Source organism: Brachybacterium paraconglomeratum (genome assembly GCF_003994255.1).
In the GTDB taxonomy this organism is placed as follows: domain Bacteria; phylum Actinomycetota; class Actinomycetes; order Actinomycetales; family Dermabacteraceae; genus Brachybacterium; species Brachybacterium conglomeratum.
On record NZ_ML133854.1, the window covers coordinates 201,400 to 313,372 of the forward strand.

The 111,973-nt window shown below is 72.2% G+C and carries 103 protein-coding genes (2 of these 103 running past the window's edge); 44 read left to right on the top strand and 59 right to left on the bottom strand.

The annotated features are described in order from the left end of the window. The 4 genes in view from DS079_RS08440 to DS079_RS08455 are tightly spaced (each overlapping or abutting the next) and all read right to left on the bottom strand, a layout consistent with a single transcriptional unit that may run on beyond the window. Positions 1-140 carry the beginning of a hypothetical protein gene (locus DS079_RS08440; protein ID WP_126986508.1) on the bottom strand. 187 nt of this gene lie to the left of the window's left edge, so the window shows 140 of its 327 coding nt (coding positions 1-140); its start codon is at positions 138-140; its stop codon lies off the left edge, out of view. Then, positions 133-1,017, bottom strand: coding sequence for a slipin family protein (locus DS079_RS08445; RefSeq protein ID WP_082358889.1), 885 nt, complete (start codon positions 1,015-1,017; stop codon positions 133-135). Before DS079_RS08445 ends, DS079_RS08440 begins: the two co-directional genes overlap by 8 nt. After that, positions 1,010-1,723 (bottom strand): hypothetical protein, encoded by a 714-nt coding sequence (locus tag DS079_RS08450; RefSeq protein ID WP_126986510.1) that lies wholly within the window; start codon positions 1,721-1,723, stop codon positions 1,010-1,012. Before DS079_RS08450 ends, DS079_RS08445 begins: the two co-directional genes overlap by 8 nt. Further along, positions 1,720-4,158: a nitric-oxide reductase large subunit gene (locus tag DS079_RS08455; RefSeq protein ID WP_126986512.1), complete on the bottom strand. Its 2,439-nt coding sequence runs from the start codon at positions 4,156-4,158 to the stop codon at positions 1,720-1,722. Before DS079_RS08455 ends, DS079_RS08450 begins: the two co-directional genes overlap by 4 nt. 480 nt (positions 4,159-4,638) lie before the next feature. Between DS079_RS08455 and DS079_RS08460 the strand changes: the two genes are divergently transcribed. Beyond that, a complete protein-coding gene (locus DS079_RS08460; RefSeq protein WP_241237597.1) occupies positions 4,639-5,475 on the top strand; it encodes a Crp/Fnr family transcriptional regulator in 837 nt (278 codons plus the stop codon). 22 nt (positions 5,476-5,497) lie between these two features. Here the strand turns inward: DS079_RS08460 and DS079_RS08465 are convergent, their stop codons facing one another. After that, on the bottom strand, positions 5,498-7,150 hold the full coding sequence (locus DS079_RS08465; protein ID WP_126986514.1) for an alkaline phosphatase D family protein: 1,653 nt from the start codon (positions 7,148-7,150) through the stop codon (positions 5,498-5,500). A 119-nt stretch (positions 7,151-7,269) separates the two neighbouring features. Here DS079_RS08465 and DS079_RS08470 point away from each other — a divergent pair, with 119 nt between their 5' ends. The 3 genes from DS079_RS08470 (at position 7,270) to DS079_RS08485 (ending at position 11,546) form a co-directional block, all read left to right on the top strand. Beyond that, entirely contained in the window at positions 7,270-9,765 is a 2,496-nt protein-coding gene (locus DS079_RS08470; protein WP_126986516.1) for an excinuclease ABC subunit UvrA, read from the top strand. 281 nt (positions 9,766-10,046) lie between these two features. Continuing rightward, on the top strand, positions 10,047-10,991 hold the full coding sequence (locus tag DS079_RS08480; protein ID WP_126986520.1) for an alpha/beta fold hydrolase: 945 nt from the start codon (positions 10,047-10,049) through the stop codon (positions 10,989-10,991). A 186-nt stretch (positions 10,992-11,177) separates the two neighbouring features. Continuing rightward, positions 11,178-11,546, top strand: coding sequence for a nuclear transport factor 2 family protein (locus tag DS079_RS08485; RefSeq protein ID WP_126986522.1), 369 nt, complete (start codon positions 11,178-11,180; stop codon positions 11,544-11,546). Between the two features lie 108 nt (positions 11,547-11,654). On the opposite strand, the gene DS079_RS08490 is transcribed toward DS079_RS08485, so the two are convergent. The 6 genes from DS079_RS08490 to DS079_RS08515 form a co-directional block, all read right to left on the bottom strand. Continuing rightward, positions 11,655-13,670 (bottom strand): BCCT family transporter, encoded by a 2,016-nt coding sequence (locus DS079_RS08490; RefSeq protein WP_126986524.1) that lies wholly within the window; start codon positions 13,668-13,670, stop codon positions 11,655-11,657. Between the two features lie 135 nt (positions 13,671-13,805). Next, positions 13,806-15,395, bottom strand: a complete 1,590-nt coding sequence (locus tag DS079_RS08495) for a GMC family oxidoreductase (protein WP_126986526.1) — start codon at positions 15,393-15,395, stop codon at positions 13,806-13,808. A 100-nt stretch (positions 15,396-15,495) separates the two neighbouring features. Then, the gene (locus DS079_RS08500) at positions 15,496-16,980 is read right to left on the bottom strand and encodes an aldehyde dehydrogenase family protein (RefSeq protein ID WP_126986528.1); all 1,485 of its coding nucleotides are present in this window, start codon (positions 16,978-16,980) and stop codon (positions 15,496-15,498) included. Then, positions 16,973-19,204: a choline BCCT transporter BetT gene (gene betT, locus DS079_RS08505; protein ID WP_126986530.1), complete on the bottom strand. Its 2,232-nt coding sequence runs from the start codon at positions 19,202-19,204 to the stop codon at positions 16,973-16,975. The genes DS079_RS08500 and betT overlap by 8 nt, the downstream gene beginning before the upstream one ends. A 333-nt stretch (positions 19,205-19,537) precedes the next feature. Then, entirely contained in the window at positions 19,538-20,455 is a 918-nt protein-coding gene (locus DS079_RS08510) for a DMT family transporter (RefSeq protein WP_126986532.1), read from the bottom strand. A 141-nt stretch (positions 20,456-20,596) separates the two neighbouring features. Next, complete coding sequence (locus DS079_RS08515; protein ID WP_126986534.1) at positions 20,597-21,073, bottom strand: VOC family protein; 477 nt, start codon at positions 21,071-21,073, stop codon at positions 20,597-20,599. Between the two features lie 155 nt (positions 21,074-21,228). On the opposite strand from DS079_RS08515, the gene DS079_RS08520 reads away from it, so the two are divergent. Further along, on the top strand, positions 21,229-21,672 hold the full coding sequence (locus tag DS079_RS08520) for a VOC family protein (protein WP_126986536.1): 444 nt from the start codon (positions 21,229-21,231) through the stop codon (positions 21,670-21,672). Between the two features lie 83 nt (positions 21,673-21,755). Here the strand turns inward: DS079_RS08520 and DS079_RS08525 are convergent, their stop codons facing one another. From DS079_RS08525 to DS079_RS08535, 3 genes are all read right to left on the bottom strand, one after another. Next, positions 21,756-22,775, bottom strand: coding sequence for an LLM class flavin-dependent oxidoreductase (locus DS079_RS08525; protein WP_126986538.1), 1,020 nt, complete (start codon positions 22,773-22,775; stop codon positions 21,756-21,758). Positions 22,776-22,846: 71 nt separating this feature from the next. After that, on the bottom strand, positions 22,847-23,089 hold the full coding sequence (locus DS079_RS08530; RefSeq protein WP_126986540.1) for a PspC domain-containing protein: 243 nt from the start codon (positions 23,087-23,089) through the stop codon (positions 22,847-22,849). Between the two features lie 147 nt (positions 23,090-23,236). Then, entirely contained in the window at positions 23,237-24,136 is a 900-nt protein-coding gene (locus DS079_RS08535) for a DUF3152 domain-containing protein (RefSeq protein WP_126986542.1), read from the bottom strand. A gap of 37 nt (positions 24,137-24,173) precedes the next feature. On the opposite strand from DS079_RS08535, the gene DS079_RS08540 reads away from it, so the two are divergent. Next, positions 24,174-24,908 (top strand): DUF429 domain-containing protein, encoded by a 735-nt coding sequence (locus DS079_RS08540; RefSeq protein ID WP_126986544.1) that lies wholly within the window; start codon positions 24,174-24,176, stop codon positions 24,906-24,908. Between the two features lie 13 nt (positions 24,909-24,921). Here the strand turns inward: DS079_RS08540 and DS079_RS08545 are convergent, their stop codons facing one another. Together DS079_RS08545 and arfB are read right to left on the bottom strand one after the other, a co-directional pair. Continuing rightward, positions 24,922-25,503, bottom strand: coding sequence for a 1-acyl-sn-glycerol-3-phosphate acyltransferase (locus tag DS079_RS08545; RefSeq protein WP_126986546.1), 582 nt, complete (start codon positions 25,501-25,503; stop codon positions 24,922-24,924). Between the two features lie 121 nt (positions 25,504-25,624). Continuing rightward, positions 25,625-26,065: an alternative ribosome rescue aminoacyl-tRNA hydrolase ArfB gene (arfB, locus tag DS079_RS08550; RefSeq protein ID WP_126986548.1), complete on the bottom strand. Its 441-nt coding sequence runs from the start codon at positions 26,063-26,065 to the stop codon at positions 25,625-25,627. 61 nt (positions 26,066-26,126) lie between these two features. On the opposite strand from arfB, the gene DS079_RS08555 reads away from it, so the two are divergent. The 3 genes from DS079_RS08555 (at position 26,127) to DS079_RS08565 (ending at position 29,252) form a co-directional block, all read left to right on the top strand. Continuing rightward, positions 26,127-26,441, top strand: a complete 315-nt coding sequence (locus tag DS079_RS08555; RefSeq protein ID WP_126986550.1) for a 4a-hydroxytetrahydrobiopterin dehydratase — start codon at positions 26,127-26,129, stop codon at positions 26,439-26,441. Between the two features lie 118 nt (positions 26,442-26,559). Then, the gene (locus DS079_RS08560) at positions 26,560-27,510 is read left to right on the top strand and encodes an L-lactate dehydrogenase (protein ID WP_126986552.1); all 951 of its coding nucleotides are present in this window, start codon (positions 26,560-26,562) and stop codon (positions 27,508-27,510) included. Between the two features lie 140 nt (positions 27,511-27,650). Further along, positions 27,651-29,252, top strand: a complete 1,602-nt coding sequence (locus tag DS079_RS08565; RefSeq protein ID WP_126986554.1) for an L-lactate permease — start codon at positions 27,651-27,653, stop codon at positions 29,250-29,252. 86 nt (positions 29,253-29,338) lie between these two features. Here the strand turns inward: DS079_RS08565 and DS079_RS08570 are convergent, their stop codons facing one another. Together DS079_RS08570 and DS079_RS17065 are read right to left on the bottom strand one after the other, a co-directional pair. Then, a complete protein-coding gene (locus DS079_RS08570; RefSeq protein WP_126986556.1) occupies positions 29,339-29,635 on the bottom strand; it encodes a hypothetical protein in 297 nt (98 codons plus the stop codon). A gap of 99 nt (positions 29,636-29,734) precedes the next feature. Next, entirely contained in the window at positions 29,735-29,893 is a 159-nt protein-coding gene (locus DS079_RS17065) for a hypothetical protein (protein WP_164736161.1), read from the bottom strand. Here DS079_RS17065 and DS079_RS08575 point away from each other — a divergent pair. The 4 genes from DS079_RS08575 to DS079_RS08590 all read left to right on the top strand — a co-directional run bounded on the left by DS079_RS08575 (position 29,880) and on the right by DS079_RS08590 (position 35,337). Continuing rightward, positions 29,880-30,983 carry a DUF3387 domain-containing protein gene (locus DS079_RS08575; RefSeq protein ID WP_271190692.1) on the top strand — a complete coding sequence of 368 codons (1,104 nt, stop codon included), beginning with the start codon at positions 29,880-29,882 and terminating at the stop codon, positions 30,981-30,983. The two genes, DS079_RS17065 and DS079_RS08575, sit on opposite strands and share 14 nt — an antisense overlap. A 130-nt stretch (positions 30,984-31,113) precedes the next feature. After that, positions 31,114-32,274: an ImmA/IrrE family metallo-endopeptidase gene (locus DS079_RS08580; protein WP_126986560.1), complete on the top strand. Its 1,161-nt coding sequence runs from the start codon at positions 31,114-31,116 to the stop codon at positions 32,272-32,274. After that, a complete protein-coding gene (locus tag DS079_RS08585; protein ID WP_126986562.1) occupies positions 32,274-32,819 on the top strand; it encodes a DUF4411 family protein in 546 nt (181 codons plus the stop codon). Before DS079_RS08580 ends, DS079_RS08585 begins: the two co-directional genes overlap by 1 nt. A 223-nt stretch (positions 32,820-33,042) precedes the next feature. Continuing rightward, positions 33,043-35,337 carry a sodium-translocating pyrophosphatase gene (locus DS079_RS08590; protein ID WP_126986564.1) on the top strand — a complete coding sequence of 765 codons (2,295 nt, stop codon included), beginning with the start codon at positions 33,043-33,045 and terminating at the stop codon, positions 35,335-35,337. Between the two features lies 1 nt (position 35,338). Here DS079_RS08590 and DS079_RS08595 read toward each other — a convergent pair whose 3' ends face one another. After that, a complete protein-coding gene (locus DS079_RS08595; protein ID WP_126986566.1) occupies positions 35,339-36,559 on the bottom strand; it encodes an acyl-CoA dehydrogenase family protein in 1,221 nt (406 codons plus the stop codon). Positions 36,560-36,695: 136 nt separating this feature from the next. On the opposite strand from DS079_RS08595, the gene DS079_RS08600 reads away from it, so the two are divergent. Next, entirely contained in the window at positions 36,696-38,357 is a 1,662-nt protein-coding gene (locus tag DS079_RS08600; RefSeq protein ID WP_126986568.1) for an ABC-F family ATP-binding cassette domain-containing protein, read from the top strand. A gap of 16 nt (positions 38,358-38,373) precedes the next feature. On the opposite strand, the gene DS079_RS08605 is transcribed toward DS079_RS08600, so the two are convergent. From DS079_RS08605 to DS079_RS08625, 5 genes are all read right to left on the bottom strand, one after another. Continuing rightward, complete coding sequence (locus DS079_RS08605) at positions 38,374-38,685, bottom strand: hypothetical protein (RefSeq protein WP_126986570.1); 312 nt, start codon at positions 38,683-38,685, stop codon at positions 38,374-38,376. Between the two features lie 196 nt (positions 38,686-38,881). Continuing rightward, positions 38,882-39,376 (bottom strand): flavin reductase family protein, encoded by a 495-nt coding sequence (locus DS079_RS08610; protein WP_053918553.1) that lies wholly within the window; start codon positions 39,374-39,376, stop codon positions 38,882-38,884. 101 nt (positions 39,377-39,477) lie between these two features. Continuing rightward, the gene (locus DS079_RS08615) at positions 39,478-40,281 is read right to left on the bottom strand and encodes a VOC family protein (RefSeq protein ID WP_126986572.1); all 804 of its coding nucleotides are present in this window, start codon (positions 40,279-40,281) and stop codon (positions 39,478-39,480) included. 128 nt (positions 40,282-40,409) lie between these two features. Next, a complete protein-coding gene (locus DS079_RS08620) occupies positions 40,410-41,165 on the bottom strand; it encodes a helix-turn-helix transcriptional regulator (protein WP_126986574.1) in 756 nt (251 codons plus the stop codon). A gap of 193 nt (positions 41,166-41,358) precedes the next feature. Then, positions 41,359-42,804 (bottom strand): MDR family MFS transporter, encoded by a 1,446-nt coding sequence (locus DS079_RS08625; RefSeq protein WP_241237598.1) that lies wholly within the window; start codon positions 42,802-42,804, stop codon positions 41,359-41,361. 174 nt (positions 42,805-42,978) lie between these two features. On the opposite strand from DS079_RS08625, the gene DS079_RS08630 reads away from it, so the two are divergent. Both DS079_RS08630 and DS079_RS08635 read left to right on the top strand, forming a co-directional pair. Further along, positions 42,979-44,031, top strand: a complete 1,053-nt coding sequence (locus DS079_RS08630) for a tellurite resistance/C4-dicarboxylate transporter family protein (RefSeq protein ID WP_164736163.1) — start codon at positions 42,979-42,981, stop codon at positions 44,029-44,031. 40 nt (positions 44,032-44,071) lie between these two features. Next, a complete protein-coding gene (locus tag DS079_RS08635) occupies positions 44,072-44,530 on the top strand; it encodes a dihydrofolate reductase family protein (RefSeq protein WP_126986578.1) in 459 nt (152 codons plus the stop codon). Positions 44,531-44,630: 100 nt separating this feature from the next. Here DS079_RS08635 and DS079_RS08640 read toward each other — a convergent pair whose 3' ends face one another. Both DS079_RS08640 and DS079_RS08645 read right to left on the bottom strand, forming a co-directional pair. Next, positions 44,631-45,527 (bottom strand): SDR family NAD(P)-dependent oxidoreductase, encoded by an 897-nt coding sequence (locus tag DS079_RS08640; RefSeq protein WP_241237599.1) that lies wholly within the window; start codon positions 45,525-45,527, stop codon positions 44,631-44,633. 229 nt (positions 45,528-45,756) lie between these two features. Continuing rightward, positions 45,757-46,077: a putative quinol monooxygenase gene (locus DS079_RS08645; RefSeq protein ID WP_010550199.1), complete on the bottom strand. Its 321-nt coding sequence runs from the start codon at positions 46,075-46,077 to the stop codon at positions 45,757-45,759. Between the two features lie 123 nt (positions 46,078-46,200). Here DS079_RS08645 and DS079_RS08650 point away from each other — a divergent pair, with 123 nt between their 5' ends. The 3 genes from DS079_RS08650 to DS079_RS08660 all read left to right on the top strand — a co-directional run bounded on the left by DS079_RS08650 (position 46,201) and on the right by DS079_RS08660 (position 49,262). Next, positions 46,201-46,992, top strand: a complete 792-nt coding sequence (locus tag DS079_RS08650; protein ID WP_126986580.1) for an IclR family transcriptional regulator — start codon at positions 46,201-46,203, stop codon at positions 46,990-46,992. A gap of 114 nt (positions 46,993-47,106) precedes the next feature. Then, positions 47,107-47,700: a hypothetical protein gene (locus DS079_RS08655; RefSeq protein WP_126986582.1), complete on the top strand. Its 594-nt coding sequence runs from the start codon at positions 47,107-47,109 to the stop codon at positions 47,698-47,700. Next, positions 47,697-49,262, top strand: coding sequence for a GMC family oxidoreductase (locus DS079_RS08660; protein ID WP_126986584.1), 1,566 nt, complete (start codon positions 47,697-47,699; stop codon positions 49,260-49,262). The genes DS079_RS08655 and DS079_RS08660 overlap by 4 nt, the downstream gene beginning before the upstream one ends. 158 nt (positions 49,263-49,420) lie before the next feature. Here the strand turns inward: DS079_RS08660 and rdfA are convergent, their stop codons facing one another. From rdfA to mphO, 7 genes are all read right to left on the bottom strand, one after another. Continuing rightward, positions 49,421-50,251, bottom strand: coding sequence for a rod-determining factor RdfA (gene rdfA / locus DS079_RS08665; RefSeq protein ID WP_126986586.1), 831 nt, complete (start codon positions 50,249-50,251; stop codon positions 49,421-49,423). Between the two features lie 304 nt (positions 50,252-50,555). Beyond that, entirely contained in the window at positions 50,556-51,332 is a 777-nt protein-coding gene (locus DS079_RS08670; protein ID WP_126986588.1) for a MerR family transcriptional regulator, read from the bottom strand. A gap of 431 nt (positions 51,333-51,763) precedes the next feature. After that, on the bottom strand, positions 51,764-52,612 hold the full coding sequence (locus tag DS079_RS08675) for a sugar phosphate isomerase/epimerase family protein (protein ID WP_126986590.1): 849 nt from the start codon (positions 52,610-52,612) through the stop codon (positions 51,764-51,766). Between the two features lie 91 nt (positions 52,613-52,703). After that, positions 52,704-53,876 (bottom strand): Gfo/Idh/MocA family protein, encoded by a 1,173-nt coding sequence (locus DS079_RS08680; RefSeq protein WP_126986592.1) that lies wholly within the window; start codon positions 53,874-53,876, stop codon positions 52,704-52,706. A gap of 164 nt (positions 53,877-54,040) precedes the next feature. Further along, a complete protein-coding gene (locus tag DS079_RS08685) occupies positions 54,041-55,480 on the bottom strand; it encodes an MFS transporter (RefSeq protein WP_126986594.1) in 1,440 nt (479 codons plus the stop codon). Between the two features lie 502 nt (positions 55,481-55,982). Next, positions 55,983-56,978, bottom strand: a complete 996-nt coding sequence (locus tag DS079_RS17610) for a transglycosylase family protein (RefSeq protein WP_126986596.1) — start codon at positions 56,976-56,978, stop codon at positions 55,983-55,985. A 373-nt stretch (positions 56,979-57,351) separates the two neighbouring features. Then, positions 57,352-58,305: a macrolide 2'-phosphotransferase MphO gene (mphO, locus tag DS079_RS08695; RefSeq protein ID WP_206516150.1), complete on the bottom strand. Its 954-nt coding sequence runs from the start codon at positions 58,303-58,305 to the stop codon at positions 57,352-57,354. Between the two features lie 107 nt (positions 58,306-58,412). Here mphO and DS079_RS08700 point away from each other — a divergent pair, with 107 nt between their 5' ends. Beyond that, entirely contained in the window at positions 58,413-59,258 is an 846-nt protein-coding gene (locus DS079_RS08700) for a lysoplasmalogenase (RefSeq protein ID WP_206516151.1), read from the top strand. 201 nt (positions 59,259-59,459) lie between these two features. Here DS079_RS08700 and DS079_RS08705 read toward each other — a convergent pair whose 3' ends face one another. The 6 genes from DS079_RS08705 to DS079_RS08725 all read right to left on the bottom strand — a co-directional run bounded on the left by DS079_RS08705 (position 59,460) and on the right by DS079_RS08725 (position 65,036). Beyond that, entirely contained in the window at positions 59,460-60,848 is a 1,389-nt protein-coding gene (locus tag DS079_RS08705) for a TerC family protein (protein WP_126986600.1), read from the bottom strand. A 241-nt stretch (positions 60,849-61,089) separates the two neighbouring features. Continuing rightward, positions 61,090-61,416 (bottom strand): plasmid stabilization protein, encoded by a 327-nt coding sequence (locus DS079_RS08710; RefSeq protein ID WP_126986602.1) that lies wholly within the window; start codon positions 61,414-61,416, stop codon positions 61,090-61,092. Positions 61,417-61,654: 238 nt separating this feature from the next. After that, positions 61,655-62,761, bottom strand: a complete 1,107-nt coding sequence (locus DS079_RS08715) for a baeRF2 domain-containing protein (protein WP_126986604.1) — start codon at positions 62,759-62,761, stop codon at positions 61,655-61,657. A gap of 174 nt (positions 62,762-62,935) precedes the next feature. Further along, on the bottom strand, positions 62,936-64,117 hold the full coding sequence (locus DS079_RS08720) for a YeiH family protein (RefSeq protein ID WP_126986606.1): 1,182 nt from the start codon (positions 64,115-64,117) through the stop codon (positions 62,936-62,938). Next, positions 64,114-64,254 carry a hypothetical protein gene (locus tag DS079_RS17070; RefSeq protein ID WP_164736164.1) on the bottom strand — a complete coding sequence of 47 codons (141 nt, stop codon included), beginning with the start codon at positions 64,252-64,254 and terminating at the stop codon, positions 64,114-64,116. The genes DS079_RS08720 and DS079_RS17070 overlap by 4 nt, the downstream gene beginning before the upstream one ends. 131 nt (positions 64,255-64,385) lie before the next feature. Continuing rightward, a complete protein-coding gene (locus DS079_RS08725; protein WP_164736165.1) occupies positions 64,386-65,036 on the bottom strand; it encodes a mismatch-specific DNA-glycosylase in 651 nt (216 codons plus the stop codon). A gap of 40 nt (positions 65,037-65,076) precedes the next feature. Between DS079_RS08725 and DS079_RS08730 the strand changes: the two genes are divergently transcribed. After that, entirely contained in the window at positions 65,077-65,688 is a 612-nt protein-coding gene (locus DS079_RS08730) for a thymidine kinase (protein ID WP_126986608.1), read from the top strand. On the opposite strand, the gene DS079_RS08735 is transcribed toward DS079_RS08730, so the two are convergent. Next, on the bottom strand, positions 65,681-66,181 hold the full coding sequence (locus DS079_RS08735; protein ID WP_126986610.1) for a hypothetical protein: 501 nt from the start codon (positions 66,179-66,181) through the stop codon (positions 65,681-65,683). The genes DS079_RS08730 and DS079_RS08735 overlap by 8 nt on opposite strands. Before the next feature lie 241 nt (positions 66,182-66,422). On the opposite strand from DS079_RS08735, the gene DS079_RS08740 reads away from it, so the two are divergent. Continuing rightward, positions 66,423-69,662 carry a GH92 family glycosyl hydrolase gene (locus DS079_RS08740; RefSeq protein ID WP_126986612.1) on the top strand — a complete coding sequence of 1,080 codons (3,240 nt, stop codon included), beginning with the start codon at positions 66,423-66,425 and terminating at the stop codon, positions 69,660-69,662. Here the strand turns inward: DS079_RS08740 and DS079_RS08745 are convergent. The 4 genes from DS079_RS08745 to DS079_RS08760 form a co-directional block, all read right to left on the bottom strand. Next, positions 69,596-70,453, bottom strand: a complete 858-nt coding sequence (locus DS079_RS08745) for a YwaF family protein (RefSeq protein WP_126986614.1) — start codon at positions 70,451-70,453, stop codon at positions 69,596-69,598. The two genes, DS079_RS08740 and DS079_RS08745, sit on opposite strands and share 67 nt — an antisense overlap. 188 nt (positions 70,454-70,641) lie before the next feature. After that, positions 70,642-72,762, bottom strand: a complete 2,121-nt coding sequence (locus DS079_RS08750) for a PTS fructose transporter subunit IIABC (RefSeq protein ID WP_126986616.1) — start codon at positions 72,760-72,762, stop codon at positions 70,642-70,644. 49 nt (positions 72,763-72,811) lie between these two features. Next, positions 72,812-73,768: a 1-phosphofructokinase family hexose kinase gene (locus DS079_RS08755; RefSeq protein ID WP_126986618.1), complete on the bottom strand. Its 957-nt coding sequence runs from the start codon at positions 73,766-73,768 to the stop codon at positions 72,812-72,814. Then, entirely contained in the window at positions 73,765-74,526 is a 762-nt protein-coding gene (locus DS079_RS08760) for a DeoR/GlpR family DNA-binding transcription regulator (RefSeq protein WP_126986620.1), read from the bottom strand. The genes DS079_RS08755 and DS079_RS08760 overlap by 4 nt, the downstream gene beginning before the upstream one ends. A 271-nt stretch (positions 74,527-74,797) precedes the next feature. Here DS079_RS08760 and DS079_RS08765 point away from each other — a divergent pair, with 271 nt between their 5' ends. After that, positions 74,798-75,337, top strand: a complete 540-nt coding sequence (locus tag DS079_RS08765; protein ID WP_241237600.1) for a BCCT family transporter — start codon at positions 74,798-74,800, stop codon at positions 75,335-75,337. 457 nt (positions 75,338-75,794) lie between these two features. After that, the gene (locus DS079_RS08770; RefSeq protein ID WP_053918501.1) at positions 75,795-76,307 is read left to right on the top strand and encodes a phosphoribosyltransferase; all 513 of its coding nucleotides are present in this window, start codon (positions 75,795-75,797) and stop codon (positions 76,305-76,307) included. Positions 76,308-76,433: 126 nt separating this feature from the next. On the opposite strand, the gene DS079_RS08775 is transcribed toward DS079_RS08770, so the two are convergent. Both DS079_RS08775 and DS079_RS08780 read right to left on the bottom strand, forming a co-directional pair. Beyond that, positions 76,434-78,005, bottom strand: coding sequence for a glycoside hydrolase family 10-like protein (locus tag DS079_RS08775; protein WP_206516152.1), 1,572 nt, complete (start codon positions 78,003-78,005; stop codon positions 76,434-76,436). 153 nt (positions 78,006-78,158) lie between these two features. Continuing rightward, positions 78,159-79,223 (bottom strand): DUF808 domain-containing protein, encoded by a 1,065-nt coding sequence (locus DS079_RS08780; RefSeq protein ID WP_126986624.1) that lies wholly within the window; start codon positions 79,221-79,223, stop codon positions 78,159-78,161. A gap of 227 nt (positions 79,224-79,450) precedes the next feature. Here DS079_RS08780 and DS079_RS08785 point away from each other — a divergent pair, with 227 nt between their 5' ends. Then, positions 79,451-80,101, top strand: a complete 651-nt coding sequence (locus DS079_RS08785; protein WP_126986626.1) for an SDR family oxidoreductase — start codon at positions 79,451-79,453, stop codon at positions 80,099-80,101. Here the strand turns inward: DS079_RS08785 and DS079_RS08790 are convergent. Together DS079_RS08790 and DS079_RS08795 are read right to left on the bottom strand one after the other, a co-directional pair. Then, positions 80,091-80,384 (bottom strand): acylphosphatase, encoded by a 294-nt coding sequence (locus tag DS079_RS08790; protein WP_126986628.1) that lies wholly within the window; start codon positions 80,382-80,384, stop codon positions 80,091-80,093. The two genes, DS079_RS08785 and DS079_RS08790, sit on opposite strands and share 11 nt — an antisense overlap. Continuing rightward, on the bottom strand, positions 80,381-82,852 hold the full coding sequence (locus DS079_RS08795; RefSeq protein WP_126986630.1) for a phosphoketolase family protein: 2,472 nt from the start codon (positions 82,850-82,852) through the stop codon (positions 80,381-80,383). Before DS079_RS08795 ends, DS079_RS08790 begins: the two co-directional genes overlap by 4 nt. A 327-nt stretch (positions 82,853-83,179) precedes the next feature. Between DS079_RS08795 and DS079_RS08800 the strand changes: the two genes are divergently transcribed. From DS079_RS08800 to DS079_RS08825, 6 genes are all read left to right on the top strand, one after another. Then, the gene (locus tag DS079_RS08800; RefSeq protein ID WP_126986632.1) at positions 83,180-83,896 is read left to right on the top strand and encodes a PepSY domain-containing protein; all 717 of its coding nucleotides are present in this window, start codon (positions 83,180-83,182) and stop codon (positions 83,894-83,896) included. Positions 83,897-83,951: 55 nt separating this feature from the next. Beyond that, positions 83,952-84,860, top strand: a complete 909-nt coding sequence (locus DS079_RS08805; protein WP_126986634.1) for a PPK2 family polyphosphate kinase — start codon at positions 83,952-83,954, stop codon at positions 84,858-84,860. A 60-nt stretch (positions 84,861-84,920) separates the two neighbouring features. Then, positions 84,921-85,418: a thiol peroxidase gene (tpx, locus tag DS079_RS08810; RefSeq protein WP_010550164.1), complete on the top strand. Its 498-nt coding sequence runs from the start codon at positions 84,921-84,923 to the stop codon at positions 85,416-85,418. 137 nt (positions 85,419-85,555) lie between these two features. Beyond that, positions 85,556-85,936 (top strand): DUF488 domain-containing protein, encoded by a 381-nt coding sequence (locus DS079_RS08815; RefSeq protein ID WP_126986636.1) that lies wholly within the window; start codon positions 85,556-85,558, stop codon positions 85,934-85,936. A gap of 152 nt (positions 85,937-86,088) precedes the next feature. Continuing rightward, the gene (locus DS079_RS08820; RefSeq protein ID WP_126986638.1) at positions 86,089-87,378 is read left to right on the top strand and encodes a globin domain-containing protein; all 1,290 of its coding nucleotides are present in this window, start codon (positions 86,089-86,091) and stop codon (positions 87,376-87,378) included. Between the two features lie 52 nt (positions 87,379-87,430). Continuing rightward, positions 87,431-88,279: a sulfite exporter TauE/SafE family protein gene (locus tag DS079_RS08825; protein ID WP_126986640.1), complete on the top strand. Its 849-nt coding sequence runs from the start codon at positions 87,431-87,433 to the stop codon at positions 88,277-88,279. A 76-nt stretch (positions 88,280-88,355) separates the two neighbouring features. Here DS079_RS08825 and DS079_RS08830 read toward each other — a convergent pair whose 3' ends face one another. From DS079_RS08830 to zupT, 4 genes are all read right to left on the bottom strand, one after another. Then, positions 88,356-89,144, bottom strand: a complete 789-nt coding sequence (locus tag DS079_RS08830; RefSeq protein ID WP_126986642.1) for an alpha/beta fold hydrolase — start codon at positions 89,142-89,144, stop codon at positions 88,356-88,358. 145 nt (positions 89,145-89,289) lie between these two features. After that, positions 89,290-91,518 (bottom strand): NADP-dependent isocitrate dehydrogenase, encoded by a 2,229-nt coding sequence (locus DS079_RS08835; RefSeq protein WP_126986644.1) that lies wholly within the window; start codon positions 91,516-91,518, stop codon positions 89,290-89,292. A gap of 254 nt (positions 91,519-91,772) precedes the next feature. Beyond that, positions 91,773-92,960, bottom strand: a complete 1,188-nt coding sequence (locus DS079_RS08840) for a hypothetical protein (RefSeq protein WP_126986646.1) — start codon at positions 92,958-92,960, stop codon at positions 91,773-91,775. Between the two features lie 44 nt (positions 92,961-93,004). Then, positions 93,005-93,835, bottom strand: coding sequence for a zinc transporter ZupT (zupT, locus tag DS079_RS08845; RefSeq protein ID WP_126986648.1), 831 nt, complete (start codon positions 93,833-93,835; stop codon positions 93,005-93,007). A 102-nt stretch (positions 93,836-93,937) separates the two neighbouring features. Here zupT and hisD point away from each other — a divergent pair, with 102 nt between their 5' ends. Next, a complete protein-coding gene (gene hisD / locus DS079_RS08850) occupies positions 93,938-95,275 on the top strand; it encodes a histidinol dehydrogenase (protein ID WP_126986650.1) in 1,338 nt (445 codons plus the stop codon). A 2-nt stretch (positions 95,276-95,277) separates the two neighbouring features. On the opposite strand, the gene DS079_RS08855 is transcribed toward hisD, so the two are convergent. After that, positions 95,278-95,724, bottom strand: coding sequence for a DUF3054 domain-containing protein (locus DS079_RS08855; RefSeq protein ID WP_126986652.1), 447 nt, complete (start codon positions 95,722-95,724; stop codon positions 95,278-95,280). Between the two features lie 172 nt (positions 95,725-95,896). Between DS079_RS08855 and DS079_RS08860 the strand changes: the two genes are divergently transcribed. The 6 genes from DS079_RS08860 to DS079_RS08890 all read left to right on the top strand — a co-directional run bounded on the left by DS079_RS08860 (position 95,897) and on the right by DS079_RS08890 (position 100,791). Next, a complete protein-coding gene (locus tag DS079_RS08860) occupies positions 95,897-97,030 on the top strand; it encodes a histidinol-phosphate transaminase (RefSeq protein WP_164736166.1) in 1,134 nt (377 codons plus the stop codon). Further along, the gene (gene hisB, locus DS079_RS08865) at positions 97,027-97,644 is read left to right on the top strand and encodes an imidazoleglycerol-phosphate dehydratase HisB (protein WP_062947818.1); all 618 of its coding nucleotides are present in this window, start codon (positions 97,027-97,029) and stop codon (positions 97,642-97,644) included. The genes DS079_RS08860 and hisB overlap by 4 nt, the downstream gene beginning before the upstream one ends. Positions 97,645-98,329: 685 nt before the next feature. Beyond that, complete coding sequence (gene hisH, locus DS079_RS08875; protein WP_126986725.1) at positions 98,330-98,977, top strand: imidazole glycerol phosphate synthase subunit HisH; 648 nt, start codon at positions 98,330-98,332, stop codon at positions 98,975-98,977. Further along, on the top strand, positions 98,974-99,132 hold the full coding sequence (locus DS079_RS08880) for a hypothetical protein (RefSeq protein WP_010550150.1): 159 nt from the start codon (positions 98,974-98,976) through the stop codon (positions 99,130-99,132). The genes hisH and DS079_RS08880 overlap by 4 nt, the downstream gene beginning before the upstream one ends. Positions 99,133-99,202: 70 nt before the next feature. Beyond that, entirely contained in the window at positions 99,203-99,937 is a 735-nt protein-coding gene (gene priA, locus DS079_RS08885; protein ID WP_126986656.1) for a bifunctional 1-(5-phosphoribosyl)-5-((5-phosphoribosylamino)methylideneamino)imidazole-4-carboxamide isomerase/phosphoribosylanthranilate isomerase PriA, read from the top strand. After that, positions 99,934-100,791: an SseB family protein gene (locus tag DS079_RS08890; RefSeq protein WP_164736167.1), complete on the top strand. Its 858-nt coding sequence runs from the start codon at positions 99,934-99,936 to the stop codon at positions 100,789-100,791. The genes priA and DS079_RS08890 overlap by 4 nt, the downstream gene beginning before the upstream one ends. A gap of 61 nt (positions 100,792-100,852) precedes the next feature. On the opposite strand, the gene DS079_RS08895 is transcribed toward DS079_RS08890, so the two are convergent. Next, positions 100,853-101,185 carry a DUF1844 domain-containing protein gene (locus DS079_RS08895; RefSeq protein ID WP_050815731.1) on the bottom strand — a complete coding sequence of 111 codons (333 nt, stop codon included), beginning with the start codon at positions 101,183-101,185 and terminating at the stop codon, positions 100,853-100,855. 164 nt (positions 101,186-101,349) lie between these two features. Then, the gene (locus DS079_RS08900) at positions 101,350-102,279 is read right to left on the bottom strand and encodes a DUF4352 domain-containing protein (protein WP_126986658.1); all 930 of its coding nucleotides are present in this window, start codon (positions 102,277-102,279) and stop codon (positions 101,350-101,352) included. A 344-nt stretch (positions 102,280-102,623) separates the two neighbouring features. Here DS079_RS08900 and infC point away from each other — a divergent pair, with 344 nt between their 5' ends. Genes infC through DS079_RS08925 form a run of 5 tightly spaced genes read left to right on the top strand, consistent with a single transcriptional unit; the run spans position 102,624 to position 106,867 of the window. Beyond that, on the top strand, positions 102,624-103,196 hold the full coding sequence (gene infC / locus DS079_RS08905) for a translation initiation factor IF-3 (protein WP_062947826.1): 573 nt from the start codon (positions 102,624-102,626) through the stop codon (positions 103,194-103,196). A gap of 25 nt (positions 103,197-103,221) precedes the next feature. Then, positions 103,222-103,416 (top strand): 50S ribosomal protein L35, encoded by a 195-nt coding sequence (gene rpmI / locus DS079_RS08910; protein ID WP_010550143.1) that lies wholly within the window; start codon positions 103,222-103,224, stop codon positions 103,414-103,416. Positions 103,417-103,474: 58 nt separating this feature from the next. Beyond that, positions 103,475-103,855 carry a 50S ribosomal protein L20 gene (gene rplT / locus DS079_RS08915; RefSeq protein WP_115413366.1) on the top strand — a complete coding sequence of 127 codons (381 nt, stop codon included), beginning with the start codon at positions 103,475-103,477 and terminating at the stop codon, positions 103,853-103,855. Positions 103,856-103,874: 19 nt separating this feature from the next. Continuing rightward, complete coding sequence (locus DS079_RS08920) at positions 103,875-104,795, top strand: TrmH family RNA methyltransferase (protein WP_126986660.1); 921 nt, start codon at positions 103,875-103,877, stop codon at positions 104,793-104,795. After that, positions 104,792-106,867, top strand: coding sequence for a bifunctional copper resistance protein CopD/cytochrome c oxidase assembly protein (locus tag DS079_RS08925; RefSeq protein WP_126986662.1), 2,076 nt, complete (start codon positions 104,792-104,794; stop codon positions 106,865-106,867). The genes DS079_RS08920 and DS079_RS08925 overlap by 4 nt, the downstream gene beginning before the upstream one ends. An 11-nt stretch (positions 106,868-106,878) precedes the next feature. On the opposite strand, the gene DS079_RS17075 is transcribed toward DS079_RS08925, so the two are convergent. Further along, the gene (locus tag DS079_RS17075; protein ID WP_164736168.1) at positions 106,879-107,040 is read right to left on the bottom strand and encodes a hypothetical protein; all 162 of its coding nucleotides are present in this window, start codon (positions 107,038-107,040) and stop codon (positions 106,879-106,881) included. A 152-nt stretch (positions 107,041-107,192) separates the two neighbouring features. Here DS079_RS17075 and DS079_RS08930 point away from each other — a divergent pair, with 152 nt between their 5' ends. Beyond that, positions 107,193-107,894 (top strand): MerR family transcriptional regulator, encoded by a 702-nt coding sequence (locus DS079_RS08930; RefSeq protein WP_126986664.1) that lies wholly within the window; start codon positions 107,193-107,195, stop codon positions 107,892-107,894. 7 nt (positions 107,895-107,901) lie between these two features. Here the strand turns inward: DS079_RS08930 and DS079_RS08935 are convergent, their stop codons facing one another. The 3 genes from DS079_RS08935 to DS079_RS08945 all read right to left on the bottom strand — a co-directional run. After that, positions 107,902-109,794 (bottom strand): S9 family peptidase, encoded by a 1,893-nt coding sequence (locus DS079_RS08935; RefSeq protein WP_241237601.1) that lies wholly within the window; start codon positions 109,792-109,794, stop codon positions 107,902-107,904. Further along, positions 109,794-110,489 carry a DUF3159 domain-containing protein gene (locus DS079_RS08940; protein ID WP_126986666.1) on the bottom strand — a complete coding sequence of 232 codons (696 nt, stop codon included), beginning with the start codon at positions 110,487-110,489 and terminating at the stop codon, positions 109,794-109,796. The genes DS079_RS08935 and DS079_RS08940 overlap by 1 nt, the downstream gene beginning before the upstream one ends. 148 nt (positions 110,490-110,637) lie before the next feature. Next, positions 110,638-111,973: the 3' portion of an HNH endonuclease signature motif containing protein gene (locus tag DS079_RS08945; RefSeq protein ID WP_126986668.1), read on the bottom strand. Its footprint extends 260 nt past the window's final position; the window shows 1,336 of its 1,596 coding nt (coding positions 261-1,596); the start codon falls outside the window, past its right edge; its stop codon occupies positions 110,638-110,640.

A 111,973-nucleotide genomic window follows, 5' to 3' on the forward strand; every position in this document is an offset into this window, starting at 1 on the left:
ATCAGGATGCCGAAGAACGGCGCGAGCAGGGCGACCACGAGCCCGACCATGATCCGTCGGAAGCCCGGCGGGGTGGGGGCGAGGACTACCCGGCGGCCCGGCGTGGGGATGCTCTGCGGGGAGGGGGCTCGCTCACTCATGATCATCGTCCTCCTGAGGGGTCGCCGCCGTCTGCGGCGGGCGGGGGTGGGCGGTGCTCGACGGGGTGGTGCTCGGGCTCGGGACACTGATGGGGGCGACCGCCTCGTCCTCGGGGGCGAAGTTCTTCAGCGCCCCCATCACCGGGCCGATGATGTCCATCGGCAGCGGGAACACGACGGTCGAGTTCTGGTCCGCGCCCAGCTCCAGCAGGGTCTGGAGATAGCGCAGCTGGAGCGAACCGGGGGCCTCGCTCAGCACGAGCGCCGCATCGCGCAGCTCGGTGGAGGCCTCGAGCTCACCGTGCGCGCTGATCACCTTCGCGCGCCGTTCGCGCTCGGCCTCGGCCTGACGGGCCATTGCCCGCTGCATCAGCTCGGGGATCTCCACGTCCTTGATCTCGACGACGGACACCTCCACACCCCACGGCACCGCCTGCTGGGCGATCGAGCGGTAGAGGTCCTCGTTGAGGTCCGCGCGGTGGGCCAGGAGCGTGTCGAGGTCCGCGCGGCCCACCACGGAGCGCAGCGTGGTCTGGGCGTACTGGGAGGTGGCGACCGCGTGGTTCTCCACCTCCATGACGGAGCGCACGGGGTCTGCGACCTTGAACATCACCACGGCGTTGACGCGGGCGGTGACGTTGTCACGGGTGATGACCTCCTGGGGCGGGATCGTCAGGGTGACCACGCGCATGTCGACCCGCACGGAGCGGTCCAGATACGGCAGCAGGAGCACCAGCCCGGGGCCGATCGCGCCGCGCAGCCGGCCCAGCCGGAAGATGACCAGGCGCTCGTACTCGCGCACCACGCGCAGCGAGGCGATGAGCACGATGAGCACGAGGGCGGCCACGATGATGCCGAGGAGCATGCTGCTAGGCATGGGTGTCGGAGTCCCTTCCGTCGGAGGCGTAGCGGGTCCGGCCGAGGACCAGCGGGGTGATGCCGTCCGTCGGCGCCCGACGGTCGGAGGAGTAGGAGGTGCGGCGGCGCTGGAGCGCCTCCAGCGCTTCGGCCCGGTCCTCGAGGTTCTCGTCCAGCGAGCGGAACAGCACGCCCTCGGGATCCACGGGGGTGCGCCGTAGGTGGGACCACAGCGGCAGGGACAGGAGGGCAACGGGAGCGGCGGTGACGAGCAGCAGCAGCTGGCTCAGCCCGCTCTCGACGGTGAACGCCGCACCGAGCGGCCAGAGGATGGCCAGGACGCTCACCGCGCAGGCGATGCCGCGGTGGAACCGTGCGGATTCCGAGGACGGCCACGGGTCGACCTCGTGGCGCATCTCCCGGCCGTCGTCCGAGGTGGTGCAGGTGTCCTTGATGGGGCACGCATTGCACACCGAGGGCTTGCCCCGGTAGCGCATGACGCGGTTGTCCGGGTCGAAGGACTGCGGCCACAGCCACTGGTCCTCCGGGCACAGCCACGCGTCGTGGTCCTCGTGGTAGACGAAGCCGGTGGTCTGGTTCGCGTCGTGCAGGGTGTGCACCCGCTTCGCGAGCCGGTCGATGCCGTGGGCGGCGAGGACCAGCGCGATGCCGTAGGCGGCGGAGAGCCACGCGGCGATCTCGATGCTCTGGAGCCAGCCCGTCATGGCAGCGGGTCCTCACCGGCCGCCTCGTCACGCCGACGATCGGAGGCGTAGCGGGTAGAGGCCGCGTTCTCGGAGCGTCCCGCAGCGGTGCTCCCGCTGACGGGCGTCCGCAGGCCGGTGCGGTCCTCGCGCGCCTCGGGGGTCTCGTACACGAAGAGGGTCTCCGGCTCCATCTGGGTGACGGTCGCGCGGATCGCGTGCCGCACACCGAGCCACGTGATGTACACGAAGGGCAGGATCCCGCCGACGATGAACAGGACGTCACCGGGCAGGCGCATCCACTCCAGGACCAGGTTCTCCGTCTGGGTCAGGTAGGCCAGCGACCGTGCCTCGACATAGCCCTCGCTGACCGACGCCCACAGCTGGAGCACGCCGAGCGGCAGCAGCGTCGCGAAGACCATCCAGGCCAGGCCGATGTTCAGCGACCAGAAGGACAGCTTGGCCAGGCGATCGGGCCACTTCTCGGGCGTGATGATGTAGCGCAGCGCGAACAGGGCCAGGCCCACGGCGAGCATGCCGTACACGCCCATCATCGAGCCGTGCGCATGGTTCGCGGTCAGCGCTGTGCCGATCTGGTAGTAGGACACGATCGGCAGGTTCACCAGGAATCCGAACACGCCGGCGCCCAGGAAGTTCCAGAAGCCGACGGCCACGAGGAACATGACCGCCCAGCGGTGGGGGAAGGGTGCGGTGGTGCGCGATTCCTGTCGGGCGCCGAGCTGCAGGAAGGTCCATGCCTCGACGGTGAGGAAGGTCAGCGGGATGACCTCCAGCGCCGAGAACACGGCGCCCAGCGCCATGTGCTCGACGGGCGTGCCGGAGAAGTACAGGTGGTGCATCGTGCCGATGACGCCGCCGGCGGAGTAGAGGATGACGTCCAGCAGGATGATCTGGATGGCGATGCGCCTGCGCACCACGCCGAGCATCACGAAGATGTACGCGACCATCACGGTGGTGAACAGCTCGAGGAAGTCCTCGACCCACAGGTGGACCACCCAGAACCGCCAGAACTCGGCGACGGTCAGGTGCGACTCGTTGGTCGCCAGCAGGCCCACGGCGTAGAACGCGGGGATCGCGAGCGCCGCGTACATGAACAGCCACGGCATGTTGAACTTCGACTCGGTGCGCAGGCGCGAGCGGATCGCGCGCACGATGATCAGGAACCACAGCGCGAGCCCGATGGTCAGCAGGATCTGGAACATGCGGGGCAGGTCCAGGTACTCCCACTGCTGGGTGAAGAAGAGCGAGCCCTCCGCCCACTGGGGTCCGTAGATGCTGATGGCGGTGCCGCCGAACATGCCGACCACCACGAGCGCGAGCGCGCCGAGCAGGCCGTAGGAGAGGTAGTGCTGCCCCTTCGGCTCCCGGCCCGAGATGATCGGGGCGAGGAAGATCGCGGCCGCCAGGAACGAGGCCGCGGTCCACAGCAGGGACAGCTGCACATGCCAGGTGCGGGCGAGGTTGAAGGGGAAGATCTGGGCAAGGTCGACGCCGAAGAAGCCCTGGATCTCGACCCGGTAGTGCTCGACGGACGCGCCGACCACGGACTGGATGAGGAACAGCAGCGCGACGACGAGGAAGAACCAGGCGGTGGACTTCTGCGCCTTCGTGATCCCGACCGTGCCGGGCTGCAGGAAGCGCAGCGACGTGGTGTCGTTGCCCTTCCAGCCGAGCTTGCTGCTCCAGCGCCCGTAGACCGCGAACAGCAGGCCGAGGCCCACCAGCAGGGCGACCAGGGAGATCGCGGACCACACCAGGATGTCGGCCGTCGGATGGTTGTCGACCCGCGGCTCGGCCGGCCAGTTGTTCGTGTAGGAGTAGCCGAGGCCCGGGCGCTCGGCAGCGCTCGCCCACGCGGTCCAGGCGTAGAAGGCGGTGAGATCGTGGATGTCCTCGGGGGCGGTGATCGCCTCGGGGATGAGCCCGTTCGCGGTGGTCGGATCGCCGAAGAACTCCGCGTAGTGCTCCTGGATCGCCTCGAAGGCGCTGATCTGCTCGTCGGTGAACACGAGCGTGCCGGTCGCCTCGTCGTACCGGTTGGTGCGCTGCATCTGCGAGGTCGCGACCGAAGGGTCCTGGACGCCCTGGCTGGTGAGCTGTTCGGCGATGTGCTCGCTGCTCAGACGGAGGTACTCCGCGGTGTAGTCCGGGCCCAGGTAGGCGCCGTGGCCCATCACCGAGCCGTACTGCTGCAGGCCCCGCGCGAGGAAGATGTTCTGGCCGCGGGTGATGTCCTCCTGCGTGAGGATCTCCTCGCCGCTCTCGCTGACCACCCGCTCCGGCAGGGGCATCGAGTCGGTGTAGGTCCGGTAGGCGAGCACCCCCATCACCATGAAGCCGAAGATCAGGACGAGGGCGACGCCCTGGACCCATCCCTTCGAGAGGGAGATCTCGGATCTAGACCGGGCGGGGGAGTCCTTGTCGGTGACACTCACGAGGCTGAATCCATCCTGTGCGGAGGCGTCGCGACGCGGGGCCGCTCCACCTGGGCGACGGGAGGCACGGCACCCTCGCGGCACGGCCTGGTCGTGCGGCGGGGGAAGGGCGCCGTGACCTCCCTCGAAGCTGGGCACAGCATCACCTGGGAGTCCCGGATCGAGAATGACGTGCGTCAATCGAGTCCATTTCGGGGCGCTGAGCCTGATCTGCGTCAGTCAAGTGCACGGCGACAGAGGCGTCCTCTGCGGTGGACGGGGCCGGTGGGTCGATGGGGCCGACGGGGCGCAGCGTCCACAGGCACAGGGCCGACGGGGCCTGGCGGCCGGGCCCTAAGGTCCGTCCCGGGGCGGTGCGCGGCGGCTATGGTGGTAGCGCGGCTGAGAGCTGTGGCGATGGAGCGCTGCAGCACTCGTGCTCGCAGGTCGTGGCATCCGCTACGACCTCCCGCGGCCCGCGCTCGCCGAGGAGGACTGACGGTGGCCCTGCAGGTCTCTCCCCACATGCCGGTGCGCAGCCCCGGCCGGCGCCGCACCATCCCTCTGCGCGTCCTGCCCATCCCGCACGAGTGCCCGCTGCCTGTGCGTCTGCAGGCACTGAGCCGGTCCCGCTGGTTCCACTCACTCGACGAGCGGCAGCTCCGGGCGCTCGATGCGCGCATGACGCGCTGCAGCTGGGGAGCCGGCGAGACTCTCTTCCGCGCCGGCGAGGGCGCCGATGCCCTGCACATCATCGCCGAGGGACGGGTCCGGCTCTCCCAGCGGGCCGCGGACGGCACCGAACGGGCCACCGACATCCTGGGGCCGAGCATGCCGCTCGGCGCTGTCGGGGTCGGCCGGCGCACCGTGCAGCGCGAGACCGCCGAGGCGCTGGTGGACACGTGCGCGCTGCGCATCGAGCAGGCGGTCTTCCATCAGATCCTGCTCGAGCACCCCACGGTCGCCGTGCGGGTGGTCGAGGCCGTCACGGACCGTCTCTCCCAGCTGCAGAACGAGACCGGCGGGTGGATGACCCGGCCCGTCGCCGCGCGGCTCGCCGCTGTGCTGCTACGACTGTCCGTGAGGCTCGGCCGTGATCGCGGACATCGCGGGATCCTGCTGGACGTCCCCTTGTGCCGTGCCGATCTCGCCGGTCTCACCGGCTCGACGCCCGAGTCCGTCTCCCGGGTGCTCAGCCGGTGGAAGGAGGAGGCGATCATCGACTCCGGCCGGCGCTGGGTCGCGCTGCTGGACGTCGAGCACCTGCGTCGGACCGCAGCCGAGGGGTGGGACGGGGCCGTCGCCGTGGGCGACGAGCCTCGACTGCGCTCGAGCTGACAGGACTGGGCGAGCCCGCCCCTCACCCCTCCTGCGGCGTGAGCGTGCGCGCGTACTGCACCTCGCCGGTCGCATCGATCAGCTCCACGGTGAACTCCTCTCCGTCGGGCGCGATCTCGACTCGGCCGAAGAACTGGCCCTTCCCGTCGCGCGGGGAGCCCATCGCGGGGCCGGCCTTCTGGAAGTCGACCTCGGGGCCGAAGGTGCCGTCCATCTCGTTGGGGCCGAAGGAGCCGGCGTTGATCGGTCCGGCCACGAACTCCCAGAACGGGTCGAAGTCGGTGAACGCGGCCCGCTCGGGGGAGTAGTGGTGCGCGGCGCAGTAGTGGACGTCGCCGGTGAGGAAGACGACGTTGCGGGTGCGCTGAGACTTGATCCCCGACAGCAGGCGCGCGAGCTCCAGCTCACGGCCCAGCGGCGCACCGTCCTCGGCGTTGGCGATCGACTCCTGGCCCTCGCCGTCGGGCACCACGATCCCCAGCGGCAGGTCCGCGAGGATCACCTTCCAGGTCGCCTGCGACCTGCGCAGACCCTTCAGCAGCCACTGCAGCTGCTCCTCACCGAGCATCGACGTGGCGCGCTGCTCCCTCCCGTCGGTGTTCTCGCCCTTGTGCGTGCGCATATCGAGCACGAACACGTCCAGCGCCGGGCCGCGGGAGATCTTCCGGTAGATGCGCTCCGGCTCGAAGCCGGTGCCGGGGGTCAGGGAGCGCACGTCGGCGATCGGCTGGTACTCCTGCCAGGCGCGTCGGCCGCGCGCGGCGAGGGTGTCCACGTCGACGACGGAGTAGCGGTCGTCCTCCAGCACCTCGCCGGGCCACCAGTTGTTGGTGGTCTCGTGGTCGTCCCAGGTGGCGATGACCGGGACCTCGGCGTACAGCGCGCGGATGTTCTCGTCCCTCAGGTTGTAGCTGTGGCGGCCGCGGAACTCCCGCAGTGTCTCGGCGACCTTCGCGACCTCGTCGGTGACCAGGTTGCGCCAGATCGTGCCGCCGGGCTCCTCGATGCTCTCCTCGATCGGGCCGTCGGCGTAGATCGTGTCCCCGGCGTGGAGGAAGAAGTCCGGCTCCACGGCGCGCATCGCCTCGTAGCCGAACATGCCGCCGACGTCGGGGTTGATGCCGTACCCCTGGCCGGCGGTGTCGGCCGTCCAGACGAAGGACTGCGCCCCGTCGGAGCGGTGCCCGGGCGCGGTCCCGAAGCGGCCGACGCCGACCTCGCCCCGCTTCCCGTTCTCGTCCTCGAAGAACAGCTCGACCTCGTACTGTGTGTCGGAGGGGAGGTCCGTCGCGCTGATCCGGGCGGTGAAGTCGGTTCGCTCGGTGGCCCAGGGGCCGCGCAGCACGATCGGCTCGCTGTCCCGGCCGCGGCCCTTCCCCCGGCCCCTCGAGGAGGAGGTGAGGCGACGGCCCTCATGGTCCAGGGCGTGCAGGACGGCGTGGAGCCGGCCCTCGCCCGAGGCGCGGGACCAGAGCACGGCGGAGTCCATGGTGACGTCCCCGGTCTGCAGGCCGGAGGGCAGGGTCAGGCGAGCGGCGCCGGGGCGGGAAGGAGCGGGACGAGCGGGCGCGGCGGAGGCGGCGGGCGGGGTGATGGCGGGGACCGCGGCGGCGAGGGAGGCCGCGGCGGCGCCCTTGAGGAGGGTGCGACGGGCAGGGGAGCGGAAGCTGTCCATGCCGGCAGTGAACTCCGCCCGGGTGACGAGGGCATGGCCCGACGATGAACTCCGGGCGAGCCCGGCGGTCACCGCCCCGCCCTGGCGTCGTCCCCGCAGCCCGTGACTACCGTGGGGCCATGAGCAGAGCGAGGCCGCAGCGACCCGACCACATCGCAGTGCGCGGGGCGCGCGTGCACAACCTCCGCGGCCTCGACGTCGACATCCCGCTGGACCGTCTGGTCGCGATCGCCGGCGTCTCCGGCTCCGGCAAGTCCTCCCTCGCCATGGGCGTGGTCTACGCCGAGGGCTCCCGCCGCTACGTCGAGGCGCTGTCGACCTACACCCGCCGTCGCATGGCGCAGGCCCCGCGCGCGGACGTCGACGAGGTCGTGCACGTCCCCGCCGCGCTCGCGCTGCGCCAACGGCCCGGGGTGCCGAGCGTCCGCTCCACCTTCGGCACCTCCACCGAGCTGCTGAACGTGCTGCGCCTGATGTACTCGCGCCTGGCCTCCCACCTCTGCCCGAACGGGCACCGCGTCCCGCCCTCGCTGCTCGTCGCCGCCGAGGAGCCCTATCCCTGCCCGGAGTGCGGAGCGGACGTGGACCCGCCCGGCGCCGAGGCGCTCGCCTTCAACTCCGAGGGCGCCTGCCCCGCCTGCGAGGGCACCGGGATCGTGCGCGAGGTCGACGACGACGCCCTGGTCCCGGACACCTCGAAGACTCTCGACGAGGGCGCGGTCAAGCCCTGGAACATGTTCGGCTGGAAGGTGCAGCCGGACATCGCCCGCGAGTTCGGGGTGCGCACCGACGTGCCCTGGCGGGACCTCGAGGACTGGGAGAAGGACATCGTCCTGGACGGCCCCGAGGAGAAGAAGGCGATCACGGTCCGCTCGAAGAAGGGCGCCCACGACCTCGACTTCACCTTCCGCAACGCCCGCCTCACGGTCACCGAGGAGCTGCGGCGCGCCCACGACGAGAGGCGGCTCGCCCGCGTCTCCCGCTTCCTGGTCGAGCGCACCTGCCCCGCCTGCGAGGGCACGCGGCTCTCGCCCGCGGCGCGGGAACCCGAGATCGACGGGAAGGACCTCGCCGCCGCCTCCGCGATGACGCTCGACGCGCTCCTGGACTGGGCGCCGAGGATCATCGAGCCCCTACCGTCCGAGATGCATCCGATGGCGCGCGGGCTCGTGGACCAGTTCCTGCAGATGGCGGAGCGTCTCGTCCACCTCGGCCTCGGCTATCTCTCCCTGGACCGGGCCGGCTCCACCCTCTCGACAGGGGAGCGCCAGCGCGCCCAGCTCGCCCGCGCCGTCCGCAACCGCACCACCGGCGTGCTCTACGTGCTCGACGAGCCCAGCATCGGCATGCACCCCTCGAACATCGAGGGGCTCGTCGAGCTGATCGGCGACCTGCTCGCTGACGGGAACTCCGTGCTCGTCGTCGACCACGACGTGCAGCTGCTGCGCGAGGCCGAGGAGATCCTCGAGATCGGCCCCGGCGCGGGCGGCGACGGCGGCACCGTCATCGCCCAGGGGAGCGTCGAGGAGATCATCGCCGACGCCGCCTCCCGGCTCGGCCCGTTCCTCGACGGCCGCGAGGAGATCGTCGTCCGCGAGCGCGCCGCCGAGCAGGACGTCTTCGTACACGGCGCGATCCGCCTGGAGAGCGCCCCGCTGCACACCGTCAGGGAGCTCGACGTCCGCATCCCCCGAGGCCGGCTCACCGCCGTCACCGGTGTCTCCGGCTCGGGCAAGACCACCCTGGTGCTCGAGACGCTCGTGCCCGCGCTGCGCGCGAGGGGCGACGGCCGCGAACTGCCCGGCCACGTGCACTCGCTCGCGGCCGACGGGGTCGAGCACGTCCACCGCATCGACGCGACCCCGATCGGCGTGAACGTCCGCTCGACCGTCGCCACCTACTCGGGCGTGCTGGACCCCCTGCGCCGCGAGTTCGCCCGCACCCCGGCCGCGCAGGAGCGCGGACTGACCATGGGCGCCTTCTCCTACAACACCGGCTCCCTGCGCTGTCCCCGCTGCGAGGGCACGGGCCGCGTCGAGCTCGACGTGCAGTTCCTGCCCGACGTCGACATCGACTGCCCTGACTGCGAGGGGAGCCGCTACGCCCCTGAGGCCTCGGATATCCGGCGCGGGGACGTGACCCTGCCCGGCCTGCTCTCCGCCACCGTCGCCGAGGCGATCGAGCTGGTCGGCGACGTCCGCGCCGTCCGCCGCACCCTCGAGACCCTGGTCGACCTCGGGCTCGGGTATCTCACCCTGGGCGAGGACACCCCGGCCCTCTCGGGCGGCGAGGCGCAGCGCCTCAAGCTCGCCGGGCAGATGGGCCGCACCCAGCGCGACGCCGTGTTCGTCTTCGACGAGCCGAGCGTCGGCCTGCACCCGCTGGACGTGCGCACGCTCGTGCACGTCCTGGACCGGCTCGTCGGCAGCGGCGCGACCGTCCTGGTCATCGAGCACGACCTCGACCTGATCGCCAACGCCGACTGGGTGATCGACATGGGACCGGGCGGAGGCGCCGCGGGCGGCCGCCTCGTCGCCCGCGGCACCCCCGAGCAGATCGCCGCCGACGTCGACAGCCTCACGGGCACCCACCTGCGCCGCCACCTGGGCGGGTGACGGCGACGGGCACTCCGCCTGTGGAGAGCGAAGACGAGCCCCAGCACCCCCGGTACTTCCACGGCACGCGAGCGGCGCTGCGGCCGGGGGACCTGATCACCGCAGGCCACCGCTTGCGCTGCCGGGACGACGTGGTCATGAACCACGCCTGCTTCACCGCTCGCCGCGACGGCGGGGACCGGCCGCCGAGATCATCAACTGACGAGGACGCCGACACCCCGCACGGCTAGGCTGGCTACGGCCGTGCGCAGAGGCGCGGCACCCCCACACGAGGAGACCCCATGGCCCTGCACGAGATCACCTTCCCCTCCGCGAACGGTCGCGACGAGATCCAGGCGTGGCTGCACGTGCCCGCGGTCGCACCGCGCGGGATCGTGCAGATCGTCCACGGGCTCGGCGAGCACTCCCGCCGCTACCTGCATGTGATCAGCGCCCTCGTCGACGACGGCTTCGCCGTCCTCGCGGGCGACCACGCCGGCCACGGCGCGACCGCGATGCGCTCGGGCATCTGGGCCGACGCCGGGGACGAGGCGGCGCGCATCGTCGTCGAGGACGAGCTCGCGCTCCAGGCTCGTGCCCGTGAGATCCTGCCCGGCCTGCCGCACGTCCTCTACGGCCACAGCTGGGGCTCGATGATCGCGCGCGTCGTCGCGACCGCACCGCAGGCGCAGCTCGCCGGTCTGGTGCTCGGCGGGATCGCGGCGCAGATGCGAGGGATCGAGGCGAGCATCGACCGCGAGGCGCTCGCCGCCCTCGCCACCGGCGCGCAGAGGGCCGACCCCGCCCCCGAGGAACTCGTCGGCCAGCTCTTCGACGGGTTCCTCGACCGCTTCGGGGAGGACGCCGGGCCCACCGCCTGGGTCGCGTTCGACGAGGACGTCGTCACCGACCACGGCCGCGACCCCCTGAACAACTTCGGTGCCCCCATGAGCGCCCGCTTCCTCCAGGGCTTCGTGGACGTCTACGACCGGGCGAACTCCGAGGCGTTCTACTCCGACCTGCCCGCCGGGCTGCCCGTGCTGATCCTCGCCGGCGACCAGGACCCGGTGGCGAACTACGGCGAGGGCGCGCTCCACGTCGCGAACCGTCTGCACGAGGCCGGCCGCACCGACGTGCGCACGCGCATCTACCCGGGCGTGCGCCACGAGGTCCACAACGAGCCCACCACCCGCGAGGACGTGGTGCAGGAGATCCTCGCATTCGCCGATCGCGCGACGGAGGGCTGAGGGGCTGGGCCGACCGGTGGCGAGTGCGCCGAGCTATCGCTGTGCCGCAAGGTAGGCCCGGATCGCCTCCAGCAGCTCGGCGAGATCCCGCTTCGACATCGCGAAGCCGTCGGTCCTGCAGCGGTGCGCCGCCCCTGCGTGCCGCCGGTGCGCGCCGACGCCCGGGGGCAATGGCACGATGAGCGTATGGAACCCGACGACGTGCAGTTCTTCCTCGCCCTCGAGGAGCAGGTGTGGCAGGCGCAGGTCACGGGGGACGTCGCGGCCGAGCGGGAGCTGCTGCCTCCGGACTTCCTCGGCGTGGACACCGATGGGGTCAACGACCTGGAGCGCCATCTCGCCCAGCTGGCCGACGGGCCGATCACCGCGGACTTCGCGCTGTCCGAGGCGCGGCTGCTGCGGGTGGGGCAGGACGCTGTGCTGCTGAGCTACCGGGCCGACGCCCGCGCCCCGCGCGAGCAGGCCGCGGAGACCTTCTTCATCACCTCGCTCTGGCAGCGGCGCGGGGATCGGTGGTGGAACACCTTCAGCCAGGACACCCCCGCCGCCCGCTGAGCTCGTTCAGCCCGTCGGCCCTCCTCCTCACGCACGTCCGTGCCGTGCTCTGCGAAGTGCCGGACGTCCTCCGCGTGGGCCAGGGGCTGCTTCTCGGCCTGACCGATGTCATGACTGGCCCCTCCTCGTGCCGTTGCCGCCGTCGCCGGCGGTGGTGTCGTCGGAGTCGGTGCGGGCGGCGTCCGCGCCGCCGGTGCCGTCGTCCGCCATCTCCGGCTCCCAGCCGTCGGCCCAGGTGTCGGTCTCGAAGTCGTACCCCACGGGCCTGCCGTCCTCATCAGTACGGCGGTACCAGTCGGTGTAGTCCGCATGCGTGGACTCGACGTCCGCCCCGGCGCCGGTCCCGGGCTCGGAGGGGACCACGTGGAGCTCGAAGTCGTCGTCGTACTTGTCCACGCCCGTCACGATGGCGTTGCGCAGGGCGGTGTCCGCGTACTTCTCGCGCAGCGTGCGGGGATCGGTGTTCAGCTCCCGGAACCAGGCGATGATCAGCAGCAGCACGATGATCGCGAAGGGCACCGCGGTGATGATCACCAGCGACTGCAGGCCCTCCAGCGCGGTCTCGTCGCCCAGCAGCAGCATCACCAGGGAGATGCCGCCCATCACCATGCCCCAGAACACCACCACCAGCTTGGGCGGGTTCTGGCTGCCGCGCGTGGTGAGGATCCCCATCACCACCGAGGCGGAGTCCGCGGCGGTGATGAAGAAGATCGCCAGGATCGCCATGATCAGCACCGGCATGAACTGCGAGAACGGCAGGTTCTCCACCATGTCGAACAGCACCTGGGCCGGGTTCACGGTCTCGATCTCCCCGAGCTTCCCATTGCGGTACATGGAGATGGCGGTGCCGCCCATCACGCCGTAGGCCACGAACAGCAGGGCGGAGGGGATGAAGATGACGCCCAGGATGAACTGGCGGATCGTGCGCCCGCGGGAGATGCGGGCGATGAAGATGCCGACGAAGGGCGACCAGGAGATCCACCAGGCCCAGTAGTAGACGGTCCAGGCGGACTGGAAGTCGAGCGTGTCCTGGCCCCAGGAGGCCGAGCGGCCCATCATCTCCAGCATCGAGTTGAAGTACTCCATGACCCCGGAGGGCACCAGGTTCAGCAGCAGCAGCGTGGGGCCGAGCAGGAAGATCAGCCCGGCGAAGCCGATGGTGAGCACGATGTTGATGTTGGAGAGGTAGCGGATGCCGCGGGAGACCCCCGAGACCGCCGAGATCACGAAGCCGATCGAGAGCACGCCGATGATCAGCACCAGCACCGTGTTGGTCAGCTCGGAGACGCCCGAGACGACGACGACGCCCTCGCCGATCTGCAGGGCGGCGATGCCCAGGGCCGCGGCGGTGCCGAACAGGGTGGCGATGATCGCGAAGATGTCCACCAGCTGACCGGCCCAGCCCTCGGAGCGGCTCTTGCCGAAGAGGCGCTCGAACACGGAGGACATCAGCAGGGTGCGGCCGCGTCGGTACGCGGAATAGGCGACCGCGCCGCCCACCAGCGCGTAGATCGCCCAGGCGTGGAAGCCCCAGTGGAAGTAGGTCTGCGCCAGGGCCCGGTGCATGGCCTCGGTGGACTCCGGCTCATTCGTCAGCGGCGGCGGGGACAGGAAGTACGTCAGCGGCTCCGAGGGGCCCCAGAACATCACGCCGATGCCGAGCCCGGCGGCGAACAGCATTGCCACCCAGCTGAAGGTCGAGAACTCGGGACGCTCCTCGTCCTTGCCCAGCGGGATCCTGCCGTAGCGGGTGAAGGCCAGGACGAGCATGGTCACCAGCACGATGGTGGCGACGGCGTTGAACAGCCACCCCAGGTGCTCCATCACCCAGCCGTAGGCCGCGTTCGCGACCACGCTGACGCTGTCGGTGGCGACGATGCCCCAGATCACGAATGCGACGGCGAGGACTCCGGCCACGGCGAGGACGAACTTGTCGATGCTGTAGCGGCGGCGCTGCTCGTCGACGGCGATGCCGGGCACCAGGGCCGGGTGGATGTTGTGGGGGTACTCGGGTCGTGCGTAGTCGAAGGTCGCCAGCTTGTCCGAGCGGCGGCCGACTCGTCGTCGCGGCACGGGGTGGTCAGGGTGCTCCGTGCTCTGGCGGGGGTCGTCCTCGGTGTTCACATAGGCTCCGTTCTCGAGGGGAGGCGAATCGGGCTGCGGATGCCGCGAAGCCGGGCAGTGCCGATGGACGGCCCTGCCCGGCTCTGTCGCGGGCCACGGTCTCGGGGTGCGCGGATCAGGCCCCGCGGGGGCGGGTCAGCCCTGCGCACCCCGGATGAGGTCGGAGGCGCGCTCGCCGATCAGCATCGTGGTGATGTTGGGGTTCACCGCGACCAGCTGCGGCATGACCGAGCCGTCCACGACCCGCAGGCCCTTGACGCCCTTGACCCGCAGCTGCGGGTCCAGCGGCGACATCTCGTCGTCGGCGGCGCCCATCCGCACCGTCCCGGCCGGGTGGTAGACGGTGTTGTGGGTCGTCGAGACGTAGTCGGCGATCTCCTCGTCGCTCTGCACGTCCTCGCCCGGGAACAGCTCCCGGCCGCGGTAGGCGTCCATCCCGGACTGGGCGACGATCTCGCGGGCCTTGCGGATGCCCGCGACGGCCACACGCATGTCGTGGCCTTCCTCGTCGGTGAAGTAGCGCGGATCGACCTTCGGCTTGTCGCGGTAGTCGATCGAGCGCAGTCGCACCGTGCCGCGGGAGCGCGCGTGGGTGACGTTCGGGGTCAGGGCGAAGGACTCCGGGGAGGTGGGATAGCCCTGGCGGCGGGTGTGCATGTCGAAGGGCACCGAGCCGTAGTGCATCATCAGGTCCGGCAGGTCCAGGCCCTCCTCGGTGGGGGTGAAGATCCCGATCTCCCACCACTGGGTGGACTCGCGCGTCATCTTCTGCGTCGACTCCCAGGAGATGACCGCCTCGGGGTGGTCCTGCAGGTTCGAGCCGACGCCGGGGGAGTCCACGCGCACCTCGATGCCCACCTCGCGCAGGTGATCGGCGGGGCCGATCCCGGAGAGCATCAGCAGCTTCGGCGAGTCGATCGCGCCGGCGGAGAGGATGACCTCCCTGCGGGCGTTCATGATCGAGGAGCGGTCGAAGGAGTTGTCGATGTACTCCACGCCCGTGGCCCGCTGGTCCTCGTCGAAGAGGACCTGCATGACCTGGTGCCCTGTGAGGACGTGCAGGTTCTCCCGGTCCCGGATCGGGTGGAGGTAGGAGACGGAGGAGGAGGCGCGGGTGCCGTCGGCCTGGCGGTTGACCTGGAACCAGTTCGCGCCGTTGACGACGGTGGAGAAGTCGTTGAAGCGGGCGCGGGGGATCCCGGCCTGCTCGCACGCGTCGAGCAGGGCGATGCCGAGCTTGTCGTCGGCCGGGGCGTCCATCAGCTCGACGGGGCCCTCGCTGCCGTGGCCGGCGCCCTCGCGGTCGCGGTTGTTCTCCAGGCGCTCGATGAGCGGGAGCATGTCCTTCGAGCCCCAGCCCTCGGCGCCGAGGCGCTCCCACAGGTCCATGTCCTCCGCCGGCGGGTGGAAGGCGATGCAGGAGTTGTGTGAGGAGCAGCCGCCCAGCACCTTGGCCCGGGCGTGGCGCATGAAGGAGTTGCCGTTCTCCTGCGGCTCGATCGGGTAGTCCCAGTCCAGCCCGGACTCCAGCAGCTCGGGCCAGCGCTTCAGCTGCAGCACCTCCTCGTGGTCGAGGTCGTGCGGGCCGGCCTCGAGCAGGGCCACCTCGAGGCTCGGGTCCTCGCTCAGGCGGGCGGCGACGACGGCTCCGGCGGAGCCGCCGCCGACCACGATGTAGTCGTACTCGGCGATGGGGTTCTCGGACGTGAGGTCCTTGCGGGTCATCTCTCCTGCTTCCTGATGAAGGGGACGGTGGGGACGTGCGAGGGCGCGCACGCTCCCGCGCCCACCGGAGCGGGGTGCGCGGGAGCGTGCACGGGGGCGGTCAGCCCTTGCGGGGGAACCAGCCGGAGACGGCCGGCTCGGTGTTCTGGTAGATGTGCTTGGCCTCGGTGTACTCCTCGAGACCCGTGGGGCCGAGCTCGCGCCCGAACCCGGACATCTTGAAGCCGCCCCACTCCGCCTGCGGCAGGTAGGGGTGGTAGTCGTTGATCCAGATCGTGCCGTGGCGCAGCGCGCGCGAGACCCGGTTCGCGGTGCCCGCGTCGGAGGTCCACACCGCGCCGGCCAGGCCGTACTCGGTGTGGTTGGCGATCTCGATCGCCTCCTGCTCGGTGGAGAAGGTCTCCACCGTGATCACCGGGCCGAAGCCCTCCTCGATCACGGCAGGGTTGTCCCGGGTGCAGCGGTCCAGCACCGTCGGGGCGTAGAAGAAGCCCTTCTCGTGCTCGGGGCCGCCCCAGTGGCCGCCGGTGCGCAGCCGCGCCCCGGCCTCGACGCCGCGCTTCACGTAGTCGGTGACCTTCTCGCGGTGGGCCTTCGAGATCAGCGGACCGGTCTCCGCGCTCTCGTCGAACGGGCCACCCATGACGATGCCCTCGGCGCGGGCGACGAGGTCGTCGACGAACCGCTCGGCGATGGACTCGTGGATGATCAGACGCGTGCCCGCCGAGCACACCAGGCCCGAGTCGAGGAAGCCGGCGTTCAGCGCGTTGTCGAGCGCCGCCTCGTAGTCCGCGTCGGCGAAGACGACGTTGGGGTTCTTCCCGCCGAGCTCGAGGGCGACCTTCTTGATCCCCTTCGCGGCGGACTCGGCGATCTTCCGCCCGGTGACCAGTCCGCCCGTGAAGGAGACCAGGTCGATCTCCGGGTGGGAGGACAGCGGGGCGCCGACGGTGCCGCCGTCGCCGAGCACCAGGTTCGCCACGCCCTTCGGGAGCCCGAGCTCGTCGAGCACCTCCATCATCAGCATCGTGGTGTGCGGGGTGAGCTCGGCGGGCTTGAGCACGAAGGCGTTGCCGGCTGCGAGCGCGGGGGCGATCTTCCACGCGGCCTGCAGCAGCGGGAAGTTCCACGGCGTGATCATGCCGCACACGCCGACGGGCTCGCGGACCACGCGGGAGATCACCGCGGCATCGCCCGCGTCGACCAGACGGCCCGGGTCCTGGTCGGCGATCTTCCCGAAGTAGCGGAAGCAGGAGGCGATGTCGTCCATGTCGCCCTCGGCCTCGACCAGGCGCTTGCCGGTGTCCTGCGCCTCGGCGCGGGCGAACTCGTCCTTCCGCTCGGCCAGGCGGTCCGCGACGCGCAGCAGGAAGTCGCCGCGCTGGGCGGCCGGGGTGCCGGACCACTCGCCGCGCTCGAAGGCGGCGCGGGCGGCGAGGATCGCGCGCTCGACGTCCTCGGCGCCGGCCTCGGAGACCACGCCCACCTCGGAGCCGTCGGCCGGACAGGTGATCGTGCGGGTCTCACCGGTGGAGGACGGCACCCAGGCGCCGTCGATGAACAGGGTCGCGGGGCTCTCAGTCATGGTTCTCCTTCGTCGTCCGCGCGGTGGCGGGGTCGGTGGGCTGGTCGGGCTGGGTCGCATCGGACCGGTGGTCCTCACCCTGGGCGCTCTCGGGCTCGGCGTCGACGTGGTCGGCGTCGTCCCAGGTGTCCGGGGCGGTGACAGGGATCGTGCCGGTGGCGGTGCCGATCTCGTCGCTCATCGTCAAGTACATGATGTGAGCGTCGTAGGCGTCCAGGACGTCGCTGATGACCTGCTCCTTCGTGTACCCCATGATGTCGCGTCCGCGGGAGCCGGTGCGCGAGAAGATCTCGATGCGGTAGTAGACGTCCCGCACGGTGGAGAGGTTCGCGGCGAAGCTCGGCACCGAGTACGCGACCGGGTAGGCCTGGTACTTGAAGTCCTCGGCATGCGGGAACGAGACGACCAGGTCGATGTACGGCACGCCGTGGTCGGGATGTTCGCCGCGATGGCAGGAGACGTCCGCGCCGAGTGCGCGCAGCTCCGAGGCGACCTCCTCGACGGCGGGGGTCGCGACCTCCGCAACGAAGGCGCGGGCCCTGCCCTCGTCGGCGTAGGACATGCGGCCCCGCAGGCGCTGCTGCCACGGGACGCGGTCGTGGGACTCGCCGCCGCGCACCCGGGAGGTGAGCACGCCGGGCAGGGCCGCGGTGCGGGCGTCGAGGTCCATCTGCTCGGTGCGCAGCACCTTCCACAGGCTGAACATCACCAGATACACCAGTATCGACAGCGGCAGGCCCACCACCACGGTCGCGGCCTGAAGGGTGTACACCCCGTCGATGAAGAGCATCACGACGGTGAGCGCGCCGGTGATCACGGCCCATACGATCCGCAGCCAGGGCGGGCCGTCGGAGTCCGTGGTGGAGGCCTTCGAGGTCATGTTCGCCATCACCAGCGAGCCGGAGTCCGCGGAGGTGACGTAGAAGAACAATCCCGTCACCACGGCGAGCGAGACGGTGAAGAGCGCGCCCGGGTACTGCTCGAGCAGGTTGAAGAAGCCGGACTCGGGCTGGTTCACGGCGAGGTCGAGGAAATCTCCGTCGCCTGCGAAGCTCAGCGCGGCGTTCCCGAAGATCGACACCCACAGCAGGATGAACGAGAAGGGGATCAGCAGCACGCCGACGACGAACTCGCGAAGGGTGCGGCCACGGGAGATGCGCGCCAGGAACAGGCTCACGAAGGGCGCCCAGGCGATCCACCACGCCCAGAAGAACAGGGTCCAGTCCGCCATCCACTGGTCGGAGGGGTAGTCGGCGGCGCCGTCGGTGTAGGCGAAGGTGTTCATCATCATCCCGGGGAAGCGGGAGAAGAAGTCGCCGATGTTCTGGACGAGGGCGTTGAGCAGCTGGTGGGTCTGCCCGGAGAAGAGCACCCACAGCATCAGTGCGATCGCCAGCAGCACGTTGAGCTCGGAGAGGCGACGGATGCCCTTGTCGACGCCGGAGACGGTCGAGACGATCGTGATGCCGACCGCGAGCGCCATCAGCGCGATCTGCACCGCGATCGAGTTCGGGATCCCGAACAGGGCGGAGAGCCCGTAGTTCAGGAACACCACGCCGATGCCGAGGGAGACGGAGATCCCGAAGATCGTGCCGATCGTCGAGCCGATCTCGGCGACATGGCCGACGGCGCCGTGGATGCGCCGGCCGAAGATCGGTGCGAGCGCCGAGCGGATCGACAGCGGCAGGTGGTAGCGATAGGCGAACAGGCCGAAGGCCATGCCCATCAGCGCGTACATCGCCCACCCGGGGATGCCGTAGTGGAAGATCGTCCAGATCGTCGCCATCCGGGCGGCCTCGTCGGAGCCCGCCGGCGCATCGGGCGGGGTGAGGAGGTTCGTGGCCGGGCCCGAGATGCCGAAGAACATCAGGTCCACGCCGATGCCGGCCGCGAAGAGCATCGCCGCCCAGGTGAAGAGGTTGTACTTCGGCACGGAATGATCCGGGCCCATCCGGGTGCGGCCCACGCGGGAGAGCGCCACGAGCAGCACGAAGACGACCACGATCGCGGCGGTCAGGACGTAGTACCAGCCGAAGTTCGTCGCGATCCAGGCCATCGAGCCGAAGATCGCGGTCTCGGCGGCTCCGGGCCAGATCGCGGCGAAGAGCACGAACGCCACGATGATCACGGAGGTGCCGGCGAAGACGGGCAGGTTGACGCGGGAGTGCGCGGGCCGGGCGCCTCCCTCCTTCTGTGCGCTGGGGGCGGGCGGGGCCTCGGCCATCACGATCCTCTCGGTCGACGCTCGGGACAGGACCGCTCGCGGTACGAGCGATCGGGCGGGGAGATCCGGCTCGGCGAGCGAGGACCGCTGCTCCTGCGCGGACGCTGTCCCTGGCCGCCGACCGAGCACGACTCTAGGAACGGATTGTCGGATGCTCCAGTTCCATGGACGATTCGTGAGGAACCAGTCAGGCAGCTGCGCGGGATTGCCGGGATCGTCCCGGGATCGCCCTGACCTGCGCAGTGAGGCGGTAGGTGGACTCCCTCGTCCTGCGATGTCCGTGCGCTCCCCGCGCCGCGCGCGCCGTCGGGCCGGTGAGGAGGGTGGCCGCGCTCACGTCCGGGAGCGCAGGGAGGCGAGCATCGCGGGCAGGATCGCGATCGCGGCGCCGGTCAGGCACAGCACGCCGCCGAGCGCGGCGAGCGGCGGCGGCACCTCGCCGAGGATCGTCCAGGCGAGCACCACCGTGATCGCGGGGACGATCAGGGACGAGGAGGTGAGCACCCCGGCCGGCGTGTGGGTGAGGGCGTAGCCCCACAGCAGGAAGGCGGCCGCGGTGGGCAGCACGCCCATGTACACGACCGCTGCGATCGCCGAGGCCGGGGCGCGGCCCAGCTCCGCGACGAGCTGCGGGGCGAAGGGCAGGCAGGCCAGCATCCCCGCCGTCATCCCGACGACGGTCATCGAGGTCGAGTCGATGTGAGCCAGCAGCGGCTTCTGCCCCAGCACGCTGCCGGCGTAGAGCACGGCCGCGAGCAGCCCGAGCACGAGCCCCGGCCCCTCCACGTGCCCGGTCGAGGTGGCCAGGGTGATCAGCCCGATCCCGCACAGCGCGATCACGACGCCGACGAGCAGCCGTGGGGACAGCCCCTCGCCGAGCAGCACGCCGGAGGCGACGGCCACGATCAGCGGCGCGAGGTTCACGAGCATCGCGGCGGTCGCGGGATCCAGGAACAGCTCCGAGGCGTTGAGCACCACCGAGTACACGCAGAACCAGGTCACGCCCCAGGCGAGCACCCCGGCCCACATCCTGCCGCTCCGCGGCGTCCGCACCCGCCCGGTCAGCACGAGCGGGAGCATCACCGCCGCCGCGGTCACCATCCGCAGCAGCGTCATCGCCCCGGGGGAGAGGTGCGCACCGGAGAAGCGGATGACGATGAAGGAGGACGCCCACAGCAGCATCACCGCGGCGGCGGCGAGCCAGGGCAGCGCCGGGCGGGACGGTGCGGCCGGGGCGACGGGGGAGGGCATGCCGCCATCGTGCTCCTCCGTCGGACGCGAGGGCGAAACGCCGGCGCGGGTCTCACGGCTCGGTCGGCCCGCCCGCAGGTCGGAACGCCCCGTCGGCGGGCGGCGCGGGCGTCCCGCCTGCTGTCGGGCGGTGCGGTCCGCTCAGCCGGCGGCGGCCTCGAGCCGGGCGACGTCGAGCTTCGTCTGCGTCATCATCTCGCGCGTCACCGCCTCGGCGTGCGGGCCCTGCAGCAGCTCGTTCAGTCGCTGCGGGATCACCTGCCAGGACAGGCCGAAGCGGTCACGGCACCAGCCGCACTGCGACTCCGCGCCGCCGTTGGCGATCAGCGCCTCCCGCAGCCGGTCGACCTCCTCCTGCGACTCGACGGTGAGCATGATCGAGACCGCCTCCGACAGCGGGAAGGCGGGCCCGCCGTTCAGCAGCGTGTACGGCACGCCGCCGAGCACCAGGTCGACGGTGAGCGCCTGACCGGTCATATCGGGACCGTCCGGCGGGCCGCCGCCGGCCTCGTAGACGGTGCGCTGGAGGATCCGGGAGTCCTCGACGAGGGAGACGTAGAACTCGGCGGCCTCGTCGATGCGGCCGTCGAACCAGAGACAGGTGCCGATGGTGGTCATGGGGCTGTCCTCCTGCAGTGTCGGTGCTGCGGGTCGGTGCGGGCCGGCGGCCCGTCGTGCGCTCACAGTAGGCCCGCGCCGCCGCCGCAGGTAGGTCCGATCCTGCGCACTGCGGGGTCTGTCCTCCGCGGCGGGGCGGGTCTACTGTCCACGGCATGAGCATCCACATGGAGAACGTCGGGATCGCGGTGCGCGATCTCGAGGAGGCGATCGCCTTCTTCACCGACTTGGGCCTGACCGTGCTCGGCAGGGACACCGTCCGCGGCGAGTGGGCATCGACCGCCGTGGGGCTGGACGGCAACCACGTGCGGATCGCGCTGCTCGGAGTGCCCGACGGGAGCGGGCAGCTGGAGCTGTTCGAGTACCTCCACCCCGAGGCGATCGAGGCCGCCCCGACGCAGCCGCACGAGATCGGCATGCACCGCGTCGCCTTCCGGGTCGAGGACCTCGACGCGGCGCTCGAGATCGCGGCGCGTCACGGCTGCCGTCCCGTGCGGGGCGTGGCGACCTACGAGGACGTGTACCGCCTGACCTACCTGCGCGGCCCGAGCGGGATCCTGGTCATGCTCGCCGAGCAGCTGGGCGGGACGGGGGACTGAGCCGGAGGGTCGGCGCCGGGCCGACGCGATCGGTGGAGCGGCCGACGGGACGCGGCACGGCGTGCCGTCGGGCTCGTCGCCCCTCAGGCGCTCGCCGGGGTCCAGCCGAGCGCCGGTCCGAGCCGAGTGGCGATGTCGGTGAGGATCTGCACGTAGTCCTCATGGGTGAAGCTGAAGGGGAGCGCGAAGGCGACTTCGTCGACCTCGCGGAAGCCCTCGTGCGCCCACAGCTGCTCGGCGATCTCCTCGCTCGTGCCCACCAGGTCCGGGGCGAACATCATCCGGCGCGGACCCTGCGGGGTGCGGGTGCGCGGCAGGCGCTCGGCGGAATAGGCGCGGTAGCGCTCCGCCTGGTCGGTCGACGCCGAGTCGGTGGGGATCACGACCAGGCCCTGCGAGGCGCGGGTGCCGCCCGCGGCGCGGAAGGCGCGGATCTGTGCGGCCTGGACCGCGGCGAAGTCCGGCTCCGCGTCGGGGCCGGGGAAGAGGACGCTCGAGGAGAGCAGGTGCAGGCCGTGCTCCCCGGCCCAGACGGCGGAGTCGAGGGACCCGGCGCCGTACCAGAGCCGCTCTCGCAGACCGGGGGAGTGGGGCTCGACGCGGGAGGAGTACTCCTCGACCACGCCCTGCTTCCCCTCCAGCTCCCGCACCCGCTCGCCGGCGAGCAGGCCCGCGAGACGCTCCACCCTGGTCTTGGAGAAGTCCTCGACCTCTGCGGTGTCCGGGTAGAGGGCGTCCTTGACGGTGTCGTACTGCATCGGGGTGCCGACGCTGACGCCGGGATTGATCCGGCCGCTGGAGAGCACGTCGACGGTCGCGAGGTCCTCCGCGAGGCGCAGCGGGTTCTCCCAGCCCAGAGGCGTCACCGCGGTGCCCAGCTCGATCCGGGAGGTGCGCTGGCTCGCCGCGGCCATCACCGCGATCGGGGAGGAGATCCCGAACTGCAGGTGGCGGTGGCGCAGCCAGGCGCTGTCGAGGCCGAGCTCCTCGCCGAGCTCGATGAGCGACAGGGTCGACTCGTGCCCGACCGCGGGATCGGCCGGATCGAACAGGCCGATGGTGAGGAAGCCGAGGCGGCGCAGGGAACGGGAGCGATCGGGCATCGGGGGGCCTTCCGGAGCAGGACGCACTGGGGCGCGGTGCGCTCATCGTAGCCAGCGACGCTCCCCGGTGATCAGCCGCGGTCGAGCAGACGCTCGAGCGGGATCGTGCCGTCCTGCCAGGGGGTCAGCAGCCACACCGCGAGATACGCGCCGACGCCGAGCACGGGCAGCAGGAAGGAGGCGAGCACGAGCAGGCGCATGATCCACACGTTCAGACCGGTGAGCTCGGCGAGGCCGCCGGCGATGCCGCCGAGGAGGCGCTGGGGGCCGCGGCGGAAGCGGAAGCCGCGGAGGGTGGCGAAGAAGGAGTTCATGGGATCGAGGCTAGGCGCGGCCGCGGCCCTCGGCACTGGGGCTGGCCCCCGTCCTCGGCGCGGGATTCCCGCTCCTGCGCCGGGCGGGACCCGGGCGGCGGGGACGGTTCCGCAGCTCCCGGGCCCGGCGGCTGTGGCCCGGTCCTGTCAGCCCTCCTCGCCGGCGGGCCAGGCGTTCGGCGTGCATCCCTGCAGGTCGATGGACTGCTGGAGCATGACCGGGGCGGGTGCGCCCTCGGCCGGGCAGCTCGCGTGGCCGTGGCCGAGGAAGTGACCCACCTCGTGGTTGATCATGTACGCGCGGTACTCGGCGAGGTCGTCGTAGGTGGGGGTCGCGTGCAGCCAGCGGTCGGAGTTCAGCGCCACCTCGGGCCCGATCCGGCAGCTCCACACCCCGCCGGTCTTCGCTGGCAGGCACAGCTCGTCGACCGTGGGCGGGGAGCCGATCGAGATCGTGAACTCCGCCTCCGCCGGGTCCGCGACCCGGTGGAAGACGACGTCGGCAGGGCCCTGCCAGCCGCGCTCGTCGGCGAGCACGGCGGCGATCTCCTCCGCGGCCTCCTCGGCGTCGACGTCGATCCCGTCCTCGACCCGCACCGCGTAGGGGCGCAGCACGCCCTCGGTCGGCGCGTCCCCCGCCGCGGCGACGGTCCAGGTCCCGGCGCCGACGGTCCCGCTGCGCACCATCTCCACGTCACCGCCCGCCTCCGGGGACTCCGCCTCGGGGGTCCTCTCCGCCGCGTCGTCGGTCGGCGTCGCCTCCTCGCCGGGGGTCCCTTCGCCGGTCGGCTCCGCCGCGGGGGCGTCGTCCTCGGCCGAGGTCGTGCCGCCCTCGTCGGAGTCGGCGGGCGTCCCGTCGTGCTCCGGGGCCGCGGACTCCGCGGCGGTGCTGGCCTGCTGCTGCTCCGGCGGCGTGCCCGCCCCGCGCACGAGCGAGACGAGCAGCAGCACCAGCGCGATCACGACCAGCAGCACGAGCCCCGAGCACACGAGGCGACCCCGCCTCGTCAGGCGGAGGACGGGGCGGTGCGGCGTGGGCTCGGTCACTCCTCGAGAGTACGGGCGAGCTCCTTATCCTGGGCGGATGCCCACGCGCTATGTCGGCCTCGATCTGGCCGCCCAGGACCGTCGCACCGGGCTCGCGGTGCTGCGCGAGCAGGATCCCGCCTCCGGCGTGCTCGTGCTCGAGGAGGCGCGCACAGGAGTCGATGACGCCCTCATCGCGCAGAGGGTGCGCGGCGCGGGGAAGGTCGGGGTCGATGTGCCGGTCGGCTGGCCGTGCCGCTTCGTCGAGCTGCTCGCCGCCCAGGCGACCGGGACCCTCGCGCCGCCCGGGTCGACCGGGGACGAGTGGCGTCGAGGACTGGCGATGCGGGAGACCGACCGTGCCGTCCACGCCCGCACGGGCCTGACCCCGCTGAGCGTCTCCACGGACCGCATCGCCCATCCCGCGCTGCGCTGGGCCGGGATCGAGGCGCGGCTGCGGGAGGAGGGGATCGACGTCGCCCGCGACGGGTCCGGGCGGATCTGCGAGGTGTATCCCGCGGCGGCGCTGCGGCGGTGGGGCCTTCCGCACCGCGGCTACAAGGGCACAGGCGGGCGCGCGGCGCGCCGCGGACTGGTCGAGGCGCTCGGCGGGCGGTTCCCCGGCCTGGACTGGGCCGGCCACGACGCCGCCTGCGTGGAGGAGGACGACGTCCTGGACGCGGTGATCGCCGCGCTCATGGCCCGGGAGGTCGCCCGCGGCCGTGCCGTTCCGCCGCCGGACCCGCTGCGGGAGACCGCCCTGGTCGAGGGCTGGATCTGGCTGCCCGCGTAGCAGGCGCCGCCGCTCAGTCCGTCTCGGGCAGGTCCTCCTCGCGCAGCCTCGGCTCGACCCGTCGTTCGGGGGCGAAGCCGGCCTTGTCCGCGAAGAAGGCCCGGATGCGGTCCATGTCGGCGCGCACGTCCCCGGTCACCTCCATGATCGGGCCGAGCCCGCTGGTCATGGTGGTGCGGTCCACGTAGCCGAGGGTGAGCGGGAGCCCCGTCGCGCGCGCGATCCGGTAGAAGCCGGACTTCCAGTGCGTGTGCGCCCCGCGCGTGCCGTCCGGGGTGATGACCAGCCCGAACACCGTGCCGGTGCGGACCAGGGCGATGACCTCGTCGACCACCTTGGCGGGGTCGCGGCGGTCCACCGGGATGCCGCCGAGCGTTCGCATCACCGGTCCCTTCCAGCCGGTGAACAGGTCGTGCTTGCCCAGCCAGCGCAGCTTGATCCGCAGCCGCCAGGCGATCCCCAGCATGAGCACGAAGTCCCAGTTGGAGGTGTGCGGGGCGCCGATGAAGAGCGTGGGCCGGTCCGGGACGCGCTCGACGACGAGCCTCCAGGGCGACACCGCCCAGAACAGGCGTGCGATGAGCTGACGGATCATGGTGCGAGGGTATGCGCTGACCGGGGCGCGGACGGGCGAATGCCCATGTCCGGGCTGATCGGTCTGCGAGCGAAGGTCCCGCCGTGCGGTCGGGGCCCGGCCCACAGGGCCCGCCTGCCGCTCATTCGCCCCGCGGCGGCCTGCGGGTCTGCTTGAGGTCGGCGCGGCGACGCTTGGCGGCGAGGCGTCGGCGGCGGGAGCCGGCCGTCGGCCGGGTCGCCCGACGCGGCACCTCCGGGGCGACAGCCTCGCGAAGCAGCGCGGCGAGCCGCTCGCGCGCCGCCCGACGGTTCCGGTGCTGCGAGCGCTGCTCGGAGGCGGTGACGGTGAGGACCGTGCCGGCGGTGCGGGTCGCGAGACGTTCGAGCACGCGGGCACGCTGGACCTCGTCCAGGGCCGAGGTGGCGGCGAGGTCCAGGCTCAGCTGCACCCGCGAGTCGGCGGTGTTGACCCCCTGGCCTCCTGGTCCGGAGGCATGGGAGAACTGCTCGACCAGCTCCGCGGCGGGAACGCGCAGGCCGCGGGGCGCCCCCGGGCCGGGATCCACTCGCAGGTCGTCCATGTCCCCAGTGTGCCCCGCCGAGGGTCTGGCCGTCCGGCCGCGGACGGGGCACGATGGCGGCATGGCTGATCCGAAGCAGACCCTGACCCCCGAGCAGATCGCCGACGCCGGGCTCACCGGCTGGCACCAGGAGGACGAGACCCTCACCGCACGCTTCGACACCGGCGACTTCGCGACCGGGCTCGCGTTCGTGAACCGCGTCGGCCTCTCCGCCGAGGCGGCGAACCACCATCCCGAAATCCTTCTCACCTATCCCGAGGTCACCGTGACCCTCTCGAGCCACGACGTCGGCGGAGTGACCAGCCGGGACCTCGCCCTGGCCGGGACCGTCAGCGCCCATGCCGAGGAGCTCGGGGTGACGATCGCCGCGGACTGATCCCGGACGGTCGCGCAAAGGAGCGCGCCGATCGCCCGGGGACCGTCCGGCGATCGGCCTAGCCCACGAGGGACCTCCGGCCCTGGTGACCCCGATCCCCGCTTCCTATCGTGGAGCCATGATCGAGAACTCGAAGCTCACCGTCATCGGGGCCGGCGCCGTCGGCTCGAGCGTCGCCTACGCCGCTCTCATCCGCGGCGCCGCCCGCCACGTCGCGCTCTACGACATCGACGCGGCGAAGACCGAGGCCGAGGTGCTCGACCTCGCCCACGGCACCCTGTTCACCCCCGGCAGCGACATCGTCGGCGGCGCCGACATCTCCGTCGCCGAGGGGTCCCACGTCGTGGTCATCACCGCGGGCGCGAAGCAGAAGCCCGGCCAGACCCGCATCGAGCTCGCCGCCACCAACGCACGGATCGTCCGCGACATCATGCAGCGCACCCTCGAGGTCGCGCCCGACGCGATCTTCGTGATCGTCTCCAACCCCTGCGACGTGCTCACGATGCTGGCGCACGAGGGCTCGGGACTGCCCGCCGAGCGGGTCTTCGCCTCCGGCACGCTGCTGGACTCCTCGCGCCTGCGCTGGGAGCTCTCCCGCCGTGCGGGCGTCGCCGCCTCGGCCGTGCACGCCCAGATCGTCGGCGAGCACGGAGACACCGAGTTCCCGCTCTGGTCCGCCGCGCGCATCAACGCCGTCCCGATCCTGGACTGGGCCGGACCCGACGGCGCACCGCTGTTCACCCGCGAGGAGCTCGACCGGATCGCCGTGGACGTCCGCGACGCCGCCTACACGGTCATCCAGGGCAAGGGTGCGACGAACTACGCGATCGGGCTGTCCAGCGTGCGGATCGTCGAAGCGATCCTCGGCGACGAGAGCGCCGTGCTGAACGTCGCCCCCGTGCTCTCGGACTTCCACGGCATCGACGGGGTCGCGCTGTCGGTCCCGTGCCTGGTCGACTCCGCCGGCGCCCGCCCCATCCGCGAGACCCCGTTCGACGACGGGGAGCTGGAGCGGCTGCGCGCGAGCGCCGCCGCCCTCGAGAAGGTCGCCGCGGGCCTCCGCGACTGACCCTGCCCACCCCGGGAGGCGGCGAGGGCCTCCCGAAGGCCTCAGCGTCGAGGCCCCTGCCGTCCCACCGGACGACAGGGGCCTCTCCCTCGTGCCTGCCGGAGCGACCGTGCCCCGGCACGACCTCGGAGACGACTCCCATGTGGACCCAGACCCTCGACCCCTTCGACGACATCCTGCTCTCCGCCGCTGTCGCCGCCCTCCCGATCCTCGTGTTCCTCCTGCTGATGGTGGTGTTCAAGCTCTCGGGCCTCGTCTCGGGGCTGATCGCGCTCGCCGTCGAGGCGGCGGTGGCGCTCCTGGCCTACGGCATGCCCGCCGCCGCCGTCGCCGGTGCCGGACTCTCCGGACTGCTCACCGCGCTGTGGCCGATCGCGTACATCGTAGTGATGGCGGTGTGGCTGTACCGGCTGGCGGTGCTCTCCGGCCGCTTCGACATCATCCGCGCCTCGATCGGCGCGATCTCCCCGGACCAGCGGGTGCAGGTGCTGCTGATCAGCTTCGCCTTCGGCGCCTTCCTCGAGGGGGTCGCAGGCTTCGGGGTGCCCATCGCGATCTGCGCGGCGCTCCTGGTCCAGCTCGGCTTCGCCCCGCTGCGCGCGGCCGTGCTCTCGCTGGTCGCGAACGTCGGCGCCGGCGCATACGGCGCGATCGGCATCCCGGTCCTCGTCGGAGCTCAGGTGACGGGGCTCGGGGTGATGGAGCTGTCCCGCGCGATGGTGCTCCTGCTCCAGCCGCTCACGGTGCTGGTCCCGTTCCTGCTGGTGATCCTCATGGACGGGCTGCGCGGCCTGCGGGAGACCTTCCCCGTCGTACTGGCCGTCTCCCTCGTCTTCAGCGCGGTGCAGGGCGGGGTGCTGTGGTTCCTCGGCCCCGAGCTCGCCGACATCGGTGCCGGCCTCGCGACGATGGTGGCCGTTTTCGCGGTGTGCCAGGTGTGGTCGCCGAGGCGCGTGCATCGCGAGCCCGGCGCCCCCGACCCGGTGCCCGGCACCCACAGCTTCAACAACGTGGTCGTCGCCTGGAGCCCTTTCTACATCCTCTCGGGACTCATCCTGCTGTGGTCCCTGCCGCCGGTGAAGGAGCTGTTCACCACGGGTGCCCTGGGATTCACCACGCTCGCGGTCCCGCTTCCCGGCCTGACCGGGCAGATCGCCGCCGCGGACGGCACCGTCGTCGAGGCCACCTGGAACCTCTCCCTCCTCGGCGCGACCGGCACCGCGATCCTCCTGGCGGTGATCGTTTCCTTCCTCACCACCCCACAGGTCACGGCGCGCCGGCTGCTCGGCGAGCTGGTCGCGACGGCGCGCAGCCTCGGCCCGGCGATCGCCCTGATCGCCGTGATCCTGATGCTGGCGAACATCGCCGGCCACTCAGGGGGCTCGGCCACGATGGGCACCGCCCTCGCGGCCGTGGGCCCGCTGTTCCCGCTGATCGCGCCGGTGATCGGCTGGATCGGCGTGTTCCTCACCGGATCGGTCGTCAACAACAACACCCTCTTCGCCCCGCTGCAGGAGACCACAGCTGCCGGCATCGGGGTGTCCTCGGCGCTGCTCGTCGGCGCGAACACCGCCGGCGGCACGACCGCCAAGGTCATCTCCCCGCAGTCGATCGCGATCGCGGCCGGCGCCGTCGGGCTCTCCGGCCGGGAGGGGGAGATCACCAGGAAGGCGCTCGGGCCCAGCCTGGGCATGCTGCTGGTGATCTGCGTGTGGAGCCTCGTGCTCGCGACTCTTCGCTGAGCGCGCGGTGGTGATCCTCGGCCACGGGAGCGCCGCCGTCCTGAAGGAGGTCGGTGCGGGCCTGCGTGGCGGAGGCGCCTCGCCGGTCAGCTGCGGTCCAGCAGGGTCAGCGCGAGAGCGGTCGCCGACTCGGCGGAGCTCGCGTCGTGGAGCACGGGGTCGGGAGAGGCGGCGACCCCCACGATCCAGGCGGCGGGTCCGTCGTCTCCTGCCCTCGCGACCACGACATCCCCGCCTGGGAGGTGGATGCGCAGCATCGGGCGCTGGGGATGGAGCGTCGTCCTGGAGGCGATGTCAGGGCGCTCCGCGATGAGCGCGTGCCGGATGCGGTCGCATTCGAGCCACTCGCCGAAAGCAGATGTCATGTCCTGGGTGAAGCGCATGGAAGGTCCTTCCGACGGGGCCCGAGATCGTGGGGCTGACGGCGAGTGAGCGGTGGAGGAGCGTGGGCGGCGGGGCCGCCCGGCGTCCGCTGATCGGTCTCAGCTGGGGGAGATGGTCCAGGTGCCGTCGGCATCGACCTGGAGGACCAGGGAGCCGTCGGGCAGCAGCGTGGTGCCGTCGTAGGTTCCGATGTCGTTGACGATCAGGTCGGGGTAGCTCTCGCCCCAGGCCCAGATCGCCGCCCTGCGGGAGTTCACCCACGATGCCGACCCGACCGACCCCAGCGTCGGCCGGCGCGACGTCGACGAGGCCGCCCAGCTCGTCCACAGCCTCGTCGGCTCCCTCCGCGAGATCGTCACCCTCGACTGGAAGGCAATCCAGAACGCCGACGTGCGCCGCGGCTTCATCGACGCCGTCTCCGCGACCACGAACTTCCTGCGCTCACCACTGACCGACGGGAACACCGACCCCGAGGACCCGAACGCCCGCCCCCTCGCCGACGCCTTCCGCAGTCTCTCCTCCAAGCTCGACCGCGCCTGGGCGCTCGCTGCCGGGCACCAGGACATCCAGCCGCTGCTGCCCGAGGTGCAGTTCTACAAGGAGGTGCGGGTGTGGATGGCGAAGTACGACGCCCGCGAGCGCCTCTCCCGCGGAGAGCCCATCACCGACGAAGTGCGGCGCCTGCTCGGCGAACTGCTGGTCGACTCCGCGGAGAGCACCGGGGTGGTCGACATCTACCAGGAGGCAGGGCTCGAACTCCAACGGCTCGACGCGATCACCCCTGCCTGGACCGAGGAGGCGAAGAAGCCCTCGAAAACCCAGCTCGCGATCGAGGCGCTGAAGGCCACCATCCTCGAGGAGGCGGCACGAGTCACCCGCGGCAATGAGGTCCGCTCGAAGCAGTTCTCCGAGCGGATCAACGAGCTGATGCTGAAGTACACCAACAAGCAGCTCACCGCCGCGGAGATCATCGCCCGCCTCATCGAGATGGCCCAGGAGGTCCGTGCCGAAGCCGACCGTGGCACGCAGTTCAGTCCTCCGCTCGGCACCGACGAGCTGTCGGTCTACGACGTCATCGCACAGAACCCCTCGGCCGTGGACGTGAAGGGCGACGACACCCTCGCCCAGATCGCCCGGGAGCTGGTGACGATCATGCAGCGTGACATCCGCACCGACTGGACCGTGCGCGACGACGTCAAGGCCAAGCTCCGCTCCTCCATCAAGCGCCTGCTGCGCAAGTACAAGTACCCGCCGGACCAGCAGAGCGAGGCGATCGTGAACGTCATGCACCAGATGGAATCGCTCGCGCCCCGGTATGCGGAGGAGCTGCAGGGCGCATCGGCCTGACGATGCGCGGCAAGCACCTGTCGCGGCCCGTGATGGCGTCGTCCACAGGAACCGGTCCACGGACGGTGTCCACCCCTACCATGAAGACCCGGGTAGAGCGCCGAGAGAGACCAGGACGGGAGGTCGCGCCGTGACAGTCCATGTGGATGTCGCTCCGACGATCCTCGACTGGGCAGTCGAACGCGCCGGGTGGGATGAGGAGACCGCCGAGCGGAAGTTTCCTCAGCTCACCGAGTGGAGGGCCGGGACTCGCCGGCCGACGGTGAAGCAGCTGGAGCGTTTCGCGAAGGCCACTCATGCGCCGTTCGGCCAGCTCTTCCTCTCCGCGCCGCCGGAGGAGTCGCTCCCGGTGCCCGACATGCGCACCCTGCGCGGCACAGGGATCACCCGCCCATCCGCGGACCTCCTCGACACGATCTACCAGTGCCAGACGCGACAGAGCTGGTTCCGCGACCACGCTGTGGAGAACGGGATGGAACCTGTCGCCTATGTCGCGACGGCGACGACCGACGACGACCCCACTGTCATGGCGCAGAGAATGCAGGAGGTTCTCGGCGTCGACCCGAGGACCGAGCCTCTGGCACCGAGCTGGAGCGCGGCCTTCCGCCTGCTGTCCGACCAAGTCGAGGCGAGCGGGACGCTCGTGATGGTCAATGGTGTGGTGGGTTCCGATACGCACCGCGCATTGCGGCCCGAGGAGTTCCGCGGCTTCACCCTGGCCGACGACCTGGCCCCGGTGGTGTTCATCAATGGGGCGGACAGCAAGTCCGCACAGATCTTCACGCTCCTCCACGAGTTCGCGCACGTCTGGCTCGGGGGCAGCGCCCTCTCCGACGTCGTACCCGGCGAAGAAGGCGGTCCTCCCGAGGAACGGTGGTGCAACGCCGTCGCAGCCGAGGTGCTGATGCCGATCGAATCCGTGCGTTCCACGTTCCGAGGCGACCTCTCCGCCGAAGGTCTCGATGTCCTGGCACGCCGTTTCACCGTCAGCACGCTCGTCGTCCTTCAGCGTCTCGTCGACGCCGAGCTGGTCCCGCGGGAGCGTTTTCGGGAGCTCTATGCGCAGGAGGAGGAGCGCGTCCTCGCGCTCTTCGCCGAGACGACGGAGAACCGGTCCGGAGGCGGGAACTTCTACAACGTCCAATCGCAACGCCTCAGCAGGCAGTTCGCGCGCGCGGTCGTCGCGAGCGCACGCGAGGGCGGGACCAGCTATCGCGATGCCTACAAGCTGCTCGGCACGAAGAAGCACAGCACGTTCGAGGCGCTCGCCGAGCGGGTCGGGACGCGCTGATGCATCTCGTCGACGCGAACGTCCTGATCGAGGCGAAGAACAGGTACTACGCGTTCGACATTGCGCCCGGGTTCTGGGCGTGGCTCGAGCAGGGCCACCGGACGGGGAAGCTGATCAGCATCGACGCCGTCCGTGATGAGCTCGTGCAGGGCGATGATGAGCTCGCGGAATGGGCTCGAGGTCGTCGAGACTTCTTCCTGCCGATCGATCAGCTCACGGTCCAGCGTTTCCGACCGCTCAGCGACTGGGCTCGGCACCAGAACTATCGGCAATCAGCGCTGAATGAGTTCTCCAGCGATCGGGCGGACTTCCTCCTGATCGCACACGCGATCGGGCACGGCGACACGGTGATCACCAACGAGCAGCCCAGCCCGCAGGCGCAGAAGCGAGTGAAGATCCCCGACGCCTGCGCCGGCATGGGAGAGGCGACCGCTGACATCTTCACCGTGCTGAGGGAGACCGGGGCAGCTCTCCATCTCGTCGACTCAGCTGAGACAGAGCCCCGTGCCGAGACGCGAGCGCCGACGATCCCGGGCCTCGACTGATCGCAGAGGCCGGGCGCGAGAGCGCCGGCTATCCGCTCTGCGGAAGAGGATCCCTGACCCTCTTGTCACCGGCGGGACCAGCGTACCCATCGGTCTCCGCGGAACAAGGGGCCGGTGGTGGAGAGCCCGCTCCCTACCCGCGGTTCTGTACGTCGGCCCGACGACGGGCTAGTGTTCCGGCACCTGGAAGGACCCCGGATCACGACGACGTGCGGAGGACCTCATGAACCCCGATCCCATCTCGCTCTCCCTGGGCAGTCTCACCACGGTGGGGGTGATCGTGGTGATCGCCCTGATCGCGATCGCGATGGCGCTGCGCTTCCGCGCCGAGGTGCTGCGGGCCCGCACCGGCACCGAGGCGATGGACGAGGTCGCCGGCGCCGTGCAGGAGGGGGCGGCCGCCTATCTGCGCCGCCAGCTGCGCACGCTCGGCGTCTTCGCCGTGATCGCCTTCCTGCTGCTGCTCCTGCTGCCCACCCACGGTGCCGAGGGCACGGAGGGGATGCTGCTGCGCGGCGCCCGCTCGGTCGCCTTCCTCGTCGGCGCCGCGTTCTCCGGTCTGATCGGCTACCTGGGCATGTGGCTCGCGGTCCGCGCGAACGTGCGCGTGGCCGCCGCCGCGCACGAGACCGGCCGCGACCCCGCGATGCTGATCGCGGTGCGCACCGGCGCCTGCGTCGGCATGGCGACGATCGGCTTCGGCCTCCTCGGCGCCGGGGCCGTCGTGCTGCTCTTCCGCGGGAACGCCGCGCTCGTGCTCGAGGGATTCGGCTTCGGCGCCGCGATGGTCGCGATGTTCATGCGCGTCGGCGGCGGGATCTTCACCAAGGCCGCCGACGTCGGCGCCGACCTCGTGGGCAAGGTCGAGCAGAACATCCCCGAGGACGACCCCCGCAACGCCGCGACCATCGCCGACAACGTGGGCGACAACGTCGGCGACTGCGCCGGCATGGCCGCGGACCTCTTCGAGTCCTACGCGGTCACGCTCGTGGCCGCGCTCATCCTGGGCCGGGCCGCGCTCGGCGAGGCCGGGATGGTATTCCCGCTCATCGTCCCCGCGATCGGCGTGATCACGGCGCTGATCGGCATCTACCTCACCACGCCGAAGAAGGGCCAGAGCGCGCTGACCACCATCCGCCGCTCCTTCCTGCTCTCCGCGATCGTCTCCGCCGTGCTGTGCTCTATCGCCGCCTTCGTGCACCTGCCCGCGAGCTTCTCCGCCCTCGGCATCGAGGACGCCTCCGCCGCGATCGACGACCCGCGGATCGTCGCCGCCGGCGCCGTCGTGATCGGCATCGTCCTCGGCATCGCGATCCTCTATCTCACGGGCTACTACACCTCGACCGAGGACCGTCCCGTGCGGCAGGTCGCCGCGACCTCCCGCACCGGCGCCGCGACCGTCGTGCTCTCCGGCTTCTCGCTGGGACTGGAGTCCGCGGTGTTCACCGCGCTGGTGATCGCCGCGGCGGTGTTCGGGGCGTTCCTGCTCGGCGGCGCCGGTGTGACCGGCCTGTTCGCGATCGCGCTCGCCGGCTGCGGGCTGCTCACCACCGTCGGCGTGATCGTCGCGATGGACACCTTCGGCCCGGTCACCGACAACGCCCAGGGCATCGCGGAGATGTCCGGGGACGTGGACGGCGAGGGCGCGCAGGTGCTCACCGAGCTCGACGCCGTCGGCAACACCACCAAGGCCATCACCAAGGGCATCGCGATCGCGACCGCCGTGCTCGCCGCGACCGCGCTGTTCGGCTCCTACACCGACGCGATCCGCGACGTGCTCGGGGACCGCTACCAGGACTTCCTCGCCCAGTCCGTGGTCTTCTCGCCGCAGACCCTGGTCGGCGTGATCATCGGCGCGGCCGTCGTGTTCCTGTTCTCCGGCCTCGCCATCAGCGCGGTGGGCCGGGCCGCCGGGGCCGTGGTCTACGAGGTGCGCCGCCAGTTCCGGGACATCGCCGGGATCATGGAGGGCACCGCGAAGCCCGAGTACGGCAAGGTCGTCGACATCGTCACCCGCGACTCGCTGCGGGAGCTGGCCACGCCCGGCCTGCTCGCCGTCGCCGCGCCGATCGCCGTCGGCTTCGGGCTCGGCGCCCCGGCGCTCGCCGGGTATCTCGCCGGCGCCATCGCCTCCGGTGTGCTGATGGCGATCCTGCTCGCGAACTCCGGCGGCGCCTGGGACAACGCGAAGAAGATCGTCGAGGACGGCCACCACGGCGGGAAGGGCTCCGCCGCGCACGAGGCCACGATCATCGGCGACACCGTCGGAGATCCCTTCAAGGACACCGCCGGCCCGTCGATCAACCCCCTGATCAAGGTGATGAACCTGGTCGCCGTGCTGATCGCGCCCGCGGTGGTGGGGATGAGCGCGCTCAGCGGCCAGGCCGATCCGCTGCGCTACGCGATCGCCGCCGTCGCGATCCTCGCGATCGCGGTGGCCGTCACCATCTCGATCCGCCGCGGTGTGGTGCTCGAGACCGAGGACGACCTCGAGGCCGTCGACGCGCAGGGCAGCTGACTCAGACGGGGACGGGCGCCGAGGCATCCTCCCGCGACCCCACGGTGCCGATGGACCACTGGTATCCCGGCTCGGTGCCGTTGACCTCGAAGGCGCCGATCTCGCGGGCCTTGTACACCCAGGGGTTGTGGGAGGCGACCGTGCGGGCGTTGCGCCAATGGCGATCCAGCGCCGAGGTCTCGCGCACGGCCGAGGCCCCGAGCGCGTCGAACAGCCGCGTCGCCGCCTCCGGCACCAAGCGGGAGGTGACCACCTGGGCCCGGGCAGAGGCGAGCTCCGCCGCCACCAGGGCGGAGCGCTCCTCCTCGCCGCCGGCACCCACAGCGCGGGCGGCCTCCTCGATCGCCTCCGCCACCTGGCCCGCCAGCGCCTCCGCGGTCGCGGCGACCGCGGAGATCTCGCCGAGCACCTGCAGGATCTGCGGATCCTCCCGCACCCGGTCGGCGTTGCCATGGCTGTAGGTGCGGGTGCGGGCCGCGACCGCCGCCGTGGCGTCCTCGCGCACTGCCGCGGCGATCCCGGCGTGCACGGCGATCAGCACCAGCTGGTACACGGCGGTCTGGTAGCCGAACCGGTCCTCGAAGGGGATGACGTCCTGGGCGTCGAGCCGTGCGCGGTCGTAGACGATCGTGCCGGTCCCGGTGAGCTTCTGCCCGAACCCGTCCCAGTCGTCGCTGCGCGTGACCGCGGCCTGGACCAACGGCACCACGGCGATGTGCTGGGACCCGTCGGCCGCCTCGACCAGGGTGTCCGAGTAGTCGGCGAAGTAGGAGCCGGTGGTGTAGAACTTCCGGCCCGTCACCTCGGCGTGCTCGCCCTCGACCGCGACCTTCGTGCCCTGGGAGCCTCGCTCCACGGAGCCGATCTCCGACCAGGCGTTCCCGATCACCGCCCCGTCGGCGATCCGTCGCAGCCATCGCTGCCGGAACTCGGCGTGCGGTGTGATCAGGAGGTCCTCGACGAAGGCGATGTGCCCGCGCCAGATCTGGGGGAGGTTCGCATCGGCGGCGGCCAGGTCCACCAGCAGCGAGGTCAGCTGCCCGAAGGTGGCACCCAAGCCACCCGCCTCGACCGGCAGGCGCACGGTCCCGAAGCCGGCCTCGGCCAGGGCGCGCACGGCGCCGTGGGGCAGGGTGCGCTCGCGCTCCCGGTCCAGGGTCCCCTGGGCGATGGTCTCGATGACGGGGGCGAAGCGGGCGCGGAGCTCGGTGAGCGTGGTCATAGGTGTCCTTTCCTCGGTACTCACGGTTGGTGATGGTTGACCCTAGGGTCCCGTGCACCGCCGGGGCCAGGGTGCTGACCCATGCCGTCACACGGCGTTGCGGAGCAGCCGCTCGGGCAGGTGCGAGAATGCCGGGATGACCGCCACCCTCGTCGCCCATGACCTCGCCGGAGGGTACGGCCACCGCATCCTCTTCGACGGCCTCGACCTCACCGTCGCCCCCGGGGACGTGATCGGCGTGGTCGGTGCGAACGGCGCCGGGAAATCGACGCTGCTGCGCCTCCTCGCAGGAGCCGCCGCCCCTCAGCAGGGCGGCCTGACGCTCTGCCCGTCGGACGCCTTCGTGGGCTGGCTCCCGCAGGAACACGAGCGGACCCCCGGGGAGAGCGTCGCCGGGTACGTCGCCCGACGCACCGGCTGCGCTCGGGCCACCGCCGACCTGGATGCCGCCGCCACCGCCCTCGAGCACGACGCCCCGCCCGGCGGCCCCGAGCCGGCCGACGTCTACGCCGCGGCGCTGGAGCGGTGGCTCGCCAGCGGCGCGGCCGACCTCGAGGAGCGCCTGCCCGTCGTGCTCGCCGATCTCGGCCTTCCGATCGGCCCGGGGGAGGCGGAGCAGACGGCGATGACCTCCCTCTCCGGCGGCCAGGCCGCCCGGGTGGGGCTCGCCGCGCTGCTGCTCTCCCGCTTCGACCTGGTGCTGCTGGACGAGCCCACCAACGACCTCGACCTCGACGGCCTCGCCCGGCTCGAGGCCTTCGTCCAAGGCCTCCGCGGCGGGGTGGTGCTGGTCAGCCATGACCGCGAGTTCCTCGCCCGCTGCGTCACCGAGGTGCTCGAGCTCGACCTCGCCCAGCACTCCCACCGTCTCTTCGGCGGCGGCTACGAGGCCTATCTCGAGGAGCGCTCCACCGTGCGACGCCACGCCCGCGAGCGCTACGAGGAGTTCGCGCAGAAGAAGGCGGACCTCGTCTCCCGGGCCCGCACGCAGCGCGAATGGTCCAGCCAGGGCGTGCGCAACGCGATGCGGAAGGCGCCGGACAACGACCGGGTCCGTCGCCGGGCGCAGTCCGAGTCCAGCGAGAAGCAGGCGCGGAAGGTGCGGCAGATGGAGAGCCGGATCGCGCGGCTCGAGGAGGTGGAGGAGCCGCGCAAGGAGTGGCAGCTCCAGTTCACGATCGGGGCCGCCCCTCGCTCCGGCAGCGTCGTCGCCACCCTCGCGGGCGCCGCGGTGCACCGGGGCGCCTTCACGCTGGGGCCGCTCTCCCTCCAGGTCGACGCCGGTGACCGCATCGGCATCACCGGCCCCAACGGCGCCGGGAAGTCGACCCTGCTGCAGCTGCTGCTGGGCAGGATCGAGGCCGACGAGGGCTCGGCCTCGCTCGGCGCGAACGTGCGGATCGGCGAGATCGACCAGGCGCGCTCCCTGCTGGCCGACGAGGCGCCGCTGGCCGACGCGGCCGGGGCGCTGCTGCCGGAGATGACCCCGGCGGACGTGCGCACCCTGCTGGCGAAGTTCGGCCTGCGCGCGGACCACGTGGGCCGGCCCTGCGCCGAGCTGTCCCCGGGCGAGCGGACCCGTGCGGCGCTCGCCCTGCTCCAGGCGCGCGGCGTGAACCTGCTGGTGCTCGACGAGCCGACCAACCACCTCGATCTGCCCGCCATCGAGCAGCTCGAGCAGGCGCTCGAGAGCTACACGGGAACGCTGCTGCTGGTCACGCACGACCGGCGCATGCTCGAGACCGTGCGCATCGACCGGCGATGGCAGGTGGAGGACGGCGAGGTCGCCGAGCTCTGAGGCCTCGGCGTGACCGTCAGCCCGCGAGCGGGCAGGGCTCGAGCACGTCCAGCGCGATCCGCGCCGCCTCATCGGGGGAGGAGGCCTCGTGCATCACCGGATCGGAATCGCCTGCGACACCCACCAGCCAGGACGCCCCGTCCTCCTCGTCGAGCCGGGCCACGATCACCGCACCGCGCTCCACGCGCGGGATCCGCAGCAGCGGACGCTCCGGGTCCAGGTGCAGGACGCCGTCGAGCTCGGGACGCTCCGCGAGGAGGGCGCGGCGGATCTGCTCGCGCTCGAGCCAGTCGCCGAAGGCGACCGCGAGGGCACGGGTGAACTGCATGGAGGGTCCTTCCTCGGAAGCCAGGATCCGCTCGGGCGCTCAGGGCCCGACGGGGAACAGCTCGACCGCCCCGGAATGCGGTCTCACGGCAATTGTTGGACAGCGGTCCGACAAATGGGAGTGACCGAGGCGTACTTCTCACAGGAATCCGACGGTCTGAGACACGTCTCACGTGCCCCGGGGTCAGCCTCGGGGCTCAGCAGGCGATGTCGCCCTCGACGAGCCCCTTGAAGCGGCTGCGGTGGAACACCATCGCCTCGGCGGCCGGTGAGCTGTCGATCGCGAGGACCTCGAGCAGTGCGAGGTCGTGGTCGCCCGCGCGCACCTCGTCGTGGACCCGCACCGTCATCCAGGCGGGAGCGCCCTGCAGCACCAGCGCGCCGTGCTCGTCGGCCTCCACGTCCAGGCCCTCGAAGCGGCGCTCCCGGTCCGGACCTGCGAGCTGGCGGGTCACGCCGCGCTGGCGATCGCCGAGCACCGTGACCCCGAGATGTCCGTGCTCGCGCAGCAGCGGCCAGGTGCGCGAGCTGTGCTGCACCGCGACGGAGACCAGGGGCGGCTCGAGGGAGACCCCGACCGTGAAGGTCGAGGCGACGAGTCCGTGGCGCACGCCGTCGATCTCGGCGGCGACCAGCACCACTCCCTGCGGGAAGTGGGAGAAGGCCTCACGGAGCGCGGAATCGGTCAGCATGCTCCTGACTCTAGGACGCGTGCCGCGCCCGCGCACGGCCGGGCCCACGTCCTGGGACCCGACCGTCATGCGGCGTCATAGTGGCAGGTCAGCGAGATGGGTCAGCCCTCCGTCGTCGCCTCGCCCATCGCGCTGATCTGGAAGCTCGCCCCCTCGGGATCCGCGATCGTCGTGATCCGTCCGAAGGGCGAGTCGAACGGGCCGTCGAGCACGCTCCCGCCGAGCTCCTGCACCTTCGCGAGCGCCTGCTCGGTGCTCTCGACGCCGAAGTAGACGCGCCAGCCCATGGCCTCCTCGGGCATCATCCCCGCCGCATCGCAGAGGCCCCAGCTCGCGCTCTCGCCGGAGCCGTTGGTCGCGTAGCGGAAGTCGTCCCCGCCCTCGTCCATCCCCTCGCCCATCGGCACCAGCTCGGCGTCGAACACAGCGGTGTAGAAGGCGGCGGCGTCGTCGTAGCGGTGGGTCATCAGCTCGAACCAGACGGGGGAGCCGGGCCGCCCGGTGAACTCGTAGCCCTCGAGCTGCTTCGGCTGCCACATCCCGATGGGGGCGCCGACGGAGTCGAGGACCACGGCCATGCGGCCGGAGTCGCCGATGTCATCGGCGGGGACGACGACGCCGCCGCCCGCCTCGCGGGCCCTGGCGACGCGGGCGTCGACGTCGTCGACGGTGAGGTAGACGCCCCACTCGGACGGCAGGGGGCTGCCCTCGGGGCAGGTCATCCCCGCCACGGACATCGCGCCGCCGACGAGCTTCCCGTCGTTGCGGAGGATCCGGTAGCCGCCGAACTCCTCGCCGAGGCCCTCGACCTCCCAGCCGAACAGACCGGCGTAGAAGGGCATCACGGCGGAGACGTCCTGCGCGGAGAGATCGAGCCAGGTGGTGGTGCCGGTGCTGCGGGTCATGGTTCCTCCTGTGTTCGTGGTCCTTGCGGCGGCCGCGGCCGGTCCGGCCGGGGCTCCCACGCTAGGGCGGGGGCGGGGCGGAGGTGCGTCCGATCATGCGCAGTCCGCGCCGCCGCGGCGCCGCGGGATCAGGCGGGGCGCAGCGCCGGCAGCGCGGAGAGCATCGGCACGCTCCCGCCCGCCGCGGAGGTCCCGAAGCTGAGCGTCACCTCCCCGGGACCGGTCAGCGGCGCAGGGTGCGCCGCGACCATCGGCGCCCGTGGTGCGAGCAGGTCCAGCGGATCGGCGTGCGGCGGCACCGCGAAGGCGAGCAGGAACGGGGCGCCCGCGCACAGGGGGAGGTCGACGTGGTCGACGCCCGTGACGAGCACGCCCGAGGACGGCAGGCCGATCGGTGCGGGCTGCGGGTACCAGCCCACCCAGATCGAGGGATCGCCGCGACGGTCCGTGCCCTCGGGGAGGTCCAGCACCGCCCGCACGGCCCGCTCGCCCAGCGGGTGCGGGCGCAGCATCGTGAAGGGGCGCGGCGGAGCATCGGCGACGGTCTGCGCGAGGCGACGCAGCTGCCCCGGGGTGACGCCGACGGTGCTGCGGAAGCGGCGGCCGAAGCTCGACAGGGAGTCGAAGCCCACCTCGCAGGCCACGTCGATGACCGCGGCGTCGTCCGCCAGCAGCAGCTCCTTCGCCCGTCCGACGCGCAGGGCGATCAGGTACTGGCCGGGGCCGATCCCGAGCTGCGCGCTGAACAGGCGCGAGAAGTGGAAGGGGCTGTAGCCGGCCGCATCGGCGAGATCGGCGACCTGCAGCGAGGGCGCCCGATCCCGGGCGAGGTCCACCACGGAGGCCAGCGCGGTCTCCGGCAGGGGCGTCGTGAGCGGCGTCACACGCGACAGTCTAGGGCGGCGGCCCGTCGGACGGCCTGGCCGACGGGAGCTCGTCCATCGGGCCGGCCGCGACGCGGCGGGTCGGGGAAGCGGCGACCTCGGCGGCCAGGCATGCGGCGACCCCGCCGACCGGGACGGGTCGACGGGGTCGCAGGGAGGGGACTCGCCGAGCGGCGGACCGGAGGTGCCGGGATCAGCTCTCGGGGTCGGCGACCTCGGCCGGCTTCGAGTTGCGCAGGAAGAACGCCGCGACGAGGCCCAGCGCGGCGATCCCTGCGGAGACGTCGAACGCGACGTTGACGCCGTGGATCTGGCCCTCGACCCCGTGCTCGGCCGGGTCCAGCGCGGCGACCGTCATCACGGTGACCAGCACGGCGGTGCCGACCGAGGCGGCGATCTGGCGCAGGGTGTTGTTCACAGCGGCGCCGTGCGGGATGAGGGGCTGTGGCAGCTGGTTCAGCGCCGCTGTGGTGACCGGCATGATCACCATCGCGGTGCCCAGCATCCGCACCGAGTTGACGATCGCGATGTAGGCGAAGGAGGTCTCCGGGGTGAGCCGCGCCAGCAGCAGGCTCATCGACGCCAGCAGCGCGAAGCCGACGATCGCGAGCACCCGGGCGCCGAAGCGGTCGAAGATCCGGCCCGTCACCGGGGACATGACGCCCATGATGACCGCGCCCGGCAGCAGCACCATCCCCGACTCCATTGCGGAGAAGTCGCTCATGTTCTGCATGAACAGCGGGATCATCAGCATGCCGCCGATCATCGCCATGAACACCAGCATGCCCAGCACGGTGCCGAGGGTGAACATCGGGTTGCGCAGGATCCGCAGCTGCAGCAGCGGCTCCTCGATCCGCAGCTGGCGCCGCACGAACCACACCAGCGCGACCACGCCGACGGCCAGCGGCGCGATCACCTGCGCGCTCGCCCAGCCGGAGGTGCCCGCCGTGGAGAAGCCGAACAGCAGGCCTCCGAAGCCGAAGGTCGACAGGATCAGGGAGGGCACGTCGAGACGGGGATCCGTCTGCTCGGTGACGTTGCGCAGCGTGAGATGGGCGAAGATCAGCGCGCCGAGCGTGATCGGCAGCATCATCACGAACAGCACCCGCCAGGACCAGTGGTCCACGATGAAGCCCGACAGGGTCGGGCCGATCGCCGGGGCGAAGGAGATCACGAGGCCGAAGGTGCCCATCGCCGTGCCGCGACGGTGGATCGGGAAGATCGCGAAGAGGATCGTCTGCATCAGCGGCATGATCATGCCGCCGCTGGCGGCCTGCACCACGCGGCCCACCAGGAGCACCGCGTACACCGGCGCGACCGCGCAGATGAGCGTGCCCAGCGCAAAGATCCCCATCGCCGCGAAGAACATCGTGCGGGTGGAGAACTTCTGGATCAGGAACGCCGTCGCGGGGATCATGATCCCGTTGACCAGCATGAACAGCGTGGTCACCCACTGGGCTGCATTCGCGGTGATGCCGAAGTCCGCCATGAACGCCGGCAGCGCCGTGTTCAGCAGCGTCTGGTTCAGGATGATGACGAAGGCGCCGGTGAGCAGCACCGCCATCACGATGTTCGGGTTCACCTGCACCGGGGCCGGGCCCCCGGAGCCTGCCGTCCTGCCGTTCGTCTCGCCGCTCACGGCGGGCACCTCTCTCGTCTCGATCGCCACCTGGCCCCTCTCCGCTCGTCCCCGCTCGACGCGGTCGGCGGTCTCGACCGCCTCCAGCACAGTAGGTCGAAAGTTGCACTGAGTGCAAGGTCTGCGGAGGGAGGTGCATGCCTCATCCGGCCGCGCTCATCGCACAATGGAGCGGTGTCCGCCCCCTCCTCCCTCCTCGTGCGCGCCGACGAGTCGATCGCCTCCCTCGCCCCCGGGTACTTCGCCCTCGTGATGGCGAGCGGGATCGTCTCCGTCGGCCTGGGGATGACGGGCTTCGGGGCGGCGGCCCGTGCGCTGCTGGTCCTCGCCCTCGTCGCCGCGGCGGTGCTCGTCGTGCTCTTCGCGCTGCGCGCCCTGCGGCACCGCGCGCGGATGCGTGCCGACGCCCGCAGCCCCGAGCGCGCCTTCGGGTTCTTCACGATCGTGGCCGCCGCGAGCGTGCTCGCCGTCGGCCTCCAGGCCGAGGGGGCCGGCGGCGCGGCCCTCGCCCTGCTGATGCTCGGCGCGGCGATCTGGGCGGTGCTCGGCTACGTGATGCCCTGGCAGGTGCTGATGACCCGCGACGGCGGCCGGATCCTCGAGCGCACCGACGGCAGCTGGTTCGTGTGGTCGGTGGCCTCCCAGTCGCTCGCCGTCGGCCTCTCCGGCGTGCGGCCGCCCGACGGGGACGCCGCGCATCTGCTCGGCGCGCTGACCGTGATGGCCTGGTCGGTGGGGACGATCCTGTACGCGGGGATCGCCGTGCTGGTGATCCTGAGGGTCGTGCACTTCGGGATCACCCCGGAGCAGTTCCAGCCCACCTACTGGGTCTCGATGGGGGCGCTCGCGATCGCCGTCGTCGCCGGCACCGCGATCTACGAGATGCCGCCGGTGCCGATGGTGGAGGCGGCGCGGGGGCTGATCGGTGGGACCGTGGTGATCTTCTGGTGCTTCGCGCTGTGGCAGATCCCGCTGCTGGTCGGCGCCGGGGTGTGGCGCCATCTCGTCCACCGCGTGCCGCTGCGGTACGAGCCGGCGCTGTGGTCGATGGTGTTCCCGCTGGGCATGTTCGCCGTCGCCTCGATGCGGCTGGGGCGGAGCGAGCACCTGCCCCTCGCCGAGGCCGTCGGTGAGGTGGGCCTCGTCGTGGCCGTGCTCGCCTGGGCCGCGGTCGCCGGGGGTCTGGTGCTCGTCCTCGCGCGGGCTCTGGCCGCGTCCCGTCGCTGACGGCTCGCCGTCCCGCCCCTTCACGTCCGCCGCCGCCCTGATGTCGGGCCTGGCGGCGCAGGCGGAGGAGCTCGACGTCTCCGAGGACGAGAAGGAGACGTTCGCCCAGAGGGGACGGGCGCCCGAGGCCGTCTTCTCCTCCACGCTCAGCGAGCCCCTGGACTGGCAGAACACGACCCTCGTCAGCACCGACGCCGCCGAGGCGGTGCGGGCGATGAAGGCGGAGGCGACGAGGCCGCTGGTGCTCAGCGGCAGCCTGAGCCTCGGCCACGCGCTCATGAGGGCCGAGCTCGTGGACCGCTTCCGGGTGGTGCTCTTCCCCGTCATCACCGGCCGCACCGGCCTCGAGCGGATCGGGGAGCAGTTCGAGGACTTCTCCCTCGAGCTGCTCGCCGCACGCACCTTCGAGGGCGGCCTGCAGCTGCTCGAGTACGCGCCGACCCACCTCGAGCGGCCGCCCGGCACCGCCTGGGACCGCGGGGCGGCCGACGGGTCCTGATCCCGCCGGCCGCCGCAGCGGCGCTCCCGCCGGCCGGGGCTGAGCACCCGGACCCGTCGGCCCGCCCTCCTGCGGACCCCGTCCGCCGCCGGAGCGGCGCTCAGCTGAACTGGATGCCGCCGTCGACGAGCATCGTCTGCCCGGTGACGTAGTCCGAGTCGGGACCCGCCAGGTAGGAGACCATCGCCGCGACGTCCTCCGGCACGGAGACCCTGCCCAGGTGGATCGAGCGAGCATTCTCCTCGAGCGCCTCGCCCCTCTGCTGGCCGTGCTTTGCCGCGAGCTTCTCGTCGATCAGGTCCCACATCGCGGTGCCGACGATGCCCGGGCCGTAGGCGTTCACCGTGATGCCGTGCTCGGCCCACTCCATCGCCGCGGCCTGCGTGAGGCCCCGCACCGCCCACTTGGTGGCCGAGTAGGGGCCCAGCAGTGCGAAGGGGCGGAAGGCGACGATCGAGGCGGCGCCGATGATCTTGCCGCCGTGGCCCTGAGCGATCATCTGCCGCGCGGCCTGGCGGTAGGAGTTGAAGACCCCGGTGACGTTGACGTCGAGGATCTTCTGGAAGTCGGCGGCGTCGTAGTCGATGAGCTCCTGAACCTGCGCGATCCCGGCGTTGGCGACGAACACGTCCAGGTGCCCGCCCGCCTCGACGGCGGTCTCGACCAGCGCCTGCACCGAGGCCTCCTCGGTGACGTCGGTCTCGGCGGCGGTGGCGGCGCCACCTGCGGAGGTGATCGCCTCGACGGTGGAGGCGACGCCCTCCTGCATCGAGGGCAGGTCGGCGACGATCACGTGCAGGCCGTCGCGGCCCAGGCGCTGGGCGATGGCCTCGCCGATGCCGCGGGCCGCGCCGGTGACGACGGCGACCCTCTGCCCCTCCGGCGCCTTCTCCCGGGCGGCCTCGACGGTCGAGCGGTCGTTCGCGGTGGTGCTTATGGTGACTCCTCCTCGAGTTCCGGCGGCGCGTCCGTCGGGCCGCCGCGGCCAGGAGACCAACGCGCGTGTGACCCAGGCAACATCTCCTCTCGTCCCGTGAGAAGCGCGGGACGCGCCCCGGCAGATCGATGCGCGGGCGCCCGAGGGGCGACGGCACGGAGCCGTCGGCAGGACGACGCGGCGGGGGCGCCCACCGCTCGGTGGACGCCCCCGCATCGGCCCGTCGTGGTGACGGGCGTCCCTGCCCGGGAGGCAGGAGGAGCCGCTCCGCCGGCAGCTCCCGCCGCCGTCAGTCGACGGTGATCTCGCCCATCGGCCCCCAGCCGTCGCTGTCGATCTGGTGGGAGATGATCTGCGGCGTCGCCGTGAGGTACTGCGGGAACTCCTCCTGCATCTTCTTGAAGTGCGGGGAGTCCACGTGCGGGCCGGCGCCCTCGTCGGTGAACGCCTCGATGAGCACGTAGGTGCTGGGCTCCTTGACGCTGCGCGACCACTCGAACCACAGGTTGCCCGGCTCGGCGAGCGTGCTCTCGGTGAACTCGCTCGCGATCTCGGGCCAGCGGTCGGCGAACTCGGGCTTCACAGGGAACTTCACGTTGATGAGGATCATCGTCGGGTCCTTTCTGAGAGGTGACGGGACCAGCCTGCCGTATCCGGCACGCGCGGGGAACCTCGATTCTCGCAGGGCAAGAAGCAGGGCTCGGGCACAATGGTCGCCGGAAGGAGGACGACGATGACCTCGAACGACACAGGCCGAGCGGCCCAGGACCAGGGCGGCCAGGTCGCCCGGGCGATCGCGGTGCTGGAAGCGGTGGCGGAGCACGGCAGCAGCACCGCGCGCAGGATCTCCGAGGCGACCTCGATCCCGCTGCCCACGGTGTATCGGATCGCGCAGGAGCTGATCCGCTCCGAGTACCTCGTGCACCTGCGCACGGAGAAGCGCTTCGCACTGGGCTACAAGCTGCACCGCCTGGCCGTCGGCCTCCATGACGATCTCGGCATCCCGCGCTCCGTGCGCGAGGAGGTCCACGCCATGCATCGTGACCTGGGCATGTCCGCCTATCTCGCGATCCACCGCGGCACCGACTTCGTCGTCGTGCACGTCTCCGACTCGCCGCAAGCTCCGCGGCTGTCCCCGCTCGGCTTCGGCTTCCACGAGAGCCCGCACGCGACCGCCTTCGGGAAGGCGGGGCTCGCCTCCCTCGCTCCCGAGGAGCAGGAGGAGTACCTGGCAGGGCCCCTGCGTGCCCACACCGACCGCACCCTCGTAGACCCGGGGGAGCTGCGCCGCCAGCTCGCCGAGATCGCCGAGCGCGGCATCGCCTGGGAGCACCAGGAGTTCGTGCCCGGCTCCAGCTGCCTCGCCGCGACGATCAAGGCCGACGACGGGATGCTGCTGGGCACCGTCGCGGTCTCCGCGCCGGTCGCCGCCTACGAGGGGCGTCTCCGCCATGTCGAGGACCGGGTGCGGGCCTGCGCCTCCCGCGCCGGGCGCGCCTATCGTCTGGGCGCGCAGGCCCACTGACCGCGGCACCCGTCGGCGTTCTCGCCCGGTGATAACGGCGCTGTGCGCTCGCCGCAGCCCCTGCCTATCGTGTGGCTCAGGTCACTGACGAGGATGCAGTGGGAAGGAGACGCCATGAGCGCACCGGACGGCGACGAGGCCGTGAACGAGATCGAAGGAACCGACGAGGCGGAGGCGACGCTCACCGCCCTGATCAAGGCCGCGTTCCCGCACGAGCGCGTGCCGGAGACGGCCTACCGGCGGGCCGCGGACACCGTCCGCTGCGCCGCGGAGGAGAGCGCGTGGATGCGGGTCAAGCTCGCCCACGGCCTCGACTCCCTCGAGGCCCTCGCGGACGGCCGCTTCGCCGAGCTGAGCCCCGAGGAGGCGCTGCCGCTGCTGCTGCGCATCCAGCACACGACCTTCTTCGGCTTCGTGCGGCAGACCGTCGTGGTCAGCCTCTACGAGGACGAGGAGGTCTGGGAGGTGATCGGCTACGAGGGACCGTCCTTCGAGAAGGGCGGCTACCTCCACCGCGGATTCGACGATCTGGACTGGCTGCCGGATCCGCGGATCGAGGAGTACGACGGGGAGCCGCTGGTGGAGGTCGTCTCCGATCTCCCCCGCGGGGCGACCACGAAGAGCGTCCGGGGCGCCGCCGTCCCGGCAGGACAGAGCAGGGCACGCGCCGGACGCACCGGCCGCGGGACGAAGGGGCAGCAGGCATGAGCAGCATCGACCACTCCATCGAGGCCGTCGTCATCATCGGGTCGGGCGCCGGCGGCGGCACCCTCGCCTACGAGCTGACCAAGGCGGGCATCGAGTGCGTGCTGCTCGAGGCCGGCCCGTACCTGCGCGGCGAGGACTACATGAACCTCGAATGGGCCGCCTTCGACCAGATGGCGTGGGCCGACACCCGCACCACCTCCGGCAGCTGGCGCATCGCGAAGGACTTCCCGAACCTGCCGGCCTGGATCGTCAAGGCCGTCGGCGGCACCACCACCCACTGGTCCGGGGCGACCCCGCGCTTCAAGCCGCACGAGTTCCGCACTCGCAGCACCTACGGCCGAATCGACGGCGCGAGCCTGATGGACTGGCCGCTGACCTACGAGGAGCTCGAGCCGTACTACACCCGCGCCGAGGACGCGATCGGCTCCACCCACCGCGGAGGCCGACCGCCTCTGCCGGCGAACAACAACTACAAGGTCCTCGCCGCCGGCGCCGAGAAGCTCGGCTACCGCCACTACGCCACCGGCCCCTACGGCACCAACGCCGAGCCCTATGACGGCCGTCCCGCCTCGGTCCAGGACGGCTTCAATTTCCAGGGCGACAAGAGCGGCGCGAAGTGGTCGACGATGGTGCGCGAGATCCCTCGCGCCCTCGCCACGGGGAAGCTCGACCTGCGCCCGGACTCGCACGTCGCGCAGATCCTGCACGACCGGACGGGACGGGTCGACGCGGTGCTCTACCTCGACGCCGAGGGGAACCTGCACCGCCAGGCCGCGAAGCTCGTGTGCGTCGCCGGCAACGCGATCGAGACGCCGCGCCTGCTGCACCTGAGCTCCTCGTCGCTGTTCCCCGACGGGCTCGCGAACTCCTCCGGCCTCGTGGGCCGCAACTACATGCGCCACATGACCGGCAGCGTGTACGCGCAGTTCGACAAGCCGGTGCACATGTACCGCGGCGAGACCATGGCCGGGAACATCAGCGACGAGTCCGTGCACGATCCCTCGCGCGGCTTCGCCGGCGGCTACTACATCCAGACGATCTCGCTGGGCCCTGCCTTCATGGCGAGCTTCGTCGAGCCTGGCGCCTGGGGGCCGAGCTTCACCCGGCTGGTGGACGCCTACGAGAACACCGCCGGCTGCTGGCTGGTGGGGGAGGACATGCCCCAGGAGTCCAACGCCGTCACGCTCGACGCCACCGTCACGGACCAGCACGGACTGCCGGTTGCGAGCGTCCACTTCGACGACCACCCCAACGACCTCGCCATGCGCGAGCACGCCTACGGCAGGGCCGAGGCGCTGTACGAGGCCGTCGGCGCGGTGGACACGCACCGCACCCCGCCGTACCCCTCGACCCACAACCTGGGCACGTGCCGCATGAGCGAGCGGCCGGAGGACGGGGTCGTGGACCGCTTCGGTCGGGCGCACGACGTGCCGAACCTGTTCGTCTCGGACGGCTCGCAGTTCACCACCGGCGCCGCGGCGAACCCGACGCTGACGATCGTGGCGCTCGCGATCCGTCAGGCCGAGCACATCGCCGAGTCGCTCCGCGCCGGCACCGTCTGATCCGGAGCGGGCCGGGTCCGGGCGGGGCAGCCCCGCCGGGCCCCTTCAGGAATCGAGAGGCAGATCTCGACCGGTATCGAGAAGAGATACCGGTCGAGATCTGCCTCTCGTTGTGCGTGTCGATGCCGGACCGGCGATCGCCCGACCCTGCGCGAGGGTCACACGTTGATGGTGACGTCCCCTGACTCGCGCAGCTTCCCGGCGATCTCGGTGGCGGCCTCGTTCTGCTGCTGCATGGTGGCCTGCTGGGCGAGCTGGTCCTTCATCTCCTCGAAGGAGGGGACCTCCTCGGCGGAGCCGCCGGCGGCGGACTGCTGCTCGACCAACGCGTCGTACTGGGCCTTCAGCTCCTCGTCGCTCGGCTCGGCGATGTCGGCCTCCTGCTCGATGTAGGTCGTGATCGCGAACTGCGAGGCGGCGTCCTGGCGGACCTGCTCCGCGGAGATGCCCTGCTGCTCGAGGGCGCTGACCACCTCGTCCCCCGAGCCCAGACCGCTCTGCTTCGCGATCTCGTCGAGGGTGGTGTCGATGTCCTTGTCGCTGGCCTTGATGCCCGCGTCCTCGGCCCCCTGGCGCAGCAGCTCGTTGTTCACGAGCTGCTCGGCGACCTGGGTCTTCAGCTGCTCCTCGTCGGGCGCCTGCCCGCCGGCCTGCTGCTGCATCGCCATCTGCTGGTACTGGGACTGGTAGGTCTGGACGAAGTCGTCCTTGGTGATCTCCGTGCCGTTGACGGTCGCGACGACCTCGGGCACGTCGGAGACATCGGCCTCCTGGGCCTGCGGGTCGCCGGCCGCGCCGCCGCCGTCGGACGCGCCCGGAGCCGCCTGGCCGCCGCCGTCGGAGGCGGCCGGTGCCGCCTGGCCGCCGCCGTCGGACGCCTGCGAGGGATCGTCCTGCCCGCCGCTGCACGCGGCGGTCAGACCGAGCGCGGCGGTGAGCGTGAGCGCGGCGAGGGTGCGCCGCAGGGCTGAGGTGCTTCGGACCTTCACTGTGCCTCCTGGGATCGTTGGCCCGGGCGACGGTACGCCCCGAACCCTGGTGCCGCGTTCCGGAACCGCCCAGGAAGCCGGTCACAGCGCCGACGGCGTGGGACGAATCACGAAATGGTAACGGTGTGAGTCGTGTGCGAGGTGCTGTGCCCCGGGGGAGCGCGCTGTCCGACGGTCGGGGCACGAGGACGCGCTCCCGCTGCGCGGTGCGCCGACACGGGACAAGCCCGCCCGTCGCCGGGCGCCGCGCGACGCGACAGTGGCCCGGACGCCTCTCGGCGTCCGGGCCCCTGCGGGCGGGTCATCACTCGAGGTGCTCGAGTGCGTAGACCGTCATCGCGTCGCGGACGTGCTCGGCGAAGGGCCGGCCGTCGACCGTGAAGGTCGCCCCGAAGCGGGGATCGGCGACGTACATGTCGCCGATGCCGACGAAGGCCTCGGCACCGGGCCGCTTCCCGCCCCATCCCGCGCTGATCCAGGTGTACAACCGGGCCGTCAGCGCTTGGACTTCCTCGTGCTCCGCGGGCAGCTCGCGCGCCGAGGTGTCGGCGAAGCCTGCCACCAGGGCGTCGACCTCCTCGCGGAAGCCCTCCTTCTCCGTGTCGCTCAGCGAGCGCCACCACCGGTCGGAATCGGCGTAGGCCTGCTCGCCCCACCTCTCCTCGACCTCCTCGCGGTGCTGCGTGTGGTCGAATCCGTCGAACATCGTGTCCGTCATGAGCTCTCCTCCTGTCTCGAGAATCCGGATCGTGGACTGCACCGAGGCGACGATGCGGGACAGGCGCTCCTGCTCCCGCTCGAGCTGCGCGGCATGCGCCCGCAGCGCGGAGACCGTCTCGACCTGCTCGTCGAGCACGCGGCCGATCTCGGGAAGCCCGAGCCCCAGCTCGCGCAGGACGAGGATCCGCTGCAGACGCAGCAGGGCCGCGCCGTCGTAGAACCTCTGCCCGCCGTGACCGGTGCGGCTCGGGGTGAGCAGCCCCACCTGCTGGTAGTGGCGCAGGGTGCGGCTGGTGACGCCGGTGCTGCGGACGATCTCCTGGATCGACCACTCCCGGGCCGGGTGCCGTGGCGACTCCATGGCTCCTCCTCTCGACGGTCTCCTTCGGTGCGATGACGATCATTCCCCTTGACGTCGCGTCAAGCGCAAGGGGGCGGAAGAAGAATCTTCGCCGGGGCCGCGACGCGGGCCGGGCGAAGAGGTGGACCTGGGCCGGGGGAGGGACCTGGGTTGGGGGAGGGACCCGGGTCGACGGCGGAACCCGGGCCGTGCGAGAGGGCCGGGGCGAGCCCCGCGGGGACGACGACGCCCGCCGGACCGTGCGGGGCACGGACGGCGGGCGTCGTGGGGGAGGCGTCTGCAGAAAGGGGACTCAAGTGGCACGTCAAGGAGCTCATCGCTGCGGCGTGCCGCCTGAGTCCCGATTGTGAAGGCGGGCCCACGTCATGCAGCTGGGTCCGGGGCGTGCGCGTCAGGCCGGAGTGACGAGTCGCCCGGCGGGCGACCGCGGCTCAGTAGCCGATGGACCTCAGGTACTCGCGGGACTCGCGGATGCAGTCGATCGGGTCGCGGCCGTAGGTGTCGTCCTGCTCGATGAGGAAGTACTCGGCGCCGGCCTTCTCCGCGGCGGGCAGCAGTGCGGGCCAGTTCATGTTTCCCTGGCCCACCTCGGCGAACTGTCCGAGGGAGAGGAAGGTCCCGTAGAACTCCTTCATGTCCATCTCGCCGGCGTCGAAGCGCTTCACGGCGTCCTCGGGCATCGGCGCGACGCGGAAGTCCTTGACGTGGATGAGCTTGCAGGCGCCGGTGTAGGCCTCGAGCATGTCCAGCGGAGCCATGCCGCCGCGCTGGACCCAGTGCAGGTCCACCTCGAACAGCAGCGAGGGGGCGACGCGGCGCACGATGTCGAAGATCCGCTCGCCGTCGAACTGGATGAGGTCCACGTGGTGGTTGTGGTAGCAGAGCGTGATCCCCTTCTCCGCGAGACGGGCCGCATAGGGCTCGACGGAGGCCGCCCAGTCCTCGACCGCCTGCTTCGAGGTCATCGCCGAGAACGGCATCATGCCGATGCGCAGGAAGCGCGCACCGGTCTTCTCGCACGCCTCGACGGCGCGGTCGAACTCGGTCTCGAGCGCGAAGCCGTTGCCGCCCGGGGCGATCGAGACGCTCATCGCGGCGGTCTCGACGCCGAGGTCAGCCTTGCCGCGCACGAGGTCGTCGATGAGCTCGTCGGTCATCTCCACCTGGGAGACCTCGACGGCATCGATGTCGAGCTCGCGCACCTGGCGCAGGACCTCGTACATCCCCTTCTCGTCGATCTGATCCTTGAGCATCATGAGCTGGAGTCCGAGGACGGGCATGGGTGTTCTCCTTCGAAGAGTGCGGTGGCGGTGGTGGTGCGGGCGCGGCCCGGGCCGACGGGACGTCGACGCCGGGCCGCAGGACGAGCGCTCAGGAGCGGGTGGGGAACTTCCCCTCCTCCTCGATGCGCTTGTTGAGCTCGGAGAGGTACTCCTCGGCCGGGTAGTCCACGAGGTCGATCTCGCGGCCGGTCCAGGCCGACAGCTGCATGCCGGAGGCCAGGCGCACGCCGTTGATGCCCTCGGCGCCGTCGGCGATCAGCGGGGTGCCGTCGTTGACGTGCGCCGCGAAGTTGGTGAGGACGTCGATGTGCTGCTGGCCCCAGGCCGACTCGTAGGTCTTCTCCTCGACGGTGTACAGCGAGGAGGGATCCATCTCGCCGCGGAACAGCTTGGCCACGTCCTGCATGGTCATCTTGTCGCTGAGGCTGCGCTCGTCCTCCGACAGGCGGTAGACGGTGACCTTGTTCGACTTGTCGACGACGACCTTGCCCTTGTCGAACAGCAGCTCGAGGCGGTCGGTGCCGATGATGTCGTTGGTCGAGGTCATGAAGTGGCCGGTGACGCCCTCGCCGAAGTCGACGAGCGCGTTGACCTCGTCCTCGGTGGCGATGTCGCGCTGGAAGCCGAAGGCGAGCTTCGCGAAGACCTTCTTCGGGGCGCCGGCGAGCCACTGCCACAGGTCCAGCTGGTGGGGAGCCTGGTTGACGAGCACGCCGCCGCCCTCGCCGCCCCAGGTCGCGCGCCACTCGGACTGGTCGTAGTAGCCCTGCGGGCGCCACCACGAGGTGATGATCCAGGAGGTGTGGCGCAGCCTGCCGAGCTCGCCGGACTCGATCAGCGCCTTGAGGTCGGTGTAGACCGGGTTGGTGCGCTGGTTGAACATGATGGCGAAGGTGGTCTCGGGATGCTCGGCCGCGAAGGCGTTCATCTCCTCGACCTGCTTGGTGTAGACGCCCGCGGGCTTCTCGGTGAGGGTGTGGATGCCCTTGCCGATCGCGGTGATCGTCATCTCGGGGTGGAGGTAGTGCGGCACGGTGGTGACCACGGCGTCGACATCCCCGGAGTCCACCATCGCGACGTAGTCGTCGTAGAAGGGGGTGCCGGCGTGCTTCTCGGCGGCGGCGTCCTTCTTCGCGGGATCGGTGTCGGCGATGGCGCCGAGCGTCATGCCCGCGATCTTCCCGTCGGCCAGGAGGCCGGCGTACATGCCGCCCTGGGCGCCGAATCCGATGATGCCGAGGCGGACGTTCTTCTCCGACATGGTGTCTCCGTTCTGTGGTGGTGCCACGCTCCCGGGAGGGGACGCGGATGGATCTGGTGGGACCGAGGAGCGAGGGGAGGGAGGGGAGGAGGAACGCGCTCTCCCTCTTCATCGAGCCTATATGCGTCGGCAGACCCGTGACCGGGGCCGCCGATGCACGGGGATCAGGCCTGCTCGGTCGCCGAGGCGGCGGTCGCCGCGTGACGCTCCTCGAGGATCGCGACGTTCTCGTCGACCCGCTTCTTGGTCAGCGGGTACCAGAAGACGAGGGCCAGCAGCGAGACCAGCAGCAGCAGGGCGGGGACGAGGGTGCCGAGGGTGTAGATGCCGTCGAGCACGGACTGGCTCTGCTCCACGCCGCCGGACTGGTAGCCGATCCAGCCGAGCGCCCAGCCGACGAGACCGCCGGCGATCGCCTGGCCGAGCTTGCGGGACCAGGAGTACATGCCGTACACGGTCGCGTCGTTGCGCTCGCCGGTGCGGATCTCCTGCAGGTCGATCACATCGGTGATGAACGCCCAGATGAGGATGTTCAGCGCGGAGACGCCGAGCATCAGCAGCGCGTAGCCGACCATGAACACGTAGGGGCTGTCGGTGCGGATCACGAACAGCAGCACGCCGGAGATCACTCCGAGGATCAGGCCGACGGCGCCGACCTCCTTCTTGCCGAACGTCTTGGCGAGCTTCGAGGCGACGGGGACCAGCAGCAGGGTGGGGGCGAGGCCCACGAAGTTCACCAGGCTCAGGAGCTGACCGTCGTTGAAGTACTCGTTGAGCATGTACGGCATCATGCCGCCGAGCATCATGAAGGCGACCAGCATGAACAGGGCGGTGGCGATCAGGCCGGTGAGGCTGCGGTTGGTGAGCATCGAGCCGAGCGCCTGGCCGAGGCCCTGGCGCTGCTCCTTCTGCTTCGGCGGGGTGGTGATGCGCTCCTCGACGTTCACGAAGCACAGCAGGTAGCAGATCACGGCGAGGACGCCGCAGCCGAGGGCGGCCCACATCATCCGGGTCCCGGACATCTCCGACTGGCCGGAGACCTGGACGAAGACGACCAGCGGCAGGAGCACGGAGATCGCGAGGTTCGCGAGGGTGCCGCCGAGGGAGCGGAACACGGACAACGAGGCGCGGTGGCCGGGATCGTTGGAGATCACCGAGGCCATGGAGCCGTAGGGGATGTTGATCAGGGTGTAGAAGACCGAGCCCCACAGGATGTAGGTGGCGATCATCCAGGCCAGGCGGGTGCCGTAGGCGCCGTCGGCCACGAAGGGCGAGAACATCAGGAACGCCGTGATGGTCACCGGGACCATGATCCGCAGCAGCCAGGGCTTGAAGCGGCCGGAGCGACCGGGCTTCAGGGTGTCGATCAGACGCCCGGCGCCGATGTCGGTGAACGCGTCGAGGATGCGCGCGACGAAGAGCAGAGTGCCCACGTGGGCGGCGCTGATGCCCATGACGTTCGTGTAGAAGATCATGAAGAACGTGGACTGGAGGAGGAACGTGAAGTCGTTCCCCCAGTCGCCGAACATGTAGCCGAGTTTGTCGCGCCAGCTGAACGGCCTGATGTCCTTCTTCTGTTGGGGTGTCGCTGCGGTGGTGCTCATCGTCGAAGCTCCTTCGGGCTCATCCTTGAGTCGCGAGAGCGGCATGCGCGGGGGTGCGGGCTGCTCTGATCGCGGTGCTCTCCGGCGGACCGGCGAGGCGGGGTGTGGAGAGTCTGGTCAGGAGCGCGGAGGAGGTGGCGATGTTGCCGGAGGTTGCAGTGTTGCCAGATGGTCTCGAACTTGTTGCCTGGTGAGTAACGGAAGCTTCACCAGCGACGATGTTCTTGTCGCGACGAAGAGGTATCGGTCACATCGAGGGGTGCACGCCGCGGTTGTTCGTTCGGTTGCCAACGGTTGCCGGTGGGGGTCGGCGGTCGGTTCAGGTGTGCCGAGAGGCATTGTGCTCGGCGACGCTCGCCCGGGCGTCATCAGGGTCCCGGAGGCGCTGACACGGGAACGACGGACGGCCGGGCCGCCCACGAGGGGCGACCCGGCCGTCCGGGAGGGGTGCGGCGGTGCCGCAGGCGGTCATCACCCCGTCGGGGCGCGGCCGCGGTGGGGATCAGTAGAGGTTCAGGAAGGCCTGCAGGACCTCGACGGTGTCCCCGTCGATCTCGTCGGAGCCGTTCTGGACGGCGCCGACCTCGTGCTGGAGGCCCGCGACGGTGTCCTCGCCGATCACGCCGTCCTGCGAGGTCTTGGCCCAGGCCTGCAGGGCGAGGGTGGTCTCCTCGTCCAGCTCGCCGGTCTGCTCGACGCCCAGCCAGTCCTGGAGGGCGGTGATGGTCTTCGGGCCCATCTTGCCGTCGACCTCGAGGGTGCCGGCGACGGAGAGGTCACCGGTGGCCTTGGAGCCGGGCTCGCCCTTGGACTCCTGCGGGGCCGGGGCAGCCTCCTCGGCCGGGGCCTCCTGCTGCTTCGGCTCCTCCTGCTTCTTCTCGGTCTCCTTGGTGAAGCCGTTCTCGTCGCAGTTGTCGGCGATGCCGTCACCGTCGCAGCTCCAGTCGCCCTGGGGCTCGGTGCTCTCGCGCTCGGTGGAGCGGTTCGCCTGCTGGTCGGACTCGCGGGGCTCCGGAGCCTGCTGCTGCTCCTGCTCCTCGGCCGGGGCCTGCTGCTCCTGCTCGGGGGCCTCCTCCTGCTCCTCGGCCGCGGGGGCGCCCGAGGTGTCGGAGCCGCCGTTGATCGAGACGCCGCAGGTGGGCCAGGCTCCCTTGCCCTGCACGGCCAGGACGCGCTCGGCGACCGCGATCTGCTGGCTCTTCGAGGCCTGGTCGGCGGTCGAGGCGTACTCGGTGCCGCCGAAGCCCTCCCAGGTCTGCTGGGAGAACTGCAGGCCGCCGTAGTAGCCGTTGCCGGTGTTGATGGACCAGTTTCCGCCGGACTCGCAGGCGGCGACCTCGTCCCAGCCGGTGGCGGCCGAGGCGGAGGTGGTGGTCGCGGCGATCATGCCGGAGGCGACGACGGCGCCGCCGGCGACGGCGACGGCCGAGCGGCTGAGGCCGCGGCGGAGGGTGGCAGCGCGGGAAGTGCGCTGGGCGTGGGTGCTGTGCTTGGACAAGGGGACGTCCTCTCAGGTCGTGGGCGGTCGGCGGCCCCGGGCGGGCGCGGCTCGACCTCTTCGGACGTCGGCCAGCGTAGGGGCTCACCGCCCCCTCGCGGCAAGGACCCGGGCCCGGAACTGACCGGGGTTTTACTCTTCCGGTTCGAGGGCATGACTCGGCGAGCGACGTTCTGCGCGTCGCTGACCTGCGTTGACGCGGTGACCTTCCTGTTCGGGGTGGCACGGTGTGAGTCATGGCGCGTCCTGTGGCGCCCTTCACAGCAGCGGGCTGCGGCGCGATCGGCGGGCGGCGCGCGGCCCGTCGGGCTCGCGGCAGCGGCCCCGGACGGTTCGCACCGGTGCCCGGTGCTGCCGGCCTCCTCCGTCGGCCTCAGCCCGCGTCCGGCGGGTCGAGCGCGGCGGCCGCCGCGGCGCGGTGCTCCTCCTCGCCGGTCTCCAGCACGTAGACGCCGTAGGCGAGCGGGGAGGCGGAGAACATCTCCTCCGCGTGCTCGCCGAGCCGTGGGTGGAGGGCGCCGCCGCCGTCCTCATAGGCGGCGAGGGTCGCCTCGAAGGCCTCCGGTGGCGCGCTCGAACGCTGGAACATCAGGTCCCGTGCCGGATCGCCGACGGCGGCGGTGGTCCAGTCGAGCACTGCGCTGAGCCGCTCGCCGCGCACGAGGGTGTGGCCGGGGTAGACCTCGCCGTGGGTGAGCACGCTGCGGTCCGGCCAGTAGGAGTCCTCTGCCAGCCACGCCTCCCACCGCTCCCGCAGCGCGGGCGCGATCGGGAAGGCCTCCGCGACGCGGGCGAGGTCCTCGCGCCAGCCGGCGCGGACCTGCTCCGGAGTGCGGGACGGGATCCCGGTGTCGGCGGCCGCGACCGGGTCCACGGCGTGGAGCTGGGCGAGGAAGGTGCCGAGAGTGCGGGCGTACTCGGACGAGGCCATGTCCAGGTGCCACCGGACCGTGCCGTCGGGGTCGACGGTCAGTCCCGGGGTGCCGGGCAGGAGGGGATAGGCGATCAGGCGCTCCGTGTTGATCCGCCAGTCGGGGATCGCGACGTCCAGGTGCGGGGCGAGGTGGGCGAGCAGCCGGCCCTCGACCGCGGCGCGGGCCAGCACCTCGGCGCGACGGGGGATCCGCAGCACCCAGTCCTGCCCGTCCCGCGAGCGGGCGAAGGCGACGCGGAAGTCGAGGCCGATCTCCTCGGTGCGCAGCGAGTCGCCGAGGAGATCGAGCCCGTGATCGGCGGCGAGGGCGAGGAGCTGCTCGAGGTCGGCGGGCGGGGGAGTCCCGGCGTCGGCCGTGGCCGACGACGGGCTCGAGGGGGATGTCTCGGTCATCCCGGCAGTCTGCCGGGTCGCGCGCACGACGTCATCCGGTTTCCCGGCCGACGGTGCGCCCGTCCGGTGCTCGCCGGCCGCGATGCCTGCCCGCGTAGGCTCGGGCCATGCGCGGGATGCGAGGAGGCGTCGGCGCCTTGGCCCGGGCAGCGCTTCTCGCGCTCGCCCTGGTCACGGCGGTGCATCTCGGGGCGCAGCTGCGCGGCGGCGGGCCCGTCGCCGAGGTCACCCAGCCCCTGCTCATGCCGCTGCTGCTCGGTGCGCTGCTGGCCGGGACGGAGCCCCCGCGCGGCCGGCTCGTCCGGCTCTTCGCGCTGGGGCTCGTGCTCTCGTGGGCGGGGGACACCCTCCCTCGGTTCCTCGACGGTCAGGCGCAGTTCCTCGCCATGCTCACCAGCTTCCTGCTCGCCCAGATCGTCTACGCGCTCGCGCTGTGGCCGCTGCGGGGAGGGTCGCTGCTCGCGGCGCGATCGCCGGGCAGGTCCGCGGCCCGGAGCGCGGGATCCCGGGGTGCAGAGGGCCGGGAAGCTCGGAGCCGCGGCGACGGGACGGGGCGCGCCCTCGCCGGCCGCGCGGCGGTGCTCCCCTATCTCGGCGCCGCCGTGCTGATCGTGGGGCTGTGCACGCCGTCGGCCGGGGTGCTGCTGCCCGCGCTGGTGGTCTATGCCGCGGCGATCTGCGCGATGGCGGTTCTGGCCACGGGGCTCGGAGTGCGCGGCGGGATCGGGGGAGCGGTGTTCGTGGTCTCCGACTCCCTCATCGCCCTGAACACCTTCGACGTGCTCACGCTCCCGGCGCACGAGGTGTGGGTGATGGCGACCTATGTCGCGGCGCAGGTGCTGCTCGTGCTCGGCGTGCTGGGGCACCGCGCCCGGGCCGGACGACGGCCGAGAGATGGCGCTGGGCGTCACGATACGGCGTTATCGCCGCATCGTGACGCCCAGCGCCCGTGACCGACCAGGGTCCTGAGGGCCGACGGGCGGCGAGCCGGGGGATGCCGGCCCGATGGGGCTGCCCGGCTGGCGGAGGCTGCCCGATGGGGCTGCCCGGCTGGCGGAGGCTGCCCGATGGGGCTGCCCGGCTGGCGGAGGCTGCCCGGTGGGCTGGCCGGCCGGGGGCGGCACGGTGAGCCGCCCGGCCGGGCGGGCCCCCGCTCAGCCCCGGCGCGCCTCGGCGTGCTCGGCGCGCGCCTGCTCGCGGGCGCGGCGCTTGGCCTCCTTGGTCTCCCGCAGCTCCTTCTCCTCGGCGAGGGTGATCACCGTGCCGCCGGGATCGGTCGCGACGGTGCCGTCGGGGTGGGTGACCAGCAGGCCGTCCGGCTGCTCGTCGGAGCGCTCGCCCCGCTCGTTGAAGGCGAGCCGCGCCTCGTGCACGCGGTGGGCGTCGGCGAGGAGCTCGCGCACGCTGTGCTCGGCCACGACGATGTCCTCGTACTTCGCGGGCAGGCCGTCGACGATCTTCTCGTGGGCGAGCATCTTCTCGTACATCGCGTCCCGCTGCTCCTCGAAGGAGCGGTAGGTCATCTCGAGATAGGCGCGGGCCTCGTGATGGGCGTTGTTCACCGCGGCCTGCGCCCGTCCCTTCGGGGACAGCAGGGAGGCGAGGACCGTGACCGTGAGGACGCCGATGATCACGCTGAGCGAGAAGGCGGTGGTGATCTCCGGGATCGCGTGCACGGCCTCGCCGCCGTTGATGAAGCCCAGCTCGTTCTCGTGCAGCGCGTGCACGACGAGCTTCACGCCGATGAAGGCGAGGATGATCGACAGGCCGTAGGAGAGGTAGACCAGGCGGTCGAGCAGCCCGTCGATGAGGAAGTACAGCTGGCGCAGGCCCAGCAGGGAGAACACGGTCGCGGTGAACACGATGTAGGTGTTCTGGGTGAGGCCGAAGATCGCCGGGATCGAGTCGAGCGCGAAGAGGATGTCGGTCGCGCCGATGGCGATCATGACCAGCAGCATCGGGGTGAGGACGCGCTTGCCGTTCTCGATGGTGAAGAACTTGTCGCCGTCGTACTCGTCGGTCGCGGGCAGGACCTTCTTCACCAGGCGCACGAAGACGCCCTCGGAGTCCTCGTGGGAGTCCTCCTTCAGCTCGTCCACGATCATCTTGATCGCGGTGTAGAGCAGGATCGCGCCGAAGAGGTAGAAGGCCCAGGAGAAGTTGTCGATCGCGGCGGCGCCGAGGGCGATCATGCCCGAGCGGGCGATGATCGCGAAGGTGATGCCGAACAGCAGCACCTTCTGCTGGTCCTCGCGGGGCACGGAGAAGCCGGCGATGATGATCAGGAAGACGAAGAGGTTGTCGACCGAGAGGGCCTTCTCGGTGACGTACCCGGCGAAGTACTCGGTGCCCATGTCGACGCCGCCGAAGACCAGGACGAGCACGCCGAAGGCGAGGGCGATGCCGACGTAGAGCGCGGACCACACGGCCGCTTCGCGCAGGGTGGGGATGTGCGCCTTGCGCACATGGAAGATGTAGTCGAAGGCGAGGAGCCCGAGCACCACGATGATGGTGACGGCCCAGATCAGGGGGGAGACGGTCATGGAGGACCTTCCGGGTCGTGAGACGAACCCGGGTCTCTCCACCTGTCGTGACGTCTGACAGGCCGCTGCGCCCGGGGGCCCGTTCGGCGGTCCCCGTGTTGACGTGCGCAGCGTGGCGGATACTCCCCCGTTGCCGACCGCGAGAGTAGACGGCGTCCCTGGGAAGCTCCCGAACGTCGCCCGTGGGTTCGGGGGAGATCTGCGACCGACCTCTCGCCCGCGGGCGGTCACCCTCGGGCGGTCAGCGGTCCTCGAGCGCGTCCTCCAGCTCGTCCTTGGTCATCGTCGAGCGGCCCTCGACCCCCTGCCGGCGGGCGTCCTCGTACAGCTGCTCCTTCGTGCGCCCCTGCGCCCCGCTGTGCGAGCGGCGGCCGCCCCGCTCGGACGGGGCGTCGTCCTCGAGGGACACGCGGCTCGCCTCCTCGGACTCGCCCTCCTGGGCGCGGGTCTTGTTCACGGTGCGGGCCGCGATCTCCTCGGCCTCGTCCTCGGGGACGCCCTTGTCGAGCTGGCCGTCCTTGATGTGCTGGTACTGGCGCTCGCGCTTCGCGCTCCATGCCTCGGGCATGACTGCTCCTCCTTCTCCGTCCTGCGTCCACGACCCCCGGACGGGGTGCCGTCGTGCCGGACGTGACCGGCATCTCCATGCTGGCGCGCGGGCCGGGCCGATGTCGAGGCCGGGGGCCGATCGGTCGGGACCGGGAACCGGGAACCGGGGCCCGGACGGCCCGGACCGTCCCTGCGGGAGGCGGGGCCGGCCGACGGGGACGGCTTCCCCGTCGGCCGGCGACGCTCACTCGCGCGGCTCACTCGCGGGCGCGGTCCCCGGACATCGAGCCGATGCTGTTGGACGGGGTGGCCTCGTCCTTCCAGCGGAGCAGCGCGCCGACGCCCTCGGGGATCCCGAGCGCGTCCTCCTGCAGGGCGGAGACCGAGGCGTCGGTGGCCAGGGCCGTGCGCAGCAGCTCCTCGATCCCGGCGGGCTCCCCGCCGGTGACGAACACCAGCTCCTCGACCTGGCCGCGGCTGATCGCCTGGGCGACCTCGGTCGCGCCGCCCACCGAGGCGCCGTCGCGCGCCTGGCTCTCGCGGAAGCGGCCCTCGAGGTCCCGCTGCCTCCCGGCGATGAACTCCTCGGTGATGCGGGTGAGCGCCTCGCGGAAGGGGCCGCGGTCCAGTGCTGTGCCGCGGCTGCCGCCGGGGACCTCCAGGAGCCGCTCGCGGGTCTCACGGCCCAGCGCCTCGCGCAGCAGTCCCATCGCGCGCACGTCCCCGCTGAGCATCACCATGTCCACGCGGTGCTCGCGCAGCGCGCGCTCGACGGCGGCGGCGACCGCGTCGGCGTTGCGCTCCCAGGAGTCCTCGACGCGGGCCTCGAAGTTGTCGGCCCGCCAGCCGTGCTGGGGACCGCCTCCGACGCTCGCCTTGTGGAGGACGTCGTGGCCGCCCTCGACGGTCGCGTCCTCTCCCAGACCGTTCGGGCCGTGGGCGATCGACGGGTTCTCCGGTGCTCGCAGGTGCAGGTCGGCGCCGGCCCGGTCCACGACCACCAGCAGCTGTCGCACGGCGAAGGGGATCAGCTGCAGCAGCGGCAGCAGCTGCGGGAACTCGCCCCGGTGGGCCGACTCCTGCAGCGGGGGTGCCGGAAGCACCCGGTCCACGAGGATCCCGTCGTCGGTCGCGAAGACGGAGCGGCCCTGACGTCCGCCGAGGGTGGAGGGGCTGAGCACCGTCTCCTCGATCTGCGCGAGCAGCCCCTGCGGGGCGCCGTCGGCCGCGAGGGTGGAGCGCATCCGCCCCCAGCGGGCCTCGAGCTCGCCGGCGGCATGGGGGTCGGTCCGGGTGGTGTCGAGGTGGACCGAGACGACGGGGCCGTCCGCTTCGAGGACGGGCGTGAGCCAGGGCAGTTTCACAGTGGACCTCCAGGTGCTCGACGTGCGGGGACGACCGTGCTCCCAGCTCGGCCTCTTCGCCCCGCCTGGGTCCGTTCAACCCTGGCACGCGGGGTCCGGCATCGCAAGCGGGTTCGGGCCGAGGGGGTCGCTGCCCTGCGTGGGGCCCGCTCCGCCTCCCGTCCCGCGGGGCGGTCAGAAGGTGAAGCCGCGGAAGAGCAACAGCGCCAGGCCCAGGCCGACGACGAGGTTCACGACGGTCGCCGCCGCGAACACGACGATCGGCTTCCAGCCGGACTCCCTGATGCTCGAGGCGTTGAACTCGAGGCCGATCGAGACGAAGGCGAGGGTCAGCGCCCAGGTCTGCAGCTCCTTGGCGGCGTCCAGCCGCGGCTCGAGCACCGCCTCGGGGAGGGACTCCGCGAGCACCGTCGCCACGACCGAGGCGAGCAGGAAGCCGAGCACGAACTTCGGGAACCGCTCCCAGAGCATCGCCAGCGAGCGGCGATCGCCCACGCGGCGCGTGCCGGAGCCGGCGACGGCCCGGCCGGCGGCGGGGGCGACCTTGAAGGAGAAGTACAGCGTCAGCAGCACGGCGACGATGCCCAGCAGCGCGTTCTGGGTGACCTTCACGATCGAGGCGATCTGCAGCGGCTGCTCGCCGGCGACCGCGCCCGCGGCCGTCACCGCGGCGGTGGTGTCGATGTTGCCGCCGATCCAGGCGCCGGTGACCGCGGGGGACAGCCCCATCAGGTCCGCGAGCCAGGGGAGCAGGAAGATCGAAGGCACCGCGAAGACGATCACGAGGGTAGCGGTGTAGGCGAGCTGCTCCTTCTTCGCCTCCACGGCGCCGGCGGCCGCGACGGCGGCGGAGACCCCGCAGATCGACAGGGCGGTGGCCAGCAGCGCCCGCAGCCTGTCGTCCAGGCCCAGCAGTCCGGCGAACCACCAGGTGAAGGCGAAGACGGCGGCGATCAGCAGGATCGCCTGGAGCACGGCGGGGCCCGCCGCGCGCACCACGATCGCGAAGTTCACCGTCGCGCCCAGCAGCACCAGGCCCACCTTGATGAACAGCTCGGTGCGGAAGGCCGCGGCCATGCGGCGGCGCACCCCGGTCAGGGACAGCACCGCGTTGCCCAGGAAGCCGAGCGCGATCGCGTAGACCGGGTACTCGATCGACTTCGCGACCTTCCCGACGGCGGTGCCCTCGGTGAGCTCGGGGACCGCATCGGTGAGCACCGAGACCAGCCAGGCCAGGGCCACCACGATCACGAGGCCCGCGACGGTCCAGCCGAGCGCGGCGCGCGGAGCCGGGGCGGGGGAGGGGGCGGCGGCCTCGGCCGCGGCGCCGTCGGCGGTCCGCTCCGTCGCGCTCACGGGATCAGCTCCGAGGAGATCAGCCCGGCCATGCAGGCGCCGAACAGGACGAGCCCCACGAGCGTCGCGATCCAGTCCTCGCCGAGGGAGAACCGCTTGTGGTCATCGGGGTTGTCGGGGCGCTCGGTGCTGCTCACCGTTCCTCCTCCAGTCTCGGGATGCCCCGGCGCACGCACCGGGGCCTGGAGGCACTGTAGGACATCGGCTCGGGGTGTCTCGGCGAGCGACCAGCACGTTCGCTCCGCGACCGCGTCCTGTCAGGCGCCCGTCAGCTCTCGTCCATGTGACGGACACCCGCGGCGGCCGCCACGACGCGCCAGTCCTCGGCCAGGGAGGCGATCGTCGCGTGGGCGTTCAGGCCGGAGGGCTGGGGGACGACGTGGAGGTCGATCCCGGACGGCCAGCCCTCGACCTCGGCGGGGTCCTGCCGGCCGAGCCGGGCGCGGGGCAGGGCGTAGGCGGTGCGGAAGGCGGTGATCCCGGCGATCGCGACCGTGCGGGGACGCAGCGTCTCGAGCCGCTCGACGAGGCGGCGGCCGGACGCGCGCAGCTCCTCGCGGCCCAGCTCGTCGGCGCGCACGGTCGCACGGCCGATCAGGTTCGTGATCCCGATGCCGCGGGCGCGGAGGTCCTGCTCGTCCTCGGGGTCCAGGCCCCGGGAGGCGTCCACGAGGCGGGAGGTGAGGCCGGCGCGGTGCAGGGAGGGCCAGAAGCGGTTCCCGGGCCGGGCGAAGGGGGCGTTCACGGCGGCGGTCCACAGCCCCGGGTTGATGCCGACGATCAGCAGGCGCAGCTCCTCGCCCCGGCGCGGATCCGGCAGCACGTCGTCGATCGCGTCGGGATCGGGGGTCGCGAAGTCGGCCAGCTCGTCCCGGGTGGGACGCCGGCCGCCGAGCGGGGAGGGGCGACGGGTGCTCATCCCGGCACTGTACGTCGGCCGGCGGTCGTACTGTGCTCCCATGCGCCCCATGGAGGCAGGACGACTGCAGGTGATCGCGGGCCCGATGTTCGCGGGCAAGACCGAAGAGCTGCTGCGTCGCGTGCACCGGGCGCGCCTGGCGGGTCGGCGCGTCGAGGTGGTCGGCCACAGCCTCGACGACCGAGGCGGCGCGGCCCGGCTCAGCACCCATCTGGGCCGCAGCACGCCCGCCCGGATGCTCGAGGACCCGGAGATGCTGCGAGGGCTGGGGGACACGCCCGAGGGCGCCGAGGGCCGGATCGAGCTGCTCGCCCTCGACGAGGCGCAGTTCTTCGGCCCCGCCCTCGTGCCGGTGCTCGAGCAGCTGCTCGAGGACGGGATCGATGTCGCCGTCGCCGGGCTGTGCCTCACCTACGACGGCGAGCCCTTCTCCCCGCTGCCGGAGCTGATGGCGCGAGCCGAGGAGGTCGTGAAGCTCACCGCGGTGTGCACCGTGTGCGGGGCCGACGCCGCCTTCCACATCCGCCTGGTCGAGGACGGGGCCGACGCCCGGCGCGCGACCGCCGCGCAGGTGGGCGGCGGGGAGTCCTACCGGGCGCGCTGCCGCGCCCACCGCGATCCCGCCGCGCGGGAGCCGCGCCGGCTCAGGTGAGCGGCTCGGCGCCCCCCTCGAGCAGCTCGATGCCGTCGAGGTCCCACTGCCCGTCGATGCGCCGCACGTAGTAGCGCAGCGGCACCTCGACCTGCTGCCCGTCGACCGTGTACGTCTCGGTCACCTCGAACACCGCATAGCCCTGACGGTTGATGCGGTCCTCGACCTCGTAGTCCACGGCGCTGACCGCGCCGAGCTCCTGCTCGAACACCTCGCAGCTGGTCAGACCGGAGCCGGTGCGGAACTCCTCGGTGGTGGAGTCCATGAACAGCTCGCAGTCGGTGGTCTCGAGCGCGCTGTAGAAGTCCTCGAGCGTGGACTGCGGGTTCCCCCGCGTCAGCAGCTGCACGGCGATGAGCACCACCATCGCGCCGACGACGAGCAGACCCACCGCGGCCACGCCGGCCAGCAGCAGCCAGTGCCACATCGGCCGCTTCGGACGACCGCCGCGGGCGGGCGGCGGACCTCCCTGGACGGGCTGGGCGTGGACCATGACGTCTCCCGGGGGATGAGGGGCAGCGGCGGGCTGCCGAGGCGGAGGACTGCGGACGGTGAGGTGCTGAGGCGGAGGAGCTCCAAGTCGGGGCGCCTCCGGATCGGAGCATCCCACACCGCCCGCCGCCCCGCGATGGGGAGCACTCCCCGTCCGCTCCCGTCCGCCCCGTGTCCGCTCCCGCCGTCCCGTCCGCGCACGCCTCACCCGTCCAGCCTCCCCGCCTCGCTACGCTGGCACGATGATCCTCACCCCGGACCAGGCACCCGTCGGCTCCCCGCGCCCCGCCCGCCCGGGCGGCGAGCCCCGTCCGGCGACCGCCGTGCGCTACTCGGCCGAGGCGGGGGAGCGCGCCGAGCAGGCGCTGCCCGCCGAGGCCGGAGCGGCAGGGATCGTCGGCCGCACCATCGCGCCCGGCGAGGTGCTGCGCTGGTTCGTGCACCCGGTCCTGGACGAGGAGCTGAGCTGGGGCGCGACCCATGTCGCACTCGACCTCGTCCTCGACGACGGCTCCCGCCTCTCGCAGCACGAGCCCCGCGACCAGCACGGCTCCCTCGCCACCGCCCGCGGGCTCGGCGAGGCGAGGATCCTCTACGCCGACCAGTGGAACGACGTCCAGGTGGGGCTCGAGGCGCTCGTCGGCCGCCGGATCGAGGAGGTGCTGGTCGAGGTCGACGTGCCCGAGGACCACGAGGCCGATCTCCTCGAGGACCTCCAGTCCGAGCCCGGCGAGGCCGCGCCGCCCGCCCCGCTGCACGGCTGGATCGACGGCCCCTCCCTCGCCGTGCCGCCCGCGGACCCGCCGCTCGAGGACCCCGTCGCCTGGGTCGACACCCGGCGCGGCACCCGCTCGGCCTTCGAGTTCTCGCGCGGGAACACCCTGCCGATCACCGCCCTGCCCAACGGCTTCGCGAAGTTCACCCCCGCGACCGACGCCCGCACCCGCCGCTGGATCTACCAGCACCAACGCACCCGTCTCCAGGGCCTGTCCCTCACCCATCAGCCGAGCCCCTGGATGGGCGACCGCCACCAGCTGGTGATGATGCCGCTGCTGGGCGAGAGCCCGGACGCGAGCCCCGCCGCGCGCGAGCGCGCCTTCACCCACGAGGACGAGACCGCCCGCCCCGACCTCTATGCCGTCGCCCTCGAGGGCGGGATCGGGATGCGGCTCGCGCCCACCGACCACGGCGCCGTCTGCGAGATCTCCCTGCCGGAGGACTCCGGGCCCGGCCACCTCCTCCTCGAGGGCGTGGACGCGCACAGCCGTCTCGACGCCGCCGGCGCCGTCTTCGACGGTCGGGTCCAGGGCTGGATCGACTCCTCGCCCCAGGAGGGGTACGACCGGGCCGACGGGGCGACGCGCATGTTCGTGCTCGCCGAGGTGCAGCCCGCCCCCGTGCGCGTCGGGCGCGCGGAGGGCGACAGCGGGGGCAGTGTGCTCAGCTTCGCGCCCGGCACCCGCACCGTCACGGTCCGCCTGGTCACGAGCCTGCTCGGTCAGGACCAGGCCCAGCGCACCTTCGCGCTCGAGCTCGCCGGACGCACCCTGGAGCAGGTCCGCGAGGAGGCCCACGCCCTGTGGACCCGCCGCCTGCAGGTGCTCGAGGCGCCCGACGCGACCGCACCGCAGCGTCGCACCCTGTACGGCAACCTCTACCGCCTGAACCTCTACCCGTCCTCCCACTGGGAGAACCGCGGCACCGCCGAGGTGGTCGAGCCCGTCCACGCGAGCCCCGTGCTGCCCGTGCGCGGCGCGGCGACCGACACCCGCACCAACGCCGAGACCGTGCCGGGGCGGATGTACGTCGACCACGGCTTCTGGGACACCTATCGCACCGCCTGGCCCGCCTACGCCCTGCTCTACCCCGAGCTCGCCGCGGAGCTCGCCGACGGCTTCGTGCAGCAGCACCGCGAGGGCGGCTGGATCGCCCGCTGGTCCTCACCCGGGTACGCCGACTGCATGACCGGCACCAGCAGCGACATCGCCTTCGCGGACCTGCAGGTCAAGGGCGTGCCGCTGCCCGATCCGCAGGCGACCTACGAGGCCGCGCTGCGCAATGCGACCGTCGCCCCGCCGCAGCCCGAGGTGGGCCGCAAGGGCGGGGAGACCGCCGTATTCCGCGGCTACGTCGCCGCCGACGCCGAGGTGGGGGAGAGCGTCTCCTGGAGCCTCGAGGCGCACATCAACGACGCCGGCATCGCAGCGCAGGCGGCGCTGCTCGCCGAGCGGGCCGAGGCCGAGGGGGACCGGCTCCGCGCCGAGCGGCTGCGCGGCGAGTCCGCCTATCTCGCCGCGCGCAGCGCGAACTACGCCCTGCTGTTCGACCGGACGACGGAGTTCTTCCGCGGCCGACGCTCCGACGGGGCCTTCGCCGTCCCGGCCGCGGAGTTCGACCCGCTGGAGTGGGGAGGGGACTTCACCGAGACCAACGGCTGGACCTTCGCCTTCCACGCCCCGCACGACCCCGAGGGCCTCGCCGCCCTGCACGGCGGCCGCGACATGCTGCGCGGCCGGCTCGAGCAGTACCTGGACACGCCCGAGCGCGCCGACCGCCGCGGCACCTACGACACCACCATCCACGAGATGGTCGAGGCGCGGGCAGTGCGGATGGGCCAGTTCGGGTTCTCCAACCAGCCCGCCCACCACATCCCCTTCCTGTTCCACCACGTGGGCGCGCCGGAGGAGGCCTCCCGGATCGTCCGCGAGGTGCAGCGGCGCCTGTTCGTCGGTGAGCAGATCGGGCAGGGGTATCCCGGCGACGAGGACAACGGCGAGATGAGCGCCTGGTGGCTGCTGACGGCGCTGGGGCTGTACCCGCTGCAGCTCGGCACGGGCCGCTATCACCTGGTCGCGCCGCTGTTCGAGACGGTGCGGGTGCGGCCGCTGGGCCGGGAGGGCTTCACCCTCACCGCGCACGGCGCGGGCGGGGCGCCGGCCGGCGCCGAGGACGTCTGCATCACCGGGATGCGGGTGCGCGGCGCGGAGCACGCGGACTCGTGGATCGACCACGCGGACCTGCGCGGGGAGATCGAGGTCGAGCTCGGCGCGGAGCCCGGGGACTGGGGCACGGTCCCGCCCTCGCCGACCGCGCCGGGGCAGCGGCCGCAGCCGCTGTGGGACCTCTTCGCCGCGGACCCCTCGCAGCCGCTGCTGGACGACGACGCCCGCACCGAGCTCGTGCTGGAGACGGCGAGCGCCGTGCTCGACCTGCCCGAGCTCGGCGAGCCGATGCAGGCCCGCTTCCTCACCCTCACCTCCTCCGCGGAGACGGGCGGGGACCCGATCGCGTGGCGGCTGGAGGGCTCGGACGACGGCGAGAGCTGGGAGGTGCTCGACGCCCGCTCCGCGCAGCGCTTCGAGTGGCGACGCCAGACCCGCCCCTTCGAGATCGCCTCCCCGCGGCCGTGCCTGCATCACCGCCTGGTGGTGACGACCTCCGAGGGCCCGCTGCGGCTGGCGGAGCTCGAGCTGCTCGCCTGAGCGGGCACCGACCGCCGCACGAGCCCACCGCGCCCCGAGAGCGGGGTGCCCGCGCGGCGGTCGATCAGCACCCACGGCAGGGTCATCGCCGCCCACACCGCAGCGATCAGCACCGCCTCGACCAGCAGGTACTGCGGCCACGGCCCCAGCAGGTCCAGGATGCTCGGCCCGGCGGGCGCCCGGTTCAGGTAGCCGTAGTTCGCGCCGGTGAGGGCGTTGCCGGTGACGGCGATCCCCGCCCACAGCAGCGTCGCCGCGTAGGCGATCCCGTACCCGCGCCAGGTGGGCCGGTAGCCGAGCCCCCACACCAGCACCACCGGGGCGAGCACCCCGGCGCCGTGCGCGATCCAGTACTCCGCGAACTCCAGCGGCACCCACACGAAGTAGTTCAGGTCCGGGGTGAGCACCGACTGCATGTTCAGCGTCAGCCCCCAGAACCAGGTCACCACCACCACCCATCGCGCCTGCGTGATCAGGGCGATCGGGACCAGGAACCGCAGCGCGTCGGAGTAGTGCAGCGGCAGGGACTCCTCGAGGTTCCAGGCCCAGGGAGTGAACCCCCACGCCGTCCAGGCCGCGGAGTTCGCCAGCAGCGCCCAGCCCGCCAGGCGCAGCGCGCGGTCCGTCGCCGCGGGCTCGGTGCGGCGCGCCCAGCGCACGAGGACGACGGCGGCGAGGGCGAGGAGCACCAGCATCGCGAGGTGCGCGTTGCCGTAGGCGGGCATGTGCCCGATCGCGGGGGCGGCGAGGAGGGCGTCGTCGGGGTCCGGGCCGGGTCGCTCCAGGTGCATCGTCGGCTCTCCTCGCGGTCGCTCGGCCTCGCCCCGTCGTCGGGGCGCACGGCCCGAGCATACGGAAGCGCCCCGCCGGGGCGGGGCGCTTCCGTGCTGCGGCGGGCGGGTCGGCCGGGCCGGCGGGACACGCCCGGCCGACGGGGTCGACGGGCCCGCTCAGGCGGTGGCGGGGTCGACGGGCCCGCTCACGCGGTGACGGACCGGCGTCGTGCTCCGAGCTCCTTCGCCGCGGTCACGAGCGCGGCGGCGACCAGCGTGCCGGCGAGGATCGCGAGCACGAAACCCCACACCGGGCTGATCGCGAAGGCGACGAAGATCCCGCCGTGCGGTGCCTGCGAGCCCACGCCGAAGGCCATGATCAGCGCGCCGGTGACAGCGCCGCCGGTCATCATCGAGGGGATCACGCGCAGCGGGTCCGCGGCCGCGAAGGGGATCGCGCCCTCGGAGATGAACGCCGCGCCCAGCAGCCAGGCCGTCGTCCCGTTCTCCCGCTCCACGGGGGAGTAGAGGCGGCGGCGCACCACGGTGGACAGCGCCATCGCCAGCGGCGGCACCATGCCCGCGGCCATCACCGCGGCCATGATCTGGAAGGACGCCTCGGTGCCCTGGGAGAGGCCGGCGGTCGCGAAGAGATAGGCGGCCTTGTTCACCGGGCCGCCCAGGTCGAGGCACATCATGAGCCCGATGATCACGCCCAGCAGCACCGCGGAGGAGCCGGACATCCCGGTCAGACCGTCCTGCAGGGCGGTCATCAGGGAGGCGAGCGGGCGGCCGAGGAAGAGCAGCATCAGCCCGCCGACCACGAAGGTCGTCACCAGCGGGATGATCACCACAGGCATCAGTCCGGCGAGCCACCGCGGCGGCTTCATGGTGGTGAACCACAGCGCGACCAGGCCCGCGAGCAGGCCCGTGATCAGCCCGCCCAGGAAGCCGGCGCCGACCGCCACGGACACCGCGCCGCCGATGAAGCCGGGCGCGATGCCGGGGCGCCCGGCGAGGCCGAAGGCGATGTAGCCCGACAGGGCCGCGACCAGGAAGCCCATGCCGAGGTTCCCGAGCGTGAACAGCACGGCGCCGAGGTAGAGCGCCAGACCGGCCCGCTCGGTCGCCGCGGCGCCCGTCGGCCCCTCGTAGTCGACGTGCCCGGGGAGGGAGGAGAGCGAGCTGGTGGTCGCGACGTCCTGGGCGACGAAGGCGACGTCGAAGCCGGCGATAAGGAAGCCGAGCGCCATCAGCAGGCCGCCCGCGGCGACGAAGGGGATCATGTAGGACACGCCGGTCATCACGGCGCCCTGGATGCGGCGCGGCCAGGACTGGGAGGCGCCGCCCTGCGCCGACTCGTTCGAGGCGGAGGCGGTGGTGACCCGCGCGGCCGACGGGTTCGCGGCCGCGGCGACGGCCTCGTCGATCATCTGCGGTCCGTGGGAGATCGCGCGCTTGACGGGATGCTCCACGAGCGGCAGCCCGGCGAAGCGCTCGCGGCCGGAGATGTTGACGTCCGCGGCGATGATCAGCGCGCTCGCGGCGGCGATCTGCTCCTCGGTGAACGGGGTGATGCCGCCGGAGCCCTGGGTCTCCACGTGCAGCCGGACGCCCTTCTCCTTCGCGGCGTTCTCGAGGGACTCGGCGGCCATGTAGGTGTGGGCGATCCCGGTGGGGCAGGAGGTGATGGCCAGCAGCACCGGGGCGTCCGCCGACGCCTCGTCCGGCGGGGCGGTGCTCGACGAGGCGGCGCTCGCCGGGGCGGAGCCGGACGGTGGCGCGGCGGTCGAGGCGGTGCCCGTTCCGACTGCTCCGTCGGCGGGCGCCTCGGACGTCGCAGCGCCGGCGGCCGGCGCGTCGGTCCCGGCCTCCTCGGGGGCGACCACGCCCATGACGAGCTCGGAGACCTCCTCGGGCGTGCTCGCGCCGCGCAGGGCGGCGAGGAACTCGGGGCGGATCAGCGCACGGGAGAGCTGGGCGAGGAGTTTCAGGTGCTGGTCGTCGGTGCCGGCAGGGGCGGTGATCGCGATGATCAGGTCCGCCGGACCGTCGGGGGCGCCGAAGTCGACCGGCTCGCTCAGGCGCACCAGGCCCAGCGCCGCCTCGCGCACGGCCTCGGTGCGGCAATGGGGGATCGCGAAGCCGCCCGGCATGCCGGTCGCGAAGGACTCCTCGCGCTTCAGCAGCCCGGCCTCGAGGCCGTCGCGCTCGGCGCGGCCGGTCGCCGCGACGAGATCGGCCATCATGCCGATCACGGCGTGCTTGTCCCCGGGTGGGGCGACGTCGAGCCTCACCAGCTCGGGGGTCATCAGCGCAGCGGACATCGGGTTCTCCTTCGAACGATCCCGCCCGCGGGGGCGGACGGGGCAGGGGTCAGAGGCGGACGACGCGGGAGGCGTCGATCCGGACCTGATCGGGACGGGGGATGGTGGTGCCGGGCAGGCCCACGGCGGCCGTGCCGTAGGCGAGGGAGCGTGCGAGGCGCAGCGGAGGCTCCTCCTCGAGCGCACGGGCGATGAGATAGCCGGCGGTCGCGGAGTCTCCGGCGCCGACGGTCGAGACGACCTCGACGGGAGCGGAGGGGCTGTACCAGGCCGCTCCCTCGGTCGCGAGGAGGCCGCCGGCCCCGCCGAGGGTCACGAGCACCGCGCCGACGCCCCGCCGGTGGAGGTCCAGGGCGGCCTTGGCCACCGGCTCGAGGTGCCTGTCGGCGGCCTCGGCCTCGAGGGCAGCGCCGTCGGTGCCGAGGATCTGGCCGAGCTCCTCGGCGTTGGGCTTGAGGAAGTCGGGGGCGGCGCTGTCCAGCGCGGCGGCGAGCGCCGCGAGCGGTGCGTCGGAGGTGTCCACGCCCACCCGTGCGCCGCGCTCCCGCAGCGCGACGACGAGACGCACGTACTCGTCCACCGGCAGGCCGGGCGCGAGGGAGCCGGAGAGCATGACGCTGTCCCCGGGGCCGGCGACGGCCAGCAGCAGCTCCTCGAGGGCGGCGACCTCGGCCCGGTCCAGGGTCGCACCGGGCTCGTTGAGCTTCGTGGTGGTCTCCGGGGCGGAGAGCACGGTGAGGTTCGTGCGCACGCGGCCCGCGACGGGGCTCGCCCGGTGGGGGAGGCCCTCGACCTCGAGCAGCTCCAGCAGCGCATCCTGCGGCGCGGCGGGGAGGACGGCGGTCACGGGCAGCCCGGCGCGGTGCACGCCCAGCGCGACGTTGATCCCCTTGCCGCCGGGCTGGAGGCCGTCGGCGCCGATGCGGTGCACGCCGCCGGGGACCAGGGGGCCGCCGAGGTCGACGGTGCGGTCGAGGGAGGGGTTCGCGGTGAAGGTGATGATCATGCGGTCAGCACCTCGATCCCGGCCTCCTCGAGCTCGGCCGCGAGCTCGGCGGGCAGGCCGTCGTCGGTGACCAGGGCATTGATCCCGGCGGTCGTCGCGAAGGTGACCAGATGACGCGTGCCGGCCTTCGAGGAGTCCGCGAGCACGACGCGTCGTGCCGCGCAGCGGGCCATCGCGGACTTCACCGCCGCCTCGTCGGGATCCGGGGTGGTGAAGCCGGAGGGGTCGAAGCCGTTGCAGCCGAGCACGACGAGCTCGGGATGCAGCAGGCCCACCGCCTCCACGGTCCCGGCACCGACGGCGGCCTGGGTGGTGGGGCGGACCCGCCCCGGCAGCACGTGCACCTCGAGATCGGTGTGCACGAGGGCGCCCTGCGCGATCGCCGGGGCATGGGTGATCACGGGGCCGCGCCGGCCGCTGAGGTGAGGGATGAGCTCGCCGACCGTGGTGCCCGCATCGAGCATCACCGCGGCGCGGGGATCGGCGGGCAGCAGGCTGGCGGCGGCGCGGGCGATGCGGCGCTTGGCTGCGACGTTGGTGGTGCGGCGGGCCTCGAGGTCGGGCTCGACCTCGGCGGTGCTCGGAGGAACGGCCCCGCCGTGGACCCGCACGAGCAGCCGCTCGGCGGCGAGCTGGTCGAGGTCGCGGCGCACCGTCTCGGTGGTGACGTCGAAGTCGACCGCGAGCTCGGTGACGGTCACGCGGCCGCTCGCCTCGAGCAGCTCGAGGATGCGGCGCCGGCGTTCACGGGCGTACATGGGACACCTGCTTCGTCGGAGGTCGGACGGGGGACCGTCGCGGCGCGGGGCCGTGGACGGCCCCGCGGGATGAGAGCATCATACGCCCGAAAGCCACAGAGAACAACAGTGACAGTGTCTTTGTTTCTGTGGATGGGGTGAGGCGGCTTGGGCGAGGGGCGAGAGCGCCCCTGGAGTGAGCGAGCCGTCCACTCCCAGGAGGAACGATGACCCCGGCGGACCAGACGCCGCGCGCGAGCCAGGGCTGCCGCCCACGGGTACGGCGCTGGCGATGACGATCATCGGCGTGCTGACCCGCGGCACGATCGCCTCGGCGGTCTCCGGCGTCGCGGGCGGCATCCGCTGGCTGTCGAACATCGACATGGCGCTCGCCCTCGTGCTGGCCGTGTTCATCTTCGTCGTCGGCCCCACCGTGTTCCTCATGAACATCATCCCCGGCGCAATCACCGAGTACTTCGGCACCCTGCCGGACATGCTCGGGGCGAACATGTCCGAGGGCGAGGACATGCAGACCTTCCTCTCCAGCTGGACCACCTTCTACTGGGCCTGGTGGGTGAGCTGGGCGCCCTTCGTGGGCGTGTTCACCGCGAAGATCTCCCGCGGCCGCACCATCCGACAGTTCGTGCTCGGCGTGCTGCTGATCCCCTCCTCGATCATCGTGCTCGCCTTCGCCGTCCTCGGCGGCACCGCGATCTGGCTGCAGCGCCGGGCCAGCGAGCTCGACGCCGCCGGGAACACCGTCGGCATCGCCGACCCCGACCGTGCGATCGCGCCCGACGGGACGATCGAGTCGCTCCCCGCCCCGGAGTAGATCCCCGGACAGCGAGTACGCCACCGGCGGCGAGTTCGACTCCACCGCGCCCGAGGTCACCGAGTGGTACGCCCGCACCGACGAGGACGGCAACCCGATCGACTATGACTACGAGCGGGGCGTCTACCTCGACGCCGACGGGAACCCGCTGCCCGACGAGGACGAGGGCGCGGACCCCGGGGCGGACGACGCCGAGGGGGGACGATTCCGCGGAGAGCTCGCTGGAGGAGGCTCCCGAGGACGGCGACGGGCCCGCACGGCGACCGGGCGGAAGCACCGGGCGGAGCTGAGGCGCCGGACCGTCGGCAGTGCGGGGCCCGCGGCGCGGGGCGCGCCCGGTGCGCTTGGCGGGACTGAGGCATCGGCCATCCCCGTGAAGCCGCGAGGGAGGCGCGGGGCGGGCGGGCCGCTACCATCGGAGCACTCCGCGCCGCCCATCCACAGGAGCTGTGACCCGATGACCCAGGCCTATCACGCCGATTCCTCCGACCTCGTAGAGAAGGAGGTGCTGACCTGGGAGCTGTTCGGCACCGCCTCGCGCGAGCTGGCCCAGACGATCGCCGACTCCGACTTCGAGCCGGAGATCATCATCGCCGTGGCCCGTGGCGGTCTGCTCCCGGCCGGGGCGCTCTCCTATGCGCTGGGCGTGAAGCTCTCCGACGCGATCAACGTCGAGTTCTACACCGACGTGCACGAGACCCTTCCCGATCCGGTGCTGCTCGCCCCCATGCTCGACACCGAGTCGATCAAGGGCAAGCGCCTGCTGGTCGTCGATGACGTCGCCGACTCCGGCCGCACCCTCGCGCTCGTGCTCGACCTGATGCGCGAGATGGGCGCCGACGCCCGCAGCGCCGTCATCTACGGCAAGCCCCGCTCGGTCGTGGACCCGGACTTCGTCTGGCGCCGCACCGACGAGTGGATCGTCTTCCCCTGGTCGGCCGAGCCGCCCGTCACCCCGTCGGTGGGCTGACCGCGCCGCGACCTGCACCCTCCACGCGCACGCACCAGACGGATCGGGTCAGGTCCTGAGCCACTTCGGCATAGAGAATGGCTCAGAACCCGACCCGATCGTGGTTCCGGGCCGGGCTGCGCGGGGTCAGCGGCGGACGGCCACGGCCCCCGAGGGCTCGCTCTGCTGCCAGGTGCGGTCATAGGCGGTGACGGCGTAGAACCCGCTCCCGTCGGCGCCCTCGTGGACGATCTCGCCCGCGGCGCGCTCGGCCCGCACCACGGCGACGAGGCGGCGTCCGTCGGCGAGCTGCGCCTGGCCGATCTCCTCGTCGGGCAGGTGCCACAGCGCGACGGAGGTGGCGCCGCGGGCCCGCCATCGCACCTGCACGCCGTCGGCGGCGGAGCGGGCCGAGACGACCGTCGGCTGCTCGGGCGCCTCGCCGGGCACGGACTCGAGCGCGGGCACCACCGCGGGATGGCCGTAGTGGCGGGCGACGAGGTCGTCGACCGAGCCGGTGGCGTCCTCGCGCAGGCTCTTCGCGCTGAAGTACACGTTGCCGGCCACGGCCGGCAGGGTGCGGGTGAGGTCGAGGTGGTCGCCGAGCTCGGTCATCTCCTCGAAGGTGCCGTCGATCGCCTTGTAGGCGCCCTCACCGATGAACAGGCCCACCCCGGTCCCCTCGACCGTCCCGCTCCACCAGTGCACGAGGGACTCGTAGTCGGCCGCGGGGTTCCCGAACTGCCAGTAGATCTGCGGGGTGATGTAGTCGACCCAGCCCTCCTGGACCCAGCGCCGCGAGTCGGCGCAGATGATCTCGTAGGACTCCGAGCCGGAGGTGTCCGAGCCCGCCGGGTCGCTGCTGGCATTGCGCCAGATCCCGAAGGGGCTGATCCCGAAGCGGACCCAGGGCTTCTCCGCCCGGATCCGCGCGTGCATCTCGCGGACCAGCGCGTCGATGTTGCCGCGACGCCAGTCCTGGATCGGGGTGCTGCCGTCGGAGTGGGCGGCGTAGGTCTCCTCGTCGGGGTAGTCCTCGCCCGCGACCGCGTACGGGTAGAAGTAGTCGTCGAAGTGGACGCCGTCCACGTCGTAGTGGGTGACGGCGTCCATCATCGCGTCCTGCACGAAGGCGCGGACATCCGGCAGGCCCGGGTCGTAGTAGAGCTTCCCGCCGTAGGGCCACACCCATTCGGGATGCTGACGTGCAGGATGGTCCGGGGCCAGCTCCGGCTCCTCCGACATCGCCACGCGATACGGGTTGAACCAGGCGTGGTACTCCAGGCCCCGGGCGTGGGCCTGCTCGATCTGGAAGGCGAGCGGGTCGTAGCCGGGATCCTGGCCCTGGGTGCCGGTGAGGTACATCGACCAGGGCTCGAAGCGGGAGGGCCAGAAGGCGTCCGCAGTGGGGCGCACCTGGGCGATCACCGCGTTCAGTCCGATCTCCTGGGCGAGATCGAGCCAGCCCAGGTACTCCGCCCGCTGCTCCTCGGCGCTGAGGCCGGGGGCGGAGGGCCAGTCGATGTTGACCACGGAGGAGAGCCACATGGCCCGGAACTCGCGGGCCGGGGGCGCGGGATCCTGCGGACCGGGCTCGTCGGCGTGCGCGGCGGCGCCGACGAGGGCGGAGCCGCCGGCGAGACCGGCGACGACGGCGGTGGAGCCGACGGCGGCGGAGCCGGACAGGCGCAGGAAGGAACGACGATCGACGGGATGCACGGCGCTGAGCTCCTCGGTCGGGGACGGAGGTGGCCCACCGTCGCACAGCCGGCGCGGCCGGGCAAGCATGCGCGGCGCCGTGCCGTCCCGCGGAGGTCGACGCGGCACCGGTTGTCGGAGCGGGCGGGACGGAGGGGTCGAGGGGTGGGACGCTCAGCGGGCGGCCGGCGGCTCCGTCGAGTCGCCGGCGGGCTCCTGGTCGCTGCCGGTTCCTGCATCGTGCGCGTCGGCGGTGTCACGGCCGTCGGCCGTGGCGTGCCCTGCGCCCTCGGCGTGCCCCTCGCCGCCGCCGTGGTGGCCGAAGGGCAGGAAGTGCACGATCACGGCGAGGATCCCGCCGATGATCAGGCCGAACAAGAAGGAGAAGAAGGTGTTGACCAGCCAGGCGAGCAGCGCGCCGACGCCGGCGACCCCCGCGACCAGACCCTCGAGGTGGTGCACCAGGCCGTAGGGCTGGGCGAGCCCGAGCTCATGGGTGCCGACCAGCAGGATGTGGCCGCCCACCCACAGCATCGCGATCATGCCGACGTAGCTGATCACGTCCATGACTCGCGGCATCGCGCCGACCAGTCCGCGGCCGAAGCGCTTCTTCCCCTCGGAGGCGTCCTCGTCCTTGGCCATCGCCAGGCCGATGTCGTCCATCTTCACCAGCAGGCCCACAGCGCCGTAGACCAGGGCGGTGATGCCGAGGGCGATCACCACGAGCACCGCGGCGCGCATCCACAGGTTGTCGGTGTCCACCGAGTTCATCGAGATCACCATGATCTCGGCCGAGAGGATCAGGTCGGTGCGCACGGCGCCCGAGACGACCTTGTCCTCCGCCCCGGCGCCCTTGGTGCTCGCAGGCGCCTCCTTGGGCTTCCCGCGCACCAGCTCCCAGACCTTCTCGGCGCCTTCGAAGCTGAGGTACAGGCCGCCGAGCATGAGGATCGGGGTGAGCAGCCAGGGGGCGAACACGCTTAGCAGCAGCAGGACCGGCAGGATGAAGACGAGCTTGTTGCGCAGCGAGCCCTTGGTGATCCGCCAGATGATCGGCAGCTCCCGGTTGGGCTTGATGCCCTGGACGTACTGCGGCGTCACCGCGGCATCGTCGATCACGACGCCGATCGCCTTGGAGCCTGCCTTGGCGGAGGCCGCGGCGACATCGTCCGCGCTGGCCGCCGCGAGGCGCGCGAGCGCGGCGACGTCGTCGAGCAGGGCGGCGAGTCCACCGGCCATGGGAGTCCTTCTTCCGAGGAGACGGCCGCGGATGCGACCGGGCTCAGGATAACGGTGCAGGAGCTGCGGATCGCTCCGCAGGGACCATGATCAGGCCACGGGTCCGGTCAAGCCCACGGCTCGGCTCCGGTCAGCTTCTCGGCACGAGATCGTCCTGTCTTCCCCTCACGGCGAACATCCGCGACCTCCCCTCGACGCGCCGCCGCGCCGGTGACAGAGTGGAGGGCATGGATATCGCACTCATCGGAGGACATGGGAAGGTCGCGCTGCTCGCGGCCCCGCTGCTGGTCGAGGCCGGTCACACGGTGCACTCCGTGATCCGCAACCCCGAGCACGCAGGCGACGTCGAGGCGACGGGCGCGAGGGCTGTGCTCGCTGACATCGAGTCCCTCGACGAGAGGGGCTGGGACGAGCTCCTGCGCGGGAAGGACGCCGTGGTGTGGACCGCAGGCGCCGGCGGCGGGGACCCCGAGCGCACCCGTGCGGTCGACTACGACGCGGCGGTCGCCTCGATGGACGCCGCCGAGCGCGTCGGCGCGACCCGCTACGTGATGGTCAGCTACTTCGGCGCCTCGCTCGACCACGGCGTTCCCGAGGACAGCTCCTTCCACACCTACGCCGAGGCGAAGGCCCGGGCCGACGAGCATCTGCGCGGCACGGGACTGGACTGGACGATCCTCGGTCCCTCGGGCCTCACCCTCGAGGAGCCGACCGGTCGCATCGACACCGCCGCCTCGGAGTCCGGCACGGTCTCGCGCGGCAACGTCGCGCGCACGATCGTCGCTGCGCTCGCCGAGCCCGGATCCGTCGGGAAGTTCGTGACCTTCAACGACGGCGAGCAGGAGATCGGCGAGGCCTTCGCCTCCCTCAGTCGCTGATCCGGAAACCCGTCTGGCCGCGCGGCGTCTCGCGGCGCACGTCGATCCCGTCGACGCGGGCGCTGGAAGGCCCCTGCCGGAGGTGGTCGAGCATGGCCTCGACCACCTCCGTCGTGCCTTCGACGTCCGCCTCGACGGTGCCGTCCCACAGGTTGCGCACGGTCCCGGCGGCGCCGAGTCGCGCCGCCTCCCTGGCGGCGTCCATCCGGAAGCCGACGCCCTGGACCCGTCCGTGCACGCGCACGACGCGTCGGATCCGCTGCTCGTCCTGCTGAGGGCTCACTCGTTGTCGCCGCCGGTGTCCGCGGCGGCCGCACCGGCCGCGGCGTCCACCTCGTCGCTCCACTGCCAGTCCACGATCTCCGGGGCGTCCTCGCCGTGCTCGTAGGCGTGGGCCCGGGAGCGGACCCGGGCATCGACCATGCGCTGGCGCAGTCCGGCGAATCGCGTTCCCAGCCCGTCGACGCGGTCGATCACGTCCATCACCAGGTGGTAGCGGTCGGTGTCGTTGAGCATCAGCATGTCGAAGGGCGTGGTGGTGGTGCCCTCCTCCTTGTAGCCGCGCACGTGGATGCGGGAGTGCCGGTCGTGGCGGTAGGCGAGGCGGTGGATCAGCCATGGATAGCCGTGGTAGGCGAACACCACCGGGACGTCCTCCCCGAAGTACCCGTCGAAGTCCTTCTGCGAGAGCCCGTGCGGGTGCTCGGACTCGTCCTGGAGCCGCATCAGGTCCACCACGTTGACCACCCGGACCCGCAGGTCGGGGATCTCCTCACGGAGGATCTTCGCCGCGGCGAGCACCTCGATGGTGGGGATGTCGCCGGCTGCGGCGAGCACCACCTCCGGCTCCTCGCCGAGCTGCTCGGTCCCCGCCCAGTCCCAGATGCCGAGCCCCCGCGCGCAGTGCACGACGGCCTCGTCCATCGACAGCCAGTTCGGGTTGGGCTGCTTCCCGGCCACGACCACGTTGACGTACTGCTTCGAGCGCAGGCAGTGGTCGTAGGTGGACAGCAGCGTGTTCGCGTCCGGCGGCAGGTAGACCCGCACGATCTCCGCCTTCTTGTTGACCATGTGGTCGATGAAGCCGGGGTCCTGGTGGGAGAAGCCGTTGTGGTCCTGACGCCACACGTGCGAGCTCAGCAGGTAGTTCAGGGAGGCGATCGGACGGCGCCACTCGAGCTCGTTCGTCACCTTCAGCCACTTCGCGTGCTGGTTGACCATCGAGTCGACGATGTGGACGAACGCCTCGTAGGAGGAGAACATGCCGTGCCGGCCGGTGAGCAGGTAGCCCTCGAGCCAGCCCTGGCACTGGTGCTCCGAGAGCATCTCCATGACGCGGCCGGCCCGGGCGAGGTGCTCGGAGCGGTCGTGCTCCTCGAAGTCCGCGTTCCACTGCTTGTCGGTGACCTCGTAGACGGCCTGGAGCCGGTTCGAGGCGGTCTCGTCGGGCCCGAAGATGCGGAAGGTCGAGGGGTTCTCGCGCACCACGTCCCGCAGCCAGGTGCCGAGCACCTTCGTGGCCTCGGAGATGGAGCCGCCGGGCACGGGCACGTCCACGCCGTAGTCGCGGAAGTCGGGCAGGCGCAGCGGGGTGAGCACGGCGCCGCCGTTGGTCGACGGGTTCGCGGACATCCGCAGCGTGCCGGTCGGGGCGGCGGAGGCGACGTCGGGGACCAGCTTCCCGGTCTCGTCGAAGAGCTCCTCGGGGCGGTAGGAGCGCAGCCAGGCGTCGAGCTCGGCGAGGTGCTCGTCGGTGTCCCGAGCGCTGGCCAGCGGCACCTGGTGCGAGCGCCAGGACCCCTCGGTCTGCTGGCCGTCGATCTCCTTCGGGCCGGTCCAGCCCTTCGGGGTGCGCAGCACGATCATCGGCCAGGCGGGGCGCTCGGTCTCGCGGCCGGCCTCGGCGTCCTCCGCGGCCTGCGCCTTGATCTCCGCGATCCTGTCCAGGGCCGTATCGAGCACCTCGGCGAAGCGACGGTGGATCTCGAGCGGGTCCTCGTCGTCGAAGCCGCCGGTGAAGATGAGCGGCTCGTGGCCGTAGCCGCGCATGAGCGCCTCGAGCTCGTCGTCGCCGATGCGGGCCAGCACAGTCGGGTTCGCGATCTTGTACCCGTTCAGGTGCAGGATCGGCAGCACCACCCCATCCTGCTGGGGATTGAGGAACTTGTTGGAGTGCCAGGAGGTGGCCAGCGGCCCGGTCTCCGCCTCGCCGTCGCCGACCACGGTGAATGCGATCTGGTCGGGGCTGTCGAACATGGCGCCGTAGGCGTGGGAGAGGGCGTAGCCGAGCTCCCCGCCCTCGTGGATCGAGCCGGGCGTCTCCGGGGCGACGTGCGAGGGGATCCCGCCGGGGAAGGAGAACTGCGTGAACAGGCGCTTCATCCCCTCGTCGTCCTCGCCGACCGCGTGGTACACCTCGGAGTAGGTGCCCTCGAGATAGGACGCGGCGACCAGGCCGGGGCCGCCGTGCCCGGGACCGGTGATGTACATGGCGTTCAGCCCGCGCTGGACGATGGCCCGGTTCGCGTGGGCGTAGAGGAAGGTCAGGCCCGGGGTGGTGCCCCAGTGCCCGAGCAGCCGCGGCTTGACGTGCTCGCGCTGCAGGGGCTTGCGCAGCAGCGGATTGTCCTTGAGGTAGATCTGGCCGACCGAGAGGTAGTTCGCGGCGCGCCACCAGGCGTCGAGCCGCTCGAGGTCGGTGTCGGAGGGAGCGGCGGCGGGGGAGCTGGGCCATGCGGGTGCGGTGGTCATGGTGCCTTCCTGACGTGCCTGACGTGCCTGACGTGCCTGACGTGCCTGACGTGCCTGAGGGACCTGCGGGCCGTGCCCGGATCGGCGCGGCGGCGGTACGGCCACCGTAGGTCGCGCGCAGCGGGGTGGGAAGGGCCTTCGGGCCCTGGACACCGCTGCGCGGCGCAGGTGGGCGCTCCCTGGCCCCGGGCGACCGATGAGCGCTCCGTGAAGGCCTGATGAGAAGGTGCTCAGGAAGCTCCTGGAATGCTGCCGGGCGGCATAGCCTGAGGTCACACGCAGACCGGCGGGCTCGATCCGTCGGCCGATCCCAGGAAGGCTGATCCCATGACCCGCACCTCCGTCCGTCCCCGCAGCACCGTCCGCGCCCTCGCCCTCGGGGCCCTCGTGCTCGGCCTCGCCGCCGGGTGCGGCGCCGACTCCGGCAGCGACGAGGCCCCTGCCGTCGAGGGTCCCGGCGCCTCCGAACAGGAGGACGCCGGCACCACCGCCGACGACGACACCGCCGACGACGACACCGCCTCCGAGGGCGCCGCCTCCGATGACGGCGCGGCGAGTGACGACGGGGGAGAGGCCCCGGCGGCCGGCGCCGCGGCGCTGCCCGCGGACGCCGACCTCGCCACCGAGCAGCTGCCGATCACCGCGGAGAAGGCCGTCGAGATCGGCCTGGGCGCGGCCGGCGGCGGCGAGCTGGTGCAGATCGAGATCGACCACGACGACGACGTGTGGGAGTGGGAGCTCGAGATCGTCGACGGCGGCCGCCAGCACGACCTCGACATCGACGCGACCAGCGGCGAGGTCACCGAGCACGACCAGGACGATGACGACGACCAGGACCCGGCCGTCGACGTGACCTCCCCGATGCCCTACGCCGAGGCGATCGAGATCGCGCTCGGGAAGGAGCCGGGCCGGGCCTCCGGCTGGGACCTCTCCTCCGACGACGGCCGCATCCACTACACGATCGACATCGATCGCAGCAGCGGCGACGACGACGTCGAGGTCGAGGTGGACGTCGAGACGGGCGAGGTCCGCGTCGACGACTGACGACCCGCCGCCGAACGGCTCCCCACGGCCCGCCCTGCCCGATACCCTCCTCCCCATGGCGAACTCGAAGAAGTCCTCGAAGAAGAAGGCCGACGGACCCGCGGAGAAGGCGCCCCGCGGGTTCCGGATCGCGAACGACTGGAAGGGGGACGTGCAGGACCTCGACCCGCGCGCCACCCCCGGCTTCTCCGGCAAGAAGGCCGAGGGCAAGGAGTTCCTCCTCGCCCGGGACGCCGAGCTCGACGAGCTCCAGGAGAGGCTCTACGCCGCCCATCACGGCAACGGCGACGGCCGCTCGGTGCTGCTGATCGTCCAGGGGATGGACACCTCCGGCAAGGGCGGGATCATGCGCCACGTCGTGGGCAGCGTGGACCCGCAGGGCGTGGAGATCACCGCGTTCAAGGCCCCGACCGACGAGGAGAGGAAGCACGACTTCCTCTGGCGGATCCGCCCCCACGCCCCCGCCCCGGGCACGATCGGCGTCTTCGACCGCTCCCACTACGAGGACGTGCTCATCCACCGCGTCCACGGCTGGGCGGACTCGAAGGAGATCCGTGCCCGGTACACGGCGATCAACGCCTTCGAGCGGGAGCTCGCCGCCGCCGGCACCACGGTCGTGAAGGTCATGCTCCACGTCTCCTACGAGGAGCAGGGCTCCCGGCTGATGGAGAGGCTCGAGCGCCCGGACAAGCACTGGAAGTACAACCCCGGCGACGTCGACGAGCGCGCGCACTGGGACGACTACATGGAGGCGTACACGCGGGCGCTGCGCGCCACCTCCACCGTCGGCGCCCCCTGGCACGTGGTCCCCGCGGACCGCAAGTGGTACGCACGGATCGCCGTGCAGCAGCTGCTGATCGACGCGCTGACGGACATCGACCCGCAGTGGCCGACCGCGGACTTCGACGTCCTCGCGGAGATCGACCGCCTGCGCGGCACGATGGGACAGGACGAGTCGGACTGAGCCCGTCCGGGCCCGTGACCTCGGCTTGTGTCCGCACGCTCGCAGGCCGATGATGGAGGCATGGCTTCCATCACCTTCAAGAACGACCCCGTCACCACCGTCGGCGAGCTGCCCGCGAAGGGCTCGGCCCTGCCGGCCTTCGAGCTCGTGGGCCAGGACCTCGGCGCCGTCTCCGGCGCGGACCTCGCCGGCAAGCGCGTCGTGCTGAACATCTTCCCGTCCCTGGACACCGGCACCTGTGCCATGTCCGTGCGGAAGTTCAACGAGCTCGCCGCCGGCTTCGAGAACACCGTCGTCGTCTGCGTCTCGAAGGACCTGCCCTTCGCGCAGGCCCGCTTCTGCGGCGCCGAGGGCATCGAGAACGTCGTCACCGGCTCCGCCTTCCGCTCCAGCTTCGGCGAGGACTTCGGCGTGACCATGAAGGACGGGCCGCTCGCGGGTCTGCTCTCGCGCGCGGTCGTCGTCGCCGACGCCGACGGCACGGTCCTGTACACCGAGCAGGTCGCCGAGGTCTCCGAGGAGCCCGACTACGACGCCGCCGCGGCCGTGCTCGCCTGAGACCGCCCGCCCCGCCGGACCCGGCCGCGACTCCTCGTCGCGCGCCGGGTCCCGTGCTTCGCGGCCCCGCGCACCCCGTCCCCTGCGCACCGGCCGCCCCACCGATCCCGGGGGCCGCTCGACGGAAGGAGCCCACCATGTCCGCCCTCACCATCTCCCTCGAACGCGTCCAGGACCTGCTGGACGACGACGGCCCCGCCGACGGCGAGCGCCGCGTGCTGGTGGACCGGCTGTGGCCGCGCGGGGTGAAGAAGGAGCGCCTCGTCCACGACGAGTGGGACAAGGACGTCGCCCCGAGCTCCGAGCTCCGCAAGGCCTTCCACGGCGGGGAGCTCGACTTCGAGGAGTTCTCCGCCCGCTATCGCCGCGAGCTGGAGGAGGGCGAGGCCGCCCAGGCGCTGCTGGACCGCGCGGAGGAGGACGGAGCGGACACCCTCGTGCTGCTGTTCGCCGCGAAGGACGTCGAGCACAACCACGCCCAGGTGCTGCAGGAGGTGCTGCAGGAGCTCGCCGGCTGAGGCCTTTGCCCCCGCTCCCCGTCGGCTGATCCCGCCGCCGTCGACGGGGACGAAGGTCCGGACGCTTCCTGTCAACGCGCCCCTAACGTGGACGGGCAGGCCGTCGACGTCGGACGGCCGACAGCCCCGTCCCCGTCCAGGAAGGACCTGCCATGTCCGTGGCGACCGCCTCGATCCTCCACCCGCAGCTCGACATCGAGGAGCGCCTCGAGCCTGCTCACGAGCAGATCGTGCGGGACACCCTCCCGCTCGTCGGGGAGCACGTCGAGGAGATCGCCCCGGTGTTCTACGGGCGGATGTTCGCCGCGCACCCCGAGCTGCTGCGCGACACCTTCAACCGCGGCAACCAGGCCCAGGGCGCCCAGCAGAAGGCGCTCGCCGCCTCTGTCGCGACCTATGCGACCCTGCTGGTCGCCCCGGACGGGCCGAGCCCCGCCGCGCTGCTGTCCCGGATCGGGCACAAGCACGTCTCCCTCGGCATCACCGAGGAGCAGTACGAGATCGTCCACGAGCACCTGATGGCCGCGATCGTCGAGGTGCTCGGCGCCGACGTGGTCACCGGGGACGTGGCCGCCGCGTGGGACGCCGTCTACTGGCACATGGCCCGCACGCTCATCGCCTTCGAGAACGGCCTGTACGCCGAGGCGCAGGTGACCCCGGGCGACGTGTTCCGCACCGCCCGCGTCATCCGCCGGATCGAGGAGAGCTCGAGCGTGGCGAGCTTCGAGCTGGCCGCCCCCGAGGGGGACGAGCCGCTCGCCGACTTCCTGCCCGGCCAGTACATCAGCGTCGGCGTGCGCCTGGCCGACGGGGCGAGGCAGCTGCGCCAGTACTCGCTCTCCGACGCCCCCGGCCGGGGACGCTGGCGGATCTCGGTGCGCCGCGAGGACGGGGACCCGGCCGGCGAGGTCTCCTCGCACCTCCACCGCACCCTCCACGAGGGGGACGAGCTGCAGGTGACCCTCCCCGCCGGCGACCTGGTCCTGGACGCGCAGGCGACCTCGCCCCTCGTGCTGGTCTCGGCGGGCATCGGGATCACCCCGATGCTGGGGATGCTGCGCCATCTCGCCGCGGTCGACAGCGAGCGCGAGGTGGTCGTGCTGCACGCCGACGGCGACGCAGCCGACGCCGCGCACCTGCCCGAGCTGCTGGACACCGTCGCCTCCCTGCCCGAGCACAGCGGCTCCCGCGCCCGGCTGTGGTTCTCCGGCGAGCTCGGCGAGGACCCCCTCGCGGGCCGGACGGACCCCCGCCTCTCGGCGCATGCGGGCCGGATGACGATCACGGACGAGCACCTGCCCGAGGGCGCGGAGATCTACCTCTGCGGCGGCAGCGGCTTCCTGCGCGGCGCCCGGGCGCAGCTGCTCGCGGCCGGGGCGGAGGAGGAGCGGATGCACGTGGAGCTGTTCTCCCCGAACGACTGGCTGCTCCCGGGCGCCTGAGTCCCGTGGACCGCCCGTCGCGGACGGCGGAGGAGGACTAGGGTCGTCCCTCGTGGAACCCCTCTCCCTTCTCGTCCTGCTCGTCATGGGCGTGGTCGCCGGCGCCATCAACGCGGCGGTGGGATCCGGCTCCCTCCTCACCCTCCCGGTGCTGATGGCGCTGGGCCTCCCGCCCGGCGTCGCGGTCCGCACGAACACGGTGGGGATGTTCTTCTCCACCGTCGGCTCCGTGCTCGGCTATCGCCGCGAGATCTCCGAGGAGCGACGCCATCTCACCCCTCTGGTGCTCACCGCTCTGCTCGGCGCGAGCGCGGGCGCGCTGCTGCTGCTGACCTCCCCTGCCGAGGCGCTCGACGTGGTCGTGCCCGTGCTGATCGTCGTCGCCCTCGCCCTCGTCGTCCTGCAGAAGCCGCTGACCACCGCGCTGCGCTCCCGCTCGGAGAACCGGGCCGAGCACCGCGCCGCGGCCGACGGGGCGGGGGCCGAGGGGGCGACCGATGCGGGCGCGTCGTCGGACGGCTCCGAGCGCAGCCCGCTGCGCTCCCCGGCGCTGGTCGGCTCGATCGGTGCGGCCTCCGTCTACGGCGGCTACTTCACCGCCGCGCAGGGGGTGCTGTACCTGGGCATCCTCGGCGTCTTCACCGGGCGTCCGATGGGCTCGGTCAACAGCGTCAAGAACCTGCTGAGCCTGTGCGTGAACCTCGCCGCGGCGCTGATCTACATGATCGCCTTCTTCGCGGTCGACGCGCAGGTGGTGTGGGCCGCGAGCGCCGCGATCGCGGTGGGCTCGCTGCTGGGCGGCTTCTTCGGTGCGCACCTGGCCAAGCGCCTGCCCGAGTGGGCGCTGCGCGGCGTGATCGTGGTGGTCGCGCTGGTGGCGCTCTTCCGCGAGGTCGTCTGAGCCGTCGGCCGACGGGCGCTGCGCCTCGGGCCGACGGGTCCTGAGCGCCCAGTCGACGAGCCCGGCCGGCACCGGCTCAGGACAGGAACGGCATGACCTCGGCGAGCACCTCGTCAGGCGGGAACAGGGTGCCGCCGTGGTCCCGGCCGGGCAGGGACACGAACTCCGCGTTCGGCATCAGCGAGGCCGCCCGGGCGGACTCCTCGTGGCGGGGATGGTCCTCGCTGCCTGCCATCCACAGCGCGGGAACCGTGCAGCTCTCCAGCATCTCGTCCGGCACGGCGGCGGTGGCGTCGGTCGCCGCGAGCAGCGCCGCGACCGCCTCGTGGTCCGCGGCGAGGAAGGCGGTGCGCGTGGCGCGCGCACGGCGCGAGGTGACCTCCGGCCCCAGCCCCTGACCGGCGCAGAACGACTCCATGCCCTGCTCGCGGACCGCGTCGATCACGCCCGGGAAGAACACCGAGTCCACCGCGCCCCGCTGCGCGGAGGCCGAGCCGCCGAGGCTCACCAGGCGCGTGACCAGGCCAGGATGCGCCAGCGTCGTGCTCAGCGCGATGCGTGCGCCGAGCGAGTAGCCCATCAGCGCCGCGCGGCCGATCCCCTCCGCGTCGAGCACGGCGAGCAGGTCCTGCACGAAGACCTCCTGCGTGTACGCCGCGGGGTCGTGGGGCTTCCCGGAGCTGCCGTGGCCGCGCAGGTCCACCCGGAGCACGGTGTGCTCGGCAGTGAGCGGTTCGAGATAGCCGAGGCCCCGCCAGATCGCGCGGGAGAGCACCGAGCCGTGCAGCAGCACCAGCGGCGGCCCGTCCCCGGAGACGTCGTAGCGCAGGTCGACGCCGTCGACGGGGGAGGGGATGACGGGCATGGGGAGGTCCTTCGGGCGCGGGAGCGGGCGGGACCAGGGTACGGAGCGCCGCGGCTCCGTGCCGTTCGGGGCGAGCGCACGGAGAAGGGACCGGGCGGGTCATCGAAGGATGACCGGCCCGGCCCCTGTCAGGAGCGCGCCGCGGTCACAGCGCCGCGGAGATCTCCTCGAGGATGCGGTTGAAGGTCGCCGACGGGCGCATCACCGCGGCGGTCTTCTCCGGGTCGGGCCGGTAGTAGCCGCCGATGTCCGCGGGCTCGCCCTGCACCGCGAGCAGCTCCGCGGCGATGGTCTGCTCGCCGTCGGTGAGCTCCTTCGCGATAGGGCCGAAGGCGGTGGCGAGCTCCGCGTCCTCGGTCTGCTTCGCCAGCTCCTGCGCCCAGTACATCGCGAGGTAGAAGTGGCTGCCGCGGTTGTCGATCGAGCCGAGCTTGCGCTGCGGGGACTTCCCCTCGTTCAGCAGGGTCTCGGTCGCGCGGTCCAGCGCGTCGGCCAGCACGGCGGCGCGGGCGTTGTCCGCGGTGCGGGAGAGGTGGCGCAGCGACTCGGCCAGCGCCAGGAACTCGCCCAGGGAGTCCCAGCGCAGGTAGTCCTCCTCGATGAGCTGCTGGACGTGCTTGGGCGCGGAGCCGCCGGCACCGGTCTCGAACAGGCCGCCGCCGTTCATCAGCGGCACCACCGAGAGCATCTTGGCGCTCGTGCCGAGCTCCATGATCGGGAAGAGGTCGGTGAGGTAGTCGCGCAGCACGTTGCCGGTGACGGAGATGGTGTCCTCGCCGGCACGGACGCGGGCCAGGGTGTGCTTCGTCGCCTCGACGGGGGAGAGGATCCGGAGGTCCAGGCCCTCGGTGTCCTCCTCGGCCAGGTACTTCTCGACCTTGGCGATGAGGTTGCGATCGTGGGCGCGGGTCTCGTCCAGCCAGAACACGGCCGGCATCCCGGACTGGCGCGAGCGGCGCACGGCGAGCTGCACCCAGTCGCGGATCGGCGCGTCCTTGGCCTGGCATGCGCGGAACACGTCGCCGGCGGCGACCTCGTGGGTCATCAGCGCCGCGCCGGAGGAGTCGCGCACCTCGACGCGCCCGTCGGAGCCGATCTCGAAGGTCTTGTCGTGGGAGCCGTACTCCTCGGCCTTCTGCGCCATGAGCCCGACGTTGGGGACGGTGCCCATGGTGGTGGGGTCGAAGGCGCCGTTGGTCTGGCAGTCCTCGATGGTCGCGGAGTAGACGCCGGCGTAGGAGGAGTCCGGGATCACCGCGAGGGTGTCCTGCTCGGCGTCGTCCTTGTTCCACATGTGGCCCGAGGTGCGGATCATCGCCGGCATGGAGGCATCGATGATGACGTCGGAGGGGACGTGGAGATTGGTGATGCCCTTGTGGGAGTTCACCATCGCGAGGTCGGGACCGGCGGCGAGGTCCTGGTCGATCGCGGCGCGGGCGCCCTCGCGCACCGACTCGTCGAGCTCGTCGATCCCGGCGAGCAGGCCGCCGAGCCCGTTGTTCGGGGACAGGCCCGCCTCGGCGAGCACGTCGCCGTACTGGGTGAACAGGGTGGGGAAGAAGGCGCGGACCGCGTGGCCGAAGAGGATCGGGTCGGAGACCTTCATCATCGTGGCCTTGAGGTGCAGGGAGAAGAGCACGCCCTGCTCCTTCGCCGCGGCGATCTGCTCGCGCAGGAAGGTCTCCAGCGCCGCGACCCGCATGACGGTGGAGTCGACGACCTCGCCGGCCAGCACCGGCACGGACGGCTTGAGCACGGTCTCGGTGCCGTCGGCGGCGACGTGCACGATCGAGAGGGTGTCCTCGGCGTCCATCACCACGGACTGCTCGTTGGAGCGGAAGTCGTCCGCGTCCATCGTCGCGACCGAGGTCCTGGAGTCCTTGCTCCACTCGCCCATGCGGTGGGGGTGCTTCTTGGCGAAGTTCTTCACCGCGGCGGGGGCGCGGCGGTCGGAGTTGCCCTCGCGCAGGACGGGGTTGACGGCCGAGCCCTTGACCGAGTCGTAGCGGGCGCGGGCGTCCTTCTCCTCGTCGGTCTCGGGGTTGTCGGGGTACTCGGGCAGGGCGATGCCCTGGCCCTGCAGCTCGGCGATCGCGGCCTTCAGCTGCGGCACGGAGGCGGAGATGTTGGGCAGCTTGATGATGTTCGCCTCGGGCGTCTTCGCGAGCTCGCCCAGCTCGGCGAGCGCGTCGGCCTCCCGCTGCTCCTCGGGCAGGAGGTCCGAGAACGCCGCGACGATGCGTCCGGCCAGGGAGATGTCACGGGTGGTGACCTCGATCCCGGCGGTGTCGGAGAAGGCGTCGAGGATCGGCAGGAACGAGGCGGTCGCCAGCATCGGTGCCTCGTCGGTGTGGGTGTAGATGATGCGCGCCATGTGTCGCGGGGCTCCCTCGGGTCGATGCGTCATGGGTCTCGGGCCTAGACTATCTTGACGTCAAGAATTCTTCGACGGCGGGCGCGGGCCGGCCGTCGATCCGGACGCCCCCCACGGTACGTGAGAGGGGTCCGGGGCGCAGTCCCGGACGGCCGGTGGATCGACGGGGGCGGCCGACGGGACGACGGAACGGCCGACGAGGCGGCGAGGAGCCACGGCGGCGAGGGCGCTGCGGCGGCGAAGCGCCGAGGCGCTCAGCCGTCCTCTGGCTCGGCGCCCTCGAGCACCTCGAGGTCCCAGGGGTCGGAGAGCACGACGTGGGTGGCGCCCCCGGCGTCGACGGTGACGGCGAAGGCGTGGGCTCGGTAGTCGCCGGGGGAGAGGGCGCCGTGGCAGGTCCCGTGCGTGGTCCAGGCGGTCTCCGCGGTGCTCACTCCCTCGCCGTCCATCCACTGCAGCGGGATGCTGCCGGCGTTCCTGGCCCCGGCGACGATGACGCCGTCCCCGGGACGGGTCACCACGATCCCGGTCATCAGGGGCAGGGTGCCGTGGTCCTCGGAGGCGGCGGTGACCTGCGCGGTCGCACCTGCCGCTGCTTCGTCCTCGGCCGCCTCGGCATGAACCGCGGGGGAGGGGTCGGCGGCGGTGACGCTCAGCCCGGCACCGTCGCCGACGGGGGCGAGCTCGCGGCCGCACCCGAGGGAGGAGAGGTCCGCAGGGGTCTCGCCGTCCTCCGCCGTCACCGCGCCGGGAACGGCCCGCAGGCGGCCGTCGACCACGTCCAGCAGCACGTCGGAGCTCGCCTCCCAGCCGCTGCGCTCCGCGGCGCGGCCGGAGCCCTCCGGGCCCGCGCCGGACAGGCGCAGCAGGTACTGCCCATCGGGCAGAGGGGCGTCGTCGCAGGTGCCGAGCACGAGCCGGGCGGTGACGGTGGAGGGGGCGGGGCCCTCGGCGGTCGTCTCGACCCGGGCCCGCACGACCATCGGCGGCGCCGGGGCGCCGTCGACGCCGAGCGCGTCCCCGTACCCCTCGGCCGGCGCGGCGCGGTCCGCGGGGTGCGCGGGCACGATCACGGCCTCGGGGGCGAGCCCGCCGTAGGCGGCGCCCGGCTCGAGGGCGAGGTCGCCGGTGATCATCACCTCGTTGCCCTCCGCCTGCACGCTCGTGGGGGTCAGCGTCCCCGCGTCGCGGGAGGGCAGGGGGTCCTCCGCCGTGCCGGGCTCGCACAGCCAGGCGGGATCCACCGGGACGGTCTCGGCGCCGGCCACCTGCTCGGGGGCCATCGGGGCCGCGGTCGCCGCCGGCCTCGAGGGGTCCTCGCCGCCGAGCGGTCCCGGCAGCGCATCGCAGGCGACGAGGGAGGCGGCGAGCGCGAGCGCCCCTGCGGCGGCGGCGACGATCCGTCCCGGGCGCGCGAGCCGCCTGGCTGTCCTCGTCGTCATCGTGTCCCCCTCCTCGTGGTCCGCGCACAGAACCTACCGGAGCGTCACAGCACCAGCAGGGTCACCGCCATGACGGCCATGCCGGCGATGAGCGAGTAGATGACCGTGTGGTGCTCCCCGGTCTCCTCCGCGGCGGGCAGCAGCTCGTCCAGGGACACGAACACCATCACCCCGGCCACGCCGGCCAGGATGGCGCCCATCGCGTCGCCGGTGAGCACGGGGGCGAGCAGCAGGTACCCGATCACGGCGCCGACGGGCTCGGCGAGTCCCGTCATCGTCGCCAGCCAGAACGCCTTGCTGCGCGAGCCGGTCGCGCGGCGCACGGGCACGGCGACGGCGAGGCCCTCGGGGATGTTGTGCAGGGCGATCGCGGCGACCACGGGGATCGCGACCTCGGGGGCCTGCAGCGCGGCGACGAAGGTCGCGAAGCCCTCGGGAACGTTGTGCAGGGCCAGGGCCGCGGCGGTGATCGCGCCGGTGCGCAGCAGGCGGGCGCGCAGCGCCCGGTCCTCGAGCTGCTGTTCGGGCTCGCGCACCTCGGCCCGTCCGTGGCTGCTGTCCATGCGGCCGGCGAACTCGTGGGGGCTGACGGCGCGGGGGACGAGTCGGTCCAGCACTGCGATCAGCGCGATCCCGAGGAAGAAGGACAGGGTCGCCAGCGCCGTGCCGCGCCCGGTCGGGGCCGCGCCGCCGGAGAGCACCCGGGCACCCTCGGGCAGCAGCTCGACGAAGGAGACGTAGAGCATGACGCCGGCCGACAGGCCCAGCCCGCCGGCGAGGAACCTCGGCCCGGTCCCGCGGCCGAGCACGCCGAGAGCGGCGCCGATCGAGGTGGCGCCGCCGGCGACGAGGGTGAGGAGGAAGGCGACGAGCACCCGTGCACCCTACTGGGCGGTCCGCGCCTCGGCGGGGACCCTCGGCCCATCCGGTGGTGGGCACCACGGCCGACGCCGGGTGACCGCTCCTAGACTGACCCCATGTCCCCCGCCGACGCCTTCCTCACCGTCACCGACCTGCGCGCCCGCAGCCTGAGCGCCGCCCAGCTCACCGCCGCCCTGCCGCGCGCGGAGCTCGACGTCGCCGCGGCCGCCGAGGCCGTGCGCCCCGTGGTCGAGGACGTCGCCGCCCGCGGCGCCGAGGCGGTGCTCGAGGCCTCCGAGCGCTTCGACGGGATCCGTCCCGCGCACCTGCGGGTCCCCGCCGTGGAGCTCGAGCGCGCCCTCGCGGAGCTCGACCCGCAGATCCGCTCCGCGCTCGAGGAGTCGATCGCCCGGGTGCGCGCGGTCGACGCCGCCCAGGTCCGTCCCGCCGAGACCGTCGAGGTGGTGCCCGGAGGCACCGTCACCCAGCGCTGGGTCCCGGTGCACCGCGTCGGCCTCTACGTGCCGGGCGGCCGCGCCGTGCTGCCCAGCTCCGTGGTGATGAACGTGGTGCCCGCCCAGGCCGCCGGCGTCGAGCAGATCGTGCTCGCCTCCCCGCCGCAGAAGGAGTTCGGTGGTCTGCCCCACCCCACGATCCTCGCCGCCTGCGCGCTGCTCGGGGTCACCGAGGTGCTCGCCGCCGGCGGCGCCCAGGCGATCGCGCTGCTCGCCCACGGCGCGGAGGACCTCGGCGACGGCGACGGGCTCGAGGGCGTGGACCTCGTCACCGGACCCGGCAACGTCTACGTCGCCGCCGCCAAGCGCCTCGTGCGAGGGAAGGTCGGCATCGACGCCGAGGCCGGCCCCACCGAGATCGCGATCCTCGCCGACGACACCGCCGATCCCGCCTTTGTCGCCGCGGACCTCATCTCCCAGGCGGAGCACGACCCGATGGCCGCGAGCGTGCTGGTCACGCCGTCCGAGGCGCTGGCCGAATCTGTCGAGGCGGCGCTCGCCGTGCAGGTCCCCGCCGCTCTCCACCGCGAACGGATCGAGGAAGCGCTGCGCGGACCGCAGAGCGGCGCCGTGCTCGTCGCGGACCTCGTCCAGGGCCTCGCGGTCGTGGACGCCTACGGCGCCGAGCACCTCGAGATCCAGACGGCCGAGGCCGACGAGGTCGCCGCACGCGTCACCAACGCCGGTGCCGTCTTCGTCGGCCCCCACAGCCCGGTCAGCCTCGGCGACTACGCCGCGGGCTCCAACCACGTGCTGCCCACGGGCGGCACCTCCCGCTTCACCGGCGGGCTCGGGGTGCAGACCTTCCTGCGCGGCATCCACGTGGTCCGCTACGACCGCGAGGCGCTCGCCGGCGCGCGCGAGGCGGCGACCACGCTCGCCCGTGCCGAGGGGCTGCCCGCCCACGGCACCGCGATCGACGTGCGCTTCGAGGGCTGAGCTCAGCCGGCGTCGGCCGTGCGGTCGGCGTCTGTCGCCGTCTCGTCGGCGCCCATCGGGGTCTCCTCGACGGCGGCGCGGCGCTCCGCGGCACGCTCGCCCCGGGTGAGCCACAGCGCGATCGCGCGCCAGCCCAGCATCCCGACCGCCAGCACGATCGCGGTGACGATGAGGAAGGACACCTCGGTGCCCGCCCCGAACAGGGTGCGGACCGCCATCCCGGTCGCGAGGGTGATCGCCCACACGAAGAGTCCGTGGGGCCAGATCCGGAACGGGGCGCGCCAGGCGCGGATCGCGAGATGGCCCAGCAGCGCGCCGACGGCGAAGGGCCATCCCACCAGGAAGATGTTCTCGGTGGTCAGGGGCGTGCCGTGCTGCACGAAGCCGATGGCGACGAAGAGGATGACGACCAGCAGGTCGCCGACGAGGGCACCCAGGGAACGGAACATCCCGCCAGGGTACTGGGACGCGCCGGGGAGCTCCCCCAGGGAAGGGCCCGGGAGGACCGACGCGGGGATGCAGGACGAGATGACGATGAGCCACGTCACGTCGGCGCCGGCCCCGGGGCCGCGACGCGGACCGGGGGGACCTGCCCCCGCGACGCCAACTACGATGAGTGCCATGTCCGCCTCGCCCGTCCCGACCCGTGAGCCCTCGGTCCTGCCCGTCCCCCGTGACGGCATCGCCGGCGCCGCCCCCTACGGCGCGCCGCAGCTCCCGGTCGCGCATGCGCTGAACGTGAACGAGAACCCCTACGGCCCCTCGGAGGAGCTCACCGCCGCGATCGGTGCCGCCGCCGCGCAGGCCGCGGCGGGCCTGAACCGCTACCCGGACCGGGAGGCGCTGGACCTGCGCCGCGAGCTGGGGGAGTACCTCGCCGAGGAGTCCGGCGTGCCCGCCCCGCCGGCCGAGGCGGTCTGGGCCGCGAACGGCTCCAACGAGGTCATGCACCAGCTGATGCTCGCCTACGGCGGCCCCGGCCGCACGGCGCTCGGCTTCACGCCGCACTACTCGATGTACCCCGAGTACGCGCGCGACACCTACACCGCCTGGGTCACCGCCGAGCGGGGCCCCGCTCCCGACTTCGCGCTCACCGCCGAGACGGTCACCGCCGCGATCGCCGAGCACCGACCCTCGATCGTGGTGCTCACCTCGCCGAACAACCCCACCGGCACGGCGCTCGACCTCGACGTCGCCCGCGCCGCCGCCCGCGCGCTCGAGCCCGCCCGCGGGTTGCTCGTGGTCGACGAGGCCTACGGCGAGTTCCGCCGCGACGGGGTGCCCAGCGCCCTCACACTCCTGGCCGAGCACCCGAACCTCGTCGTGGCCCGCACCATGTCCAAGGCCTTCGCGCTCGCCGGCGCCCGCCTCGGCTATCTCGTCGCCGATCCCGCGATCGTCGACACCGTGCGCGTGGTGCGCCTGCCCTACCACCTCTCCGCCGTCACCCGGGCGGTGGCCCGCACCGCCCTCGCCCACCGCGAGGAGCTGCTGGGGAAGGTCGCGCTGCTGCGCACCGAGCGCGACGCGCTCGCCGCCCATCTCGCCGGTCGCGGCCACGAGGTCGCCCCGTCCGACGCCAACTTCGTCCTCTTCCGCGCCTTCCGAGACCGCGACGACGTGTTCCAGGCCCTCCTGGAGCGCGACGTGCTGATCCGCGCCGTCGGGCCGGCCGGCTGGCTGCGCGTCAGCGTGGGCACCCCCGAGGACAACACCGCATTCCGCACCGCCCTCGAGGAGGCCGACCCCCGATGACCGAGACCGCCCGCCCGTCGCGCACCGCGACCCTCTCCCGCACCACCCGCGAGTCCTCCGTCGAGGTCAGCCTCGACATCGACGGCACCGGCCAGGTGGACATCTCCACCTCCGTGCCCTTCTTCGACCACATGCTCACGGCCCTGGGCACCCACGCCCGCTTCGATCTCACCGTGCGGGCGACGGGCGATACCCACATCGACGCCCACCACACCGTCGAGGACACCGCGATCGTGCTCGGCCAGGCGCTGCGCGAGGCGCTCGGCGACAAGCACGGCATCACCCGCTTCGGCGACGCGCTGGTCCCGCTGGACGAGGCGCTCGCCCAGGCCGTCGTGGACCTCTCCGGCCGCCCCTACTGCGTCCACTCCGGGGAGAGCGAGGCCCAGGCCACCCACCTCATCGGCGGGCACTTCACCGGCTCCCTGACCCGTCACGTCTTCGAGTCCCTCGCCCACCACGCCGCGATCTGCCTGCACATCCGGGTGATCGAGGGCCGCGACCCGCACCACATCGTCGAGGCGCAGTTCAAGGCGCTCGCCAGGGCGCTGCGCGCCGCCTGCGCCCCCGACGACCGGGTCCTCGGGGTGCCGTCCACCAAGGGAGCGCTGTGAGCACCGACGACACCACCGGCCGCGGGCCCGAGCCCGAGGACATCGACGCCGAGTTCGCCCGCCTCACCGAGGGGCTCTCCCTCGACGACGCGCCGCTGACCGTCGAGGACGTCCTGTCCGACGCCTCCGCCGCGCCCGAGGAGGACGAGGTCCCCACGATCGCCGTGGTCGCCACCTCCGTCGCGACCGCGAAGGCGCTCGCCGGCGTGATCCGGCTGGGCCGCGAGGCGCGCACCGACGGGATCGACATCCCCACCGACTCCCGCACCTTCGACACCGCCACCGGCGCGGTCGCCGTCGGCCCGCTGTCCGAGGCGGCGGCGCACGACCTCGCCGCGATCACCTCCACCGCCCTGCAGCGCAACGGGATCGTGGTCTTCTGGCGCCGCGGCGACCGCATGACCGCGACCCGGTACAAGAACGGCGAGCGCGGCGAGGACATCTCGCCCGCGATCGTGCTCGGCGCCGTCGACGACCTCGTCGAGGAGCTGCTGCTGGGCACGACCTCGCTCGACGAGCTCGGCGAGGGCCTCGACCCCGCCTCGCTCACCCGGGCCGAGGCGCTGGAGTGGATCTCCTCCGGCGGGAGGAAGCGCCCGTGGGCACGACCGAGCCCGGGTCGTCGGCCGCCGCGGGCCCCGCGGACGCACCGGCCACCGCCGGAGCGCCAGGTCCCGCCCCGCGCGTGGCCGTCCTCGACCACGGCTCCGGCAACGTCCGCTCCGTCGTCCGCGCCCTCGAGGCCGCGGGCGCCGAGGTCGAGCTCACCGCGGACCGCGAGCGCGCCCTCGCGGCCGACGGGCTCGTCGTCCCCGGCGTCGGCGCCTACTCCGCGACCCTCGCGCAGATCCTCGCCGTCGGCGGCGACCGCATCATCGAGCGCCGCCTGTCCGGCGGCCTGCCGGTGCTCGGCATCTGCGTGGGCCTGCAGGCGATGTTCCAGGCCGGCACCGAGCACGGCGAGCGCACCCGCGGGCTCGGCCAGTGGCCGGGCGAGGTCACCCACCTCCAGGCCGAGGTCGTGCCCCACATGGGCTGGAACACCGTCGAGCCCGCGCCCGGCAGCGCGCTGTTCGCCGGGATCGAGCAGGAGCGCTTCTACTTCGTCCACTCCTACGCCGCCCGCAGCTGGGAGCTGGAGGACACCGGCCCGCTCAAGGCGCCGCAGGTGACCTGGGCCCAGCACGAGCAGGACCGCTTCGTCGCCGCCGTCGAGAACGGGTCGCTCAGCGCCACCCAGTTCCACCCCGAGAAGTCCGGCGCGGCCGGCGCCCGCCTGCTCGCGAACTGGCTGGGCACCCTGCCGCGCCGCGACCGGGAGCAGGACGCATGATCCTCGCGTTCCTGATGCTCTTCGCCGGCGGGATGCTCCTCGGCGGCGCCTGGTCCTTCTACCGCTCGAAGAAGCCCTGGTGGGCGATCGCGGGACTGGCCGTGCTCGGCCTCGTGTGCCTGGGCATCTCCTTCTGGCGCATCCAGAGCGGCTGAGCCCGCCTCCCCACCCCGTCCGTCCCCGTGCCCGACCGGGCACCACCCCCTCAGTCCCAGGAGAACCCCCATGACCGCTCCCGTGCTCGAGCTGCTCCCCGCCGTCGACGTGCAGGGAGGCCAGGCCGTCCGCCTCGTCCAGGGCGAGGCCGGCACCGAGACCGGCTACGGCGCGCCGCTCGACGCCGCGCTCGCCTTCCAGGAGGGCGGCGCGAGCTGGCTGCACCTGGTCGACCTCGACGCCGCCTTCGGCCGCGGCTCCAACGCCTCCCTCCTCGCCGAGGTCGTCGCCGCCGTGGACATGAACGTCGAGCTCTCCGGCGGGATCCGCGACGACGAGTCCCTCGCCGCGGCGCTCGCCACCGGCTGCCGCCGCGTGAACCTCGGCACCGCCGCCCTCGAGAACCCCGAGTGGACCGCCGACATCATCGCCGAGCACGGCGACCGCATCGCCGTCGGCCTCGACGTGCGCGGCACCACCCTCGCCGCGCGCGGCTGGACCCGCGAGGGCGGCGACCTGTGGGAGACCCTCGAGCGACTCGACGCCGCCGGCTGCCAGCGCTACGTCGTCACGGACGTCACCAAGGACGGCACGCTCCAGGGCCCGAACGTGGACCTGCTCGCCGAGGTCTGCGAGCGCACCGACGCGAAGGTCGTCGCCTCCGGCGGCATCTCCTCCCTCGACGACCTGCGCGCGCTGCGCGAGCTGGTCCCCGTCGGGGTCGAGGGCGCCATCGTGGGCAAGGCCCTGTACGCGCAGGCCTTCACGATGGGCGAGGCGCTCGACGTCGCGGGACGCCCGTGACCTCCGAGAACACCTCGCGAAACGAGGACCAGCGCCCGACGGGCCCGGACGCCGACCCCGGCGCACGGGCCCGTCGGGCCCTGCCCGCCCACTTCCGCGAGAAGTCCCCGCTGACCGACACCGCGGGCGTCTCCTGGGAGGGCCGCGACTACACCGTCAGCCCGTTCCCCGGCGACGACGGCGCGACCCCGGCGCACCTCGCCGAGGCGCTGCAGGCGCACCGGGCGGGCCGGGACCCGCACCGGCGCGCGCTCGTCGCCGCGCTGACGACCTCCCGCGTGCTGGTGCCGATCATGGCGGTCGCGACCGAGACGGGCACCACCGCCCACGGCCTCACCGGGGACAACGGCGCCGACATGGCGATGGTATCGATCACCGCGCCCGACGGGACGACGGTGCTGCCGCTGTTCACCTCCGTCGACCAGCTCTCCGCCTGGCGCGGGGATGCCCGGCCCGTGCCCGTGGTCGCGCCGCAGGCGGCGCAGGCCGCGGTCCAGGAGGGCTGCACCGCGCTGCTGCTGGACGCCGCGACGCCGGAGGCCGAGGGCGGCCCCGTGCTGCTGCCGCGCTCGGTGCTGTGGGCGCTCGCGCAGGGACGAGAGTGGATCCCGCCGCATGAGGACGGCGAGCTCGCCGCGGAGCTCGAGCGGGTCGGGACCTCCGCCTCGCCCGCTGTGCTGGGCCTCGCGGCCCGCGCCGGCGAGCGCGCCGAGGTGGACCTCCACCTGCGGCTGCGCCCGGGGCTGACCGCGGAGCAGGTCTCCGCGGTGGTCCAGCTGGTGACGCAGGGGCTCGGGGGATCGCAGCTCGTCGCCGAGCGGATCAGCTCGATGCGGCTCGTGCTCGGCTCCTGAGCCGTAGCTGTAGCCGTAGCCGTAGCCGTAGCCCGGCCCGCGACGCCGCGGCCCGACCTCGTCAGGAGACCCGGCCGGTGTACTTCTCGCCCGGCGCCTTGCCCGGCTCGTCGGGGAAGGGCAGGGCCTCCGCGAAGGCGAGCTGCAGCGAGCGCAGACCGTCTCGCAGCGAGCGGGCGTGCTCGTTGCCGATCTCGGGGGCGGCGGCGGTGACCAGGCCCGCGAGGGCGGTGATCAGCTTCCGCGCCTCGGCGAGGTCCTGGTACTGCCCGGTCTCCTCGTCCTCGGCGAGGCCCACCTTCACCGCCGCGGCGCTCATCAGGTGCACGCAGGCGGAGGTGATGATCTCTACCGAGGAGACCTCGGCGATGTCGCGCAGCTCGTCGGCGCCGATCCCCTCGTCGTGGCTGTGCGGGGCGTCGTGGCTGTGCGCGGCGTCGTGCGCGTGCGGGGTGCTGTCGTGGGAGTGCTCGGTCACTGGGGGTCCTTCGTTCTCGGTCCGCGTCCGGGTCGGACGCGGTGCGGGGGTGGTGGTCCGCGGCGGGCGGAGGGAGTGGCTCAGCCGGCCAGGGGCAGGGATCCGGCCATGTCCTCGCCGAAGTCGACGAGGATCGCGGAGGGCTCGGTGCCGATCGGCACGTCGAAGACCAGGTGGACGGTGCCGCTGCCGCCGCCCGGGATCTGGGTGGGCCTCTTGCTGTCGGCGATGTGCACGCGGCTCGCATCGAGGTCGAGCGGGTGGGTGGCGCCGTCGGCGGACTCCAGCGAGATCGACTCCGGGGTGAGCGGCGCCGCCCGGTCTCCCTGGTTGTCGATCTCGACGGTGGCGATGACGAACTCGCCCTCCGGCTCGACCGGGTTGCTCCGGCTGCCGACGCTGCGCACGCCCGCCTCGGTGCTCACCGTGGTCATCTCGATCTCGCCGATCGTCGCGCTGCCGCCGGAGGCCCCGTCCTGCGGGGCGGCGGTCCCGGCGGGCGCCGCCGGATCGGAGTCGCCCGGGTCGTCGGAGCCCAGGGCGCGGAAGGCGAGGATGCCCCCGCCGACCGCGACGGCGAGGACCAGCGCGGCGACGAGGACGATCGCGCCGATGAGCAGCCCGCGGCGCGAGCCCTTCGCCTCGTCGGGGTCCTGCACCTTCGCGGGCCGACGGTTCGGGACGGCCGGGCGCGGGGGAGGGGTCGGGAACCCCTCGGGCACCGGGCGCAGCATCGCTCGGGGTGCGGTGACGCCCTGGACGCCGGTGACCGAGCGGCGCTCGGTCTCGGAGAGGTCGTCCGGGCCCTCGGTCTGCTGGGTGGGCTCGGCGGGCTCGACGCCGCCCGGGGCCGGGAGCTCCTCGTCGTTCCCGTAGCCGTACTCGTGGGAGGCGTCCACGGGGCCCTGCGGGGCGGGGAGCTCCGGGGTGCCGGCCGGCTCCGCAGGGGCGGGGTCGGTGGGGAGCGCTGGCCGGCCGTCCTGCTCGGACGCCTCGCGGTCGGTGTGCACCTGTACTCCTCGCTGATCGCGGCCTGGCGGCGCGACGCACATCACCTGGACGTCCGTCGTACTCCTGGTAGGATAGACGACTGGAACAGGTCGAAACCCTCGTCATACGTTCCTCAAGTGGAGTCCCTTCCCACCTCGTGGCGTCCAGCCGCTGGGTCAGTATCGCAGTCGGGCGTCATCGTCCGGCGAGCGGGCCGTCGCGCCCGACCGCCGTCGCAGCGCTCGCACCTTGGGGCCTCCGCATGATTGCGGGGGCCTTCGTCGTCTTCCGACTCGAAACAAGGTGAGGAGCCAACATCAGCGAACAGCGCATCAACGGTCAGATCAGGGTCCCCAAGGTCCTCCTGGTCGGTCCCAACGGCGAGCAGGTCGGTGAGGTCCGTGTCGAGGACGCCCTGCGTCTCGCCCAGGAAGCAGACCTCGACCTGGTCGAGGTCGCACCGGGTGCGAACCCGCCCGTCGCGCGGCTCATGGATTATGGCAAGTACAAGTACGAAGCCAACCTGAAGGCCCGCGAGGCTCGGAAGAACCAGGCGAACACGGTCCAGAAGGAAATCCGGATGGGCCTGAAGATCGACACGCACGACTACGAGACCAAGCGTCGCAACGTCGAGAAGTTCCTCGACGGCGGCGACAAGGTGAAGGTCATCATCCGCTTCCGCGGTCGTGAGCAGTCCCGTCCCGAGCGGGGCGTCAAGCTCCTGCAGCGCATGGCGGAGGACGTCTCGGAGTACGGCTTCGTCGAGTCCCACCCGCGGCAGGACGGCCGCAACATGGTGATGGTCTTCGGGCCTCACAAGAAGAAGGCCCAGGCCATGGCCGAGGCCCGCAAGCGCAAGACCGACGCCGAGAAGGCAGCGGCCCGCGGCAAGGACGACGAGTCCGCGCCCGAGGCCGAGGCCGGCGCCGAGTCCTGAGAACGTCACAAGGAGAAACAGGCCAATGCCGAAGAACAAGACCCACTCGGGTACCAAGAAGCGCGTCCGCGTCACCGGCTCGGGCAAGCTCATGCGGGAGAAGGCGAACGCTCGCCACCTCCTGGAGCACAAGTCCTCCACCCGCAAGCGCCGTCTGGGCTCCGACACCGATGTGTCGAAGGCCGATGCCAAGCGCATGAAGAAGCTGCTGGGCCGCTGATCGCCCACGCGGGAGCACGGCTCCCGCGACCCTGAACTTACGATCGAAGGAGTATCACGTGGCACGCGTGAAGCGGGCGGTCAACGCCCAGAAGAAGCGTCGGGAGATCCTCGAGCAGGCCAGCGGCTACCGCGGCCAGCGCTCGCGCCTGTACCGCAAGGCGAAGGAGCAGGTGCTGCACTCGCAGACCTACAACTTCCGCGACCGCAAGAAGCGCAAGGGCGACTTCCGTCAGCTCTGGATCCAGCGCATCAACGCGGCGTCCCGCGCCAACGGCCTGACCTACAACCGCTTCATCCAGGGCCTCGGCCTCGCGGGTGTCGAGGTGGACCGTCGCATGCTCGCCGAACTCGCCGTCAACGACGCGCCGGCTTTCGCCGCCCTGGTCGAGGTCGCCAAGAACGCCCTCCCCAAGGACGTCAACGCCCCCGCGGCCTGACATCGCTGCCCGTCCAGCGATGACCGAGCGCCCGGATCAGTCCCCGATCACCTCCCCCCGCTCCGAGCGGGTGCGGAAGGTGGCGGCGCTGACCGGGCGCTCTGCGCGTCGCAAGCAGGGACGCTTCCGCGTCGAGGGGCCGCAGGCCGTGCGCTCCCTCCTCGCGCACCGTCCCGAGCTCGCCCTCGAGGTGCACCTCACCGAGCGCGCCGCCGACGCGCACCCCGAGCTCGAGCGCCTCGCCCGCGAGGCGGGCGTCCCGGCCCGTCTCGTCGACGAGCAGATCCTGCGCGCCATGGTGCGCGAGAGCGGCCCGGCCGACGCGACCGCCGACGGCGGGTCCGGTCCTGCCGGCTCCGTCGGCACGGGCTCCCCGGGGGCGCTCGTCTCCCCGCAGGGGGTCATCGCCGTCGGCGCCCTGCCCCCCGAGGACCCTGACGCCGCGACCGCCGCGCTGGAGGCGCTGCCCGATGACGGGCCGCTCACCGTGGTCGTGCTCCACGAGGTCCGCGATCCCGGGAACGTCGGCACCCTGATCCGCACCGCGGACGCCGCCGGCGCCGATCTCGTGCTGCTGACCCGCACCAGCGCCGACCCGTACTCGCCGAAGGCCGTGCGGGCGAGCGTCGGCGGTCTCTTCCACCTCCCCGTCCTCACCGGCGCCGAGAGCGGGTCCCTGCTCGAGGCACTCGCCGCCCGTGACATCACCGCCGCCGCGACCAGCGGCTACGCGGACTCCGAGCTGTTCGACGTCGACCTGCCGGACCGGATCGCGTGGATCCTCGGCAACGAGGCGCACGGGCTGGACGAGGAGACCCTCGCCGCCGCTCCGCTGACCGTGCGGATCCCGCTGGCCGGCCACGCGGAGTCGCTGAACGTGCACACCGCCGCGACCGTCTGCCTCTTCGAGACCCTCCGCCGACGGCGGGCCGGGGCATGAGCGCGCCCGTCGCGGAGACCGCCCCCGCGCGCCGCCGCGGCCCCGGCCGCGCCCTCGGCGCCGCCGCGGTCCCCCTCCTGCTCCTGCTGGCCCTGCTCGCCGCGGGGCTCGGCATGCTCGCCACCGGGGCGCTGTCCCCGGCGACCCTCGTGCCCGCCTCGCCGCTGGTGACCTTCGGGCTGCCCGTCGTGCGCGCGCTGCACCACCTCGGCCTCCTCCTCGCCGTCGGCGCGGGCGCGACCGCCGTGCTCCTGCTGCCCGGCCCCTCGCGCCGCGAGGTGACGGTGCTGGACCCGCTGCGCCGCCGCGCCGTGCGCCTCGCCGCCGCCGGAGCGCTGCTGTGGACCCTCGCCGCGCTCGCCCAGATCCCGCTCGGCGGGCTCGAGGCGACCGGTGCCGGCACCGCGCTGAACGTCTGGGACGTCGCGATGGGCGGGGCGCTCGGCCGACTGCAGATGCTCGTCGCCGTGCTCGCCGCCCTCGCGACCCTCGCCTACGCCCTCGCCCGATCCACCGTGCTGGCCTGCTGGGGGCTCGCCTTCGCAGGCCTCGGCACGCTGTCGCTGGGGCTGGTGGGGCATGCCGGGGCGAGCCTGGACCACATCAACGCCGTCAACGCCATGGCGCTGCACCTCGTCGCCGTCACCGTCTGGGCGGGCGGGCTCCTGGCCATCGCGCTGCTCGCCGGGCGGATGGACGACGAGGTGCTCGGCGTCGTGGTCCGCCGCTACTCGCCCTGGGCCCTGGCCGCGGTGGTCTCGCTGGCGCTCAGCGGCCTGATCAGCGCCGGGATCCGTCTGTCGGGCTGGGGGGATCTGGTCACGACCGGTTACGGCCGGGTCGTGCTCGCCAAGGCGCTCGGTCTCGTCGTCCTCGCCGTGCTCGGCGCCCTCCAGCGCGCACGGCTCGGCGAGCGGCTCCGCTTCCGCCACCTCGCCCTCACCGAGGGCGTGCTGATGGCCGCCGTGATCGGGGCGTCGATCGCGCTGGGCCGCTCCGCCCCGCCCGTGCCGCAGTCGGTCCCCGCCAGCGGCGACCTGAAGGTGCTCTCGCTGGCGGGCTTCCTCCCGCCCGAGCAGGAGTTCTCGCCCACGACGATGTTCACCGTCGTCCAGCCGGACTGGATCGCGATCGCCCTCGCCGTGGTGATGGCGGGGCTGTATCTGACCGGGGCGGTGCGCCTGGCACGGCGCGGCGACGACTGGCCGTGGCATCGCACCCTCGCCTTCCTCGCCGGCTGCCTCGCCTTCGCCTGGGTGATCTCCGGCGGCGCGGCGGCCTGGGGGAAGTTCCGCTTCGACGCCCACATGGTCCAGCACATGGCGATGATGATGATCGTGCCGCCGCTGTGGGTGCTCGGCGCGCCGGTGACGATGCTGTCCCGCGCCACTTCGCCCCGCACCGACGGGTCCCGCGGGGTGCGCGAGTGGGTGCTGGCCGCTCTGCACTCGGGCTACTCGCGGCTGATCTCCTCCCCGCCGGTGGCCGGGCTGATCTTCGCCGGCTCGCTGGTGATCTTCTACTTCACCCCGCTGTTCGAGCTGGCGATGTACAACCATCTCGGCCATGTGCTGATGACGGTGCACTTCCTCGCCTCGGGCTATCTCTTCGCCTGGGTGCTGATCGGCATCGACCCCTCCACCAAGCCGATCAATCCGGTGCTGAAGCTGATCACGCTGCTGGTGACCCTCGCGTTCCACGCCTTCTTCGGGATCGCGCTGTACTCGGCGACCTGGCTGGTCGCGGAGGGCTGGTACTCGGAGCTGGGGATGTACGGCCCCGACCGGCTGATGCTGATCCAGGAGCGGGGCGCCTCGATCATGTGGGCGATCTCCGAGGTGCCGACGGTCGGGTACGCGATCATCGTGGCGGTGCTGTGGATGAAGTCCGAGGACCGACGGGCCCGGCAGTACGACCGCAAGGCCGAGCGGGACGGCGGCGCCGAGCTCGCCGCGTACAACGCCTATCTCGAGAGCCTGCGCGGGGGAGGCGGCGCACCCGCGCCCGCCGCAGGTGCGGACAGCCCGGCGGACAGCGCGCCGGACGGCGCCGGTGAGCGCCGGGACGGCTGAATCGCTCGAGCCTACTCGCCGTCCGGGCGGCCGGCTGGTGAGCGGTCTGCTCGTTCGAATGCTGCTGTGACGAGCGCAAAGACAAGACCGAATAGCACCGCGAACGTAATCGCCGGCCCCGTCACCCCGCCGTCCAGCACGGCCCTGAGGGCGAGCGCCAGCACAGCGGTCATGACTCCGCGGATGACGGCTCTCTTCCAGGGTGCAGAAGGCATGGGTGCGCGCATGACGCCATGGTGGCACGATCAACCCGGTGCGTCCTCTAGCGTGGTGGCATCCCCGGGGCGGCGTGAGTGGGGAACTGAGCGACGGGAAGAGTCGACCGATGGCGTGGAGCACACGGGAGCTCGCCGAGCTCGCAGGGACGTCGCTGCGCGCGGTGCGGCACTACCACGACGAGGGCCTGCTGCCCGAGCCGCCCCGCTCGTCGAACGGGTACAAGCACTACGGGGTCCGGCACCTGATCCAGCTGATGCACATCAGGCGGCTGGTCGACCTGGGCGTGCCGCTCGCGGAGATCCCCACCCTGGATCCCTCCACCGACAGCTACCGGGAGGTCCTGGAGGCCCTGGCCTCGGAGACCACCGCGGAGATCGACCGGCTGGTCAAGGTCAGGGGCGAGATCACCCAGCTCCTCGAGGTGCCCGGCGCGTGGGAGATGTCCAGCGGGACGACCGGCAGCACGGACGGAGACTTCCTCACCGTCCTCTCCCGCGTGCTCGACGAGGATTCGCTCCAGGCGTGGCAGCGCGTGGGAGAGTCCATCCCCGACTCCCAGGTCCTGGCCGACTTCGAGAACCTGCCGGAGGAGGCGTCGGCCGAGATGCGCGAGGACGTCGCGGCACGGATGGCGGACGCGGTCCGTGATGGCCTCGCCGCCGCCCCCGAGCTGGACGATCCCGGTTTCGGCGAGGGCACCTCGCGCTCCCTGGGGACGCGGAGCATCGGCGAGGCCCTCGCCGAGCTGTACTCACCCGCCCAGCTGCGAGTGCTGGTCAGGTGCCACGAGCTGCTGTCCGCCGAATGAGGGACGCTCAAGCGTCCTGGGCGGCGGCGGGCACCTTCGCCAGGTGTCGCGCGAAGAACTCGTCCGCCGCGCGGTACAGCGCCAGCACGTTCTCCGGGTTGAGGATGAAGTGCCCCTCGTCGTCGAAGACCAGGTACTCCACCTCGTTCCCCTGCTCCCGCAGCCCGGCGACGATCCGGTCGGAGTTCGCCCGTCTCACCCGCACATCGTTGGCGCCCTGCACCACCATCAGCGGTGAGCGGATGTCCGCGATCCGGGTGATCGGCGAGCGGGCCCTCAGGTCGGCGGCCTGCTCGGGGTCCGACGGGTCGCCTGCGTAGCGGTACCAGTTGTTCACGAGGCCTGCTCGCGCGTACTCGGGCAGGGAGCGCAGGTAGTCGACGAGGTCGGAGACCCCCACGTACTCCACCGCCGCCGCGAACCGCTCCGGGGTGAACGCGAGGCCCACGAGCGCGGCATAGCCGCCGTAGGAGCCGCCGAACACGCCGACCCGCGCAGGGTCCGCGAAGCCCTGGTCGACCGCCCAGTCGACGGCGTTGAGGAGATCCTCGTGCATACGTCCGGCGAACTCGCCCACGCCTGCCTCCATGTGCCTGCGTCCGAAGCCGGCGGAGCCGCGGAACTGGGGCTGCAGCACGGCGTACCCACGATTCGCCCAGAGCTGGACGATGGAGTCGAACCTCCACCAGTCCCGTGCCCAGGGTCCGCCGTGGGGCATCAGGACCAGGGGCAGGTCCTGCGGCTGCACGTGGGCGGGGAGCGTGAGATAGGCGGGCAGTCGCAGACCGTCGCGGGCCGTGATCTCGATGCTCTCGACGGGGGCGAGCTGGTCGACGTCCAGGTGCTCCAGGCTCCGCGCCAGGAGCCGGCTGCGGCCGGTCCGGTGGTCGTAGAGCCAGGTCTGCGGATCGCGGTCGTGCACGAACGACACCACCCACCGCTGTTCGTCGACGTCGCTGGTGATCCCGCCGATGTCTCCGTCGCACAGCGCCGCCACCGCCTCGAGGACCTCCGCGAAGTGCGGGTCGAGGGAGACGGTGTGCATCCGTATCCCGCGATAGCGCAACCCCAGCAGCTCACCGGTGCGCCGGTGGCGGATCAGTGGGGATGGCAGGTTCGGGAAGACCAGGGACCGGGTGTCCAGATCGGCGTGGGGGTGGTGATGGATCATCGTCTCCTCCCCGGTGGCCAGGTCGAGGCGGGCCGGATGCAGGTGGTCGGTGCCCTGATAGGAGCCGAACCAGATGGCCGACTCGTCCGGCGCGGCCTCGAAGGGGTGGACGTCCATCGGGTAGGCGTCTCCGTCGAAGGCGGCGACGAGCGACTCGCCCCGCCAGAGCTCCCAGGTTCCGTCCGCTCGCATGCTCCTGCGCAGGAGCTCGTCGCCGACGAGCATCCAGGTGCTCCCCTCCCCGGGGCTGGGAGCGAGCCGGGTGAGGGCGCCGGTGGCGATCTCGAGGTCGTAGAGATCGAACTCTGTGGGGCTGTCGGCGTTCAGCTGCACGGTGGCGTGGCCGGGGCGCGCCTGTCGGAGCTCGAGGCCCTGGGCCGTGGCACCAGGGTAGGGGGTGAGGTCCACCGCGGGGGCGCCGGGCTGGTCGAGGTCGATGCGGAAGACGTGCCAGTTCTCGTCGCCGTCGCTGTCCTGCTGGTAGAGCAGGCGGCGGGAGTCGTCGGCCCAGAGGTACCGGGTGATGGAGCGGGAGTCGTCGGCGGTGACGCAGTGAGCCGGGGCGTCGGCGTCGATCTCCTCGACCCAGATGTTGAGCCGCTCGTGCCACATGGCCAGGTGGGCGAGCCGGGTCCCGTCCGGGGAGATCGTGATTCCCGAACGCTCCGGCGGCCGCAGGAGGTCTTCGATGGTGAGGGTCGCAGCGGTGGGCATCGAGGTGGTGGGCATCAGAGGTTCCTTCCGTCGATCAGGTCGCCCGTGGCGGTCTCCGCATGACGTGCCTCGGCGGCGCGCATCCGCGTGGTGCTGCGGCGGAACGCCCACACCACGACGAGGGCGAGCGCGATGGTCAGTGGAGCTCCCATGAGGGTGTCCGCGATGCCCAGAGCGGTGATGCTCTCCGCGACGTACAGCCACTGCTGCACGACGAACTTCGCGAGATGGGCGACGGCGATGGCCGAGGTGGCGATGACGTGCGCACGGTAGGTGGGTCGGTCCTCCCGCCAGGCGTGCTCACCGCCGTGCACGGCGTTCCAGATCATGCCGGTCAGGGGGCGCCTCGCCATGACGGAGATCGCGGTGGGGAGGAAGATCGCCAGGGCGGCCCAGATGCCGATGACGAAGAAGTCCCGGACCGAACCGGTCCAGATCACGAGCGCGGCGGCCACGGCCACGCCGAGCAGGCTGCCGATCGCCGAGGGCACCTTCTCGCCGCGGGCCAGGCGGATCACGAACAGCACGGCTCCCGCGCCGAGCGCGACGGCGAGCGTGGGCATCAGCGGGAGGAACAGGTGCGCCACTATCAGGGCGATGACGGGCACGGTCGAGAGGACGAGCCCCGAGGCTCCGCCCATCTGGTCGATGATCTGCTCGGTGGTGGTGCTCTCTGACGCGGTGGAGCTCTCTGCCTTGTCGATATCCATCGTGCGCCTCCGTCGGGGAGTCGAGGACTGCTGTCGACAAGGAGCACACACTGTGCCGGAACGGCACACTCCAGACCTCGGAGCCAGAATGTGATGCACGCCACATGCGCCGGGAGCTGACTCACGGTGAGCCGAATCCCCGCATCGGTCAGTACGGCGGCGGTTCGCCGGGCGGATGCAGGTCCCCGTCGTGCCCGACCCACCAGTCGTCCTCGCCATCCGGCCCGGTGACCAGGTCGCCGGGGGAGAGGCCCTGTTCCCGCACCCATCGTCGGCGCGCGGCCGCCTCGGCCCGCAGGTGTCGGAGGTGCTCGTGCTGCTCCCAGGCGGCGGTCATCTCATCGACGACCTGGGCGGTGGCGAGATCCCGGCCGTCCTCCTGCCGGGCCATCATCAGTCCGGGGCTCTCCCACCAGGTCGTGCCCTCGAGGTCGTCGCGCACCGGGTCCAGCAGGCCCAGCGTCTTCAGCCGGTGGTGCTCGCGGCAGAGCTCGTGCAGGTTCTCCGCGTCGGTCGTGCCGCCGGCGGACGGGTCGCCGTGGTCGTACTCCTCGAGGTGATCCGTCTCGGACAGCATCGAGGAGGGGCGGCCGCAGCCGGGCACCGCGCAGGTGGGATGGCGCAGCAGCAGGTGCGCGCGCATCTCGGCGGTGGGCCGGTAGCGCTGCGCCGGGGCGGGGAGGAAGAGGCCTGACGTCGGATCCGTGAGGACCCGGTACCAGGTGCTCTCGTGCCCGGCGAGCTCGCGGGCCATCCGGGCGGGAAGCGGGATGGTGCCGTCGAGCATGCCGGGAGCGTCCGACTGCCCCAGGAGGGTCATGACCGGAACCGTCACGTTGACGCGGACCTGGGGTGGAGGAGGTGCGGCGTCGCCCGTGGCGAGGGCCGAGCTCATCAGCACGTTGTAGCGGGTGCGGGCGAGGGAGGGGATCAGGCAGCTGGCCTCGATCTCGCCTCCCGGATCGACCGGCAGCGGGGTGCCCTGCTCGAAGGCTCGGCGCTGACCGTCACGGACAGCATGAGCCGCGAGATCCAGGCGTCGAGACAGGTCGAGGATCTCCGGGATCGGACCGATGATGCGCAGGCAGCCGGTGCCGTCGGGCCGGGGCGGGTCCAGGACCACCCGGCGGCGGTTCTCGGGTCGGGCGTGCTCCGGCTCCTCGCTGCGCGCGACCGCGGCGGCGAGGAGATGGCCGAGGATCCGCGAGAAGACCTCGGGGGAGACGGAGAGGTCGGTGCGGGAGAGCTCGACGTCGAGCCGCCGGAGGGCATCGTCCTCGAGGCTCCCCGTGCGTTCCAGCAGCTTCTCGAACCACGGCGCGGGGAGCTCGCCGCGGGAGAGCCGTGCGAAGCACAGGGGGAGCAACGTGGCCACGCGGTGCGCCTCGCGGATGGCCGAGCGCGCCTGCGCGCGGGTGCACCGCAGGGCGAGGGAGAGGTGCAGCTCCTCCATCGCGCGCGCCTCGCGGGGGAGCTCCTCGGGG

What these genes read in the sequence shown, in the direction of transcription:
- DS079_RS08445 (WP_082358889.1), bottom strand. Translation starts at nt 1,017, where the DNA reads ATGCCTAGCAGCATGCTCCTCGGCATCATCGTGGCCGCCCTCGTGCTC.
- DS079_RS08450 (WP_126986510.1), bottom strand. Translation starts at nt 1,723, where the DNA reads ATGACGGGCTGGCTCCAGAGCATCGAGATCGCCGCGTGGCTCTCCGCC.
- DS079_RS08465 (WP_126986514.1), bottom strand. Translation starts at nt 7,150, where the DNA reads ATGGACAGCTTCCGCTCCCCTGCCCGTCGCACCCTCCTCAAGGGCGCC.
- DS079_RS08470 (WP_126986516.1), top strand. Translation starts at nt 7,270, where the DNA reads ATGAGCAGAGCGAGGCCGCAGCGACCCGACCACATCGCAGTGCGCGGG.
- DS079_RS08480 (WP_126986520.1), top strand. Translation starts at nt 10,047, where the DNA reads ATGGCCCTGCACGAGATCACCTTCCCCTCCGCGAACGGTCGCGACGAG.
- DS079_RS08485 (WP_126986522.1), top strand. Translation starts at nt 11,178, where the DNA reads ATGGAACCCGACGACGTGCAGTTCTTCCTCGCCCTCGAGGAGCAGGTG.
- DS079_RS08495 (WP_126986526.1), bottom strand. Translation starts at nt 15,395, where the DNA reads ATGACCCGCAAGGACCTCACGTCCGAGAACCCCATCGCCGAGTACGAC.
- DS079_RS08500 (WP_126986528.1), bottom strand. Translation starts at nt 16,980, where the DNA reads ATGACTGAGAGCCCCGCGACCCTGTTCATCGACGGCGCCTGGGTGCCG.
- betT (WP_126986530.1), bottom strand. Translation starts at nt 19,204, where the DNA reads ATGGCCGAGGCCCCGCCCGCCCCCAGCGCACAGAAGGAGGGAGGCGCC.
- DS079_RS08510 (WP_126986532.1), bottom strand. Translation starts at nt 20,455, where the DNA reads ATGCCCTCCCCCGTCGCCCCGGCCGCACCGTCCCGCCCGGCGCTGCCC.
- DS079_RS08515 (WP_126986534.1), bottom strand. Translation starts at nt 21,073, where the DNA reads ATGACCACCATCGGCACCTGTCTCTGGTTCGACGGCCGCATCGACGAG.
- DS079_RS08520 (WP_126986536.1), top strand. Translation starts at nt 21,229, where the DNA reads ATGAGCATCCACATGGAGAACGTCGGGATCGCGGTGCGCGATCTCGAG.
- DS079_RS08525 (WP_126986538.1), bottom strand. Translation starts at nt 22,775, where the DNA reads ATGCCCGATCGCTCCCGTTCCCTGCGCCGCCTCGGCTTCCTCACCATC.
- DS079_RS08530 (WP_126986540.1), bottom strand. Translation starts at nt 23,089, where the DNA reads ATGAACTCCTTCTTCGCCACCCTCCGCGGCTTCCGCTTCCGCCGCGGC.
- DS079_RS08540 (WP_126986544.1), top strand. Translation starts at nt 24,174, where the DNA reads ATGCCCACGCGCTATGTCGGCCTCGATCTGGCCGCCCAGGACCGTCGC.
- DS079_RS08545 (WP_126986546.1), bottom strand. Translation starts at nt 25,503, where the DNA reads ATGATCCGTCAGCTCATCGCACGCCTGTTCTGGGCGGTGTCGCCCTGG.
- arfB (WP_126986548.1), bottom strand. Translation starts at nt 26,065, where the DNA reads ATGGACGACCTGCGAGTGGATCCCGGCCCGGGGGCGCCCCGCGGCCTG.
- DS079_RS08555 (WP_126986550.1), top strand. Translation starts at nt 26,127, where the DNA reads ATGGCTGATCCGAAGCAGACCCTGACCCCCGAGCAGATCGCCGACGCC.
- DS079_RS08560 (WP_126986552.1), top strand. Translation starts at nt 26,560, where the DNA reads ATGATCGAGAACTCGAAGCTCACCGTCATCGGGGCCGGCGCCGTCGGC.
- DS079_RS08565 (WP_126986554.1), top strand. Translation starts at nt 27,651, where the DNA reads ATGTGGACCCAGACCCTCGACCCCTTCGACGACATCCTGCTCTCCGCC.
- DS079_RS08570 (WP_126986556.1), bottom strand. Translation starts at nt 29,635, where the DNA reads ATGCGCTTCACCCAGGACATGACATCTGCTTTCGGCGAGTGGCTCGAA.
- DS079_RS08585 (WP_126986562.1), top strand. Translation starts at nt 32,274, where the DNA reads ATGCATCTCGTCGACGCGAACGTCCTGATCGAGGCGAAGAACAGGTAC.
- DS079_RS08590 (WP_126986564.1), top strand. Translation starts at nt 33,043, where the DNA reads ATGAACCCCGATCCCATCTCGCTCTCCCTGGGCAGTCTCACCACGGTG.
- DS079_RS08595 (WP_126986566.1), bottom strand. Translation starts at nt 36,559, where the DNA reads ATGACCACGCTCACCGAGCTCCGCGCCCGCTTCGCCCCCGTCATCGAG.
- DS079_RS08600 (WP_126986568.1), top strand. Translation starts at nt 36,696, where the DNA reads ATGACCGCCACCCTCGTCGCCCATGACCTCGCCGGAGGGTACGGCCAC.
- DS079_RS08605 (WP_126986570.1), bottom strand. Translation starts at nt 38,685, where the DNA reads ATGCAGTTCACCCGTGCCCTCGCGGTCGCCTTCGGCGACTGGCTCGAG.
- DS079_RS08610 (WP_053918553.1), bottom strand. Translation starts at nt 39,376, where the DNA reads ATGCTGACCGATTCCGCGCTCCGTGAGGCCTTCTCCCACTTCCCGCAG.
- DS079_RS08615 (WP_126986572.1), bottom strand. Translation starts at nt 40,281, where the DNA reads ATGACCCGCAGCACCGGCACCACCACCTGGCTCGATCTCTCCGCGCAG.
- DS079_RS08635 (WP_126986578.1), top strand. Translation starts at nt 44,072, where the DNA reads ATGTCGGGCCTGGCGGCGCAGGCGGAGGAGCTCGACGTCTCCGAGGAC.
- DS079_RS08645 (WP_010550199.1), bottom strand. Translation starts at nt 46,077, where the DNA reads ATGATCCTCATCAACGTGAAGTTCCCTGTGAAGCCCGAGTTCGCCGAC.
- DS079_RS08650 (WP_126986580.1), top strand. Translation starts at nt 46,201, where the DNA reads ATGACCTCGAACGACACAGGCCGAGCGGCCCAGGACCAGGGCGGCCAG.
- DS079_RS08655 (WP_126986582.1), top strand. Translation starts at nt 47,107, where the DNA reads ATGAGCGCACCGGACGGCGACGAGGCCGTGAACGAGATCGAAGGAACC.
- DS079_RS08660 (WP_126986584.1), top strand. Translation starts at nt 47,697, where the DNA reads ATGAGCAGCATCGACCACTCCATCGAGGCCGTCGTCATCATCGGGTCG.
- DS079_RS08670 (WP_126986588.1), bottom strand. Translation starts at nt 51,332, where the DNA reads ATGGAGTCGCCACGGCACCCGGCCCGGGAGTGGTCGATCCAGGAGATC.
- DS079_RS08675 (WP_126986590.1), bottom strand. Translation starts at nt 52,612, where the DNA reads ATGCCCGTCCTCGGACTCCAGCTCATGATGCTCAAGGATCAGATCGAC.
- DS079_RS08680 (WP_126986592.1), bottom strand. Translation starts at nt 53,876, where the DNA reads ATGTCGGAGAAGAACGTCCGCCTCGGCATCATCGGATTCGGCGCCCAG.
- DS079_RS08685 (WP_126986594.1), bottom strand. Translation starts at nt 55,480, where the DNA reads ATGAGCACCACCGCAGCGACACCCCAACAGAAGAAGGACATCAGGCCG.
- mphO (WP_206516150.1), bottom strand. Translation starts at nt 58,305, where the DNA reads ATGACCGAGACATCCCCCTCGAGCCCGTCGTCGGCCACGGCCGACGCC.
- DS079_RS08700 (WP_206516151.1), top strand. Translation starts at nt 58,413, where the DNA reads ATGCGCGGGATGCGAGGAGGCGTCGGCGCCTTGGCCCGGGCAGCGCTT.
- DS079_RS08705 (WP_126986600.1), bottom strand. Translation starts at nt 60,848, where the DNA reads ATGACCGTCTCCCCCCTGATCTGGGCCGTCACCATCATCGTGGTGCTC.
- DS079_RS08710 (WP_126986602.1), bottom strand. Translation starts at nt 61,416, where the DNA reads ATGCCCGAGGCATGGAGCGCGAAGCGCGAGCGCCAGTACCAGCACATC.
- DS079_RS08725 (WP_164736165.1), bottom strand. Translation starts at nt 65,036, where the DNA reads ATGAGCACCCGTCGCCCCTCCCCGCTCGGCGGCCGGCGTCCCACCCGG.
- DS079_RS08730 (WP_126986608.1), top strand. Translation starts at nt 65,077, where the DNA reads ATGCGCCCCATGGAGGCAGGACGACTGCAGGTGATCGCGGGCCCGATG.
- DS079_RS08735 (WP_126986610.1), bottom strand. Translation starts at nt 66,181, where the DNA reads ATGGTCCACGCCCAGCCCGTCCAGGGAGGTCCGCCGCCCGCCCGCGGC.
- DS079_RS08740 (WP_126986612.1), top strand. Translation starts at nt 66,423, where the DNA reads ATGATCCTCACCCCGGACCAGGCACCCGTCGGCTCCCCGCGCCCCGCC.
- DS079_RS08745 (WP_126986614.1), bottom strand. Translation starts at nt 70,453, where the DNA reads ATGCACCTGGAGCGACCCGGCCCGGACCCCGACGACGCCCTCCTCGCC.
- DS079_RS08750 (WP_126986616.1), bottom strand. Translation starts at nt 72,762, where the DNA reads ATGTCCGCTGCGCTGATGACCCCCGAGCTGGTGAGGCTCGACGTCGCC.
- DS079_RS08755 (WP_126986618.1), bottom strand. Translation starts at nt 73,768, where the DNA reads ATGATCATCACCTTCACCGCGAACCCCTCCCTCGACCGCACCGTCGAC.
- DS079_RS08760 (WP_126986620.1), bottom strand. Translation starts at nt 74,526, where the DNA reads ATGTACGCCCGTGAACGCCGGCGCCGCATCCTCGAGCTGCTCGAGGCG.
- DS079_RS08765 (WP_241237600.1), top strand. Translation starts at nt 74,798, where the DNA reads ATGACGATCATCGGCGTGCTGACCCGCGGCACGATCGCCTCGGCGGTC.
- DS079_RS08770 (WP_053918501.1), top strand. Translation starts at nt 75,795, where the DNA reads ATGACCCAGGCCTATCACGCCGATTCCTCCGACCTCGTAGAGAAGGAG.
- DS079_RS08780 (WP_126986624.1), bottom strand. Translation starts at nt 79,223, where the DNA reads ATGGCCGGTGGACTCGCCGCCCTGCTCGACGACGTCGCCGCGCTCGCG.
- DS079_RS08785 (WP_126986626.1), top strand. Translation starts at nt 79,451, where the DNA reads ATGGATATCGCACTCATCGGAGGACATGGGAAGGTCGCGCTGCTCGCG.
- DS079_RS08795 (WP_126986630.1), bottom strand. Translation starts at nt 82,852, where the DNA reads ATGACCACCGCACCCGCATGGCCCAGCTCCCCCGCCGCCGCTCCCTCC.
- DS079_RS08800 (WP_126986632.1), top strand. Translation starts at nt 83,180, where the DNA reads ATGACCCGCACCTCCGTCCGTCCCCGCAGCACCGTCCGCGCCCTCGCC.
- DS079_RS08805 (WP_126986634.1), top strand. Translation starts at nt 83,952, where the DNA reads ATGGCGAACTCGAAGAAGTCCTCGAAGAAGAAGGCCGACGGACCCGCG.
- tpx (WP_010550164.1), top strand. Translation starts at nt 84,921, where the DNA reads ATGGCTTCCATCACCTTCAAGAACGACCCCGTCACCACCGTCGGCGAG.
- DS079_RS08815 (WP_126986636.1), top strand. Translation starts at nt 85,556, where the DNA reads ATGTCCGCCCTCACCATCTCCCTCGAACGCGTCCAGGACCTGCTGGAC.
- DS079_RS08820 (WP_126986638.1), top strand. Translation starts at nt 86,089, where the DNA reads ATGTCCGTGGCGACCGCCTCGATCCTCCACCCGCAGCTCGACATCGAG.
- DS079_RS08830 (WP_126986642.1), bottom strand. Translation starts at nt 89,144, where the DNA reads ATGCCCGTCATCCCCTCCCCCGTCGACGGCGTCGACCTGCGCTACGAC.
- DS079_RS08835 (WP_126986644.1), bottom strand. Translation starts at nt 91,518, where the DNA reads ATGGCGCGCATCATCTACACCCACACCGACGAGGCACCGATGCTGGCG.
- DS079_RS08840 (WP_126986646.1), bottom strand. Translation starts at nt 92,960, where the DNA reads ATGACGACGAGGACAGCCAGGCGGCTCGCGCGCCCGGGACGGATCGTC.
- hisD (WP_126986650.1), top strand. Translation starts at nt 93,938, where the DNA reads ATGTCCCCCGCCGACGCCTTCCTCACCGTCACCGACCTGCGCGCCCGC.
- DS079_RS08855 (WP_126986652.1), bottom strand. Translation starts at nt 95,724, where the DNA reads ATGTTCCGTTCCCTGGGTGCCCTCGTCGGCGACCTGCTGGTCGTCATC.
- DS079_RS08860 (WP_164736166.1), top strand. Translation starts at nt 95,897, where the DNA reads ATGTCCGCCTCGCCCGTCCCGACCCGTGAGCCCTCGGTCCTGCCCGTC.
- hisB (WP_062947818.1), top strand. Translation starts at nt 97,027, where the DNA reads ATGACCGAGACCGCCCGCCCGTCGCGCACCGCGACCCTCTCCCGCACC.
- DS079_RS08880 (WP_010550150.1), top strand. Translation starts at nt 98,974, where the DNA reads ATGATCCTCGCGTTCCTGATGCTCTTCGCCGGCGGGATGCTCCTCGGC.
- priA (WP_126986656.1), top strand. Translation starts at nt 99,203, where the DNA reads ATGACCGCTCCCGTGCTCGAGCTGCTCCCCGCCGTCGACGTGCAGGGA.
- rpmI (WP_010550143.1), top strand. Translation starts at nt 103,222, where the DNA reads ATGCCGAAGAACAAGACCCACTCGGGTACCAAGAAGCGCGTCCGCGTC.
- DS079_RS08920 (WP_126986660.1), top strand. Translation starts at nt 103,875, where the DNA reads ATGACCGAGCGCCCGGATCAGTCCCCGATCACCTCCCCCCGCTCCGAG.
- DS079_RS08925 (WP_126986662.1), top strand. Translation starts at nt 104,792, where the DNA reads ATGAGCGCGCCCGTCGCGGAGACCGCCCCCGCGCGCCGCCGCGGCCCC.
- DS079_RS17075 (WP_164736168.1), bottom strand. Translation starts at nt 107,040, where the DNA reads ATGACCGCTGTGCTGGCGCTCGCCCTCAGGGCCGTGCTGGACGGCGGG.
- DS079_RS08930 (WP_126986664.1), top strand. Translation starts at nt 107,193, where the DNA reads ATGGCGTGGAGCACACGGGAGCTCGCCGAGCTCGCAGGGACGTCGCTG.
- DS079_RS08935 (WP_241237601.1), bottom strand. Translation starts at nt 109,794, where the DNA reads ATGCCCACCACCTCGATGCCCACCGCTGCGACCCTCACCATCGAAGAC.
- DS079_RS08940 (WP_126986666.1), bottom strand. Translation starts at nt 110,489, where the DNA reads ATGGATATCGACAAGGCAGAGAGCTCCACCGCGTCAGAGAGCACCACC.